Origin of the sequence: Vibrio sp. H11 (assembly GCF_004804295.1) — a bacterium.
Lineage (GTDB): Bacteria > Pseudomonadota > Gammaproteobacteria > Enterobacterales > Vibrionaceae > Vibrio > Vibrio ostreae.
Window position 1 is genome coordinate 1 of record NZ_SSHN01000010.1, and the last position, 115,343, is coordinate 115,343.

103 protein-coding genes and 1 pseudogene (1 of these 104 running past the window's edge) are annotated in these 115,343 nt (G+C 50.3%); 55 read left to right on the forward strand and 49 right to left on the reverse strand.

What is annotated here, in order from left to right:
- A partial coding sequence (locus tag E6C74_RS14995) for an IS3 family transposase (RefSeq protein WP_136486676.1) occupies window positions 1-607 on the forward strand: 607 nt, incomplete at its 5' end.
- Window positions 608-621: 14 nt separating this feature from the next.
- On the opposite strand, the pseudogene E6C74_RS15000 reads toward E6C74_RS14995, so the two are convergent.
- Window positions 622-960, reverse strand: a pseudogene (locus E6C74_RS15000) (ABC transporter transmembrane domain-containing protein); the annotation flags it as partial.
- Between the two features lie 173 nt (window positions 961-1,133).
- On the opposite strand from E6C74_RS15000, the gene E6C74_RS15005 reads away from it, so the two are divergent.
- The gene (locus tag E6C74_RS15005) at window positions 1,134-1,445 is read left to right on the forward strand and encodes a cupin (RefSeq protein ID WP_136486678.1); all 312 of its coding nucleotides are present in this window, start codon (window positions 1,134-1,136) and stop codon (window positions 1,443-1,445) included.
- A 158-nt stretch (window positions 1,446-1,603) separates the two neighbouring features.
- Here E6C74_RS15005 and E6C74_RS15010 read toward each other — a convergent pair whose 3' ends face one another.
- The 4 genes from E6C74_RS15010 to E6C74_RS15025 form a co-directional block, all read right to left on the reverse strand.
- Entirely contained in the window at window positions 1,604-2,650 is a 1,047-nt protein-coding gene (locus E6C74_RS15010) for a hybrid-cluster NAD(P)-dependent oxidoreductase (RefSeq protein WP_136486680.1), read from the reverse strand.
- Window positions 2,651-2,717: 67 nt separating this feature from the next.
- Window positions 2,718-4,379 (reverse strand): hydroxylamine reductase, encoded by a 1,662-nt coding sequence (gene hcp / locus E6C74_RS15015; protein ID WP_136486682.1) that lies wholly within the window; start codon window positions 4,377-4,379, stop codon window positions 2,718-2,720.
- 174 nt (window positions 4,380-4,553) lie between these two features.
- Window positions 4,554-6,083, reverse strand: a complete 1,530-nt coding sequence (norR, locus tag E6C74_RS15020) for a nitric oxide reductase transcriptional regulator NorR (protein WP_136486684.1) — start codon at window positions 6,081-6,083, stop codon at window positions 4,554-4,556.
- A gap of 133 nt (window positions 6,084-6,216) precedes the next feature.
- On the reverse strand, window positions 6,217-6,555 hold the full coding sequence (locus E6C74_RS15025; RefSeq protein ID WP_136486686.1) for a cytosolic protein: 339 nt from the start codon (window positions 6,553-6,555) through the stop codon (window positions 6,217-6,219).
- Between the two features lie 270 nt (window positions 6,556-6,825).
- Here E6C74_RS15025 and E6C74_RS15030 point away from each other — a divergent pair, with 270 nt between their 5' ends.
- From E6C74_RS15030 to E6C74_RS15045, 4 genes are all read left to right on the forward strand, one after another.
- The gene (locus E6C74_RS15030; protein ID WP_206208421.1) at window positions 6,826-7,098 is read left to right on the forward strand and encodes a hypothetical protein; all 273 of its coding nucleotides are present in this window, start codon (window positions 6,826-6,828) and stop codon (window positions 7,096-7,098) included.
- Between the two features lie 386 nt (window positions 7,099-7,484).
- Complete coding sequence (locus E6C74_RS15035; RefSeq protein ID WP_136486688.1) at window positions 7,485-8,465, forward strand: DUF1852 domain-containing protein; 981 nt, start codon at window positions 7,485-7,487, stop codon at window positions 8,463-8,465.
- Window positions 8,466-8,496: 31 nt separating this feature from the next.
- Entirely contained in the window at window positions 8,497-9,525 is a 1,029-nt protein-coding gene (locus E6C74_RS15040) for a methionine synthase (protein WP_136486690.1), read from the forward strand.
- A 238-nt stretch (window positions 9,526-9,763) separates the two neighbouring features.
- The gene (locus tag E6C74_RS15045) at window positions 9,764-12,076 is read left to right on the forward strand and encodes a S8 family serine peptidase (protein ID WP_136486692.1); all 2,313 of its coding nucleotides are present in this window, start codon (window positions 9,764-9,766) and stop codon (window positions 12,074-12,076) included.
- A 112-nt stretch (window positions 12,077-12,188) separates the two neighbouring features.
- Here E6C74_RS15045 and E6C74_RS15050 read toward each other — a convergent pair whose 3' ends face one another.
- From E6C74_RS15050 to E6C74_RS15060, 3 genes are all read right to left on the reverse strand, one after another.
- Entirely contained in the window at window positions 12,189-12,668 is a 480-nt protein-coding gene (locus E6C74_RS15050) for a hypothetical protein (RefSeq protein ID WP_136486694.1), read from the reverse strand.
- 416 nt (window positions 12,669-13,084) lie between these two features.
- Window positions 13,085-15,007, reverse strand: coding sequence for a GGDEF domain-containing phosphodiesterase (locus E6C74_RS15055; protein ID WP_136486696.1), 1,923 nt, complete (start codon window positions 15,005-15,007; stop codon window positions 13,085-13,087).
- 362 nt (window positions 15,008-15,369) lie between these two features.
- On the reverse strand, window positions 15,370-16,266 hold the full coding sequence (locus E6C74_RS15060) for a LysR family transcriptional regulator (protein WP_206208422.1): 897 nt from the start codon (window positions 16,264-16,266) through the stop codon (window positions 15,370-15,372).
- Between the two features lie 154 nt (window positions 16,267-16,420).
- Here E6C74_RS15060 and E6C74_RS15065 point away from each other — a divergent pair, with 154 nt between their 5' ends.
- Window positions 16,421-17,248, forward strand: a complete 828-nt coding sequence (locus E6C74_RS15065) for a class III extradiol ring-cleavage dioxygenase (protein ID WP_136486698.1) — start codon at window positions 16,421-16,423, stop codon at window positions 17,246-17,248.
- Window positions 17,249-17,481: 233 nt separating this feature from the next.
- Entirely contained in the window at window positions 17,482-17,871 is a 390-nt protein-coding gene (locus E6C74_RS15070) for a universal stress protein (protein ID WP_136486700.1), read from the forward strand.
- 131 nt (window positions 17,872-18,002) lie between these two features.
- Here E6C74_RS15070 and E6C74_RS15075 read toward each other — a convergent pair whose 3' ends face one another.
- Complete coding sequence (locus E6C74_RS15075) at window positions 18,003-19,544, reverse strand: PAS domain-containing methyl-accepting chemotaxis protein (RefSeq protein WP_136486702.1); 1,542 nt, start codon at window positions 19,542-19,544, stop codon at window positions 18,003-18,005.
- Between the two features lie 670 nt (window positions 19,545-20,214).
- Between E6C74_RS15075 and E6C74_RS15080 the strand changes: the two genes are divergently transcribed.
- Window positions 20,215-21,015, forward strand: coding sequence for a helix-turn-helix transcriptional regulator (locus E6C74_RS15080; RefSeq protein ID WP_136486705.1), 801 nt, complete (start codon window positions 20,215-20,217; stop codon window positions 21,013-21,015).
- Window positions 21,016-21,026: 11 nt separating this feature from the next.
- Here E6C74_RS15080 and leuA read toward each other — a convergent pair whose 3' ends face one another.
- The 8 genes from leuA to E6C74_RS15120 all read right to left on the reverse strand — a co-directional run bounded on the left by leuA (window position 21,027) and on the right by E6C74_RS15120 (window position 30,288).
- Window positions 21,027-22,688, reverse strand: coding sequence for a 2-isopropylmalate synthase (leuA, locus tag E6C74_RS15085; RefSeq protein ID WP_136486707.1), 1,662 nt, complete (start codon window positions 22,686-22,688; stop codon window positions 21,027-21,029).
- A gap of 187 nt (window positions 22,689-22,875) precedes the next feature.
- Window positions 22,876-23,556 (reverse strand): SDR family oxidoreductase, encoded by a 681-nt coding sequence (locus E6C74_RS15090; protein WP_136486709.1) that lies wholly within the window; start codon window positions 23,554-23,556, stop codon window positions 22,876-22,878.
- Entirely contained in the window at window positions 23,553-24,026 is a 474-nt protein-coding gene (locus E6C74_RS15095; RefSeq protein WP_136486711.1) for a YhcH/YjgK/YiaL family protein, read from the reverse strand. The genes E6C74_RS15090 and E6C74_RS15095 overlap by 4 nt, the downstream gene beginning before the upstream one ends.
- 61 nt (window positions 24,027-24,087) lie before the next feature.
- Entirely contained in the window at window positions 24,088-25,242 is a 1,155-nt protein-coding gene (locus tag E6C74_RS15100; protein ID WP_136486713.1) for an exo-alpha-sialidase, read from the reverse strand.
- A gap of 63 nt (window positions 25,243-25,305) precedes the next feature.
- Window positions 25,306-27,189: a TRAP transporter fused permease subunit gene (locus tag E6C74_RS15105; RefSeq protein ID WP_136486715.1), complete on the reverse strand. Its 1,884-nt coding sequence runs from the start codon at window positions 27,187-27,189 to the stop codon at window positions 25,306-25,308.
- Between the two features lie 36 nt (window positions 27,190-27,225).
- Entirely contained in the window at window positions 27,226-28,221 is a 996-nt protein-coding gene (locus E6C74_RS15110) for a TAXI family TRAP transporter solute-binding subunit (RefSeq protein ID WP_136486718.1), read from the reverse strand.
- A 30-nt stretch (window positions 28,222-28,251) separates the two neighbouring features.
- Entirely contained in the window at window positions 28,252-29,136 is an 885-nt protein-coding gene (locus tag E6C74_RS15115; RefSeq protein WP_136486720.1) for a dihydrodipicolinate synthase family protein, read from the reverse strand.
- 9 nt (window positions 29,137-29,145) lie between these two features.
- On the reverse strand, window positions 29,146-30,288 hold the full coding sequence (locus E6C74_RS15120; RefSeq protein WP_136486722.1) for an iron-containing alcohol dehydrogenase: 1,143 nt from the start codon (window positions 30,286-30,288) through the stop codon (window positions 29,146-29,148).
- Window positions 30,289-30,484: 196 nt separating this feature from the next.
- Here E6C74_RS15120 and E6C74_RS15125 point away from each other — a divergent pair, with 196 nt between their 5' ends.
- Genes E6C74_RS15125 through E6C74_RS15135 form a run of 3 tightly spaced genes read left to right on the forward strand, consistent with a single transcriptional unit; the run spans window position 30,485 to window position 33,530 of the window.
- On the forward strand, window positions 30,485-31,789 hold the full coding sequence (locus tag E6C74_RS15125) for a four-carbon acid sugar kinase family protein (RefSeq protein WP_136486724.1): 1,305 nt from the start codon (window positions 30,485-30,487) through the stop codon (window positions 31,787-31,789).
- Complete coding sequence (gene pdxA / locus E6C74_RS15130; RefSeq protein WP_136486726.1) at window positions 31,789-32,775, forward strand: 4-hydroxythreonine-4-phosphate dehydrogenase PdxA; 987 nt, start codon at window positions 31,789-31,791, stop codon at window positions 32,773-32,775. Before E6C74_RS15125 ends, pdxA begins: the two co-directional genes overlap by 1 nt.
- The gene (locus E6C74_RS15135; protein ID WP_136486728.1) at window positions 32,772-33,530 is read left to right on the forward strand and encodes a DeoR/GlpR family DNA-binding transcription regulator; all 759 of its coding nucleotides are present in this window, start codon (window positions 32,772-32,774) and stop codon (window positions 33,528-33,530) included. Before pdxA ends, E6C74_RS15135 begins: the two co-directional genes overlap by 4 nt.
- A gap of 180 nt (window positions 33,531-33,710) precedes the next feature.
- Here E6C74_RS15135 and E6C74_RS15140 read toward each other — a convergent pair whose 3' ends face one another.
- The 3 genes from E6C74_RS15140 to dgcN are packed head-to-tail and all read right to left on the reverse strand — an operon-like array spanning window position 33,711 to window position 36,562.
- Complete coding sequence (locus tag E6C74_RS15140; protein WP_240798197.1) at window positions 33,711-34,571, reverse strand: D-amino-acid transaminase; 861 nt, start codon at window positions 34,569-34,571, stop codon at window positions 33,711-33,713.
- Between the two features lie 12 nt (window positions 34,572-34,583).
- Window positions 34,584-35,558: an N-acetyl-D-Glu racemase DgcA gene (gene dgcA, locus E6C74_RS15145; protein ID WP_136486730.1), complete on the reverse strand. Its 975-nt coding sequence runs from the start codon at window positions 35,556-35,558 to the stop codon at window positions 34,584-34,586.
- On the reverse strand, window positions 35,555-36,562 hold the full coding sequence (gene dgcN / locus E6C74_RS15150; protein ID WP_136486733.1) for an N-acetyltransferase DgcN: 1,008 nt from the start codon (window positions 36,560-36,562) through the stop codon (window positions 35,555-35,557). The genes dgcA and dgcN overlap by 4 nt, the downstream gene beginning before the upstream one ends.
- A 786-nt stretch (window positions 36,563-37,348) precedes the next feature.
- Between dgcN and alr the strand changes: the two genes are divergently transcribed.
- A complete protein-coding gene (gene alr / locus E6C74_RS15155; protein ID WP_136486735.1) occupies window positions 37,349-38,425 on the forward strand; it encodes an alanine racemase in 1,077 nt (358 codons plus the stop codon).
- 101 nt (window positions 38,426-38,526) lie between these two features.
- Here alr and E6C74_RS15160 read toward each other — a convergent pair whose 3' ends face one another.
- Together E6C74_RS15160 and E6C74_RS15165 are read right to left on the reverse strand one after the other, a co-directional pair.
- Entirely contained in the window at window positions 38,527-39,549 is a 1,023-nt protein-coding gene (locus E6C74_RS15160) for a two-component system response regulator (protein ID WP_206208423.1), read from the reverse strand.
- Window positions 39,550-39,560: 11 nt separating this feature from the next.
- Entirely contained in the window at window positions 39,561-42,761 is a 3,201-nt protein-coding gene (locus tag E6C74_RS15165) for an MHYT domain-containing protein (protein WP_168797038.1), read from the reverse strand.
- A 378-nt stretch (window positions 42,762-43,139) separates the two neighbouring features.
- On the opposite strand from E6C74_RS15165, the gene E6C74_RS15170 reads away from it, so the two are divergent.
- The 5 genes from E6C74_RS15170 to E6C74_RS15190 all read left to right on the forward strand — a co-directional run bounded on the left by E6C74_RS15170 (window position 43,140) and on the right by E6C74_RS15190 (window position 47,765).
- On the forward strand, window positions 43,140-43,421 hold the full coding sequence (locus tag E6C74_RS15170; RefSeq protein ID WP_136486740.1) for a YhdT family protein: 282 nt from the start codon (window positions 43,140-43,142) through the stop codon (window positions 43,419-43,421).
- Window positions 43,414-44,871, forward strand: coding sequence for a sodium/pantothenate symporter (panF, locus tag E6C74_RS15175; protein ID WP_136486742.1), 1,458 nt, complete (start codon window positions 43,414-43,416; stop codon window positions 44,869-44,871). Before E6C74_RS15170 ends, panF begins: the two co-directional genes overlap by 8 nt.
- Before the next feature lie 179 nt (window positions 44,872-45,050).
- On the forward strand, window positions 45,051-45,953 hold the full coding sequence (locus tag E6C74_RS15180) for a LysR family transcriptional regulator (RefSeq protein WP_136486744.1): 903 nt from the start codon (window positions 45,051-45,053) through the stop codon (window positions 45,951-45,953).
- A 230-nt stretch (window positions 45,954-46,183) separates the two neighbouring features.
- On the forward strand, window positions 46,184-47,143 hold the full coding sequence (locus E6C74_RS15185) for a glutathione S-transferase family protein (RefSeq protein WP_136486747.1): 960 nt from the start codon (window positions 46,184-46,186) through the stop codon (window positions 47,141-47,143).
- Window positions 47,144-47,153: 10 nt separating this feature from the next.
- The gene (locus tag E6C74_RS15190; RefSeq protein WP_136486749.1) at window positions 47,154-47,765 is read left to right on the forward strand and encodes a dienelactone hydrolase family protein; all 612 of its coding nucleotides are present in this window, start codon (window positions 47,154-47,156) and stop codon (window positions 47,763-47,765) included.
- A gap of 189 nt (window positions 47,766-47,954) precedes the next feature.
- Here E6C74_RS15190 and leuE read toward each other — a convergent pair whose 3' ends face one another.
- Window positions 47,955-48,596: a leucine efflux protein LeuE gene (leuE, locus tag E6C74_RS15195; protein ID WP_136486752.1), complete on the reverse strand. Its 642-nt coding sequence runs from the start codon at window positions 48,594-48,596 to the stop codon at window positions 47,955-47,957.
- A 373-nt stretch (window positions 48,597-48,969) separates the two neighbouring features.
- Between leuE and E6C74_RS15200 the strand changes: the two genes are divergently transcribed.
- From E6C74_RS15200 to E6C74_RS15215, 4 genes are read left to right on the forward strand one after another with little or no spacing between them, the layout of a single operon-like run.
- Window positions 48,970-49,815, forward strand: coding sequence for a DUF3100 domain-containing protein (locus E6C74_RS15200; protein WP_136486754.1), 846 nt, complete (start codon window positions 48,970-48,972; stop codon window positions 49,813-49,815).
- Between the two features lie 5 nt (window positions 49,816-49,820).
- The gene (locus tag E6C74_RS15205; protein ID WP_136486756.1) at window positions 49,821-50,291 is read left to right on the forward strand and encodes a hypothetical protein; all 471 of its coding nucleotides are present in this window, start codon (window positions 49,821-49,823) and stop codon (window positions 50,289-50,291) included.
- Window positions 50,292-50,338: 47 nt separating this feature from the next.
- On the forward strand, window positions 50,339-51,511 hold the full coding sequence (locus tag E6C74_RS15210) for a M20 aminoacylase family protein (protein WP_240798198.1): 1,173 nt from the start codon (window positions 50,339-50,341) through the stop codon (window positions 51,509-51,511).
- Between the two features lie 17 nt (window positions 51,512-51,528).
- The gene (locus E6C74_RS15215; RefSeq protein WP_136486758.1) at window positions 51,529-52,437 is read left to right on the forward strand and encodes a LysR family transcriptional regulator; all 909 of its coding nucleotides are present in this window, start codon (window positions 51,529-51,531) and stop codon (window positions 52,435-52,437) included.
- Window positions 52,438-52,586: 149 nt separating this feature from the next.
- On the opposite strand, the gene E6C74_RS15220 is transcribed toward E6C74_RS15215, so the two are convergent.
- Genes E6C74_RS15220 through E6C74_RS15230 form a run of 3 tightly spaced genes read right to left on the reverse strand, consistent with a single transcriptional unit; the run spans window position 52,587 to window position 55,680 of the window.
- Window positions 52,587-53,813, reverse strand: a complete 1,227-nt coding sequence (locus E6C74_RS15220) for an MFS transporter (RefSeq protein WP_136486761.1) — start codon at window positions 53,811-53,813, stop codon at window positions 52,587-52,589.
- Window positions 53,813-54,625, reverse strand: a complete 813-nt coding sequence (locus tag E6C74_RS15225) for an ABC transporter ATP-binding protein (RefSeq protein WP_136486763.1) — start codon at window positions 54,623-54,625, stop codon at window positions 53,813-53,815. The genes E6C74_RS15220 and E6C74_RS15225 overlap by 1 nt, the downstream gene beginning before the upstream one ends.
- 2 nt (window positions 54,626-54,627) lie before the next feature.
- Window positions 54,628-55,680, reverse strand: a complete 1,053-nt coding sequence (locus E6C74_RS15230; protein WP_136486765.1) for an iron ABC transporter permease — start codon at window positions 55,678-55,680, stop codon at window positions 54,628-54,630.
- An 807-nt stretch (window positions 55,681-56,487) separates the two neighbouring features.
- Between E6C74_RS15230 and E6C74_RS15235 the strand changes: the two genes are divergently transcribed.
- The 6 genes from E6C74_RS15235 to E6C74_RS15260 all read left to right on the forward strand — a co-directional run bounded on the left by E6C74_RS15235 (window position 56,488) and on the right by E6C74_RS15260 (window position 61,986).
- Window positions 56,488-57,177, forward strand: a complete 690-nt coding sequence (locus tag E6C74_RS15235) for a DNA-3-methyladenine glycosylase I (RefSeq protein WP_136486767.1) — start codon at window positions 56,488-56,490, stop codon at window positions 57,175-57,177.
- Between the two features lie 262 nt (window positions 57,178-57,439).
- Entirely contained in the window at window positions 57,440-57,724 is a 285-nt protein-coding gene (locus E6C74_RS15240; protein ID WP_136486769.1) for a PepSY domain-containing protein, read from the forward strand.
- A complete protein-coding gene (locus E6C74_RS15245; protein WP_136486771.1) occupies window positions 57,717-58,235 on the forward strand; it encodes a cytochrome b/b6 domain-containing protein in 519 nt (172 codons plus the stop codon). The genes E6C74_RS15240 and E6C74_RS15245 overlap by 8 nt, the downstream gene beginning before the upstream one ends.
- Before the next feature lie 538 nt (window positions 58,236-58,773).
- Window positions 58,774-59,865: a pyruvate dehydrogenase (acetyl-transferring) E1 component subunit alpha gene (pdhA, locus tag E6C74_RS15250; RefSeq protein ID WP_136486773.1), complete on the forward strand. Its 1,092-nt coding sequence runs from the start codon at window positions 58,774-58,776 to the stop codon at window positions 59,863-59,865.
- Window positions 59,858-60,841: an alpha-ketoacid dehydrogenase subunit beta gene (locus E6C74_RS15255; RefSeq protein ID WP_136486775.1), complete on the forward strand. Its 984-nt coding sequence runs from the start codon at window positions 59,858-59,860 to the stop codon at window positions 60,839-60,841. Before pdhA ends, E6C74_RS15255 begins: the two co-directional genes overlap by 8 nt.
- Window positions 60,838-61,986, forward strand: coding sequence for a dihydrolipoamide acetyltransferase family protein (locus E6C74_RS15260; RefSeq protein ID WP_136486777.1), 1,149 nt, complete (start codon window positions 60,838-60,840; stop codon window positions 61,984-61,986). The genes E6C74_RS15255 and E6C74_RS15260 overlap by 4 nt, the downstream gene beginning before the upstream one ends.
- Window positions 61,987-62,141: 155 nt before the next feature.
- Here the strand turns inward: E6C74_RS15260 and E6C74_RS15265 are convergent, their stop codons facing one another.
- Window positions 62,142-63,077 (reverse strand): FAD-binding protein, encoded by a 936-nt coding sequence (locus tag E6C74_RS15265; protein ID WP_136486779.1) that lies wholly within the window; start codon window positions 63,075-63,077, stop codon window positions 62,142-62,144.
- 50 nt (window positions 63,078-63,127) lie between these two features.
- A complete protein-coding gene (locus tag E6C74_RS15270; protein ID WP_136486781.1) occupies window positions 63,128-63,880 on the reverse strand; it encodes an electron transfer flavoprotein subunit beta/FixA family protein in 753 nt (250 codons plus the stop codon).
- 214 nt (window positions 63,881-64,094) lie between these two features.
- Here E6C74_RS15270 and E6C74_RS15275 point away from each other — a divergent pair, with 214 nt between their 5' ends.
- Window positions 64,095-65,777, forward strand: coding sequence for an electron transfer flavoprotein-ubiquinone oxidoreductase (locus E6C74_RS15275; RefSeq protein ID WP_136486783.1), 1,683 nt, complete (start codon window positions 64,095-64,097; stop codon window positions 65,775-65,777).
- 107 nt (window positions 65,778-65,884) lie between these two features.
- On the opposite strand, the gene yghU is transcribed toward E6C74_RS15275, so the two are convergent.
- On the reverse strand, window positions 65,885-66,745 hold the full coding sequence (gene yghU / locus E6C74_RS15280; RefSeq protein ID WP_136486785.1) for a glutathione-dependent disulfide-bond oxidoreductase: 861 nt from the start codon (window positions 66,743-66,745) through the stop codon (window positions 65,885-65,887).
- A 314-nt stretch (window positions 66,746-67,059) separates the two neighbouring features.
- Between yghU and E6C74_RS15285 the strand changes: the two genes are divergently transcribed.
- The 6 genes from E6C74_RS15285 (at window position 67,060) to E6C74_RS15310 (ending at window position 76,132) form a co-directional block, all read left to right on the forward strand.
- Window positions 67,060-69,516: a glycoside hydrolase family 3 C-terminal domain-containing protein gene (locus tag E6C74_RS15285; RefSeq protein WP_136486787.1), complete on the forward strand. Its 2,457-nt coding sequence runs from the start codon at window positions 67,060-67,062 to the stop codon at window positions 69,514-69,516.
- 310 nt (window positions 69,517-69,826) lie between these two features.
- Window positions 69,827-70,834, forward strand: a complete 1,008-nt coding sequence (locus tag E6C74_RS15290) for a helix-turn-helix transcriptional regulator (RefSeq protein ID WP_240798199.1) — start codon at window positions 69,827-69,829, stop codon at window positions 70,832-70,834.
- Between the two features lie 154 nt (window positions 70,835-70,988).
- Entirely contained in the window at window positions 70,989-71,846 is an 858-nt protein-coding gene (locus E6C74_RS15295; RefSeq protein ID WP_206208424.1) for an ABC transporter ATP-binding protein, read from the forward strand.
- Entirely contained in the window at window positions 71,843-72,658 is an 816-nt protein-coding gene (locus E6C74_RS15300) for a dipeptide/oligopeptide/nickel ABC transporter ATP-binding protein (RefSeq protein ID WP_136486791.1), read from the forward strand. The genes E6C74_RS15295 and E6C74_RS15300 overlap by 4 nt, the downstream gene beginning before the upstream one ends.
- A gap of 115 nt (window positions 72,659-72,773) precedes the next feature.
- Complete coding sequence (locus tag E6C74_RS15305) at window positions 72,774-74,297, forward strand: ABC transporter substrate-binding protein (protein WP_136486793.1); 1,524 nt, start codon at window positions 72,774-72,776, stop codon at window positions 74,295-74,297.
- 14 nt (window positions 74,298-74,311) lie between these two features.
- The gene (locus tag E6C74_RS15310) at window positions 74,312-76,132 is read left to right on the forward strand and encodes an ABC transporter permease subunit (RefSeq protein ID WP_240798200.1); all 1,821 of its coding nucleotides are present in this window, start codon (window positions 74,312-74,314) and stop codon (window positions 76,130-76,132) included.
- A 94-nt stretch (window positions 76,133-76,226) separates the two neighbouring features.
- Here the strand turns inward: E6C74_RS15310 and E6C74_RS15315 are convergent, their stop codons facing one another.
- On the reverse strand, window positions 76,227-76,784 hold the full coding sequence (locus E6C74_RS15315) for an XRE family transcriptional regulator (RefSeq protein ID WP_136486795.1): 558 nt from the start codon (window positions 76,782-76,784) through the stop codon (window positions 76,227-76,229).
- Between the two features lie 199 nt (window positions 76,785-76,983).
- On the opposite strand from E6C74_RS15315, the gene E6C74_RS15320 reads away from it, so the two are divergent.
- On the forward strand, window positions 76,984-77,598 hold the full coding sequence (locus E6C74_RS15320; protein WP_136486798.1) for a LysE family translocator: 615 nt from the start codon (window positions 76,984-76,986) through the stop codon (window positions 77,596-77,598).
- Between the two features lie 13 nt (window positions 77,599-77,611).
- On the opposite strand, the gene E6C74_RS15325 is transcribed toward E6C74_RS15320, so the two are convergent.
- Complete coding sequence (locus E6C74_RS15325) at window positions 77,612-77,995, reverse strand: hypothetical protein (protein WP_136486801.1); 384 nt, start codon at window positions 77,993-77,995, stop codon at window positions 77,612-77,614.
- 466 nt (window positions 77,996-78,461) lie between these two features.
- On the opposite strand from E6C74_RS15325, the gene E6C74_RS15330 reads away from it, so the two are divergent.
- From E6C74_RS15330 to E6C74_RS15350, 5 genes are all read left to right on the forward strand, one after another.
- Entirely contained in the window at window positions 78,462-79,466 is a 1,005-nt protein-coding gene (locus E6C74_RS15330) for a TRAP transporter substrate-binding protein (RefSeq protein ID WP_136486803.1), read from the forward strand.
- A 90-nt stretch (window positions 79,467-79,556) separates the two neighbouring features.
- Entirely contained in the window at window positions 79,557-80,063 is a 507-nt protein-coding gene (locus E6C74_RS15335) for a TRAP transporter small permease (RefSeq protein WP_168797039.1), read from the forward strand.
- A 2-nt stretch (window positions 80,064-80,065) separates the two neighbouring features.
- On the forward strand, window positions 80,066-81,355 hold the full coding sequence (locus E6C74_RS15340; protein ID WP_136486807.1) for a TRAP transporter large permease subunit: 1,290 nt from the start codon (window positions 80,066-80,068) through the stop codon (window positions 81,353-81,355).
- Between the two features lie 27 nt (window positions 81,356-81,382).
- Window positions 81,383-82,066, forward strand: coding sequence for a GntR family transcriptional regulator (locus E6C74_RS15345; protein WP_136486809.1), 684 nt, complete (start codon window positions 81,383-81,385; stop codon window positions 82,064-82,066).
- An 84-nt stretch (window positions 82,067-82,150) separates the two neighbouring features.
- A complete protein-coding gene (locus E6C74_RS15350; RefSeq protein ID WP_136486811.1) occupies window positions 82,151-82,405 on the forward strand; it encodes a GlsB/YeaQ/YmgE family stress response membrane protein in 255 nt (84 codons plus the stop codon).
- A 213-nt stretch (window positions 82,406-82,618) separates the two neighbouring features.
- Here E6C74_RS15350 and E6C74_RS15355 read toward each other — a convergent pair whose 3' ends face one another.
- The 3 genes from E6C74_RS15355 to E6C74_RS15365 form a co-directional block, all read right to left on the reverse strand.
- On the reverse strand, window positions 82,619-82,870 hold the full coding sequence (locus E6C74_RS15355; RefSeq protein WP_136486813.1) for a DUF2999 family protein: 252 nt from the start codon (window positions 82,868-82,870) through the stop codon (window positions 82,619-82,621).
- 177 nt (window positions 82,871-83,047) lie between these two features.
- Entirely contained in the window at window positions 83,048-83,287 is a 240-nt protein-coding gene (locus E6C74_RS15360; RefSeq protein ID WP_136486815.1) for a YdcH family protein, read from the reverse strand.
- 199 nt (window positions 83,288-83,486) lie between these two features.
- Complete coding sequence (locus tag E6C74_RS15365; protein WP_136486817.1) at window positions 83,487-84,290, reverse strand: MetQ/NlpA family ABC transporter substrate-binding protein; 804 nt, start codon at window positions 84,288-84,290, stop codon at window positions 83,487-83,489.
- A gap of 241 nt (window positions 84,291-84,531) precedes the next feature.
- Between E6C74_RS15365 and E6C74_RS15370 the strand changes: the two genes are divergently transcribed.
- The gene (locus E6C74_RS15370; protein ID WP_136486819.1) at window positions 84,532-85,281 is read left to right on the forward strand and encodes a glutamine amidotransferase; all 750 of its coding nucleotides are present in this window, start codon (window positions 84,532-84,534) and stop codon (window positions 85,279-85,281) included.
- Window positions 85,282-85,385: 104 nt separating this feature from the next.
- On the opposite strand, the gene E6C74_RS15375 is transcribed toward E6C74_RS15370, so the two are convergent.
- The 7 genes from E6C74_RS15375 to E6C74_RS15405 form a co-directional block, all read right to left on the reverse strand.
- Complete coding sequence (locus tag E6C74_RS15375) at window positions 85,386-86,144, reverse strand: SDR family oxidoreductase (RefSeq protein WP_136486821.1); 759 nt, start codon at window positions 86,142-86,144, stop codon at window positions 85,386-85,388.
- A 27-nt stretch (window positions 86,145-86,171) separates the two neighbouring features.
- Complete coding sequence (mmsB, locus tag E6C74_RS15380) at window positions 86,172-87,074, reverse strand: 3-hydroxyisobutyrate dehydrogenase (protein ID WP_136486823.1); 903 nt, start codon at window positions 87,072-87,074, stop codon at window positions 86,172-86,174.
- Window positions 87,071-88,228, reverse strand: coding sequence for an enoyl-CoA hydratase/isomerase family protein (locus E6C74_RS15385; RefSeq protein ID WP_136486825.1), 1,158 nt, complete (start codon window positions 88,226-88,228; stop codon window positions 87,071-87,073). Before E6C74_RS15385 ends, mmsB begins: the two co-directional genes overlap by 4 nt.
- A 33-nt stretch (window positions 88,229-88,261) precedes the next feature.
- Complete coding sequence (locus E6C74_RS15390; RefSeq protein ID WP_136486827.1) at window positions 88,262-89,056, reverse strand: enoyl-CoA hydratase; 795 nt, start codon at window positions 89,054-89,056, stop codon at window positions 88,262-88,264.
- Window positions 89,057-89,083: 27 nt separating this feature from the next.
- Complete coding sequence (locus tag E6C74_RS15395) at window positions 89,084-90,238, reverse strand: acyl-CoA dehydrogenase family protein (RefSeq protein ID WP_136486829.1); 1,155 nt, start codon at window positions 90,236-90,238, stop codon at window positions 89,084-89,086.
- 131 nt (window positions 90,239-90,369) lie between these two features.
- Window positions 90,370-91,863, reverse strand: a complete 1,494-nt coding sequence (locus tag E6C74_RS15400) for a CoA-acylating methylmalonate-semialdehyde dehydrogenase (RefSeq protein WP_136486831.1) — start codon at window positions 91,861-91,863, stop codon at window positions 90,370-90,372.
- Between the two features lie 114 nt (window positions 91,864-91,977).
- Window positions 91,978-93,210 carry a thiolase family protein gene (locus E6C74_RS15405; protein ID WP_136486833.1) on the reverse strand — a complete coding sequence of 411 codons (1,233 nt, stop codon included), beginning with the start codon at window positions 93,208-93,210 and terminating at the stop codon, window positions 91,978-91,980.
- A 297-nt stretch (window positions 93,211-93,507) separates the two neighbouring features.
- Here E6C74_RS15405 and E6C74_RS15410 point away from each other — a divergent pair, with 297 nt between their 5' ends.
- The 7 genes from E6C74_RS15410 to ahpF all read left to right on the forward strand — a co-directional run bounded on the left by E6C74_RS15410 (window position 93,508) and on the right by ahpF (window position 101,129).
- Window positions 93,508-93,879: a MerR family DNA-binding transcriptional regulator gene (locus E6C74_RS15410; RefSeq protein WP_136486835.1), complete on the forward strand. Its 372-nt coding sequence runs from the start codon at window positions 93,508-93,510 to the stop codon at window positions 93,877-93,879.
- Window positions 93,880-94,048: 169 nt separating this feature from the next.
- On the forward strand, window positions 94,049-95,218 hold the full coding sequence (locus E6C74_RS15415; RefSeq protein ID WP_136486837.1) for an isovaleryl-CoA dehydrogenase: 1,170 nt from the start codon (window positions 94,049-94,051) through the stop codon (window positions 95,216-95,218).
- An 18-nt stretch (window positions 95,219-95,236) separates the two neighbouring features.
- The gene (locus E6C74_RS15420) at window positions 95,237-96,838 is read left to right on the forward strand and encodes a carboxyl transferase domain-containing protein (protein ID WP_136486840.1); all 1,602 of its coding nucleotides are present in this window, start codon (window positions 95,237-95,239) and stop codon (window positions 96,836-96,838) included.
- A gap of 15 nt (window positions 96,839-96,853) precedes the next feature.
- Entirely contained in the window at window positions 96,854-97,684 is an 831-nt protein-coding gene (locus E6C74_RS15425) for an enoyl-CoA hydratase-related protein (protein ID WP_136486842.1), read from the forward strand.
- Window positions 97,681-98,628 (forward strand): hydroxymethylglutaryl-CoA lyase, encoded by a 948-nt coding sequence (locus E6C74_RS15430; protein WP_136486844.1) that lies wholly within the window; start codon window positions 97,681-97,683, stop codon window positions 98,626-98,628. Before E6C74_RS15425 ends, E6C74_RS15430 begins: the two co-directional genes overlap by 4 nt.
- Window positions 98,629-98,846: 218 nt before the next feature.
- Window positions 98,847-99,404: an alkyl hydroperoxide reductase subunit C gene (ahpC, locus tag E6C74_RS15435; RefSeq protein WP_136486846.1), complete on the forward strand. Its 558-nt coding sequence runs from the start codon at window positions 98,847-98,849 to the stop codon at window positions 99,402-99,404.
- A gap of 156 nt (window positions 99,405-99,560) precedes the next feature.
- Entirely contained in the window at window positions 99,561-101,129 is a 1,569-nt protein-coding gene (ahpF, locus tag E6C74_RS15440) for an alkyl hydroperoxide reductase subunit F (RefSeq protein ID WP_136486848.1), read from the forward strand.
- Between the two features lie 65 nt (window positions 101,130-101,194).
- Here ahpF and E6C74_RS15445 read toward each other — a convergent pair whose 3' ends face one another.
- From E6C74_RS15445 to E6C74_RS15470, 6 genes are all read right to left on the reverse strand, one after another.
- Window positions 101,195-101,755: an outer membrane beta-barrel protein gene (locus tag E6C74_RS15445; protein ID WP_136486850.1), complete on the reverse strand. Its 561-nt coding sequence runs from the start codon at window positions 101,753-101,755 to the stop codon at window positions 101,195-101,197.
- 128 nt (window positions 101,756-101,883) lie between these two features.
- On the reverse strand, window positions 101,884-102,642 hold the full coding sequence (locus tag E6C74_RS15450) for an alpha/beta hydrolase (protein WP_240798201.1): 759 nt from the start codon (window positions 102,640-102,642) through the stop codon (window positions 101,884-101,886).
- Window positions 102,643-102,708: 66 nt separating this feature from the next.
- On the reverse strand, window positions 102,709-103,560 hold the full coding sequence (locus E6C74_RS15455; protein ID WP_136486852.1) for a helix-turn-helix domain-containing protein: 852 nt from the start codon (window positions 103,558-103,560) through the stop codon (window positions 102,709-102,711).
- A gap of 310 nt (window positions 103,561-103,870) precedes the next feature.
- The gene (yiaY, locus tag E6C74_RS15460) at window positions 103,871-105,019 is read right to left on the reverse strand and encodes an L-threonine dehydrogenase (RefSeq protein ID WP_136486855.1); all 1,149 of its coding nucleotides are present in this window, start codon (window positions 105,017-105,019) and stop codon (window positions 103,871-103,873) included.
- A gap of 246 nt (window positions 105,020-105,265) precedes the next feature.
- Window positions 105,266-105,874 (reverse strand): histidine phosphatase family protein, encoded by a 609-nt coding sequence (locus tag E6C74_RS15465; RefSeq protein WP_136486857.1) that lies wholly within the window; start codon window positions 105,872-105,874, stop codon window positions 105,266-105,268.
- Window positions 105,875-106,016: 142 nt separating this feature from the next.
- Window positions 106,017-106,259 (reverse strand): YrhK family protein, encoded by a 243-nt coding sequence (locus E6C74_RS15470; protein WP_136486966.1) that lies wholly within the window; start codon window positions 106,257-106,259, stop codon window positions 106,017-106,019.
- A 198-nt stretch (window positions 106,260-106,457) separates the two neighbouring features.
- Here E6C74_RS15470 and E6C74_RS15475 point away from each other — a divergent pair, with 198 nt between their 5' ends.
- From E6C74_RS15475 to E6C74_RS15495, 5 genes are all read left to right on the forward strand, one after another.
- Window positions 106,458-109,166, forward strand: coding sequence for a DUF2339 domain-containing protein (locus E6C74_RS15475; RefSeq protein WP_136486859.1), 2,709 nt, complete (start codon window positions 106,458-106,460; stop codon window positions 109,164-109,166).
- 356 nt (window positions 109,167-109,522) lie between these two features.
- Complete coding sequence (locus E6C74_RS15480) at window positions 109,523-110,002, forward strand: hypothetical protein (protein ID WP_206208426.1); 480 nt, start codon at window positions 109,523-109,525, stop codon at window positions 110,000-110,002.
- A gap of 255 nt (window positions 110,003-110,257) precedes the next feature.
- Window positions 110,258-110,527 carry a PTS sugar transporter subunit IIB gene (locus E6C74_RS15485; protein WP_136486967.1) on the forward strand — a complete coding sequence of 90 codons (270 nt, stop codon included), beginning with the start codon at window positions 110,258-110,260 and terminating at the stop codon, window positions 110,525-110,527.
- A gap of 12 nt (window positions 110,528-110,539) precedes the next feature.
- Window positions 110,540-111,796, forward strand: a complete 1,257-nt coding sequence (locus E6C74_RS15490) for a PTS ascorbate transporter subunit IIC (RefSeq protein WP_136486863.1) — start codon at window positions 110,540-110,542, stop codon at window positions 111,794-111,796.
- On the forward strand, window positions 111,793-112,242 hold the full coding sequence (locus tag E6C74_RS15495) for a PTS sugar transporter subunit IIA (RefSeq protein ID WP_168797040.1): 450 nt from the start codon (window positions 111,793-111,795) through the stop codon (window positions 112,240-112,242). The genes E6C74_RS15490 and E6C74_RS15495 overlap by 4 nt, the downstream gene beginning before the upstream one ends.
- A 63-nt stretch (window positions 112,243-112,305) precedes the next feature.
- Here the strand turns inward: E6C74_RS15495 and E6C74_RS15500 are convergent, their stop codons facing one another.
- Together E6C74_RS15500 and E6C74_RS15505 are read right to left on the reverse strand one after the other, a co-directional pair.
- Window positions 112,306-112,896: a LysE family transporter gene (locus tag E6C74_RS15500; RefSeq protein WP_136486867.1), complete on the reverse strand. Its 591-nt coding sequence runs from the start codon at window positions 112,894-112,896 to the stop codon at window positions 112,306-112,308.
- Window positions 112,897-112,929: 33 nt separating this feature from the next.
- Window positions 112,930-113,754, reverse strand: a complete 825-nt coding sequence (locus tag E6C74_RS15505; RefSeq protein ID WP_136486869.1) for an AraC family transcriptional regulator — start codon at window positions 113,752-113,754, stop codon at window positions 112,930-112,932.
- 399 nt (window positions 113,755-114,153) lie between these two features.
- Here E6C74_RS15505 and E6C74_RS15510 point away from each other — a divergent pair, with 399 nt between their 5' ends.
- Window positions 114,154-115,343 carry the 5' portion of a hypothetical protein gene (locus tag E6C74_RS15510; RefSeq protein WP_240798203.1) on the forward strand. It continues 118 nt past the right edge of the window, so only the first 1,190 of its 1,308 coding nucleotides appear in the window; it begins with the start codon at window positions 114,154-114,156; the stop codon falls past the right edge of the window.

The following is a 115,343-nucleotide window of genomic DNA, read 5'->3' on the forward strand; positions in this document are numbered from 1 at the left end:
CGTGCACCGGATTTACTGTGAACTAAGGCTGAATAAGCGTCGTCGTGGTAAGCGTCGGCTACCATCGAGAAATCCTGAGCCTTTGGCTGTTCCAGCTCAGGCAAACCATTGCTGGTCTATGGATTTTATGTGTGACAGCCTGCAATGCGGTAGGCGATTCCGTACGTTCAACTTGGTGGACGACTTTAATCGCGAGGCCCTCGCTATCGAAATTGACCTGAACCTGCCATCACAGCGCGTCGTCAGGGTACTGGAACGTGTGGTTGCCTGGCGGGGTTATCCCAATAAGCTACGTATGGACAACGGTCCGGAATTCATCTCAGTTACTCTGGCTAGTTGGGCAGAGGAGCATGGTATCGTTCTGGAATTCATTAAACCTGGAAAACCCACGCAGAATTCCTTTATTGAAAGATTCAACCGGACTTATCGAACGGAAATTCTCAACATGTATGTCTTCAAAACCTTGAACGAAGTCCGTGAGCTGACTGAGAACTGGATGACAGAATATAACGAAGAACGTCCCCATGATGCGCTCAAGGATCTGACACCATGGGAATACTTGATGAAACATGAACAGTCCGAAACCTCTAATTATGGATGTAACTAATTAAGGGAGGTTTACACAATCACACCAGAAATTAAAATCGCCCGCTGCTTAACCCACTGACGGCCGACCTCAATCGCTTTTTCGACTTCTGCAGCAAAGGCGGCTTTTTCGTAAGGTTCGGAGTTAAAACTCTGCACTGTTTTTATGTGCTCAATGGCTTCACCGGCATAGCTGCCGACATCTGCCATTGAACCCTGACTTTTACGCGACAACGCACGCACGCGTCGCCCGTAAACCAGGATCGACACGAAAACAAAAGGCACCGAGGCCAGCACAATCAGGGTGAGTTTAAAGTTGGTCGCAAACAGCATGATGATCGCCCCGACAAACATTAAGGGGCTGCGCATGGCCAACAACGCTAGTGTGATTATTGGCATAGTAAAGCACTTTATGCACTGCAACCAGTCACGAGTTGTCTGGCATAAGTTGACCTGCTGTAACGAATGGTTAACTATGTGCTCAATTGATTGTGATGTATAAGGCAGCGACACTCTGTCGTTCAGAAACTCAGTAATAAGGACATAACGTGGAAATAATCAGAAGCCAGGAATTTACCGCAGACAGGGCCTGGGGCGCTAAGGATATCGCTAACATGAGTGGTATCACCACGCGTTTACATTGGACCGATAAGCCGTACATCTGGCACGTCAATGATGGTGAAGAAGTCTTTGCTGTTATGCACGGAGTGGTCAAAATGCTGTACAAAGAAGATGGTAAGACAAAATCTGAGATTTTAAATGCCGGGGATATTTTCTTTGCCTCCGTCGGCACCGAACATGTCGCTCATCCTCAAGGTGAAGCCAGAATCTTAGTCATCGAGCGTGAAGGCAGTATTTAACGATCCGCAACTTTGGTGGCATCAGGATGATGCCTAAGCTCAATACTTAACAATAAATTTTATGCAAACAAAAATGGCCCGCTTGAATCACACTCAACAGAGCCATTTGAATATTTAAGTAAACGTGCGCAGCCAACACAGCTACACCGTTGCCCGTCCTAACCTAACTGCACTTGCAGATCCGATTCGACTAACGAAGAGCAGGCCAGAACATAGCCCTGCTCAATCTCTTGCGGTGTCAGCGTCTGCTGACTGGTCGAGGTGACACTGCCCGTTTCGACTTTGCATTTACACGATCCACAGATCCCGCTGCGGCACGCGGCGATGATCGGCAGCCCTGCATTTTCCAGTACCTCAACCAGCGGCTGTCCTTTTTGCGCTTCTATACTCATTTCAAAATCAGGTACAAACACATTAACCGGTTCATCAGCGAGGTCAGAGTTTTGACCAATTACCGGGGTAAAACTTTCCTGATAAAAGTTGGCCATATCAAAGTTAACGGCGGCTAAGTACCCCTGCACATCCTGCATAAACTGACCTGGGCCGCACAGGTAAACCGTGCGCTGCTCGACATCCGGCACCAGTTCGAGCAACCAGTCGAGATTGAGACGACCTTGTGGATGGCGGGTACCGGCACTGTTTTTCAGCAGCAGCTTTAAATCAAAGTTGGGATAGATGGCGTGCAGCGTTTCCAACTGGTGGTAATAAATGGTGTCAACTGCGCTGCGTGCGACGTGCAGAAACGTAATATGGACATCGCTTCTCGCGCTCTGCAGCCAGTATTTTGCCATGGCAAAGACCGGCGTTATACCGCATCCGGCACTGATCAGCAGCGTTTTAGCGCCCTGGTGTGATTGGACAGGCGGGCGATCAATGCAGTTAAAATCTCCCGCTGGCGGTAGTGCTTGTACCGTATCGCCGGGTAATAAGGAATCAAGGATAAAGTTAGAGACCTTGCCGCCATCGACGCGCTTAATCGTCAGTTGAAGATAATCTTCGTCGTTCATTGAGATGATGGAGTAGGCGCGAAATTCACTCCGGCCGTCAATCTCTACCCCGAGATTAATAAACTGGCCGGGCTTGAAGCGGAACAGTAACGCTGGGTTGAGCGCCGCCAGTTTGATGCTGACGCTGTCCCGGGTTTCAGTCATCTTATCAATACAGCGCAGGGTGACGGGCTGCTGACCTTGCCATTCAAAAAACATAATCTTCTCTTTGATGCATTGCGAGAAAGCCCCGCGCCACGGCGGGGCAAAGAAAAACATATAGCAGTTACGCCGCCAGAATCGCGTTCAGGTCGTCCTGCACGTTGCCGATGCTGCGCATGTCGAATTTGTCCTGAATAATGGCGATAAGGTTCGGAGTCAGGAACGCTGGCGCCGTCGGCCCGGTGTAGATGCCTTTCACACCCAGAGCGAACAAGGTCAGCAGGATGACGATCGCCTTCTGCTCAAACCATGACAGCACCAGCGTCAGTGGCAGTTCATTAATATCGCACTCAAATTCGTTTGCCAGCGCCAAAGCAAGCTGAATAGCAGAATAGGCATCGTTACACTGCCCCACGTCCAGCAGACGCGGAATACCGTTAATGTCACCAAAGGTGTTTTTGTTGAAGCGGAATTTACCGCAGGCCAGGGTCAGGATGAGCGTATCCTCCGGCGCAGCAGCGGTAAAATCGGTATAGTAGCTGCGCTCGGATTTATCGCCGTCACAACCGCCAACCAGGAAGAAGTGTTTGATGTTGCCCTGTTTGACCTGCTCGATCACCGCAGGCGCGGCATTCATCAATGCATTACGGCCAAATCCGACCGTAATGTGGTGTTCAATTTCATTATGCTGAAAACCCGGCTGCGCCAGTGCGCACTCAATCACGGCGCTGAAGTCGTCCCCCTCAAGGTGAGCCACACCCGGCCAGCCCACTATGCTGCGGGTAAACAGGCGATCGGCGTACTGGCCCACATTCGGGTTCAGCAGGCAGTTCGATGTCATCACAATCGCACCGGGAAAATTAGCGAACTCTTTCTGTTGGTTTTGCCAGGCGCTGCCGTAGTTACCGGCCAGATGCGGATATTTTTTCAGTTCAGGATAACCATGCGCAGGCAGCATTTCACCATTGGTGTAGACATTAATGCCCTTGCCTTGCGTCTGCTGCAGGATTTTTTCCAGGTCGTGCAGATCATGGCCGGAAACCAGAATGCATTTACCTTTAACCGGCTTAACGTTGACAGTGGTCGGCTCAGGGTGGCCAAAGGTTTCGGTCTCACCGCGATCCAGCATCTCCATCACTGTGTAGTTCATCAGGCCAATCTGCATCGAACAATCCAGCAACGCGGCTAAGTCTTGCGGATCCGTGCCCAGCCACGCCATGATGTCATGATAAGTGGCATAGATCTCGTTGTCAGTCTGCCCCAGTACGCGGGCGTGCTCCATGTAAGCGGCGGCCCCTTTCAGGCCGTAAAGACACAGCAAACGCAGGCCAATCACGTCCTCATGCAGCTGATCTTTTCCGCGGTTGACCGCCACCTGTGGTGCCAGCGCGAGAATATCTTGTGCGTTGTCGGGCAGTTCGAATTGTGCCACTGCCGGAACATCCTGCACCGCCTGATCAGCCAGAGTCGCCGCAGCCAAAACCTGCTCTTTGAGGCTCGCTTTGTAGACCGCCGCCTGCGAAGCAAGTGCCACAATACGCTCAGGATCGAAGTTAACGTTAGTCAGGGTTGCAAAGAAAGCTTTTGGCGCCCATTGGTTGATTTCATCGCTGATGATGCCAAATTCGCGTGCTTTGGCCGCCCAGAATGACACGCCCTGCAAGGTATAAACCAGCGCGTCCTGCAGATCAGAAACCTCAGAGGTTTTGCCGCACATGCCTTGTGCGTAAGAACAACCTTTAGCAGCAGGGGTTTGAATTGTCTGTTCGCATTGAATACAGAACATATTGGGTTCTCCAGTGATTGTTGTCATCGTTGTGATAGTCACCACTGAAGAGCAGAATGCGTGCCAAACCTTATCTTATTGAATTTTAATGAATTAAGTCGTATTCCATCAATTGATTGATGTCATTTCAACAACACTGGCGGTGTTGAAATGACATCACAACCGCGAACATGCTTATTTATTAATCCCGAACTTTTTGCCCATGCGGTACAGGTTGCCACGATCCATGTGCAGAAATTGCGCGGCTTTTGCCCACACCCCGTCATTCAGGCGCAGAGCGTGTTCAATCAGCTCATGCTGATAGCGCTCGACCAGGTCTCGCATCGGCTGACTTTGCTGAGGTAAAAACTGCGATGTGTTTTTTACATCATCCAGATTGAGAGAAGCATCGAAGTGAGTGGAGAGAATCGTCACCGCACCCTGCTGAATCGCATGCAGCGCGGCGCGGGTCAAGGTGTGCTCCAGTTCGCGCACATTACCGTACCAGGAGCGCTTTTCCATCTGCGTCAATACTTTAGGGTGAACGTGCAAGTTTGGCGCGTTAAACTGTTGGCGCACTTTTTCCAGCAAGTAACCGGCCAGTACAGGAATATCGCCCTCGCGGGAGCGCAGCGGCGGTACTTGGATAGGAAACACGTTAAGACGGTGGAATAAGTCCGCACGGAACGTGCCGGCCTCGACTTCCTTCTCCAATTGTCGGTTGGTCGCCGCAACGATGCGTACATTAACCAGCAGATGTTGATCGCTGCCAACACGTTGCAGCTCGCCCTGCTGAATAACCCGCAGCAATTTGGCCTGCAGTACCAAGGGCAGCTCTCCCACTTCATCAAGGAATAACGTGCCGCCGTCAGCCAGTTCAAATTTTCCGGCCCGTTGACTGCTGGCGCCGGTAAATGCGCCTTTGACATGACCAAACAGCTCACTTTCCGCCAGCCCTTCCGGCAGTGCAGCGCAGTTAACGTAAATCATCGGCTTGTCGCTGCGCAGGGATTGCGCGTGTACGGAGTGCGCCACCAGTTCTTTGCCGGTGCCGGTCTCACCGCTAATCAGAACCGCGTAATCCGATTTCGCCACCGTCTCGATATTGTTTCTCAGTTGGGCTATCTGCGGGCTTAACCCGACCATTTCCCCATGCTGGGATCGCGCCTGTTGGATCAGTGTCTGGGTAACGCTTTTCTGTTTTTGGTTCTGCGCTTTGAGCGCTTTAATCTGGCCAATGTTACGCAGTGTTGCCGCGGCTAAAGCCGCAAAGGTTTCGATCGTCACCGGGTCGATATCGTCAAACGCCCCCACCGCCATTGCGTCCATGGTCAGCGCGCCGACCAACTGCCCTTCCACATACAAGCTAAACCCCATGCAGTCATGAACATCAATACACAGATCGTCGCTCAGCAAAGCACCGTCAAACGGATCAGGCAGCAGGCAGTCGGCGTCAAAACGCACCGCTTCACGACTTTCGATGATCGCCTCCAGGCGCGGATGCGCCTTGGGAAAATAACGACGACCAAGCACCGAAGTCTGCAACCCGCGCACCGCAACCGGAGTAAGAAACCGCTCTTCATCCAGAATAAACAGGCAACTCGCATCGCACGGGAAGACCTGCGCAACACCATCGATCAAGCTTTGGTACTGCTGAGTATGAGAACGGTTGGAACTGAGATTAAGCGCGAGATTCAGCAGAACATGATCGACGGTCGGAGACATAACACACCAGAAATAGCCACAAAACGCTCATGCTAGGCAAGTTGATGTCATTTGAACATCAGCAATGTCAGGAGATTGATGTTCCATTGACCACGATCAACTGACAAGCCGTTTTCAGATAACTGAATAATATTCAGCCCATCCGGGTAATAAAGGTTTGATCGTCATTGACAAAAGCCACAACGCCGCCGTGGTAGATAAACACCCGGCTACGCCCCTCAACTAAGCAGGCAAGCTGTGGATTCAAATCTTCTTGGTTATCTTGGCTCTGAAAGGTGCCGGTATCGGTGATTACACCGCTGAGTGCAGGCAAATATCCATAAGCACGCCTGGCTTGATCAATCAGGTTCAATTCGCTGGTGGCAGAGAAGTAACTTGGGATCGCACCGGCGTCTTCGATAAATAGAGGTTTCAGCTCTTCAAAAGCGGTAATCACCAGCCAGTCGATGCCGTTAACATGATGGATAAACATAACAATTCTCGGTAATTCTGATACCGCGATTTTATCACTATCAGGGCAGAACGCAGTAGAGATTTAGCTGCCAGCGGCGCGAATACGCTACCGTGGCCGGGCATACACCAGGCCAAGCTGAAACACGGATTCGTCTAACAGCAGATTAGAATCTAAACCATAGCCCCTAACTCATTGCCCCAAATGATAAATCAGTGCTAGCATTCAGCCAGATATGCAACTCACGCATATCATTCCAATCGTATTATCACAATAAAATCGAGATTCAGAATGAAAAAATCCATTGGGTTAGTTGTCCTTTCCGCTTTGGCATTGTCTGGCTGCATGTCAGAAGATAAACAAACCGGTCAAGCGTGTTTAGGAGCGAATAATGATTCCTTAGTTGAGTCACTCGGTGACCAGTGTCAGGCTGGTGATGCGATCGCCACTAAACATCCGGCTTATTTCTGCGACTTTAATTACGCCGTCGCTTACAACGATTATAACTCGGCATTTTGTATTTACTCCGGTAGCCAAAAAGAAGAACGAGTTAAAGCTAAATAAGCCTATTTAGTTATAAAAAAGCGGGGCTCAATGCCCCGCTCTGCTCTTGCTCATCAGATAAAAATCAGAAATCGTCATTCACACTCAGGTTCATATCAGCGCTTAACATGAAACTTTTTCATGATCTTCATTAATAAAACTCTATTAGTAAAACAAAACATGAAGAAATCTCATGTAGCACATTAAATAATACCATTGTATTCCTATGCCCATTCAAGGGTACAACATACCCAAGCCATTCACTCAAAGCGAAAACAGTTGAGTTTTCATTACGTCACTTGGCACCAATTACTCAAGGCTGTGGAAGTAAAGACCGGAATAGTCAGAAATACCACACCAAGCAAGGAACGAGTTTTCGATTTATCGCAGCAACGGGATACCAGAACATGAATAACGATTTTACATTTACGATTAAAAGCCTGTGTTTTGATGAAAATTACCAACCATCAAACAATACTCGTCTCACAACGAACTTTGCCAATCTGGCCCGCGGCGAGAGTCGTCAGTCAAACCTGCGCAATACGTTACAGATGATTAATAATCGCTTTAATACGTTAGCGACCTGGGATAACCCGAACGGCGATCGTTATTCGGTAGAGCTGGAGATCATCTCGGTTGATCTGAATATTGGCAACGCGACCAGTGAAGAAACTTTTCCCACTATCGAAGTGCTGAAAACCAACATTGTTGACCATAAAACCAATCAGCGCATCGAAGGCATTGTCGGCAACAACTTCTCCTCTTACGTTCGCGACTACGACTTCAGCGTATTGCTGCTTGACCACAACAGGGATCAACCAAAGTTCAGCATTCCTCAAAACTTTGGTGACCTGCATGGCAACATCTTCAAATGTTTCGTGAATTCAGAGGTATACCAAAATAACTTTGCCAAAAAACCGGTGATCTGTCTGAGTGTGTCGGATGCTAAAGTCTATCATCGCACAGGTAACCAACACCCGGTTCTGGGCTACGAATACGAACCGAATGAGTCATCGCTGACCGAGCAATACTTCAAAAAAATGGGTCTGCAGGTGCGTTATTTCATGCCGAAAGGCAGTGCGGCTCCTTTCGCCTTCTACTTCTTTGGCGATCTGCTTAATGATTACACCAATCTGGAACTGATCAGCACCATCAGCACCATGGAAACATTCCAGAAAATTTACCGTCCTGAAATTTATAACGCGAACTCAGCCGCTGGAAAATGTTACCAGCCTAATCTGAAAAATCCGGACCATTCAATCACGCATATTGTTTATGACCGCGAAGAACGCAGCAAATTAGCGATTGAACAAGGCAAGTTCACTGAAGAAACCTTCATCAAACCATACCAGACGCTGCTTGAGCAATGGTCTGCTGCTTACGCTTGATAATTAACGACAACACAAGACAGAATTTATTATGAAAAAACTATTACCGACTTCATCTTCAGGCAGTTTACCTAAACCATCCTGGCTTGCTCAGCCAGAGACTCTGTGGTCACCGTGGAAACTGCAGGATGCAGAACTGATTACCGGCAAACAAGATGCACTGCGTTTAGCGCTGCAAGATCAGCAACAAGCAGGCATTGATATTGTCAGCGATGGTGAGCAGACACGTCAGCATTTCGTCACCACTTTTATTGAACACCTGAACGGCGTTGATTTCGAAAACCGTAAAACCGTTACCATTCGTAATCGTTATGAAGCAAGCGTGCCGGTAGTGGTCGGCGAAGTGAGTCGTCAAAAGCCGGTGTTTGTGGAAGATGCGAAGTTTCTGCGTCAGCAAACCAAGCAACCGATCAAATGGGCTCTGCCGGGTCCTATGACCATGATCGATACCCTTTACGATGATCATTACCACAGCCGCGAGAAACTGGCGTGGGAATTTGCCAAGATTCTTAACCAGGAAGCGAAAGAGCTCGAAGCCGCTGGTGTGGATATTATCCAGTTTGATGAACCTGCGTTTAACGTGTTTTTTGACGACGTGAACGACTGGGGTATCGCCGCTCTGGAGCGCGCGATTGAAGGCCTGAAGTGTGAAACCGCAGTCCATATTTGTTATGGCTACGGCATCAAAGCCAATACTGACTGGAAAAAGACACTGGGCTCTGAATGGCGTCAGTACGAAGAGATTTTCCCGAAATTGCAAAAGTCTAATATCGATATTATCTCACTTGAGTGCCACAACTCCCGTGTGCCTATCGAACTGCTTGAACTGATCCGCGGTAAAAAGGTTATGGTTGGCGCAATTGACGTGGCGACCAACGAGATTGAAACGCCGGAAGAAGTGGCAGAGACATTGCGTAAAGCGCTGCAGTTTGTTGATGCAGACAAACTGTACCCATGCACCAACTGTGGCATGGCACCTCTGCCGCGTGGCGTGGCACGAGCAAAACTGGATGCGCTGCATGCCGGTGCGGAAATTATCCGTAAAGAGCTGTCGGCCTGATGCTTAATCTGTTGAGATAGATTCTCTGAATTGCCTGTTCGCTGCAACGCATTAACCAATGCAAAGCGAACGGGCAACTTTTCGTCACGGCTTCTGTTTAGCCATCACCTCCCCACCTGATTACCACACGATTATTTTGGCCTCCAACTCACGCTATTTGGCTATCGCATCTCATGACGTTTTACTTATGACCATTTATTAACCATTATTTATTGATAATTACATCAGGAGTGATGGTATGCATAAAACAACGATCATGAGATCTTTATTTCCTCTGCTCACCTTTCCTTTATCTTTCAGCCTCTTTGCTGAACCCCCTCATTCAGCAGAGGTACGCCCTGGCACTGTACTCTACAAGATCAATAGTTCTATACCGGCAAATGAGTTAAAAGCGCTCAACGCTTTACTGCACAGCCAGGGGCTGGTCTCACAACGCACCTTACAAGGCAGTCAGGTTACCATCGCTACCTTTGAGCACGCCGGACGAGAGACGGCGGTCGCCAATATCCTCAAACGCAGCGGTTACGTGGAATTTGCCGAAGCGGACTATGCTGTCGCTCCTGCCATGACACCCAATGATGCTGATTTCGACCTGCAATGGCATCATGCTGCCGTTAACTCGCCGCAGGCCTGGGACGTCACGACCGGCAGCAACAGCGTCTTGGTTGCGGTGTGCGATACCGGTTTTGAAGTTTCTCACCCGGACTTAAGCGCCAACCTGCGCACCGATTTGGCTTTTAACGCCCAAGATGGTTCGGACTATATTGCCGATGCCAATGGACATGGTACCGGGACGGCGGGAACGTTAGGAGCCGTGGGCAACAATGCTCTTGGCGTGGCCGGTGTTAGCTGGCATGTCGATATCATTCCGGTCCGCATTGCGATCAGCGACAGCAACAGCAGCGCATATATCTCAACCATGGCAACCTGTATCGAATATGCCGCAGATAAAGGCGCCCGAATCGTCAACCTGAGCTATGGCGGCATTCAATACGCGACAATTGACAGCGCGGCCAGATATCTGCGCAGCAAAAATGGCCTGCTATTTATGTCTGCCGGTAACGACGGTCAGGAATTTGCTGCTTATCCCGATTACACCAGCTTTGTCGGTGTGGCCGCCACAAACACCAGTAACACCCGAGCGAGCTTCTCCAACTGGGGCACCTTTGTTGATATCACCGCGCCGGGGACCAGCATTCGTACCACCTATCCGGGCAATCGCTACGTCTATTACAGCGGCACGTCATTTTCATCACCGCTGACCGCCGGCGTTGCGGCCCTGATGGTCGCAGCTAATCCGGGGATCAGTGCCGATGAAATCGAAAATGGCCTGTTCTCAACCGCGGCGGATATCGGCACCGCGGGAGACGACAATGTGTACGGACACGGCTTGGTCGATGCTCAGGCTGCCGTCAATTACGCGCAAAACCTCGATAACCTCAGTGCACCCGTCGCGGTAATCAACGCCAGCAGTAGCTCGGTTGCCTTTGGCAGCGCTGTGACCTTGGATGGTTCAGGTTCCAGTGACTCAGACGGCTCTATCGCTTCTTATTACTGGAGTCTGGGGGACGGCACCACCTCCAGCCTGCCGAGTGTGAACCATACTTACTCGGCAGCGGGCTCTTATCAGGTCAATTTAACCGTCACCGATAATCATGGACTGTCCAACTCCGCGACCAGCATTATTCAGGTCACGAATGAAATGCCCACCGCGGCCATCGATAGTATGCCGACCCAATACAACATTGGTGATGCTGTTCATTTCAGTGCCTTAACTTCAACTGATAGTGACGGCACTATTGTTGACTATAAGTGGGATTTGGGGAACGGAGAGACAGCTCATGACGCAGAGTTTACCTATACCTACAGTACAGGGGGAAGTTACACTGTCACACTTACCGTAACAGACAACGCCAGCGCGCAGAGCAGCACGGATATCAGCATTCAAGTCAGCGATCCTTATATTCTTTCTGCGCCGACCAATTTGCAGGCATCCGTGTCTGGATTTAATGTTGCGTTAAGCTGGCAGGATAACAGCCTGAGTGAGGACAGCGTAACGATTGAACGCGGAATGAAAGCGAGAGGTAAAACAAGCTATTCGGACCTCATTACGCTCGGGCCCGATACCACCAGCTTTGTCGATACTGTCAATGAAGCAGGCGATTACTTCTATCAGATTAGAGTGGAAAACTTACAAAGTCAGGCCACGTCTTCGCCGCTGAGAGTCACCGTTGATTCAGGGGCAACGTCACAGCCAAACCCGGATGCCCTGCCCGCTCCGACCGGACTGACTGCGGTTAGCAGTGGCGATAGCGTAACCCTGAACTGGAATTACAGCACGGATGGTATTGCGGGTTTCTATGTTGAGCGAGGCGATAAAGCCAAAGGTAAAGTGACCTACTCAGGTGACCCTATCATCGTCGTTCCCGGCATCAATCAGTACACTGAAACGGGCCTAGCTGCAGGCACTTACAGCTATCGAATCAAAGCGTTTGCCTCAGACGGTAATACTTCTGACTACAGTAACAGTGCCGAAGCACGGGTAAGGTAAAGTAAGAAGCGCACACTCTTTACATTATCAGGGTGTGCGCTATAACGGCGGAGCGTTGAACAGCGCAAAAACCGACAACTATATTTTATTCTGTCAGTCTAAGCGCACTCATTTAATCACGCGCTTTCAGCTGAACAATTGGGTTTACACATAAGTCTTGTTCACGTATCAATTGTTGTGTTTCTTCAGCGGTTTTAGCGACAATTTTCGTTTCGCCAGGTATACCAAAACGTGCAATTGGCAAATATTCGAAGTAGCTCACTTCCCCAGCCTTAGCGGTAAAATTCATTTCATCTTCGAAGCCAAAAACATCGGGATGATCAGCTTCAAAAAAGTAATTACCCGGCTCCAGTTCAAAACGACGGTAGCAAGCTGGATAGGTATTCACATCTTCATCATCGATGTGGATTTCTAATTCAAATAATCCAAAATTTGCTTCTCTATCACGATATAAATAGATGACAGCTTTGTCATCAACCGCGCTAAATGATTGCGTTGTTTGAAGTTCTGGCGAATCCTGTGTAAGAACAGGCACAGTCGAACAACCTGAAGCCACCAACACGGTTAGCAAAGGCAATAATAATTTTTTCATTTTTTATTCCTAGAATAGACAATTTACGATAACGTATTGTTCGTTATAAGATTAGTATTTTTGAGAAAGTATTATGAATGCATCAATTAAATAAATGCAATAGCATATTAATATTTAATTGAATATTATTTTCATGTTCAGTGAACAACCCAGACGATAGATAGCGTACTGAGAATTAACTAAATGCCTGCCAGACTAATCGTCGTGCTAATACACTTAACACAATGTTAAACACACGGTTAAAATAAACGCAGCTCATCCGTTTAACGAATTTAAGACCCACCCAGGTTCCGTTCGCTCCGGCGATGCTCATCATGATCAGCAAAGGTAACCATGGCGGTGAAAAACGCAGTGACGCTCAATAACGCCGCTATCGCGGGTGAAACTCTATTAAAAACAGCGCTTAAGTCCATGCATTACCATCCGCTGTTCACAACAGCGCTGGCATCATCTGGTTTAATACCCAGTAAAGTAAAAGCATCGTCTTTTTGTACGGGCTTGCTGAACAGGTAACCCTGATAGAAATCAACGTCATAGCCACTGAGCAATGCTTTTTGCGACTGTTCTTCTACCCCTTCGGCAATCACTTTGACATCGATCGCATGGCTCATCTTCGTCAATGCCGAAACGATACTGCGATCTTTTTCGTCGTGACAAATATCATCGATATAGGTCTTATCAATTTTGATGTAATCAACGTTAAGACTTTTCAAGACTGCAATCGAAGAGAAGCCCGTGCCGAAATCGTCAATGGAAATTTTCACGCCCATCTTTTTGATTTCAGACATGACATAGGACAGTTTCTCAAGATCGCGGATCATGGCCGTTTCAGTCACTTCCAGATGGATGTTTTCAACCCGAACATCAAACTCGCTGAGCAGTTTGCGCAGATGATCGAGGAAATGCTCATTCTCGAACTGTATCACCGAGACGTTGATAGACATAGAAATATGGGGCAGATGCTGGTTAATCTCATGCAAGGTTTGCAGCGATGAGCGCAGCACCAACTTACCGATACTAAAAATCAAACCATGTTGTTCTGCAATAGGAATGAAATCGTCAGGCGACACAAACTTGCCATCCAGTTCCCATCGAATCAAGGCCTCAAAGCCAGAAACGTTGTTGGTGGTCACATCGACAATCGGTTGATAGACCATGTAGAAGTCGTCCGTATTGATGGCGGTGGTCATTTTTGCATGCAGCTCTTCCTGCCACTGGAGTTTGTCTTTCAGGCCCTGGTCGAAACTGTAAATTTTGATGTTTTTCTTCTTACCTTCCAACATGGAAAGGTAAGCATTATTGACAGCATTAGATAGAGTCATCTCACCCCCCAGTTCATAGAAACCGTAGTGAAAACTGGGGGTCGTTATCAATGACAGATACTGAACCTCACGGCTGAGAAGATGGTCAATATTCTCAATGAAACGCGTGATACTGACGTTATTACCGTGCGGAAAATAAAGAATAAAACCACTGCCGTTCCATTTGGACGCAATCGTGTTGTAGCGTTCATCGATATTAAGTAACCGCTTCCCGATCACGTTCAACACGTAGTCACCGTAGCCGTGGCCGTAGTTACTGCACAGCAACTGGAATTTGCTGATATGAATATAGATCATCGCTCGCCGACATTCAGGAGCTTCACATGGATGCGCTTCTTGCAATGACTTGACCATTGCAAGAAAGCTGGTGCGGTTTAATAATCCGGTTACGCTGTCTTTTTGCTCCAACAGAGTAATTTTTTCCGTGCGACTTTCGACCTCATGCTCAAGACTTTTCACCAGGCTGTCGACTTTAAGTCGGTCACTAATCGACGACATAATGAACTTGCAACTGCGTAAAGAACTCAGACACAGCGCCACGCCATAGCCAATCGACATAACCCCGATGACACGCTCGTCATAATTATCAGCACTAACGAGTACGAAGCTGTAAGGAAATACCGTGATAGATGTGAATGCTATCGCTGATCGGATGTCGGCTGCGAGCAAGGTCGCACTGCCGCCGGACATACCACAAAAGATGATAATGGTGACCGCCTTCTCTCGCAGACCAAATTCACCATGAAACAGATAAGGAAAACTGGCCCAGGCAACCGCAGCAAGCAATACCCCCATAAAATGAAAATCGAGTTTGTAGGGATTATTGTTGGGGACAAAAAAGTGAACCGACAGGCGAACCATGCATGCGAGGTAGATTCCCATCAACCAGACGAGCTTGTCCGTTCCGATATCACTGTAAATACCACTCAACACCAACAAAGTGGCTATCGCGACATTGACACTGACCAGAAAACACAGGTTGGATGAAAAAGCTTCGAGACGCTGCTGCCTATACATGTAATCGATTACTCATGGAACTCAACTATCAAATCTCATAATTTATTTTTTCTACTTATTTGTCAACCAGTTAAATGAGAGAGTTATAAATAAGCCTCTCTAAATAGGGATGAAAACTTGGTTTTCCCGAGCGCCTTTCGTTGTTTAATCACCAGGTAAACCAACAAAGGCGAATTGACTGCTACCCAACCAGGTTGAGGCTTCCACAATTCTGCAACACATCAGGCTTGATATGCACCAGATTGAGTTTTATCTCAGAGTTTATCTAACAATTGTCGATTGCGTCAATTCAGCCTCGGGAAGGGTCAATAACATTCAACAACTTTGCCGACCAGTGAGCACACCTTACTTTTTGTGCATGTTTACTTTGACTGAGCAAATGTGGCAATCAAATAGTCGATCATTGCCCGGACTTTAAGGGGTAAACGGCGGTCAGGCGGAAACAGTACGTGCATTCCGCCGATGTCTACGGTCGGGTGATCAAGTTCCAGAGCCACCAGCTGACCATTTTGCAATGCATCCGCCACAATAAAATCCGGCTGATAGATGATGCCCTGACCCGCGATAGCTGCAGCCAGCAAAGCATCACCATTATTGGCTTTGAGGTTACCTTTCACCTGAACCTGAACATCACCTTTCACACCAAAAAACCAGGCGCCGTTCCCCTGCAATGCAGACAAGGTATAACTCAGGCAGTTGTGGGAAGAGAGTTCTGACACCCGCTTAGGACGACCAAATTGCCTCAGATAGTCAGGCGACGCGCAAACACGCAGCGGACAGTTACCCAGCTTACGTGCCTTTAGTTGGCTGTCCTCCAGATGACCGATACGCAAAATCAGATCCCAGCCTTCATACAGCAAGTTTTGCTGACTGTCACTCAGGCCAAGCTCCACTTCGACTCCCGGATAATCGCGGGAAAACGCTGGCAGCAGCGGCGCAATAAACCGGGTACCGAAAGATAGAGGCACATTCATCCTCAATCGTCCTATTGCCTCGTTGCGCTGTGACGAGAGTTCCGATTCGGTTTCATCCAACTCTTGCAGGATGCGCTTACACGCTTCGAGATATTCGCGCCCGCCATCGGTTAAAGTGAGCTGACGGGTGGTACGGCGCAATAGCTTGATTCCCAACCGGCTTTCCAGTGCATCGACATGCTTGGTCGCCATTGCCGGCGACATGCCCAGTCTACGCCCGGCGGCTGACAAACTGCCTTGTTCCACGGATTCGATAAAAACCCGCATGCTGGTAAAGCGATCCACGTTGATTTCCTACTCTGAGTTAAAGCTGTTCATCAAATTTAGCATGTTCTATTACCAGATTGACAGGTGGATAATGGTTGTCACCAACGAATAATGCTTATCAGCGCACAATAGCCATAACGAATTATCCCATTTGCACTAAGGACCGTTGAGTATGACCAACTCCAAATTTACCGCGAATTCCGTTACCCAGCCGACCATATTCATCCCGCATGGCGGTGGTCCTTGTTTCTTTATGGACTGGCACCCGGCCGATACCTGGGACAATATGGCGGAATTTCTGCAAAACATCGACAACCTGTTACCGGAAAGACCAAAAGCGATTCTGATGGTTTCAGCACACTGGCAAACCGCGCAGTTTTCTGTCACTTCAGGCACCAATCCTGAGCTGATTTATGACTACTACGGTTTCCCGGCTCATACTTACCAGATCACTTACCCTGCGCCTGGTAGCCCTGAGTTAGCGGAACAAGTGGTGGGGTTACTAAAACAAGCCGGTCTGAGCGGCCAGCAAGAGAGCACGCGTGGTTACGACCACGGCATGTTTATTCCGCTGAAACTGATGTTCCCGGACGCCGATATTCCGGTGGTTCAGTTGTCACTGCGCAACGATTTAAACCCGCAAGCACACATTGAGCTTGGTGAAGCACTCGCGCCGCTGCGTGCGCAGGGGGTACTTATTGTTGGCAGCGGCATGAGTTTTCACAACATGCGCGGCTACGGTGACAGTCGTTTTACCGAACCTTCCGTGATGTTTGACAACTGGTTAACTGAAGCGGTCGAAGCGGAGCCACAACAACGTAACGCTGACTTAAGCCAGTGGACACAAGCACCACACGCATTTAACTGCCATCCACAAGGACATGAAGAGCACCTGCTGCCACTCATGGTAGTTGCCGGTGCTGCGGGCAGCGACCGCGGTCGTAAAGTGTATTCACAACAAGTAATGAAAACTCAGCTATCCGGTTTTGTGTTCGGTTAAGAGCGATTCCGCTCCTCGATAAGACGGGTTAAGACAGGCGGGATCGGCTTTTGGGTTCCGCCTCTCACATTGACCTACCTCCGCTTTGAATTGCCCGCCCTTACTCCAGGCAAGTGACGATTTATTTCAACCGCTCTTGAGCGTTTCGGTATTTTGTTCAATTTCTCGCCTTGCCCCAATATGCACCTGCTAGACTCACATTACGTACCTAACCGAAAATCGGGAGAAACGTAATGAGCTATAAACATATACTGGCAGCCGTTGATCTGTCGCCATCCAGTCAGGACGTTATAGACCGTGCGATTGCCATGGCGAAAAGCGACGGCAGCGTCCTTTCGCTGGTCTTTGTCGAAGTCGACAGCATGGCGTTATCACCGAAAGAGGAACTTGAATTTCAGGCGCAGTTGCAAGCACTGGCTGATAAGTGTGACTACCCTGTCAAAGACTGTTGCGTCGTGATTGGCGATCTGCACATCAAACTGTCAGGTCTGGTGAAACAGATGGATATCGACTTGGTGGTTTGCGGCCATCACCATAAGGTGCTGAGCAGGCTGTTCTCCCACATCCCTGCGGTGGCCAACGCGGTCGAATCTGATCTGTTGGTGGTGTATCTCGACCAGTAGTTTGAGTCAGCAAACATCACCATAGCCAAAGTGATCGCCAACAAGATAAATAGCAGTAGCGCAGAAACAGAAAACCCGGCCTACAGTGCCGGGTTCCTTATATGTGGAATCACAGATCAGATGAATCAAGCTCAGATGCGAAAACTTAACGGCATCGACGCCAGCACCGAGGCGCGTTTGTGAATATTTTCCGATTCAGTATTGACGGTATCAACCATCTTGACGTTCTCTTGCGATACCTGATTAATCGCTTCGACATTGCGGCTCATATCGCCGGACACCACACTTTGCTGCTCTGCGGCGGTTGAGATCTGAAGCGCCAGATCAGAAATTTCCGCTACCGCATTGTATACCTGCTGAATACGATCCACCGATGACTGGGTTTCATCCAGACACTCTTCCGCCGATGAGCGGCCTTGCATCATGGTTTTCGATAAGGTAATCAGCGACGACTGTATTTCGCCCATTGAGTTGTGGATTTGTTCTGTGGCTTTATGGGTCCGGGTCGAGAGCGCGCGCACCTCTTCGGCAACGACGGCAAACCCTCGTCCGTGCTCACCCGCGCGGGCAGCTTCAATGGCCGCATTCAGTGCCAGCAAATTGGTTTGATCCGCAATCCCCTGGATTTCCTGGGTCACGAGGCCAATCTGCTCAGCTTCTTTCGCCAGCGCCTCTGCCGCCAGAGACGATTTGCTCACCTCTTCAGCCAGATGGGAAACCGACTTCATAGTATTGGATATCGCTTTCGTTGCCCCTTCGCAATCATTGTGCACCAGGCTGACTTTAGAGGAGGTTTGCGCGGTATTATCAGCCACATTCTGGATAGTCATCGTCATTTCTTCCATCGCAGTCGCAAGCTGCTGCAGTTCGTAAGACTGACGTTCAACACCTTCATGGGCTTTTTTCGATGCCCCTTCCAGTAAAGTTACACTGTCCATCAATACCTTAGCGCCATCACCCACCCGACCAAGAATAGTGCGAGCACGACCGCGGTGCAAAGCATCACTAAACTGAATCACACTACAGGGTGAGGTTCCGAAAAAGACATAACGCGACACACTGTCATAGTGTGCTTTCATATCGGCGATGGAGCGACTGGCCGCGAAAATCTCAGGATAGAAACACGCCAGCGCCACAAAAGGCACAATAAAACTTAACCACGGCAAAGCAAGAGCGCCAACACACAGCCCCAGCGAAATCGCCGCAAACAGCGCAAGTCTGAACGTATGGCTGAACCACCACTTTTCTCCCACGTTCACACCGCGATTAATCTGAGCGTACATTTTTTCAGCACGCTGACGTACCCTGGGCTCCAGCACAGTGCGTACCGACTGGTAACCCGTCAGCTCGCCGTTTTCAAACACCGGGGTGACAAATGCGTCAACCCAGTAGTAACGACCATCCTTACACCGGTTCTTTACCGCGCCGCGCCACTCAAGGCCGGCCTGAAGTTTGGCCCACATATCCGCGAAAGCCGCTTTGGGCATATCCGGATGTCGCACCATATTGTGGTTTTTGCCCACCAACTCGGATTCTTCAAACCCAGCGACGCGGCAAAATTCTTTATTCGCGTAACGAATAACCCCTCGTTTGTCAGTCACAGAGACCAACTGCTCATCTTTTGAAAAGGTGACTTCACTATCAACAACATGCACATTGCGTTTATTGCTCATGCTTTTTCTCCATGCCACGGCGTTGTTTTTATTTTTATTTTGAATAGACCATTAACCGCTATAACCACTCACTACCCTCATCAACCCGATGTGTAAAACACTTCGCTAAATTAGTATAGTTAGATGTGTTGATAGCATTTTAATTATGGATTAGCTATTGATAAATTCTTCATTAAAGAATGCTGTACGGTCTAAATTTGTCGGGTTGTGCGCACTTTTTCGCCATTAAATTCAATTTTACTAATATTCAAGACGGCTATCTGACACTAATGAATAAATAACCCGCAAAATAATTAGCTATACTTAGATCTATCTTACATAAAAATGCAACAATATGTATATTTTACTAACACTTATGTCGCTTTAAACAAAGCGTGACTCTGGTTCTAAATTATGAAATTCATTAAGAGTTGATACCGAAGATCAGAGAGGCGGATTTTGATGACTGACTGATTGCACGACGTTTTCTCAGCGGACGGAAGTACACCGATCGAGGCGTTGACGAAATATCAGTTTTAACTATTGGTCCAGATGTGTATTTAGCAAGTAGACAACTGTCAATCTAAACGCATAATTCAGTTTTCTTTTCACTCCATACCCGCTAAGTTAACCCGTATTGCGAATTAATAGATACCAGTTCTATGAACACAGGGCTATCAGCCAGGGAACAATGAGTCGTTGTGCGGCTCACTCAATTCAGGATAACAGCGTGCATTTTCAGGACCAAACATTAGAGCGCTCTATCGTCGCCCTGAGCCATCACTACCAACACGGTATTGAAGAGCCTCTGCATCAGCACAACGTCAACCAGCTTCTGCATATCACCAGCGGTGTATTACGGGTTTATATCGAACAGCAATGTTGGGTTATCCCTCCCCATCGCGGCTTGTTGATCCCGGCCGGTATGCCTCACCGCCTGATGGCAGTCGGCTCTGTGGAGGTCAAAACCTTGTTCTTTGACCCATTAGCTCGTGCGGATTTGCCGGGTATATGTGGTATTTTTCAGGTTTCATCGCTGCTGCGGGAATTGATTGTCAGCGCGACCAAAATTGAAGGTCCCATAGTGCCCGGGACCCGGGATGAAAGATTGTTAGAGCTGGTGCTTGATGAACTTCGTACCATCCATCTGGTCAATTTCAATGTGCCTTGCCCTTGTTCAAATGATTTAATCCAGTTCTGTCAGCGGGTGCAAAGTCGCATCGACCATCCTTGGTCTGTATCTGATGCGGCCTCTTTACTGCAGGTTTCTGAACGCACCGTGTCACGCAGATTTCATCACGAAACTGGCCTCAGTTTTGGCGAGTGGTTACGCCTCAGTCGACTGTCAACCAGCATGGAGTTACTGGCGCAGGGCTACAGTGTCATCCAGGCAGCATTAGCGGTCGGCTACGACAGTCCCGCAGCGTTTACCGCCATGTTCAAACGCCGTATCGGCCTTGCCCCTACTGAGTACATTCCTCCCTCGAATTGATGCGGCTTTGATTATAATTCAAGAGCATTGGCAACAGCGTTTAACGTCGCTTGCAACGAAGCTCGGCTGGTATCGGCATCTACCGCCACACCAAAGAAACGCTGCCCGCGGGCACTCTCAATTTCAACATACGCAACCGCTTTGCTGTCTGACGCCTGCCCCAGTGTATGCTCAGAGTAACCCCTGATATTCATACGCAGTGCAAGTGTTGATTTTAAAGCATCCATTAATGCACTCAATAAACCACTGCTTTGCCCGCGGGCGCTATACTCTTCCGCGCCAATATTAAAACAGACATCCAGTTGCTGACCTTTCTCGTGAGCTGAACTTCCATAGCTGCGTAAAACAATTTTAGGCTGTTCGGTCACACCATATTCACAGCGAAACAGGGTCCATAATTCAGCCAGAGCGACTTCCTGTCCCGAGAGATCAGTATGGGCTTTCACTTTCTTACTAAAATCCACCTGCAATGCACGTGGTAAACTAAGACCGTGGTTTTGCTCCAGTAACCAGGCTGATCCGCTTTTTCCTGACTGATTATTGACCCGTATCACTTCCTCGTAACTGCAACCGACATCTTTCGGGTCAAGCGGCAAATAAGGGATATTCCATAACCCTTGAGGATTATGCTGAGCAAAGCCCTTCTTTATCGCGTCTTGGTGTGAACCGGAGAACGCCGTAAAAACCAGTTCACCCGCATAAGGATGACGTGCGTGGACTGGTAGCTGATTGCAGTATTCTGCGACCTTGACTGTGTGACGGATATCGGAGAAATCCAGGTTAGGCGTTACCCCTTGGGTATACAGATTGAGTGCCAGTGTCACCAAATCTACGTTACCGGTGCGTTCACCATTACCAAACAAGCAGCCTTCCACCCTCTCTGCACCAGCCAGTAAAGCCATTTCCGCGGTGGCAACACCGGTACCACGGTCATTATGAGGATGAACGCTAATGGTCGTGTAAGATAAATCATCCATCTGGCGACGAAATTGCTCTATCTGGTCAGCAAACACATTCGGCGTATTCACTTCAACCGTCGTCGGCAGATTCAAAATCAGAGGGCGCTGCTCACTGGGTTGCCAAGCCGACTTTACATCACGACACAGCTCCAGCGCGAAATCGAGTTCAGTGAAGCAGAAGGTTTCCGGCGAATATTGCAGACACCATTGCGTAGTGCTGTGCTGTTCGGTCAATTGTTTTACCTGACTTACAGCCGCCACCGCCAGGTCAATAATTTCCTGTTTCGACTTGTTAAACACCACCTCACGAAACAAGGGCGCTGTCGCGTTATAAATATGCACAATGGCTTTATTCGCGCCTTGCAACGCAGCCACTGTCCTGTCGATAAGCTCAGTCCGGGACTGGGTTATGACCTGCAGCCAGACATCATCAGGTACGTGCTGCTCCTCAATCAAGCTACGAACGAACTGATACTCAGTCTCAGATGCAGACGGAAAAGCGACTTCAATCTCTTTAAAACCGCAGTGCACCAAATGCTCAAAGTAGGCCAGCTTACGTTCGTGATCCATAGGCGTTGCTAACGCCTGGTTTCCATCACGCAGATCAGTGGAACACCAGCGTGGCGCCTGAGTTAAGCGGTTATCAGGCCAGTTACGTTGTGGATTGGCAACAATATGCGCCGGTTGATATTTGCTTTCGGGATTCGAAATCATGTTACACCTTATCGTTTGAATTTGATTCAGTGTAACCAGCAGAAGAAACGGGTCTTATTCGTTCCGGTCAGGGCCTGTCGCGTAACGGACATGGAAGACAAATATGAAATAAAAAACCGCTGAAAATGTCAGCGGTTTTTTCATAACAGGAAATACAGCCGTCATCAGGTTTACCGTGATTACCGAATTACAGCGAGGCACCACCGCAAATCACCAGCTCCTGACCGGTGATCGCCGCACCGGACGGAGACACGATAAACTGCACGTAGTCCGCCACTTCCTGCGGTTTAATATAGCGTCCCATCGGCGGGAGTTTAGGCGGCGATGTGGTCCGGCTTGGATCCAGCAACATCGGGGTCTCCGTTGCGCCCGGCGCGATGATATTGGCGGTAATCCCCTGAGTGGCCAGTTCAGCCGCCCAGCTGCGTACCATACCGATCATGGCAGACTTGGTTGCGACATACTGTGAACGGCCGGCAACACCGCGCGAGGTGCGGCTGCCAATCAGCACGATACGCCCGCCTGCAGTCATTTTCGGCACCAAAGCATTAGCCATGATTTCCGCCACATGAATATGCAAATGCCATAACACCTCGCTCTCACTCAGATTCAGTTCACCTAACGGAGCCGAGGCCATTTTGCCCGCCGCGTGAATAAAAGCATCCACTTGGGCAAACTGTTCGGCGCATTGCCGAACCTGAGCACTATCCATCAGGTCGACACTCAACGCAGTAAAGTCAGGGTGTTGAATATCCGGTCTGCTGCGACTCAACCCGGTAACTTGCCAGCCGTTATCCAGCAAGGTTTGCGCGATGGCAAAGCCAATCCCTGAACTGGCTCCGGTTACAATAGCATGTGGTTGGATCATAACCCCTCCAGCATACTCAGTGGCACTTTAAATACCGCTTTTCGTACCACGCCACGACCTGAAGCGGAACAAAGTGCCTGGTGCGGCTCTCCCGGCATAAACACCGCAAAGTCACCGGCAGCGAGATGGATTTGCTGGCGCAGTTGCGGCGCTTTGACGATAAACAGATCGGGTTTCTTTTCATCCGCTTCGACGGCTTGAGTATAGGCCGAATCAAAGTAAATCGTTTCCTCACCGCTCAGCACCAGCTGGATATCAGCGAACTGCTGATGAAATTCGGTATGACGCAGTTCTCGACTTTGCAGCTGCGCGTCACCGATATGACAAAACCAGTCTGTAGCTTCAACAGGCAGTCGCCCGTCAGCCGCTTGTTGCAACCTTTCCAGACTACATTCAGGGCGGCTGAGAACAGACATAAACGCCGCAGGCAGACCGACACGGTTCAGTTGGTTAAGATGGCCACTAATCATAGTTATCACCCTTTTAAAACAAGGCTGCCACTTAAAAGTGGCAGCAAAAAAACAGTCAGGATTACAGCTGGCACCGCACGTATTTAATCGCCTGACGGAAATAGGTATAAGCGACATGGATATCGCCATCGCGGCTTTGAGTCACCGTCGGGTAAGAGAACTCACGGTTGCGTTTTTCCTGCGAGTTATTGGTCATACAATACCCGTCACCTTCATCCAGATTAATGATGGTCGGCCAGGTTTCACCATTATCTTCAGAAATCGCCAGACACATTGGTGCGCGTGGTGCGCCCCAGAATGCAGAGCGGCCTTCTACGATTTCCGGCTCTTTCGCACCGCTGTCATCTTCGATTTCATCGTACAAAGAACTGCGACGCTCGGTTGCACCGGCCGCGCTCATGTTGTTGAACACCAGCGCCAAGTTACCGTTTTGCAGCGTCGTCACCTGAATCGAAGAGTTGTTGTTAGGCAGCGAGGTCGCGACCGGGCTAGACCAGGTTTCGCCGTCATCTTGAGAAATACTCTTATAGATATTGTCTGCCCAGCGGCTGCGGTATAGCGCCAGCAGGCGACCATCCTGCAGCGGTGTGATACACATATGGACACAACCCAGGCTATCCGGCACTGCAACATTACGCCACGTCTGACCTTTATCATCAGAAATACGCACCCCGCTGGTGTCGTAGTTACCGACCCACTTCTCACCCGGCCTGACCGTGCAGTAGAACACCGGCAATAACCAGCGTCCGCTTGGCAGAACCACCACCGGCTGACGAATAAAGGTGCCCGGTTCATCGATCAGGGTTTGGATATCATTCCAAGTTTCGCCCAAATCTGGCGACTGACGGAAACGGACGATAGCCGTATCCTGATTACCGGCCAATTGCGCGGTCCAGATCAGCCACAACGTGTTATCCGGGTCCAGAAACAGGACCGGGTTTTGTTCAGAGCGGCTTGGGTCATCGGACAGTTTCAGCGCAGGTTCCCACTGCTGACTGCCACTGCGCAAACGCGAGCAGAGGATAGAGATGTCAGAAACCCCTTCTTGCGTGCCGGCAAACCAAGTACAAAGCGTATCGCCATTAGGCAGACACAGCAGATTAGAAGCGTGATTTTGCGGATAATCCGATGGCAGCATCGCCGTGGTAAATTCAGGCACAGTTTGATCAGCAGAAAGAATTCCTGTTTTTTCCACCGTAACAGTTTGTTGACTCATTAAAGACTCCATTTCGTTCTTATTCCGGCCTCCCGGTCACCAGGAGGCCGGCTTATTCATGCGTTATGCTGTTTTTGCGTTGCTGATTATGCATCGGCCCGAACTTTTCCAGCACCAGATGACCAAAGCTAACGCCAGCCCCAGGAAGGCAAACCACATCGGCGAAGACGATTTGTCCAATACGATGCCAATACTGGCGACCAGGAACAGCAGGCGTTCGACGATATTCAGATCTTTCTTAAACCAGCCCTGCAGAAAGACTGCCCAGCAGAAAGTCGCCACCAACATGCCAAAGAACGCAATCAGGATCAGATACCAGGCGCCTTGCCATAACACCACAGGGTCAGTGATGAAGCTGAATGGCACCAGGAAGATAACCAGCGCATAAGAGAACGCGATAAAGCCGGTCTTGGATGAATCACTCTGGCCAATGGCAGACGCCGCGTATGCACACAATGCAACCGGTGGTGTCACCATGGACAGCACGCAGTAGTACATAATGAACATGTTAGCTGCCAGGCGATCTACGCCCATATCTATCATGGCCGGAGCAAAGATGATTGAACCTATGATATAAGCCGCAACCGTCGGCAAGCCCATACCCATGATGATACAACCCAGGATCACCATCACCAGCGACAGATAGAGGTTGTCACTGCCTACCGCACTGAGAATCTCAACAAACTTAAACGCCAGGTTTGACTGAGTCGCCAGCACCATGATGATACCAACCGAGGCCAGCGGGACAGAGACCCACGCCATCTGTTTGGCAGTATCCATCACCATAGGGAACAGGATCTTATAGCTGTAACGTGTGTTCTTTCGCAGCAGTGGCGCAACCAGAGCAACCACCGAACCGACAAACGCGGCATATGGCGCTGAGTAACCGGCAATCAGTGCAATCACCAGGAAGATAGGTGAAATCAGTAGGTGCAGACGCGGACGAATTGGCTCAAATTTCAGGTCTTGCTTAGAGATATTACCCACACCGGTTTTACGGGCACGCAGGTCGATAATCACAAACAGTGCGAAGTAGAACGCAGCCGCCGGAATAATCCCCGCTGCGGCAATATCGGTATAAGGAATACCCAGCATGTCCGCCATAACGAATGCAGCAATGCCCATGATTGGTGGCATCAGCTGTCCGCCGGTTGAAGCAATCGCTTCCGTTGCCGCAGCCTGCTCTTTGCTGTAACCGGAGCGTTTCATGATTGGAATAGTCAGTACACCGGTTGACGTGGTGTTCGCTACTGCAGAACCGCTCACCATCCCAAACAGGGCCGAGCCCAGTAGCGACATTTTCGCAGCACCACCTTTCAGCGGAGCTGTGGCCATCATCGCCAGATCAATAAACACGCTGCCGCCGCCAGTCATGGTAAACACACAACCAAACATGACGAAGAAGAATACAAAGTTAATCGCAGTGCTGGCTGTGATACCAAACAGACCGTCCGCCTGCATGCTGATAAGTTCAGCCATCGTATCGAGCGTGAAGCCTTCAAACGCTGTCCATCCCGGGAAGTAAGGGCCAAGGAAACCGTATAGAGTAAAGATGATCACCACAGACAGCAGTGAGAAGCCGACTGAACGACGCACCGCTTCGAACAGCATCAGACCACCGGCGATGAAGGCGTACTTGTCAGAAAACAGTACGTCATCAATCATTTCCAGGCGCGATTCCAGACGTGGAATTGAAGTGTAGTAGTGGTAAACCACTGACAATGTCACCGCGATGCACACCAAATCGATGAAGCGTCCCAGATAAACTAACTGCTTATTTTTAAACTCAATTGGCTGAAAACTAATAACCAGTGCCGTCGCCATAAACACATGGATGGTCGCCGCGGTTAACGGCGATACCGGAACAAAGAACTGATTCAAAAGGAACAGAATATAGGCTATTGCAAGAATAGCCTTCACTGTGTTCATTAAATGATTATATTTCATAATGACACCTTAAATACTGTGCACTAAACGCCGAACTTATTTAAGCCAGCCTTGCTCGCGGTAGTATTTCGCCGCACCTGGATGCAGTGTTACGAGCGCTTCGTGGTTACCAATTTCTTCCGGATGCCAGAACTTCAGCGGAGAGTGAGTCTCTTTGATCTCTTTCTGGCTGCTGATCAGCGCTTTCGTCACGTTGTAAACAGTATCTTCGTCAACGTTGGCATTGGTCACAAACACAGTCGCACTGACAGGTGTGATGTAGTCTTCGGTTTGGCCGTCGTAAGTCCCTGCTGGCATAGTGCCCGTCGGCAGGCCAACTTTAGCCAAATCTTTCAGTACGTTATCGCCGTAAGGAATGTAAACCACATCGTTAGTCAGCGTCATTTCAGTCAGGTTCGGGTGCATCGCAGGTACGTTATCGATGTAAACGTCAATCGCGTTATCACGCAGCATCTGCGCAGCCTGACCGCTACCCATCTGTACCACTTTGCCCTGCTCTTTCAGCGTTTCAATATCAGAGCCCAGCGCTTTGAAAATGTAATCGGCAATAATCGGCACCTGAGAGCCGGTCGGTTTCATCGCAATACGCACGTTGTCTGCTTTGATCACCTTGTCCATGGTGTCATTGCCGGTCTGCTCTACCCACGCTTTACGCGCGATAGTGATGGTGTACGCTTGCTGCACATTATCCAGCACCATACGCAGATTCTCGTTCTTTTTGCCTTTATAAATATCGGTCAGGCCATCACGCGCCCAAACAGTCGCGTTTGAAGTGGTGAAACCGAAGTCCGCTTTCCCCTGGTTAACCACCACCGGGTTAGTCATACCGCCGCCGCGGGGGATCAGTTTAATCTTGTACTCGTCGCTGGTTGCTTTCGGAATCAGCTGTGAAAAGGTTGTGCCATAGGTGTACCAGCCGTTACCCGGAGGCTGAGAAATAATGGACGAGGTTTCCGCCTGAACAAAGCCGCTAGCCAGCAATGTCGACAGAGTCAGAACTTTTACGGCAGTTTTGAATGTTTGCTTCATCATTGTAGGGTATCCTTTTGTTTTACTTGATTATTATTGTAATTTTTGTTTAATAATATCTTGTATTTGTTCAATATCCGTTTGACTAAACCTTACGGGATAGCGGCTTGGCCCGACATTTTCACCCAGCAGATTCAGGGTCTGTTTAACCACTGCCGGAGCAAATGCGATTGGGTACAAATGACTTCTCAGATAATTAATCACCTCCTGCGCAGCCTGAGCTTGTTCAACGTCATTCCCCTTAAAGGCCAGGTAAATCTGATTCACCAAGTCAGGTACAATATTGGCAATGCCTGATACACAGCCAATCGCGCCTTCCTGATAACCGGTCAGAATCAGTGAATCCGGACCAGTAAGTACATCAAATTGTTCATGTCTAGCAGCAACTTGCAGAAACCCTTGCAAGCTCTCGTAACTGCCGGCGCTGTCTTTAATGCCGTAAATATTCGGGTGAGACGCCAAAGTTGCTGCGACCTGAGGCGTGATGGTATTGCCGGTACGCGCCGGAATGTTGTAGAGATACACCGGAATATCCAGGCTATCGGCCACCGCGGTGAAGTACTCAACCAATTCCTGCTCACGCAGCGCACTAAACCAAGGGGTAATAACGGATACCGCTTTCACACCCGAGTCCTGTACTGCCAGCCCATGTTCGATGGTGCTTTGCAGCGTCAGTTCACCAATGTGGGTGACCACATCAACACGGCCGGCCGCTTGTTCAACACAGATTTCAGTCACGCGGCGCTTTTCTTGATCGCTCAGAACAAAGAATTCACCATTGGTACCGTTACAAAAAATGTTGTTGCCGAATGAAATCTGACGCTCAACCTGGTTACGCAGTTCGGCTTCATTCAACGTACCGTCTTGGTTAAACGGTGTCACAACCGCAACATACGGCCCCTTCATCACCTCAGTCATACTATTTCCTTATTCGCAGATACTTTGATACATGTTCAGAACATCCTGTTCGGTTACCGGAACAGGAGAATGGTTAATCAGACGCTTCACTTCCATTGCGTTGGCGGCCAGCTCAGGCAACTGAGAGGCATCAATCCCGATGGCATTCAGTTTGGTAGGCAGCCCAAGTTCCACTACCAGGCTTTCGAGGTAGTCAACTAAGGCATGAGCTTTGTCTAAAGAAGGAAGAGATTTATCGGATTGAGGCAGCAGATCATAGACTTGTGCCAGCTTCTCTTGACAAGGTTCACAGATAAATTTCATCACCGGAAGCAGCAGCAGAGAGTTGGCCAGACCATGCGGAATGCGGTACTTACCACCCAGAGGATAAGACAGGGCATGCACCAGGTGAGTACCAGAATGAGAAATCGATGCACCGCCATAATAAGACGCCCACAGCAGATTCAGACGAACCTGCATATCCTGCGGCGCTGTCATCACTTTGTCGATATTGGCGAAGAATTTTTGCATACCGATCATGGCGTAGTTATCACCGACCGGATTAGAAATACAGGCAGTGAAACACTCGATCAGGTGACACAGAGCATCAATAGAAGTCGAAGCGGTAATATGGGCGGGCATTGACGTGGTCAGCTCAGGTGCCAGCAGCACGTAATCCGGCAGCATAACCGGAGAAATAATGCCAACTTTGGTCGCGCGGCTTGGAATCGCCACAATTGCATTTGGTGTTGCTTCAGCGCCGGTACCGGCTGTGGTTGGGATCAACAGCAGCTCAGTACGCTGCACCGGCGTTTCGCCAGCCAGCAGTTGCTGGAACTTCTCAGTGCGCTGCGCGTTATCCGCCTCTACGCCAAGCACAGCGATCAGCTTACTCACATCCAGTACACTACCGCCACCCACGCCCACAACCAGGCTGATAGATTGTGGCAGTTGTGCAATCAAATTTTGTACGTCCTCATCGCGAGGCTCCGCTGGCAGGTTGTCAATCACAGTTAACTGAGCACAATCCTGTTGCAACTGGTTGATCAGCGCCTGAACCTGATCAAGCGAGCTGACGTTCTGATCCGTCGCCAGCAAGATATGCTCGTGTTTGGCAGTAATGGCAGCGAGTTGATCTATGTTTCCGCTCAACACAGTGGTGAAAATGTTCATTAGCTGTCTTCCTTTAAATGATGATTCTTTTTAATCATTTGCTTAATCTCGCTCATCATCATAACGACAATTAAATCAAAAATGCTTGATCACGCTCTCAAATAATCAAAATGAATAAATTTAATCAAAAATGACTTTGTGATTGCGTATTTTTTGATTAATATGATTTCAAACGAGTTACAGGATTAACACAGCAATGCTCAAGCAGGATCAATTAACGCTACCAAAATTCATCATCGCCGATGATTTCACCGGCGCGAATGATGTCGGTGTCGGTTTAGCCGCACACGGTATCGATGTATCGGTACTATTAAATAGTGCATACAGCAGTGATGTCACTTCAAACCAGGCAACCATCATTTGTACGGACAGCCGCGATGACAGTGCCGCTCAAGCTGACGATAAAATGCGTCAGCTGATGCAGCGCTACCCTGAACTGACTCAGCAAAAAATCCTGCTTAAGAAAATTGATTCCACATTGCGTGGTAACGTCGGCGCTGAAATCACGCCTTGGGTCGAGTCCTGCTATTCCGTTGCCATCATGGTGATGTGCGCCCCGCACGCCGGGCGTAAAACGCTGGGCGGTGAGTGTTTCGTTCATGACCAGCTCTTGACTGACACCGAGTTTGCCTCGGATCCCAAGTCACCCGTGACTTCAGCCCGTATCAAAACCCTGATCGAAAGTCAGAGCCATCTGGCGGTCAGTGAGCTTTTTCTCGACCAGATCCGTACACCCGCTCTGGCGGACACCTTGCAGGCACATGCCAATCTCGGCACTAAAGTCATCGTGTGCGATGCACAAACCGCGCAAGATATGATTGAAATTTATCAGGCGGCCAATCAATTGAGCGCGTCATGCGTGATTGTAACCACCGGTGAAATGACCCAAGCCTTACTACCGACTGATGCACAACGTTGTCCGCCGCAGCCTAAGCTGTATAACCACCAGCCATTACTGGGTGTCATCGGTTCAATGAGCAGCATGACTCTGTCGCAGGTGCAATACCTGCAGAATCATCACAAAGCACAAGTGATTGACGTCGATGTCAAAACCGCCCTGTTCGCTGAAAATCAGGATTATCTGCACAGCCTGGTTGCGGCCATAGCGCAAGCTCATCAGACCGGGCGCCACTGCTTTATCCGCACCTGCCAGAGCGATGATCAACGCCACGACATCGAGGCGATTTGCACGCAGTTGACGATATCCCGACTCGAACTAGGTAACCGGGTGAAGCTGTTTCTCGCTCAAACCACTCAGGAAGTGCTCAAGCAATGCACTCCCGGCGCTCTATTACTATGTGGTGGCGATATCGCACTGGCGGTGTGCCACCAACTCAAAATCGGCCAATTCAACCTTAAAGGGTTGAGTGCGCAATGTATCCCGTGGGGAATACTGCCTTACAAGCAGGCCAGTATTCCCCTATTTACCAAAGCTGGGGGCTTTGGTGTGGACAGCAGCTTTGATCAAATCATAACTATTTTGGAACAAGAGGAAGCATAATGAACGGTATCATTGGTATTACTATGGGTGATCCGGCAGGGATTGGCCCGGAAATCATTCTAAATTCACTGGCTGAGCCGTCACTGAGCGGCCGTCATTGTGTCGTGATTGGCAGCGCGGAAATCCTGCGTATGGTGCAGGAAAAAGGTCTGGCACCTTCGGCAGATATTCACGTTATCGAACGTATCGAAGACGCCGTTTTCAACCCGGATATTGTGAATGTGATTGATATTCCGCTTGAAGATCTGTCCAGCTTTGAATTTGGTAAAGTGCAGGCACAAGCCGGTGATTTGGCGTACCGCTGTATCAAGAAGGCAACTGAGCTGGCGATGAACGAAGAGATCGCGGCCATTGCGACTGCACCATTGAACAAAGAAGCGCTGCACTTAGCCGGTCACCACTATCCGGGACATACTGAGCTGCTGGCTCATCTGACCGACACCAAAGACTACGCCATGGTGCTGTACACAGATACACTGAAAGTGATCCACGTGACGACCCACATCGCGCTGCTGGATTTCCTGCAAAAACTGGGGCAAGAACGTGTAGCAACCGTGATTGACATTGCCGATGCTTTCATGAAGAAAGCCGGTTTTGAACAACCACGTATCGCCGTGGCCGGGGTTAACCCGCACGCTGGTGAAAATGGTTTGTTCGGTAAAGAAGAGATCAATATCCTCAATCCGGTTATCGCGCAGATGAAAGAAAAAGGTGTCGATGTTTACGGCCCTTGCCCGCCAGATACCGTTTTCCTGCAAGCAAAACAAGGTCAGTATGATATCGTGGTTGCCATGTATCATGACCAGGGGCACATTCCATTGAAACTAATGGGATTTTATGATGGCGTTAACATTACGGCTGGATTACCATTCTTCAGAACATCTGCCGACCACGGAACTGCATTTGATATTGCATGGACTGGCAAAGCGAATCCAGAGAGTATGATTACGTCAGTTGAACTGGCCGTTAAACTAAGCAATATATGAAAAATCAGCATCGAGTAGAAAAAATTGTCGAATACTTAACCGCGCATAATCTGGCGACGGTTGAGGATCTGGTTAAGGTTGTCAATGTATCACCGGCAACCATCCGCCGGGATCTCATTAAATTGGACGATCAGGGCGTCATCACCCGCACTCACGGTGGTGTCTCCCTCAACCGCTTTATCGCCGCTCAGCCGACCACCAATGAAAAGATGGTGCAGCATACGCGTGAGAAAAATCTTATCGCAGAAGCCGCCGCTTCGCTGGTGAAACCGGGTGATTCAGTGGTACTCGATGCCGGTACGACATCGATGGCGCTGGCACGCCACTTTATTGATATGCCGCTGCGAGTGATCACGGTCGATCTGCATATTGCGCTGTTTTTGTCGCAATATACCCAGATAGAAGTGATCGTTGCCGGTGGTAAAGTGGACAACAGCAGCCAATCGACCGTCGGTGAGCATTGCCGCTCATTATTACGCTCCATTAACCCAGATATTGCGTTTGTGACCTGCAACTCCTGGAGCCTTGAGCGCGGTATTACCACACCGACAGAAGAAAAAACCATTCTAAAGCATGACCTGATAGCCAATGCAAATAAGAAAGTCATGATTGCCGACAGCAGTAAGTACGGCAAATACTCACTGTTTAAAGTGTGTGAGCTCAATGACCTGGATATGCTGGTGTCCGATCAGCAGTTGGACGCCAAAGTGCAGTCTGAGCTGTCGATGCATGGCATCCACCATCTGCTGGTCTGACGGCGCCGGCCTGATTCAATAACGTTCAAGCCTGTAGTTAGCCAATCGCACCCCGCTATAGTCAGGGTGCAGAGAAGACAACAAAGCCGCTCAGTGGAGCGGCTTTTTGCGTTTCATCGTCGCCACAAATCCGCAGTGTCGCCACAAATCCTCAGTTCAGATGACGTTATATCGCAACTTCTAAATGGCTCGCGAACGTGCAATCTCGATATAGATTTCACGTAACTTACGCGCAACTGGCCCAGGCTGGCCACCACCAATTCTGTGTTCGTCAATGGCGATAACCGGCCACACAAACGCGGTGGCCGAACTGATAAAGGCTTCTTGTGCCGCATAGGCTTCCTGCAAAGTAAACGGCCGCTCGATAATTGTAATATCCAGATCCTGCGCCATTTTCAGCAGTGATGCGCGGGTAATACCATGCAAAATATCCTGACTGAGCGGCCGGGTAATGACTCGTCCCTGCTGGTCAACAATATAAGCATTGCTGGAGCCACCTTCGGTCACAACACCATTTTCAAGCATCCAGACATCATCGGCGCCCGCCTGATGGGCAATATGTTTCGCCAGACAAGCGGGCAGCAAGCAGGTGGTTTTAATATCGCGGCGGCGCCAGCGGATATCCTCCATCGAAATCACTTTAATGCCCTGTTGGGCCGTGTCATTCTCAATCAAATTGCGCGCCTGGGTAAACAAGACCAAGGTCGGCTTAATGCCGTCACTGAAGCTGAAATCACGGTCACCCTCATTGCCCCGGGTCAGTTGCAGATAAATGCCGCCTTCCACCAGCTGATTTTTTTCAATCAACTGATGATGAATCTGAATCAGCTCCTGCTCAGAACAGGGTAACACCATGCCCAGCTCAGTGGCGGAGCGTTTAAGGCGCGCCAGATGCCCTGCCTGGTCAATCAATTTACCATCGAGCACTGCTGTCACTTCATACACTGCGTCTGCAAACAAAAAACCACGGTCGAAAACTGACACACTCGCCTGCGATTCCGGCAGATACTCACCATTCACATAAACCGTTCGTTCCATCATTATTCCTCCCAGTTATCCCCACAGCTGCGGTGAAAATGGCAACATCTGCTGCTGGCTGAATTCAAATCCGTGCTCAATATCCTCACTGAGTAACAGTGGACCATCTAAGTCGACCACCTGTGCGCCTTGTGCGACGACAAAGGCAGGCGCCATGCTGAGCGAAGATGACAACATGCAACCGACCATAACGGCCAAACCTGCCTGCTCAGCCTGCTGTTTAAGCAGCAGCGCCTCGGTCAGACCACCGGTTTTATCGGTCTTTATATTGATCATGTCATACCGCCCGACTAATCGTTCCAGACTGTGCCGGTCATGGCAGGACTCATCAGCGCAAATCGGGATCGGCCGCTCTAGTTTGGCCAGCACGTCATCCTCACCGGCAGCAAACGGCTGCTCTATCATCGCGACATCCAGGTTCACCAGTTCAGGGATCAGTCGCTGATAATCACTCACACTCCAGGCTTCGTTGGCGTCCAGTATGATTTGGGCTGCCGGTGCGCCGCGTCTTACCGCCTGCACCCGGGCTAAATCTGCTGCGCCACCCAGTTTAAGCTTCAGCAGCGGCCGCGCGGCATTGCTTATCGCCGCTTGCTGCATCTTTTCCGGCGTATCGAGAGACAAGGTGTACGCCGTCAGCAACGGATGCGGGACGATGCCTGTCTGCGTCCAAATCGACTCCTGGTTTCGTTTGCAGTTCAAATCCCACAAGGCACAGTCCAGGGCGTTGCGGGCGGCGCCAGCCGGTAATAATGTCTGCAGTTCTTCTCGGCTTAGTCCTGCATTAAAGGCAGGGATCAGCGCTTCAATCTGAGCCTCGACACTCTGCAGTGACTCGCCATAACGGAGATAAGGGACACATTCACCACGCCCAATCGCACCTTCATGCTCAAGGCTGACTAATACCGTATCGGCTTGCGTTTTACTGCCCCGTGAAATGGTAAAGTGACCACGAACCGGCCAGCTTTTGCGTTCTATCGTGACCTTCATACACGCTCCAGCAGGCGATCAACCAGACGAGCCACCCCCTGACGGAACGGATCCACCACCGGCAGCCCTAAATCACTTTCTACCTTATCCATGTAAGCCATCGCCTCCGCTTCACTCAATGCCGATGTATTCACAGACACGCCGATCATCTGCACCGCGGGGTTGGTGAGACGCGCCGTACTCAGATTCGCTTCGATACAGGTCGCCAGGTCCGGCAAAGCGTAATCGGGCAGTCCACGCATGTGCTGACGGGTCGGTTCGTGACACAGGACTAAAGCATCCGGTTGCGCGCCGTGGATCAATCCCGTCGTCACGCCGGCAAATGAGGCGTGAAACAGCGAGCCCTGCCCTTCAACAATGTCCCAGTGCTCCGCACTGTTATCAGGGCAAATCGTTTCTATCGCGCCGGCAATAAAATCAGACACCACGCAATCTGCGCTGACACCTGCTCCGGTGATCAGAATACCGGTCTGGCCAGTGGCGCGAAAATCAACATTCATTCCCCGCCCTGCCATCTCTTTCTCGATGGCTAATGAGGTATACATTTTGCCGACCGAACAATCTGTACCGACCGTCAACAGACGTTGACCGCTGCGCTTTTTACCATTGGCCACCGGGTAACTTTGGGTCGGATAACGCACATCAAACAGATTTCGCCCGTGCTTTTGTGCCATCGCAACCAATTCGGGAATGTCCGTCAGTTTATTGTGCAGGCCCGCCGCTATGTCCATGCCCTGCTCAAGTGCTTCAAGCAGTACTTCAATCCAGGCCGGAGAAATCACCCCACCCCGGTTGGCGACACCAATCACCAGTGTTTTCGCTCCGGCACGGGCGGCGGCCGATACGCTCAATTCTTGCAAACCGACGTCGGCCTGACACTCAGGCAGGCGCAATTGCCCGAGACAGTGTTCCGGACGCCAGGTCTTAATTCCCTGAGCCACTTTTGCGGCCAGCGCATCAGCTGCATCACCTAAAAACAGCAAGTAAGGTTGTTTTAATTCCATTTAAAATGCTCCATTTCGACATAATCATTAGCGTTACAATTCACACGTTATAGAAAGAGCAGTGCAAAATTCGTGACCAATAAATCAAACCAGTGATTTATTAGTTTAGCCTGTTGATTTTGATCAATTTCATTATGCAGGTGGAAGCGATAGCCAGAACCTGGACTCAATTGAGAAAACTCTGCCAAACTTTACTCAGATAGTATTTATGTTTGTTGCAGAACACTTTTCAGTATAACCGGCAACCAAATCGGCCTTTATCGACGTTATATAAATTCACCAATAGAATAAAAACCAGTCGTTTATCCTGAGCAATAAACAAGCAGAATTTTAATAGTCAGGTGTGGGACAAGCACAGATATCATTTTGACCCCGATTTAACATCGAGTTTTGACTACATTTAGTGGTGATAATGGTGCATAAGCACCAAGATGGTGAAGCATAAGTAAAAGAGTTCCATCACGTTAGCCGGACGATTCCAGCCACCAGCTAAACAGTCTGTTTTACAAATCACTTTTTTAAACGTAATAGCCAGTTTTTTATATAAACCAAGACAAATCGGGCAGACCTATATTCTAATATACTTAATATTTTCAGTTACTATAATTACATATTGACCATTATCACAGATCGTTTCACTACAAAAGACTAACAACGGCAATATTTTTGCTACATAATAGCGACCATCTGGGAGCATCCCTCACTTAAGTTCGTCAGTTGTTAAGTGAGTCAGTTCCTGAGTCAGACAGCTCCACCTTGTATGGTTTTATCAAAGCAGGAAGCAAAATGATTACCGCCCAAGCTAAAATAGATTTGAACGCTCTTCAACATAACTACCGCCACCTCAAAGCACTGAGCGGGGATCAGAAAGTGATCGCTGTGATTAAAGGTGACGCATACGGACATGGCGCCGTGAAGCTGGCACAAGCACTGCCCTTTGCTGACCTGTTTGCCGTCTCTCGCCTGGAAGAGGCAGAAGAGTTGCGTAATGGCGGGATTGAACAGCCTATTTTACTGTTAGAAGGTTGCTTTTGCGCCGAGGATTTACAACGTGCTGCGCAAATGCAGCTCGACACCACCATCCATTGTGCAGAGCAAGTTCATGACCTGGAAAACAGTGAACTGGCTAATCCGGTGAATGTATGGCTCAAAGTAGACAGTGGCATGCACCGCCTTGGCGTGCAGCCTTATGAAGTCTCTGATTTTGTAAAGCGTATTGAGCGCACCGGTAAGCTGAAATCACAACTGGGATTCATCAGCCACTTCTGCCGCGCCGATGAAGTTGAGCAACCGACAACATCACGTCAGCTACAATGTTTTATTGACGCGACCAAACCATATCCAGGCCCGAAAACGATAGCCAATTCAGCCGGTATTCTGTTCTGGCCACAATCAAAATTGGATGTCGCTCGTGCAGGTATCGCCCTGTATGGCATTTCTCCGAGCGCTGACCATACCGGCGCTGACCACGACCTGAAACCGGTGATGACACTCAATACCCGCATCATTGCCGTACGTGACCACAAAGCGCAGCAGCCGGTTGGTTATGGCGAAACCTGGCAGTCAGAGCGTGATACTAAAATCGCGGTGATCGCCATGGGCTATGGTGACGGCTATCCTCGCAACGCACCAAACGGTACGCCGGTGTTTGTTAACGGCCGCCAGGTGCCTATCGCCGGCAGGGTGTCGATGGATATGATTACCGTTGATCTCGGGCCGGAGGCTAAGGATAAGGTGGGCGATGTGGTCGAGATGTGGGGCGCGAACCTGCCGATAGAAATCGTCGCACGTCATGTCGGCACGATTCCTTATGAGCTGACGATTAAGCTGACGCCCCGTGTTAACAGACACTATGCCGAGTAAGCGCTGTATCAGCGTTATCAGTATGCAAAGTAAACGGCATTAAAAAACAAAGCGGTTGGGAATCAACCGCTTTGGTTCATCATGTGACTAAAGAGTAAGGGTTACATCGACTGGTAATATGCCTGGGCGTCACTCTCTTTGAAACGCTCTTTGATAGTCAGTACCTGGGGTAGTAAGTCGACAAACATCGGCACCAAAACCGGGTCGAAGTGCTTACCCGCCTGAGACTGTAAAAAGTCGACCGCTTCTTCCACACTCCAGGCCTTTTTGTATGGCCGCTCACTGGTCAAGGCGTCAAACACATCAGCGACGGCAGCCAGACGCCCTTCAATCGGAATCTCTTCTCCGGCTAAACCGTTCGGGTAACCGCTGCCATCCCACTTCTCGTGATGGGTAATCGCGATAGTGCGCGCCAGTGCCACCAGCGAAGAACGCGGCTGATCCAGAATACTGGCCCCAATTTCAGCATGCCGCTTCATATGGGTAAACTCTTCCGGATCCAGCTTGCCCGGCTTAAGCAGGATATTATCCGGAATGGCAATTTTGCCGATGTCATGCATGGTCGCCGCCATTCTCAGCTCATCCGCTTGCTCTTCATCCATTCCGGCCGCCATCGCCAGCAACTTGGTGTAATGACTCATGCGCTGCACATGCATGCCGGTTTCATTATCTTTGTATTCTGCCGCGCGGCCGAGACGCTGAATCAAATCGATCTGCGTTTCACGCAACCTATCAATTTTCACCAGCGACAGATGCGTTTTGACCCTGGCACGCACAATCGCCGGAACGACAGGTTTGACAATGTAATCAACCCCGCCCAGTGCAAAGCCATTTTCCTCATCAATGCTGTCACGCAGCGCAGTAACGAAGATCACCGGAATATGCGCAGTTTCCGGCTGTGATTTTAACCGTTCACACACCTCAAACCCGGTCATTTCCGGCATCATAATGTCAAGCAGAATCAAGTCTGCCGGCTCCTGCTCTAACAGTGCCAGAGCATCTTTACCGCTGCGGGCAAAGGAGAGGCGATATTCTTCTTGCAGAATCTGACGCATCACTTTCAGGTTGGCGGGTTCATCATCGACAATCAGAATTCTCGGCTGCTGTTTAGCAAGCAAAGACATACTATTTCCTTCTACTGAAGTGTATCAATAGCCGACTCCAACGAGCTGGCCGCTGATTTAAAATCAAATTCATCAATCGCACTCATCGCATCAACGATCTGCTTCTTGATGGTGTGAGGTGAAGAGCGTTGCAGCTGCGCTGCTAAATCGTCTCTGAGTTCACCGAGTTGTGTGGCCTGCAGCCATTCATGCAAAATCGTGATGATGGCGTGATGATCTTCGATCGCCGCCACGCCTTCACTTTGCAGATTATCTGCCACCGGAATAGCAAGCTGATCAACATCCTGTTGTAATGTCAGCCAGCCCTTGGCAATCTCTTCAATCGCTTGTTTGCACTGCACCGGCTGATGCTGGTCGGCTGCCTTTTCCAGCTGGGTAAAAGCATGAAACAAAGGCAGCAGCGCCAAATTGCCACTTAATCCCTTCAGGGCATGGGCCTTTTCACCCAAGTCACGCCATTTGCCTGCCGAGAGCAGAGCAGTGAGGTCCTGCACCATATCAGCATACTTACGTACTAATGCATGCAACTCGTGACAGTATAGCGCCTCATCGCCCCAAATCTTCAGTGCCTTACTCATATTGAGCATCTGAAACTCTGACGGGCTCGAAACCGAGGGTTCTCTTTTCTGCGCAGCTTGCAGCTCTCCTGCGCCCAGATTGAGCACCCGCGCAATTTCCTGAGTCAGCAGGGCGAAATCAACCGGCTTGTTGGCAAAGCCGTCCATGCCCGCTTCTTTGGCTTCGATACGATCTTCCAGCAACACACTCGCGGTTAACGCAATAATCGGTACATTGTCGCTGCCCGTTGCCCGCTCATTTGCCCGAATCGTGCGGCTGGCTTCCAGACCGTCCAGGTTTGGCATCTGAATATCCATCAGCACCACATCAGGGCGCGTTTCCTGACACTGAATTACGGCTTCGCAGCCATCTTGCGCGGTGAATACCGTGTGTCCCTGACGTTCGAGCAGTATACGCAATAGATTGATGTTTTGTTCAATATCATCGCAAACCAGTATTCGCTTCGGCGGCAGAGCCACAACTTTTGACTGGCGGGTATTCTCGGCTATTTTGCCAGGAGGCAGAGGTAATTCAACACTGAAACAGCTGCCCTGACCCGGCGTACTGGTGACAGAAATCGTTCCGCCCATCAGTTCGACCAACTGCTTGGAAATGGAAGTTCCAAGACCGGTACCGCCAAAACGACGGCTCATCGACGCATCCGCCTGAGTGAAAGGATCAAAGATGGCCTGTAAACGATCCGGCGCAATCCCGATACCCGTATCAATCACGTTAAATCGCACCCAGTCCGGGCGTTTACTGACGGGCTCAACCACCAGACTGACCCGTCCCTGCTCGGTGAACTTTATCCCGTTACCAACCAGATTCATCAGCACCTGACGAATGCGATCTTCCGCTCCCTGAACCTCTTCTGGCAACTCAGCAGACATATCCAGTTCCAGTTCAATGCCTTTGCTTTTGGCATTGAGCCACAGTGTCGAAATAACGGTATCAACACATGGAGATAACCGGAACGGAACCGTCTCGATTTCCAGTTTATGTTTTTCCAGCTTGGCACTGTCGAGAATGTCGTTTAACAGATGCAACAAAGAGCGCGAAGCTTGGGAAATCGTCTGCAAATGGCGGCGATTTTCACCTGTCATCTCTGACTCTAACAAAATATCCGTGAAACCAATGATGGCATTCATCGGGGTGCGGATTTCATGACTCATGTTGGCCAGAAACGCCGCTTTCATCTCTGCGGCATCTTCCGCATGACGTTTCGCTTCAACTAACTCACACTCCATCTGCTTGCGACTGGTAATATCAACCACGACGCCATCGATCCACAACACACGCTTTTTCGCATCCCGGACTATCATGCCATTTTCCAGCACCCACACGGTCTCACGGTCGATATTAGTCAGGCGGTATTCAATCTCGTAGATGTCACGTCCATCCGGGGTGTTGTGCATCATCCGGCAGAGCTTTTGGTAATCTTCCTGTAGCAGCAGATCCGAAAATTTAATCTCGCCGGACAAAATCACTTCCGCGCTGTAGCCACACAGATCCGTGATGCCATCACTAAGAAAGATTGGCGTCAGTTGAGTATCCGGCAGGCGACGGAAAGAGGCCCCAGGAATATTCTGCATCAGAGAACTGAGTCGCTCCTCACTCTCGCGCAGTTTTTCCTGCATCGCTTTACGTTCGGTAATGTCTTCCATAAAACCCACGAACAAGGTTTCATTTTCCAGTTCGACCTTCCCCACCCCGAGACGAACCGGAATATGTTCGCCAAACCGATGACGGGCATAGACTTCACGCTGCACCCCAATCATGCTGGCCAGGCCGGTCTCACCATGCTGTTCGAAATAAACCTGATTGCGCTGTTGCATCTCAGGGATCATGAACATCGCCACATTCTGGCCGAGAGCTTCTGATTCATTCCAGCCGAGGATGTGACTGGCGGCTCTGTTAAGTCCGAGAATTTCACCGTCGGCTTTAATGGTGATCACGCCGTCGGTCGCTGTTTCCAGAATGGCTTGTAACCGCGCCTCACCGGCCGTTTTTTCCGATAACAGATGGCGGTAACGCAACTGGGCACTGACATTCACTGCCAACGTAGAAATCAATAAGGTAAATACTGCCACCAACAGCGCCAGCCTGTTGTGGTGGTGTGGTGCCATCAACAAATCATCTGTGTGGGTTACTTCTATAAACCTGGCGGCATACATCCCGGTGTAATGCATGCCGGAGATAGCACTGCCCATAATAGCAGCACAAATCAGCTTGAGCCGAAGCTCGGTTAAGCTCGGAAAGTACTGACGCAACACGCGTCTTGCCGTCAGAGCGATAAATGCCAGACCGACTGCGACCACGACAGATAATATGAACCACCACGGGTCATAGCGCAGTGTCAGATCCATTTCCATCGCTTCCATACCGATGTAGTGCATCGCACCGATACCTGAGCCGACGATACAAGCGTTACGTATGGTTAATTTCAGAGTATCGCGTCTTTGAATTAAGGATCGCAATACAATGTAACTGGCAACAATTGCCGGAAGCACGGAAACACCGGTCAATACCCAGTCGTACTCCATCATGTATCGCATCTCAAACGCTAGCATGCCAACAAAATGCATACTCCAGATCCCGCCGGCCATGATGAAGGCACCGGAACATAAAGCGATTTGACGATACTTACTTGCCACGATATACCGTGCAGTTGCCGCCATTCTTAACGCAAAAAATGACGCCATAGAGGCAAGAAAAACCGACAACACCACCAGCCGTAAATCATAACTGCCTGAAATTAATGTTAAGGAGTCAGAATCAGTAACGAAAAACCGCTGAAAAAAACCAATAAAGTCTATGTTCATTTTTACCGGATAAGTAGCAAGCATACAGGCCCCGAACATTACTATCGTTACCCGTAAATGTGTAGTGATTCATAGAACAAAGATAAAATGCAACGAATGAGGATCGCAGAGACCTGAACCTGCACCAAAGACGCGCAAAGTTTTGTGCTCAGGCGGACATTTGTATACCATAGCCAGCTTTCACATGGCTGTCTGAGTGAGAAACAAAATATGGACAACAGTAACAATCACGATCGCCAGGCGCACAAAGAAGCATTATTAGCCATTGCGCTCGCTGTCGGCTACTTTATCTGGTGGTACATTTCTGCTTATGGTTTTTCCGCCCCGCCAGAAGAGACCGCACTGCCCGAACTTTACTGGGGTATGCCGCTTTGGTTCCTGTTATCGTGTGTGATAGGCCCAATCGTCTTCACCTGTTTATGTGCTGTCATGGTAAAAGTGTTTTACCGTGATATTCCTCTTGATGTAAAACCAGACCAATCGAATGAATAGTCAACTTATCATCCCACTGATCATTTATCTGATCGGTGTTTTTGCGGTCGCTTTCTTTACGCGCCGCCATTATCGTCAAGGCAGTTTCCTGAGCGAATACTTCGTCGGCAGCCGCAGCATGGGCGGTTTCGTACTGGCGATGACACTAGCCGCGACCTATGCCAGTGCCAGCAGCTTTATTGGCGGCCCTGGCGCTGCGTACAAAATGGGGCTCGGCTGGGTACTGCTGGCCATGATTCAGTTGCCGGCAACCTGGTTGACGCTGGGCGTACTGGGTAAAAAATTTGCCATTGAAGCCCGTAAACATAACGCCCTGACGCTTAATGATATTCTGTATGCCCGTTTTAAAAGTCGTTCTGTGGTGATTCTTGCTTCGCTTTCCCTGCTGCTGGCTTTTTTCGGCACTATGGTGGTGCAGTTTGTCGGCGGTGCCCGCCTGTTGCAAACCGTGACCGGTTTACCTTATGAGCAGGGTCTGATGCTGTTTGCCTGTACCGTCGGTCTGTATACCACCATCGGCGGATTTCGTGCCGTCGTCCTGACCGACACCATTCAGGGCATCATGATGTTAATTGGTACTGTGCTGCTGTTAGTTGGCGTGGTTCATGCTGGTGGCAGTATTGGTGAGCTGGTCTCAGACCTGCATAAGATCGATCCGGCCTTGGTGACGCCTTACGGCCCTGATCATTTCCTCGGCCAGCCGTTTATGCTCAGTTTCTGGGTACTGGTCTGTTTCGGGGTTATCGGCCTGCCCCACGCGGCGGTACGTTGTATGTCTTATAAAGACAGCCCGTCCCTGCACAAAGCCATGGTGATCAGCACCATTATGATGGCGCTGCTGATGTTTGGTACCCATATGGCCGGCGCGCTGGGGCGTGCCATTGTCCCTGATATCGCCAGCCCGGATCAGATTATGCCGACCCTGATGATTACCGTGCTGCCACCGGTGGTTGCAGGTATCTTCTTGGCGGGACCGATGGCGGCCATTATGTCTACTATCGACTCCCAGCTGATCCAGGCTTCCGCAACCCTGCTTAAGGATCTCTACATCAACTACATCAATCCGAAAGTTGTGGAGGAAGAGCAGGCAGATCGCAAACTGAACCGCTTATCCCTGTGGGTGACCTCAATCTTTGCGCTGCTGGTCTTCTGCGCCGCCACCAACCCGCCAGATATGATTGTATGGTTGAATCTGATTGCCCTCGGCGGCCTGCAGGCAGTATTCCTGTGGCCATTGATTCTCGGCTTGTACTGGAAACGCGCCTGCGCTGCGGGAGCGCTGAGTTCCATGGTGATTGGTCTGGCTGCCTATATCGGACTGATGTGGTTCAAACCCGACCTGGGCGGCGTTCATCCGATTGTTCCGACCCTGGCACTCGGACTTATCACTTTTATCGCCGTAAGTGTATTTAAGCCATGCCGCGATAAATCGCCGGCACTGCAATCCTGAACAGGCTAAGCCAGCTATACCTATACCGCTTCGCTATGACGGCGGTTTCACCATCACATTCACAAACAGCGGCCTGGTGCCGCTCTTTGTTATTGCGTCGCTATTATCAAGGCATTGCCTTTGCGGCGCTCTCTCCTTAAGCTTGCCATCAGGTTTAATAAAATCATCAGGATAGCAAGATGGACAGGCTACAGTGCGATCGTATGTTTGTGGCTGTGATGGAGCTGGGCAGCTTCGCCCGCGCCGCGCAAAGGCTCAATATCAGTAGCGGACAGGCTTCAAAGCTGATTTCCCGTCTTGAGCAGGATTTAGGGGTCCAGTTGTTTAAACGCTCAACCCGCTCTCTCGCGCCAACTGAAGTGGGTCAGGCTTATTATGAACGCATCAAACGCATCGTGGACGACCTCGATGAACTGGACGACTCGATTCGTAACGCTTCACGTCAGCCTTCAGGCCGGTTGCGTATCGCCGCTCCCGTCACATTTGGTCAAAGCCAGTTAGCCCCCTGCCTGATTGATTTTTCTACCCGGTATCCCGAGATTGACCTCGATGTGCGCTTCTCCGATCGCAGCGTCAACATTGTTGAAGAAGGTTTCGATCTCGCTTTGCGCATTGGTCAACTGACCGACTCCAGCCTGATCGCGCGCAAATTGTGTGATGTCCGGGTGTTAACCCTGGCCTCTGCGCAATACCTCAGTCAATACGGCACACCGCAGCACTGGCGAGAGCTCGCCAGCCATAACTGTATTATCGATACCAACTTCCGCGACCCGTTTCGCTGGCCCTATATTAACGCCCAGCAAATCGTCGAGGAGATGCCGGTGAACGGCCGGCTCAAATTCTCCAACGCCGATGTGTGTCTGGAAGCAGCTTGTGCAGGACTGGGCATCGCCCGCCTGCCGACCTTCGTGGCCGCCGCTGCGATCCGGCGTAATAAATTAGTGCCGATTCTGAGCGACTATGAAGTGCCACCAATCGGGCTTTTCGCGCTCTATCCACCCGCTAAGCATCTCGCGCAGTCATCGCGTGCTTTCATTGATTTTCTCGTCGCGCGCTTTGCCGCTGGTCCTACCTGGGAGTAGCGATTTTTCCCTTTGGGTAAAGAAAGAGTTACCCAAAAGAGGGGATACGGATTTTACTTCCATTTTGGAAGGAAATATCTTCAATCCGGCTATCTAATCATTGTTTTGGAAGTAAGGTACAGTCTCTCCATCGAATACATCGCCACAGCGATGAATATCTATTAAACGCGGCTCCAACCTTGCAGATAAAGGTCCGGGGAAGCGAGAGCCGATTTATACCGAGGTGAGATATGTTAGTAAATGGTCAATGGACAGCAGAGTGGCATCCCGTACAAGCAACCGATGAAAACGGCGGATTTGTTCGTCAAATTTCAAGTTTTCGTGATTGGGTCGTTCCGGCAGAAAGCCTCGCGCCGGGCGAAACCGCTCAGTTCGTTGCCGAGCCGGGCCGTTACCATTTATACGTCGCCCTGATTTGTCCCTGGGCTTCCCGTACCCTGATTGCCCGTAAATTAAAGGGACTGGAAGAGGTTATCAGCGTCTCGGTCGTCGAGCCCAAACTGCTTGACCAGGGCTGGCATTTTGGGGATTACCCCGGTTCCGATAAAGATGATCTCAATGGCGCTGAGTGGATGCATCAGCTCTATACCAGAGCCGATCCTAGCTTTACCGGCCGGGCTACCGTGCCAATTTTGTGGGATAAGCATCTTAACACTATCGTCAGCAATGAATCCGCCGACATTGTGCGTATGCTAAACAGTGGCTTTGGTCAGTTGGCCAATAACGACTTTGATCTGTATCCAGAACCGCTGCGCGGAGAAATTGATCAACTGAACGCCGACATTTACCCGAAACTGAATAACGGTGTGTACCGCACTGGTTTTGCGACGACGCAGCAGGCGTATGAAGAGGCGTTTCAGGATGTGTTTAGCATGCTTTCCTCTCTGGAGCAGCGCATGAGTGACGGTCGTCCGTATTTGCTGGGCGACACCCTGACCGAAGCAGACATCCGCTTGTTTGTTACTCTGATTCGCTTCGATCCGGCTTACAACGGTATTTTCAAATGTAACCTGCACCAACTGCGCGAGTATCGCTTTCTGGATAGCTACATGAAACGTATCCTCGATCTGCCAGGGGTACGCGCTACTGTTAACCTTGATCACATCAAGCAGGGTTACTACTCTATTAAAGCATTGAATCCGAATGGGATTGTGCCGGTAGGTCCGGACATGTCGGCCTACGGTTTATAAGGAATCAACCATGACTAAGAAAATTGTGATATTTCTGCACGGCGTTGGCAGCTCAGGCGCAGATCTGGAGCGTTTAGGTGATTACTGGGCAAGCTCTATGCCGGACGTGGCATTTTTGGCTCCGAACGGCCCGTTTCCCTTCGATCAGGGCAATGGTTATCAGTGGTTTAGCATCAGCGGTGTTAATGAAGTGAACCGGGCTATCCGGGTTCATGATGCCCGTGCAGCACTGGATAAAACGCTCAGCGAGCTGCTGCTGGAACATGGCGCGACTTGGGAAAAAGACCAGATTGTACTGGTTGGTTTTTCTCAGGGCACAATTATGTCTCTGGATGTTGTGGCCAGTAACCGCTTACCCGTGCACGCCGTGGTCGGATTTTCCGGCCGCCTGGCTTCTCCGCAACCGCATGAGGTGAATACCCGGGCACCACTGCTGCTCATTCATGGTAAAGCGGATCCGGTCATCCCGTTCAGTGAAACAGAAAAAGCAGCTCAGCAACTCAAAGCGCAAGGTGCCAAAGTGACGACCCTCTTTGAAGATGGCATCCCGCACACAATCTCCCAGCAAGGCGCCGAGCGGGCTGCGCAATTTATTCGTCAGTGCTTTGATATTAGCGAATAACATTTTGATATCAGGAAATAACATCCTGCTCCGGCGGCGACGTCGCCGGTCTTAATCCCCTGTGTTTTATCATTAAGTCCCTTTACGTGACGGCATTCAAGCCATCTCTCACGCCTGCCGGACAGCATGACTCTTCGCGCTATCCGGCACTTTTTCACATTTCGACGCCCACTTTATCTGTCGCTGCCGTTAACTCAGGCTGGCGAGACGCGCGGCAAAGCCCATAAAGAACATCCCCAAAATGCCATTGCCGACTTGCGACAAACGCTTATGGTTACGAAACATTTGGGTCAGAGATGTGCCAAGGAAAATCAGCGCACTCAGATAAACGATGCTGAAAACTTCCAGAATGGTGGCCAGAATCAGGTAAGAGATCCAGGTGTGATCGTAGGTGTAATCAATAAACTGAATGAAAAACGACACGTAAAACAGAATCGCTTTCGGATTGGTCAGGCTCAGTGACAGCGACTTCACAAAAATATTTTCACTCTTCTTTGGCCGCTCTACCCCATCCTCATCCACTGCATCTTTACGCAGCAACTGATGGATGATTTTCAGCCCCAGATACAGCAGATAAGCGGCTCCCAGATAACGAATAATGGTAAACAGCACTGGTGACGCCTGAATCAGCGACGCCACCCCCAGATAAGACAGCAGAATCAGAATTGCATCACCAATTAAGACACCACTGGCTGCTTTGTAACCGGCTTTAACACCAAACGACGAGCTAGATTTCAGCACATACAAAGAGTTAGGACCCGGCGCGAGAATGATCATGGTTAAACCGGCCAGATAAGTCCAAATATTGATCACCCCAAACATCTCTAACATACTGTCCCTCGCCGTCGGCTAATTGATGAGAATTGCGGTTTTTTCACCCCAAAATTTTTGACTGTATAACGCAAATTAGTCTGCTCGTCGAGTATTAACAGCAGGATCCGGACACAACTGGTACAAATCTCCGCTGAGCCGATAACGACAATTAATGGCTGACCAGTTTAAAGCACATAAGCAGCGAATTATTCTGTCACTGGCACAAAGCCCAACCGAGCTTTTTGCATCTCTGTTTAGCAACAGAATCATATCTTGTGTTGACTTTTTTAGAACAATTCGTTGGTTTTATATCATTAGTTTCATCAATATCTTTGTGGTTAAATCCAAAATGATCCCCAGCAAGAAGCTTACAATCACAAGGAAGCAAACTATGGATAGTTTGAAAGGCCAGCTTGGTCACTGGCGTCTACACCTCACGGTGGTTATTATTGCGGTCATCTCAGAACTGATAGGAATTATTAAGGTGCCACTGGGTGGCAGCAGTGTTGTTTTATTACCGCTGTTCTATGCCTTTATATTCGGTTTGTTAGTCAATCCGAACGTGGTCAAAAAAGCCAAAGTCATTCTGACGTCCAAACATGCTGAAAAAGCCACACCCATTATTATTATTTCTGTACTGCCTTTCCTGGCTAAATTCGGCACCCTTATTGGCCCGTCATTGAATAAAATTCTCGAAATCGGTCCGGCGATGTTACTGCAGGAACTCGGTAACCTGGGTACGATTTTAATTGCGATGCCACTGGCCATCCTGGTGTTGAAAATGGGCCGTGAAGCCGTGGGAGCCTGCTTTTCTATCGCTCGTGAACCGAATATCGCGCTGATTTCTGATAAGTATGGTTTAAAGAGCCCGGAAGGCGTCGGGGTGATGGGTGTCTACGTCATGGGTACCATGTTCGGTACACTCTATTTCGGAATTCTCGCCTCGCTCCTGGCTTCGACCGGATGGTTTGACCCTCGTGCACTGGCAATGGCCTGTGGTGTGGGTAGTGGTAGCATGACCGCCGCTTGTTCTGCAGCGCTGGGCGCATCACTGCCAGCAATGAAAGAAGAGATCCTGGCTCTGGCCGGCGCAAGTAACCTGCTGACCAACGCCTCTGGCCTGTTTGTCGGTCTGTTTATTGCCCTGCCCCTGACCGAAAAACTGTATCGCCTGCTTACGGGTAATAAAGCCGCCATACCATCAGAGCCACAAGCAATCAGCAACACAAGGAAGTGATCTCAATGTCTGATACTACTGCAAAAAAGAACGTTAACGCGTCGATCAACTTATTAGATTATGCATCAGTGTTAGTGATTGTGTGCATTATCGCACTGATCAGTAACTGGACGGGTACCGGTATTACACCATTGTCAGCACTGCCTGGTATGGTGATTATCTTTGGTATGGTTATCATTGGATTGGCATTAGCCAAATATATGCCTTTCTATTTACCGTCGGTGGCATGGCTGTCACTGGTGAGTGTGGTATTAACAATCCCGGCGTCACCGGTATCGGAATTTATTCTGACTCAGGTAAAAGAAATTAACTTCCTCAGCCTGGTCAGCCCGGTATTAGCGTATGCGGGTATCGCCATCAGTAAACAAGAAGTCTCAACTTTTAAAACTGCCGGTGGTAAAGTCGTCATTATCGCGCTGCTTGTGTTTACCGGCACGTACCTGGGCTCAGCGATCATCGCTAACCTGTCACTTTAAACTCTCAAAGCACAAGCTCAATGTGTACCATTATAAAAGTGAAGATTATGCCAAATTATATTAGTCAGCATTCAGAACAACATCAGCAGTTGGTGAAGTGGAGACGCGATCTCCACGCTCATCCGGAAACCGCCTACGAGGAATTCCGTACCGCTGATAAAGTGGCCGAGATCCTGTCCTCGCTGGGCCTGGAAGTCGACCGAGGCCTGGGCGGAACCGGTGTGGTCGCCACCCTGCGCGGTAATCAGGGCGATGGTCCGACCATCGGTCTGCGTGCCGATATGGATGCACTCGATCTCGACGAACTCAACACCTTCGATCACTGCTCCAGACATCAGGGTAAAATGCATGCCTGTGGCCACGACGGTCACACCACCATGCTGCTCGGCGCTGCGGTCACGCTGGCCCAGGATCCTGAATTTAAAGGCACGGTGAACTTTATTTTCCAGCCAGCAGAAGAGAACGAGGCCGGCGCCAAAGCGATGATCGCTGACGGTCTGTTTGAACGTTTTCCTATGTCGCAGGTCTATGGTCTGCATAACTGGCCGGCTTTGCCTGCCGGTGAAGCTGCCGTGCATTACGGCGCAGTGATGGCCGCATTCGATACCTTTGATATTACAGTGACCGGTATCGGTGGTCATGGTGCCATGCCGCACCAGACGGTTGACCCTGTGTATGCATCAAGCCTGATCGTCAGTGCCCTGCAAGGCATTATTAGCCGTAACCTGGATCCGCAAAAATCCGGCGTGATCAGTGTGACTCAGATTCACGGCGGCCACGCCTATAACGTCATTCCGGAACAGGTGACGCTGAAAGGCACCACCCGTTCATTCTGTCCTGAGGTTCGTGACCTGATCGAAACGCGGATGCACGAAGTGGTCAGAACGATTGCCCAGGCACAAGGCTGCCGGGCGGACATCACCTACACGCGCCGCTACCCGGCCACCATTAACACGGTGGATGAGGCGAAGCATTGCCAGGCCGTGCTGGAAGCGATGCCAGAAGTTCAGCAGGTACATATCAACCCACCCGCCAGCATGGGCGGTGAAGATTTTGCCTTTATGCTGGAAAAATTGCCGGGTGCTTATATCTGGCTGGGTAACGGCAGTGCTGACCATTCACATAATCTGCACAGTCCGAATTATGACTTTAATGATGAAGTTCTGCCAATTGGTGCCAATTTCTGGGTTAGACTGGTACAACACCTACTGGCAGATTAAACGGCATTACAATAGTCATGGACGAACGAGCCCTCAAATATTTTGAAGTGGTCGCGAAAACGAAAAGCATACGTGCAGCCTCTGAAGTGCTGCACGTTTCGCCTTCAGCGATCAGCCGAAAAGTGGCACAACTGGAAGCCCAGCTCAATGTCCGTCTCATGGACCGGATTGGGCGCGGCGTTGACATCACCGAATCCGGAGTCCGCTTAGCTCGTTATATTCAAGATATCAACCAGAAGAAAAACGACCTGATTTCTGATTTGTCGGAAATCGAAAATCTGCAAAGCGGCACGCTGCGCATTTCTGTAGGCGGTGGCTTTATACCGGATCTTATCGATCACGCCATTGCGCAGTTTTCCAGGCGCCATCCAGGTGTAAAACTGGTATTGCAAGTCGGTGGCGGAGACGATGTGATCGACTGTATCAAACATGAAGAAACCGATATTGGTGTGCTGCTCAATTCACCGCCAGATACCAAACTCGATGTCCTCTACTCCTGCCCTTTTCAGGCGTTGAGCCTGTTGGTTCCTACAGAGAGCCGCTGGGCACAGCTTGATACCATTACTCCCGCCGAACTGGCTGAAGTGCCGCTGGCGCTGCTCAATGAATCATTCAGTATCCGGCGTGCAGTTGATCTGTATGAAGTGCGTCAGGAAATCCGCTTGAAAGAGCTGATGGTGTGCAATTCGTTTGACGCACTCAAGAACTATGTGTCAGCCGGTTTGGGCGGGACCTTACTGCCTAAAGTCTGCGTCAGTAAAGAGCTTAAAAATCAATCCTTTGTCGCGGTAAATATCGAAGGCATGCATACACTCGATACCACGGTCGATTTGGTGATCCGCAAAGGCCGGCCGCTCAGTGCATCAATTCAGGCGATGCAGGAGTGCATAGTGACCGGTATGAAAGCATTTAACGCCACCACATGACGGTGCTATGTTGCCTACTGATGTTGCCTACTGATGTTGCCTACTGATGTTACCTACTGACGATACCAGGCTCACCGCTAAAACAGACGATCCGAAAACAGCAAAGCCGGCACTGACGCCGGCTTTGTCATAAACAGCGAAGACTTCCCTTACGCCGGCTCCGTTTCCGGCTCCTGCTGCGCACTGACCTGCAGATACAGCCACAACCCTGACATACAACCCAGCGTGGCAAACAACAACCACAACCAGCCGGACGGGAAAGTCGGCAGATCCAGCAGCCATCCGGCCCCCCAGTTACCGACAAAAGCAAAAAAACCGCCGATACAGGAGTAAAGGCCGTAATAACTGGCCAGGCGGGTCGAAGAAGCAAAGCGCGGAATATAAGCGCCAATCAGTGGCAGAACCATCATCGAGCCGCTGCTGAGCAGCACAGCACAAACAATAAAAGGCAGCGCCGGCCAGGCAGGAAAATGAAGATTCAGCGCCAAAAATGCACTGCCCATCAGCGCCATACCAAAGCCCATACCTTTGGCGGTACCGAGTTTTTTCTCCACCCAGTGACTGACCGGCAGTTGCATCAGCACGCCCATCAAAGATGACACCATAAATACCCAGGTAATCACCGACGGATCGCCGGTCTGGGTTCGTACCTGATGCGGGATAGACAGGTAGAGTTGATGAAACAGGATCTGATACACACACGCCGCCATGACAAAACGCATGAAAGGCCGGTTTTGCAGCATCTGCCACCAGTCCGCCAACACGCCCTGACGCTGTTGTTCAACACTATGATGCGTATCTTTTGGCAGGTAATACCATTGCAGTAGCAGCAGAATAAAGAACACCGCCGCCGCAGAAAGTCCGACCCACATGAAGCTAACAGCAAACAGGCTGAGACCAATTAAAGGCCCGAGTAACATACCAGCTTCGCTGGCCAGATTCTGCAGCGCAAACACCCGGTTGCGCTCTTTCTGTTGCGGATACTCCGAGGACAAATAGGCCTGGCTGCTTGGCGTAAACAGCGCACCGGCAAAGCCGGTACAAAATGCACCGAGCACTATCGCCACAAACGTGTCGCTGACCCCGAGTAAAAAGAAGCCGACAATCCGCACCGCACAGCCGATCAGAATCATCGGCTTGTAACCAAAACGGTCGCCCAGAGTCCCGCCAATCAGGAACAATCCCTGCTGACTCAATACCCGCAGGCCGATGATTAAACCGATATACCAGCCACTAAAACCAAGATTTTGCAGATGCTCAGCCAGATACGGCAGTAACATATAAAAGCCGAGATTAAAGCTGAAGCTGTTAAAGACCAGCACTCGCCCTGCTGCAGAGAGCAGACGCCAGTCATTCATCACGTGGTTAAGCTTCATTACGCTACCTTTTTCGACCGCAGAGTCCGTACAAACGGAATCCCGTTTTCATCACTGATCACCGTGGCTTCAACGTTATAAATATCCTGTACCAGTTCGGACGTCAGGATGGACTTAGGATGCCCGCAGGCCACCAGCTCACCCTCTTTAAGAACCAATAAATTATCGGCATACTGAGCGGCAAGATTAAGATCATGCAACACCATCAAAGTGATGTACTGCTGCTCACGCGTCTGATTCACCAGGTGTTCGAGCAGAACATGCTGATGGTGTAAATCCAGCGCACTGACCGGTTCATCCAGCATCAGAATCTGTGGCTCGCGCATCAATGCCTGTGCAAACAGAATCATCTGACACTGACCACCACTTAACGTGCGTACATCCCGGTTGGCGAGGTGGGCAAGCCCCATACTTTGTAAGATCTCTAACGCCGCGCGCAACATATGATCTTCAACACGTAAACTCAAGGCATCCAAACGACCGAGTAACACGACTTCGATTACCGTCAGATTCACATCGAGATGAATATCCTGCGGCATATAACCGAAACGTTGCCGCCAATGTAGCAGTCGTTTTATATCGAGCGAATCCTGACCATGATGAATCGAGCCGCTATCCAGTTTGAGTTCACCAAACAGAGTTTTGAGCAAAGTGCTTTTTCCCGTTCCGTTCGGACCGAGAATCGCAGTCACCTGACCGGGCTTGAGCTGGAAACTGATATCCCGCGCCAGAGTGAGCGCACCGATCTGAATATTTAGTTTCTGTGCGGTCAGACATTTAACCGGCTCAGTCACGCAGTGTTGCTTCAACATGATTAACCTCGCTTAGCCACAATCAACCAGAAAAAGAACGGCACGCCGATGATGGCCGTAACAATACCTATCGGAAACAGAGCACCGGGAACAATTGACTTGGACAAGACCGAAGCAGTCGATAACAGGCAGGCGCCGATAATAAATGACAGGGGCAGAAAGAATCGCTGATCTTCGCCTACCAGCATCTTGGCAATGTTCGGCGCAACGATGCCAATAAATCCGATGATACCGACAAAACTGGTCACGGTGGCCGTCATTACCGCCACGATAAACAATATCTTCAAACGTAAACGGGTGACATCAACACCAACACTTTTCGCCCGCTCTTCACCCAGACGTAACGCAGTGAGTTTCCAGGAATCCTGCATCAGCAGTAAGAAGCCGCCCAGAACCACGACAGCGGTGATCCCCAGATTGCCCCAGGTAGCTTTAGACAAACTACCAAACAACCAAAACAAAATCTGCTGACTCAGTTCAGGAGAAGAAACAAACTGCACCAGCGAAAGCAATGACTGAAACAAAAACAACAGGGCAATACCAGCCAAAATTAATTGCCCGGAACTGATATGACGCATCGACGCCAACATAAATAAGAAGCATGCCGACAGCATACAACATAAAAATGCACCGATGGGCACAGCAAGGTTGCTGTCTAAGCCTAACGAACCAATGTACAACATGATCGCAGCACCAAACCCCGCAGCAGCAGCCATACCCAGTGTATAAGGGCTGGCCATCGGGTTATTCAGCAAAGTCTGCATTTCAGCGCCGCCAACGCCCAAAGACCCGCCGACGATGATCGCCATCAGAGCAATCGGTAAACGCAGATTAGTCACGATTACCTGAGTAGAAGCATCAACTTGGAACGGGAGCCCAATAAATTCCAGTAAAGCATTCATAACATGCGAGGCGTTCAACATAGATGGCCCCGTCATAATATCGAGCACAAATGAAGCCAGTAAAACACTACCAAACAACATCAAAACCAACCAGCGCCGCCGCTCACTGCTACGTTGGTGGTCAATCGCTTGTAATAAAATTTCAGATTGCATCGTGGCTTACCTGTACATCAAAACTTATGGTTATCGGTCTGCGATACCTCGGGCATGAGCCCCTGCAACATAGTCCCGGACAAAATCACATCGTCCTTCTGTAAAAAGCGCAACACTCCTTACTCTGAGCGCCGACTCTCACCTCACGATTTGCTTAGCGGTCACGCAGCCGTTTTTAAATTCACACAGGGCGCTATACTATAACAACACACATCAATATCAATATAAATCGTTATGGTAATCACTATCATTTGTTAGCTCTGCGTCCCATCCTGCCCCACTCTAATCAACTGTTTTTTTAAGTTAAAAGCCATAGGCCACCATTCAAACCGCTGTAACACAGCTCAGCACGGCGACAACCACCCCGTACAGGTTCAAATTTAGTAATTTTATTACATAAAAACCGCTAATAAGGGCGATGAAACTGATATTTATTGAATTAAAATTACAGTTTTGATTTGATCTAACGCACACAAAAGAGTAAAGTGTGACCCATACCTCATTTACTTATGTCGATAAAAGGTGACGCTATGTTAGATAAAAAACAATCACTGTCTGTTCGTGAGCTGTTCGGCATGCTGGCAATGTTTTCTGCAACTTCTCTGGTTGTGATGATGCTAAGCCTGACCTGGGTTAACATCTAATCCGGTCAACCCCTCGCGAAAGCAAGAAAAAAGGCACTGTTTACAGTGCCTTTTGTGTTTTTGACGCTTTTTTGTTATGTAAGCATTCTCTCTTCCCATTTATTTACTCTGATTGTGAGCCTGAGTAACATACTGTTTTCTGATTCAAAACCGGGTGACAACCATGACTATGGAAAAGTTTGACGCCATATATCAGCGCGCTGCTGAACGTAAAGGTGGCAGTGATAAACTCGAAGCGTTAGTGAGTAAACCTCTTAGTAAGGACGAGCTGGCGGCGATAGCGGAAGATCGCTGGTTATCGGCATTCAGCATGAAAGTATTTCAGAGTGGTATTTCCTGGGCCGTGGTACGCAAAAAGTGGCCGGCGTTTGAAGAGTTGTTCTTTCAGTTTCGCATCGAACCTTTGCTGATGCTTTCGGACGAGATTTTGGAGCAAAAAGCGCAAGACCCAAGCATTATCAGGCATCTGGTGAAAGTAATGTCGATTCGCAACAATGCACAAATGATTTACGAAGCGCGCCTCACTCATGGTTCATTCAGCCAGATGGTGGCTGACTGGCCTGCCGAACGCATCACTGAACTGTGGGATTATCTGAAAAAGCACGGCGATCGCCTGGGCGGGAATACCGGCCCTTACACCCTTCGTCAAATGGGTGTGGACACCTTTATCCTGACGGGTGATGTTGAGGCTTACCTGCGTAATACCGGTGTCATCGAAGGTGGTAAAAATACCAAACGATCCCTGCAGGCAGCCACTGAAGCCTTTTGTCAATGGCGAGAGCAATCCGGCCGCAGCATGACCGAGATCAGTCAGATCATTGCCTACAGTACCGGTGACAACCACTTACAATGAGCCGAGAGCAATTCACCACACTTGAGCCCCTCTGAACATCAGTAACGAGCTGGATTTGATCCGGCTTGTTACTTCCTGTGCAGCTATCTCAGCTATCCTCTATCGGCTCCTCTACCGGTTATAACGACTTCGTTACAACAGGTTTACGCTTTATTCAGAAGATAATCCTTGCCCTTCACTGGATCATGATTTCTTAAGTTTCTCTTAAGTGTCCGTAGGCATAGTCATCTGCAGACATCATCGATAATCTCAAGGAGAAGCTATGTCTGTCATTACCCCACTGCGTACCGGACTTCTGATTGCTACCCTGGCTGCCTCATCTGCTGCATTGGCCGATCCAACCTGCACCACCGAACCTGAATCCAGTTGGATGCCTTTTGCACAGGCGAAACAGCAGGTATTGGACATGGGTTACAGCATTAAGAAATTTAAAACGACGAAGACCAGTTGTTATGAGTTGTATGGCTATGATGCAGAAAAACATCGCGTTGAGATCTATTTTAACCCGGTTGACATGAGCAAAGTAAAAGAGGAGAAAGATGACTAAGCCTTATGTATGGGACAGTATTGTGCGTCTGACCCACTGGGTCGTGGCTGCGCTATTCCTGTCCAACTACTTTGTGACCGAACCTGGCAGCGAAATACACGAATGGGCAGGCTATTTTGTCTTGGCCGCCCTCTCGGTACGCCTGACCTGGGGGATCATCACCGATTCTCCGGCTCGTCTTTCCGCGTTTCGACCATCCGTGCGTCAGGCAATTTCACACCTTAAAGAAGTACTGGCCACAAAGCAGGACAGCCATATTGGCCACAACCCGGCCGGTGCCGTCATGATTTGGGTAATGTGGTTAGCTTTAATCAGCACCGGAATCACTGGCTGGGCAACTCAGTTAGATATCTTCTGGGGTGAAGATGGCATGAAAGAGATTCACGAATTTTTTGCCAACCTGACCATGCTGGCGGTCGCAACGCATATCTGTGCGGTGATATTTATGACTCATTGGGCAAAACGTTCTTACGTGAAAAGCATGCTCCCGCAACGTAGCAGTGACAAGTAATCTGCTGTTTGAGTCAACGATAAGAGAAAGCTTCCCCCGGCGTTCTCTTTTTATTTTCAGTTTCCCGTCTGATAAATTTCTCAAAATGCGATCTTCACCATATTTGTGCAATTATTGATTGCAACTTGGCAGATATCTTCAATCTACTGATCTAAGCCCCGATAAATCCAGAATATTTCACTAACCTGTATCGGGTGTAAGCATTATTTTACTCTCTCATCTGCCCCGACTTTGTGCGATTTTTAACATTTTAGTTACACTTACCCTATCTGGTAATCGCAACATTGCTTGCTGGAACAAGGCGAAATAGGCCGTTGTGGCGTCGATCCAGACAGATTTGCAGCACATTATGTTTTACGATTTGAGAACTGCTTGCTTGAGCGACAATCAGTTTTATACATGAAGCCCCACAAGTATCGAGTATTGTTCCTAAATCGACCAATAATCGCGAGCGCTTCCCGTCCGATTGTTGGTGAGTTTTATATGACATGTGATTGCCGGCAGCGCTTGACACTGCAGTGGCGAAAAGGAGCTTGAGATGAACGTTCAGGCACTCCCTATGGAGCGATTTATCGACCATCATGGCAACCTGCTCAGAGCACTACCGGCTTGGGCAGACATCGCAACACTGACCAGTTTCTATCGTGATATGTTGCTGACCCGAACCTACGATCACAAAGCTGTGGCCCTGCAACGCACCGGTAAGCTTGGTACTTATCCCTCCCATCTGGGAGCAGAAGCCGTTGGCATCGCTGTGGGTCGCGCTTTGCAGCGCGATGACGTCTTTATCCCCTACTATCGTGATATGCCCGCCATGTGGGCACGAGGTATCGCGATGGAAAAAAATCTCCAGTACTGGGGCGGTGACGAACGAGGCAGTGATTTTTCCCCTGATCCTGAGCAGCACTGTCGTGACCTGCCATTCTGCGTTCCGATTGCCACGCAATGTACGCACGCAGTCGGTGTCGCCGCTGCCCTGAAAATTCAGGGACAACATCAGGCTGCCCTGGTGATGTGTGGCGATGGCGGCACCTCAAAAGGTGATTTTCTTGAAGCTATCAACTGCGCCGGGGCCTGGCACATTCCTTTGGTGTTTGTGGTGAACAACAACCAATGGGCAATTTCTGTTCCCCGCCATTTGCAATGCGCTGCCGAATTCTTATCGGAAAAAGCCAAGGGCGCCGGTATTCCGGGCATTACGGTTGATGGTAATGATATTGTCGCGGTTTACGACGCCGTGCGAACCAGCCTGGATCGAGCGCGCAAAGGCAAAGGTGCAACCTTAGTTGAAGCCGTCAGCTATCGCCTCAGCGATCACACCACCGCCGATGATGCCAGTCGTTACCGCAGCGAAGACGAGCTGCAACAAGCCTGGCAATTTGAACCGGTTTCCCGGCTAAAAACCTATTTGATGAACCAGAACTCCTGGAGTGAACAGGAAGAAGAAAACTGGCTGGAGCACTGTAAAGAGGTGGTTGAGCACGCCGTGCAACGTTATCTGGATTTACCTCCTCAGGCGCCGGAATCCGCTTTTGATTTTCTTTATGAGTCGTTATCTCCTGATCTGCACGCTCAGCGTGACGAACTGATCAATAAGGCGATGCGCATGCAAGGAGGTCATCATGAGTGAAATGACACTAGTGGAAGCGGTCAATCTGGCTCTGCATCATGAAATGGAACACGACCCCAGCGTCATCGTGATGGGCGAGGATGTGGGTGATAACGGCGGGGTATTTCGCGCTACGGTCGGACTCAAAGAGAAGTATGGTTTCAAGCGCGTCATTGATACACCGCTGGCTGAAGCGCTGATCGGCGGTGTCGCTGTCGGTATGGCGACTCAGGGACTGCGCCCGGTAGCCGAATTTCAGTTCCAGGGCTTTGTTTTTCCGGCCATGGAACATCTGATGTGCCATGCTGCGCGGATGCGTAACCGAACCCGTGGCCGTCTCACCTGCCCAGCGGTATTCCGGGCGCCATTCGGCGGCGGTATCCATGCACCTGAACATCACTCGGAAAGCGTAGAAGCTCTGTTTGCCCATATTCCCGGTTTTAAAGTGGTCATTCCTTCTTCACCACAGCGGGCCTATGGCCTGTTACTGGCGGCGATACGTAGCAATGATCCGGTGATGTTTTTTGAGCCCAAACGAATCTACCGCACAGTGAAATCGAATGTCACAGATAACGGTGAAGCGCTGCCCTTAGATACCTGCTTTACCCTGCGCAAAGGCCGGGATCTGACTCTGGTCACCTGGGGCGCATGCGTCGTGGAATCGCTGCAGGCTGCGAAGACACTCTCGTCACAAGGAGTTGAAGTGGAAGTTATCGACCTGGCCAGTATCAAACCGATTGATATGGCGACCATACAACGCTCATTGCAAAAGACCGGTCGTCTGCTGGTCGTCCACGAAGCAAGCCGCAGTTGCGCGGTCGGGGCGGAAATCCTCGCCCGTGTCGCCGAAAACGCCATGTGCTTGCTCAAAGCACCACCTAAACGGGTGACAGGTATGGATACCATAATGCCTTATTACAAGAATGAAGCTTATTTCATGATTCAGGAACAGGACATTGTCCTGGCAGCACGGGAATTAGTGGAGGGTTGGAAATGAAGTCATTTATGTTACCAGACCTTGGTGAAGGATTGGCCGAATCAGAAATTGTTGAATGGCACGTAAACGTCGGTGACTGGGTTGAAGTCGATCAGGTCGTGCTGACGGTCGAAACGGCCAAAGCTGTGGTGGAAGTCCCGGCACCTTATGCAGGTAAAATTGTCAGTCGCCACGGTGAAGAAGGTGATGTCATCAATATTGGTAGCCTGCTGCTTGAAATTGAAGATCAGGCCACCAGCCAGCAAAACGGTGACGTGAGTAAAAAACGCCAGGATGCAGCAACCGTCGTTGGTAACGTCTCTAATCAATCCCACAGCGTTGATGTCGACGACTTCTGGATCGGCAGCAGTGAACATGTTCAGCCGGTACAAAAACCATTAAGTGCGATGCCAGCAGCCCGTCTCCTCGCCAAACGCCTCGGAGTTGATTTGCTGCGTGTCTCGGGGAGCGGTCCGGACGGACTGATTTTGGAAACGGATGTGTATCAGGCCGCAGATAAGCAAATTCCGGGAACCGAAGTCCTCAAAGGTGCACGCCGTACTATGGTTAATACCATGACGGAATCACATTTACAGGTCGCTGCCGTTACCATTACGGAAGAGGCCCTGCTGATGGACTGGAAGCCCGGTGAGGACATTTCTATTCGCCTGATTCAGGCCATCTGCTTTGCCTGTCAGCAGGAGCCCGCGCTCAATGCCTGGTTTGATGCCGATACCATGACTCGTTGTGTGCATAACGTGGTCAATATCGGTATTGCCGTTGACAGCTCGCACGGCTTGTATGTGCCGGTGCTGCGTAAAGCCAACGAGTTCGAACCCTCTGAGCTGCGCCAGTGGCTGGATAATACCGTTCAGGGGATTCGTGAACGTAAAATTGGTCGCGAGCAACTGCAACACGCCACCATCACACTCTCTAACTTTGGCGCCATTGCCGGCATTTTTGCCACACCAGTTGTTACTCCGCCTCAGGTCACCATCGTCGGGGCCGGACGCATAGTGGAAAGAGTAATGATAAAAAATGAGCAGTTGATGAACGTGAAAACCATGCCACTCTCTATCACGTTTGACCACAGAGCCTGTACCGGCGGGGAAGCCGCACGCTTTGCGCGCGCTTTAGTCGACGATCTGCAGCGACCAAGCATGTAATATCGTGTCATGCCGGAACGACTCATCAATACCAACAGCGGCCAGTCTATGGCCGCTGTTTTTCATCCACTAAAGTGCTGGCAATGAGACAGTGTTTTTCGATACAGGAGCAAACTGTGTGAATCAGACCGGATTTGCCACATTGCCTTCGACGATTACAGCGCGTCAATCAACTTGGGCATAATCTCGAACAAATCCCCCACCAGCCCATAGTCCGCCAGTTGAAAAATAGGCGCGTCCGGATCGCTGTTGATAGCAACAATCACTTTAGAATCTTTCATGCCCGCCACATGCTGAATGGCGCCAGAAATACCGACGGCGATATAGAGCTCAGGAGCAACAATTTTCCCTGTCTGCCCTACCTGCAAGTCGTTCGAAACAAAGCCGGCATCTACCGCCGCACGCGAGGCGCCGATAGCCCCGCCCAGTTTATCTGCCAACTGTTCCACCAGCTGAAACTGCTGCTTACTGCCCAGACCACGACCACCAGATACGACAACACGGGCAGCGCCCAGTTGCGGACGTTCACTTTGCGCCTGCTGCCGCTCAATAAATTGCGACTGGGTGGACTTGATGACCTGCTCCAGCGCAGACACTTGAGCGTTGCCGCCTTGAGTCGACACAGAAGCAAACGCAGAGCTGCGAATCGTCATCACTTTAATCGCATCGAGCGATTTGACCCGGCACAGTGCATTGCCGGCATAAATCGGACGCACCACGGTATCGGCGGACTCTATCTCAACCACATCCGAGAGTTGCCCGACATCCAGCAGCGCCGCAACCCGTGGCAGCAGGTTTTTCCCAAATGTGGTCGCCGGAGCAAGAATATGACGGTAATCTTTACCCACATCGGCAATCAATTCAGCCATATTTTCCGCCAGATGGTGCTCATACACCGCGTCGTCTGCCAGCCAGACCGTGTCGATACCCTGACAAGTGCGCAGCGCCTCGGCAACCGCTTCACAGCCATAACCAATCACCATAACATCAATGTCACTATGCAGACTTTGTGCGGCTTGCAGGGTTCGTAAGGTATCAACCGCCGGATATTGACTGTTATGTTCAGCAATCACTAACACTTTATCCGTCATCGTTCGCTCCCGTTTCTGTCACGCTCGTGCACTCGCAAGAGATATCACGATTAATCAATCACTTTGGCTTCATTTCTTAGCTTGTCGACTAATTCATCGACCCCGGAAACAATTATTCCTGCTCTGCGCTGTGGCGGCGACATCACGTCCAGTACTTGCTGATGTTGAATCAGAGTGACACCCAGAGATTTGGCGCTGAGAACCTCCATAGGTTTACGCTTGGCTTTCATGATATTCGGTAAGGAGGCATAACGCGGTTCATTAAGGCGCAAATCGGTACTGATGATGGCTGGCAGGTTCAGCTTTAACGTTTCCAGTCCGCCATCAATTTCACGGGTGACCATCACGTCCTGGCCCTGTACCTGTACGGCTGAAGCAAAAGTGCCCTGCGGTCTGCCACTCAGCGCCGCGAGCATCTGCGCCACCTGATTATTGTCGGTATCGATTGATTGTTTACCCAACAGAACCAGGCCCGGCTGCTCTTTTTCCATTACGGCATGCAGCAATTTGGCCACCGACAAGGGCTCCGGGACCTGTTCGGTTTCGATATGAATCGCGCGGTCGGCACCCAAAGCCAACGCGGTTCGTAATTGCTCCTGGCACGCTAAAGCGCCGATTGAAACCACCACCACTTCATCGGCGCTGCCAGCTTCACGCAACCGAATCGCCTCTTCGACGGCGATCTCGCAAAATGGATTGATTGCCATTTTTACGTTGTTCGTTTCAACGCCTGAGCCGTCGCTTTTCACTCTTACCTTTACGTAAGCGTCAACGACACGTTTAATCGCAACTAAGACTTTCACATCGCCTCCTTATGCACTCGATTTTGCATCGGGGTTTTATTTTCACTGAGGAAAGCTGGCTAATACACTGTTTAATCGTACGTTAAGTTGATTATGCCCGCTTTTTTGATGATGCTAATTTGAGCTTAGTTTAGTTTACGTTTACGTCAACTGAACTATAGTTACTCCATACATGAGCAGAGGCGCCACGCAGCCATGAAACGAGGACGGGGACATGGAACGAGAATCGATGGAGTTTGATGTGGTCATTGTCGGTGCAGGTCCCGCCGGGCTGAGCTGTGCCTGCCGCCTGGCGCAACTGAGCCAGGAGCAGCAAGTTGAAAACCGCCCCGGACTCAGCATCTGTGTGGTGGAAAAAGGCTCGGAAGTCGGCGCCCATATACTGTCTGGCGCTCTGTTTGAAACTACAGCGTTGGATGAACTGTTTCCTGACTGGGCCAGCCGCCAGGCACCACTCACCACTCCGGTCAGTCATGATGAATTTACTTACCTGGTCACAGAACATAATCATATCCGCCTGCCACGCTTTGTCGTTCCTAAAACCATGCACAACAGTCAGAAAAATTACGTGATTAGTTTGGGGGAATTGTGTCGCTGGCTTGCGGTTCAGGCGGAAGAGCTCGGCGTAGAGATCTTTCCCGGCTTTGCCGCTGCAACAATAAACTATGCTGATAACGGTGCAGTCACAGGCGTCACCACATCCGATATGGGCCTGGATAAAAATGGCGATCAAAAACGCAGTTTTGAGCCCGGCATTGAACTCAAAGCCAAATACACCGTTTTCGCTGAAGGTGCACGCGGCCACCTTGGCAAAGCCCTGATAGAACATTTTGACCTCGACCGCGGCCGTCAGCCGCAGCATTATGCGCTGGGCTTGAAAGAGATCTGGCAATTGCCAGACGATCATCCCCACAACACGCCCGGTTTCGTGCTGCATGGCCTGGGCTGGCCGCTCAATGAAACCCATACCACCGGCGGCAGCTTTTTATATCACCTTGGCGACAATCAGGTCGCAGTTGGCCTGATCACCGACCTCAACTATCACAACCCGTATCTGAATCCGTTCGAAGAGTTTCAACGCCTCAAACATCACCCCGCAATCAGTCAGTATCTGACCGGTGGGCAGCGCATCGGCTACGGTGCGCGGGCCATCGCAAAAGGCGGGCTCAATTCTCTGCCCAAACAGCAGTTTCCCGGCGGGCTGCTGATAGGTTGTGATGCGGGCACACTCAATTTCGCCAAAATAAAGGGCTGCCATACCGCGATGAAATCCGGCATGCTGGCCGCTGAAGCCGTTTTTGCGGCCTGCCTGCAATCCGGCCAATCGCCGACTGAACCGGATTATCAAACCCGGTTCGAATCTTCCTGGCTTTACACCGAACTGGAACAATCGCAAAATTTTTGCGCCACTATCCACCGCTACGGCAACCTTGCAGGGGGCGTGATCAACAGCCTGGAGCAGAATGTCTGGGTGCCGCTGTTCAAACGCGCAGCCCCATGGCAGATGGAGGACCCGTTTGCTGATCACGAACGGCTTATTTGCATCAGTCACAGCCATCCGATCGATTACCCAAAACCCGATGGTGTACTCAGCTTTGATAAAGCATCCTCTGTCTATTTAACCGCAACACGCCATGAAGAAGATCAGCCTTGCCACCTTAAACTGCGCGACCCGACCATTCCGATTCAGGTGCACCTGGCAAAATATGCCGAACCGGCGCAACGCTACTGCCCGGCCGGAGTGTATGAGGTCATTCAGGTCAATGGAGAGCCTCAGTTTCAGATTAATGCCGCGAACTGTATCCACTGCAAAACCTGCGACATCAAAGATCCGTCACAGAACATCGACTGGTGCCCGCCGGAAGGCGGAGGCGGCCCTAATTACCGCAGCATGTAAGACAATTATCGCAGCATGTAACATCATTACCGTGGCATGTAACTCAGGTCAAAACACGCTAAGATCAAAAAAGAGAGCCGCAGCTCTCTTGTTACTTTGTTCGGCGTTTACTGAGGCTTTTTGGCCAGTGCCGCATCAATGTCAGCAGCGCTGTGGCGCTCTTCAATGCCTTCCCACTCTTCACCAAATGGTCGGTTAACAATACGGCCGCGCTGAACAGCAGGACGTTGCGCCATCATTTTCGCCCAACGCTGCACGTGCTGATAGCTTTGTACATCAAGGAATTCAGCCGCATCGTAAGCGTTGTTCAGTACCAGGTTACCGTACCAAGGCCAGATAGCAATGTCGGCAATGCTGTACTCTTCACCAGCAATAAAGGTGTGGTTTGCCAGTTGCTTGTCCAGCACATCCAGTTGACGCTTGGCTTCCATCGCGAAACGGTTAATCGGATACTCGAATTTTTCCGGCGCATAGGCGTAGAAGTGGCCAAAACCACCGCCCAGGTATGGCGCAGATCCTTGCAGCCAGAACAACCAGTTCATCACCTGCGTGCGCGCAGCCACATCGGTTGGCAACAGATGGCCAAACTTTTCTGCAAGATAGAACAGAATGTTACCCGATTCGAAAACGTTAATCGCAGCATCGCCGGAACGATCCACCAGCGCCGGAATCTTTGAATTCGGGTTAACCGCCACAAATCCGGAGCCAAACTGGTCACCTTCGCCGATGCGAATCAGAAATGCATCATATTCGGCTTCTTTGACACCCAGTGCCAGCAGCTCTTCGAGCATGATGGTCACTTTCTGTCCGTTCGGAGTTCCCATTGAGTACAGCTGGATCGGGTGCTCCCCTAGCGGTAATTCTTTTTCATGACGTGCGCCGGAGTCAGGTCGGTTAATACTCGCCCACTGACCGCCGTTTTCGCTGTCCATTGTCCAAACTTTTGGTGGTACATATACGTTAGACATTATGTTTCCTTATTGATGTTGGAGTTCGGCATACACAGATATAGGGGTGGCAGGCTCAGATAAAAACCCCTGCGACTCATTTAGTTAGATCGAATGGTTATGACTTGGTGACACAAAGCATAACCAGAGTCTGTGGCAAACTCGCCACCGATATCACATTTCACAACTCTTCCCCGAAATGTCAAATATTTCTCCCAGATGCAAAGCACGCCGGCGATGCGATCCCTTAAGGTATGAAGTGAGTACAGAAGAGCACGGAGACCACTCCGCTGACTCGTTCATTCATATGGAATAATAATTAATAAGGAAACACCATGTCTCAATTCAAAACGTTGCCTACATTAGTCACCATCGCGGTTGCCATGACCGTGTCTGGCACAGCAGTGGCCGCTCCGGCGAAAGACCACACCCAGATTCAGCACAACGGTGTCAAATATCGCAAGAAAGCGGAATCTATGGTGAAAAAACTCAGCCTGAGTGAGAAGCTAGACATCTTGTCTGGACCTGGCATGGATTTGACCACTTACCAAGGTCAGGACGCGATTAACCTGGATGAAACTAAAGATGTCAGCGGCGTCGCCGGTTACATCAACGGCGTGAAAAACCGTAAACTGGACATCCCGGCAATTAAACTGGCTGATGGTCCTGCCGGCCTGCGCATTAATCCGACCCGCGATAATGATAACAGCACCTATTACGCGACGGCATGGCCAATTGGCTCACTGCTCGCATCGACCTGGGATACCCGCCTGGTTGAGCAGGTTGGTCAGGCTGAAGGCAATGAAGTCAAAGAGTACGGCGTCGACTTTCTGCTCGCACCTGGGATGAATATCCAGCGTAACCCGCTGCTGGGGCGTAACTTTGAGTACTATTCTGAAGATCCGATTGTTTCCGGCCATATTGCCGCCGCCATGGTCAACGGGCTGCAATCGAATCACATCGGTGCCACAATCAAGCATTACGTCGCTAATAACGCAGAAACCAACCGTTTCTTCAACGATACCATCGCAGACCCGCGTACCCTGCGTGAAATCTACCTGCGCGGCTTCCAGATCGCGGTAGAAGATGCGCAGCCTTGGGCGATCATGAGCTCATATAACCTACTTAATGGTACCTACGTTAACCAGCGTAAAGATGTCATGACCGATATCCTGCGTGACGAATGGGGCTTTAAAGGCCTGGCGATGTCTGACTGGTTTGCCGGTAACGTATCCGGTTTGACCAGCGACTTTAGCGGCGATGTCGGCCGGGATGTCGAATCGGCGGCAAAACAGGTCAGTGCCGGCAACGATTTGATCGAACCGGGCGGCGTAAAAGCCGATCTGGCAGCCTCTTACGCGGCCGGCACACTGAGCATGGAAGCGATCGACAACAGTGTGGTCGCAATCCTGACCCAAGTACAGAAAACCCCGTCCTACCTGAACTACTCCTACTCGAATCAACCTGATTTGGATGCGCACGCCGAGCTCGCTCGTCAGGCTGCAGCGGAAGGTATGATACTGCTGAAAAACAGTAACGCTTCCCTGCCGCTCTCTTCTGGTGCCAAAGTCGCGTCATTCGGCACCACACAGATCAACACTCTCAAAGGCGGGACCGGTAGTGGTGATGTCAACGCCGCCTACATAGCGCACATTGCCCCGGCTCTGGAAGAGAAGTTTGAGGTCAATAGTGAACTGACGGATTACTACACGACCTATTTTGCCGAAAATAAGCAGACCAACGATACCCTGCTCGGCGGTTATGAATATTGTGAAGAACCACCGGTCAGCGAACAGTTACAAAGCCTGGTCGACGCCGCCGCGCAAAACGATGATGCAGCGGTTATCACCATCGGACGCCAGGCGGGTGAAGGCGGCGATCGCACCAATACGCGCGGTGATTACCTGCTGACCGACGAAGAGCTGCAGATCATCAACGCTGTCTCAGCGGCTTTCCACGCAGAAGGCAAACCGGTGACCGTGGTACTCAATGTCAACGGGGTGGTCGATAGCACTGAATGGTCAGATAAAGTCGACTCCATTTTGCTGGCCTACATGGGCGGTCAGGAAACCGGCAACGCGATCGCGGATATTCTGGCCGGTGATGTCAATCCAAGCGGTAAGCTCGCGCAAACCATGCCAAAATCCTACAGTGATGTCCCATCGGCACAGACCTTCCCGGGGACAGATATCGATAATGACGGATTGGTTGATGAGTCACATTACAACGAAGGGATTTATGTCGGCTACCGCTACTACACGTCGTTCGATGTCGATACCGCCTATCCGTTCGGCTATGGTATGTCTTACACTAACTTTGAATACCGTAACCCGACAGTGGTTGCCAACACCCTTGGCCGTAAAGGTAAAAAAGGCGGCTTGATTCAGCTCTCTGCTACCATTCATAATTCCGGCGATGTCGCGGGTAAAGAAGCGGCTCAGGTCTACGTGAGTGCTCCGCAGGGCAAACTAGATAAGCCGGCTATTGAACTGAAAGCATTCGCGAAGACTTCGCTATTGCAACCTGGTCAGAATGAGAAACTGGCGTTTACTATCTCTGCCCGCGATTTGGCCAGCTTTGACGCCAGTCGCAACAAGTGGATTATTGAACCAGGCGCTTATCAGGTCTACATCGCTCCGTCTTCAGATATCAATGGCAAGCTGAACGGCGCAGCAACCGCACCGGTTACGTTTACCGTCAGCAAGGAAATTGTCGTGAGCGAGACCACGCCAGGAGCGCTGGCTCTGCCACAAGGTGTGACCACAGCAGGACTCATCACGGTCGCTAAGTAATCGCCTCTGTAAAAAGCGACCACCTGTGCAAAAAATCACTTGTACAAAGAGTCAAGTTAAAAATAAGCACGGCGTCATTAACCGTTGCTCATTTTCTAAAAAGCCCGCATGCGGGCTTTTTAGTCTTATTAATGTGAGGAAAATTAAAAGTTTTCGTATCAAATAGAAAACGCTCAGTAACAAGAATATTGCCTGACCTTATTTTTTGAATAGACATCACCAATTCATATTCCTTTACAAATAAAACCATGAAGACTGATATAATCATGCCTAATGATGTTGACTCATTTATATGGACATAAAAGGGTGGATGATGAATAGCAGTGTATCGAGCTCATTAACTTTTGGTATATTAAACCAACTATCCCAGCTTGGCATTGATAATGATGTTATTATTGAAAAGTGTGATATTAATCGTTATGAACTCAACAAAAAGCATGGCCGGATCAGCAGCCAGGCTCATTACGCACTGTTAGATGAATGTCGTCCTTATCAGAAAACCTTCTTTGCGCAGTCCGGCCTCGAGAACGCCTACTCCCTGTTTCCTGAACTGTTCAGTTTATGCTGCAATGAAGCGTCATTAGCCGATGCCATAAGGTCTTACGTAAGATACCGTGCTTTGATCGGCAATTGCGATCTGTGTGAGGTTGAGGTCACACCCAACGGCCTGAAAGTAGGTTATACCGATCAAGGGCCAAATCAAATGGTCTCCAGTGCTGTGGCTAATTTTGCTTTTCTGCATGACATCAGCAGCCAGTACCTGGTCGATTTTCAGGCAGAAATAGGTTTTATTCATAATAACAACATCCCGGAAAAAATGATTAATCGCCGTTTTGCTACAAAATGCTTATTCGGCACCAGTCACAACTATTTTATTATCCGCTCCCCTCTGGTTAATCAAGCCAATGCATTATTTAATCAGCGTTTATATCAGTTACAGCGGCGCACTTTGGATAATATTCATCAAACGATTCAATCATCTTCATTCTCGGCCAGCATTGAAAATATTATCGCTACTTTGATGACCCAACATAACCTGACATGTGGTCACAGCACGTTAAACAAAGTCTGTGAATACCTGCGTATCAGTCGTTGGACATTAAATAATAAACTGAGTAATGAGAATCAATGTTTCACCGATCTTTATAACAAGGTTCGTCTCAATAAAGCGGTTGTTTTGCTGACTGAAACCAACAAAAGTATGAGTGAGATCAGCGAATTGACCCGTTTTTCCTCTCAGTCGGTGTTTTCTCGTTTTTTCCGGACTCAAACTAACATGTCGCCGATTCAGTTCAGAAAACACACTCAACTGCCCTAGAGCGAGGCTGCACTCTGATTTTTAGGGGGGAAAGCACCTTTTCACCACGATTCATAAGCTGAAAAAACAACAGAAAGCTTTCTCATTTCGCTGTCTTTTGTTATGTTATTACATAACCAAGAGGTAATGAGACGGCCCAACTATGCTGAGAAGCTTGAATAAAAGAAAATGTATACTGGATATCAAAGACTTATCAATTACGATTGATGGGTCCGAGCTGGTCAGTGACATCAATCTACAACTTTTTGAAGGCGAACGTGTTTGCCTGCTTGGCGCATCAGGTTCGGGGAAGTCACTGACGGCTAAGGCTATCAGCGGAACTCTAGCCCCGTACTGCAAGGTTGAAGGGAATATCCATTTTAATGGTGAATCAGTGACGACCCTGCCTGTTCTTGGCCGTCCGTCCACTGCACGTGTGGCAACCGTATTCCAGGATACGTTCAGCGCACTGAACCCGCTGATGAGCGTCGGTAAACAACTGGCGCTCAGTACCAATATTCATTCACAGCAAGCTTTACTGCCCTTACTCAAGCAGATGCAGCTCATCCCTGCCGATGACAGTGAGCAATCGACTGTTGAGGGGAAAGCCCTGCTCAATCGCTTACCCTCAGAGCTTTCCGGTGGCCAGCGTCAGCGTCTGTGCATTGCCTTCGCTCTGTTGAGTGGTTCCAACCTGCTGGTTGCTGATGAACCGACTACCGCGCTGGATGTCATCAATCAAAAACAAGTCATCGAGCTGCTGCAGCAGTGTTGTGGTCAAGATGCCTGCCAGCATCCGGAGCAACTGCACAGCCGCCGTTTATCGCTGTTGTTCATTACCCACGATATCAACGTAGCGGCCCAGTTATGTGAACGGGGGATCGTGATGCACAACGGACGTATTGTCGAAGCCGGAACCATGCATCAGTTGTTAACCCAACCTGAGCACGAATACACCCGAAGCCTTGTACGTGCGGCCAATCAAGTCATTGACTGGAATGATCAATCTGCATCAGAGGTCAAAAGCGCATGAGCGTCTCCGTTATTGCCTCCGCCCCTTTTCTGCGTCTGAACGAGCTGAGCTATACCGTCCGCCAGCCGGGAGTGGTGCGTCACATCATTCGCGACCTCAATTTAACACTTGGCCAATACGAACGCATTGCACTGGTCGGTGAATCCGGCAGCGGTAAATCAACCCTGCTGAAACTCATTCTGGGACTGGCTTTACCGCAATGTGGTGATGTCCAGTGCGAAAGTGAATCATTGCGCCACAGGTCTTGGAAAGCGATGAAAGCCTACCGTCGACTGGTGCAATACATTCCGCAGGATCCACACACTTCCCTGCCACCGCAGCAAAGCGTTGCCCGCTTGCTGGCTGAACCGGTCAAGAGACTGGGTCTGGGCAACGCCGATCAGGCAATGCTGGAGCAGGCAGTGCGCCAAGTAGAGTTACCCCCGGAAATCCTGCAGCGCAAAGCGGCTGAATTATCCGGTGGTCAGGCCCAGCGCATCGCGTTAGCCAGAGCCCTGATCGTTAAACCTAAATTCCTGCTGGCTGATGAACCAACCAGTGGCCTGGACTTGCCTTTACGTAAACAGATGAAAGCCCTGCTGCGCAGCGTGTGCGAGCAAAATGGCATGGGTTTGCTGGTTGTGACTCACGATATTTCGATGGCATCCGGTCTGTGTGAACGCATGATAGTGATGCACCAGGGGCAAATTGTCGAAGACCGGATGACAGCAGACCTGCTGGCGAGTCCGGAGACACAGCACACGCAAAGGCTGCTTGATGCCGTGCCGCAAATTAATTTAACTCATCTGGCTTCGCAGGTGCACGCATTCTGACTGTATTGAGTTCCGATACGATTTTATAAACACACTTTTTTGTAAAAACACGTTTTGCACACAACCGGCGTCAACACGATTGTCTGCCAATTAATAAGTAAGGATATTTTGCTTCATGAAACCGCTCAAATCCTGGCTCGGGCTGGCTATGTCCGTTTCTCTGCTCTCGGGCTGCTTTGATTCTGAACAACAGCAACCAATCAACAGCGAAAACTCGGCCCAATCCTCTCGCATTAAGTTAGCCATGCTGCTGCCGCCGCGTTCCGGCCTGACTCCACTCAGCGACGATGCATTTAAATTGTCTCGCTGGAGCACAGCGGAAACGCTGGTCATTCTTGATCAAGAGGGTAATCTTGCGCCTGCCCTCGCCACCCATTGGGAACAACTGAGTCCGACAACCTGGCGTTTCCAGCTGCGCTCTGACGTGACGTTTCATGATCACACACCACTAACGGCCAAAGCCGTGGTCAACGCGTTAAGCACCGCAACCAGTGCAATGCCGAAACCACGTATTCTGGATGGCGTAACACTGCAAATCCGTGCTGATGGCGAGCACGCTGTGATCATCACCAGCGAAATACCGGATCCTCTGCTGGCGCAACGTCTGACCAGCCCGCAACTTTCAATTCTCGCACTCAGTGCGTATGGCGAAAATGGCGTCATCAATCCGGTGCTGGCTGGAACCGGGCCATTTATATTGACCGGCGTCAACGGCACCAGTTCAGCAACATTAGACCGTAACCCTGATTACTGGGGCGAACCCGCACAGGCCGAAGGTATTGATGTCAGCTTTGTTCCCGATGGTCTTGCCCGATCTTCAGCGTTACGTACTCATTCCGCTGATATCGTCGAAGCCATTCCTGTTTCTCAGGCGCCGTTACTGGATCAGTCTTTGATTCACGAAGTGCCAATGCCCCGTACCAACACTTTATATCTCAATACTCGTCACGGGGTAATGCAGGATCCGGCGATGCGTGCCGCGGCGCGCGATGCCATCAACCGGGCTCAAATCGTGGATAATGTTTATGAAAAGCGGGCCGATATTGCCCAAGGTTTGCTGGGGCCAGCGTTGCCCTGGGCCGCGAAACTGCGTCAGCCAGTCGCCAACCCGACGCCAGCAGCCCTGCCGGAAGGCGCGCATATCACCCTGGCTACGTTTACTGATCGCACCGAACTGCCTGAGGTCGCCGTGTACCTGGCTCAGCAACTTACAGATGCAGGCTTTACGGTAGAACAGGTCGTGCGTGAATATTCACAGATTGAGTCTGACGCACTGGCCGGTAAATTTGATGCCTTCATTCTTTCCCGCGCTACCGTGCTCGACTCTGGCGACCCGGTTGCTTATATGTACAGTGATTTCAGCTGCGCCGGCTCATTTAATATCGCTCAGCTTTGCCAGACGGACATCGATAATGCACTGCAGCACGCGGCTTCATTACCGGCCGGACCAGAACGTCAGCAGGCTATCATGGAGGCTGAGCGTCTGATCCTCGCCAGTGATGCCGCCATCCCTATGCTGCACGAGCGCGTTATCCAGGGTGAATCAGAGCGAGTAAGAGCGGCAGTGCGTGACCCGCGTGAACGCACGCTGGTCAGCAATCAGACCTACCTGGTGTCTGACCAACAGACCATGCAATAAGGTAGCGCTCATTTATGACTGAAAGTGTTGTTCAGCGCCGCCCGGATAACGGGCTTCGCTTTCGACGGCCAGGCTTGAGCAATCTGATTGAGTGGTGCTCTCGCCTGTCCCCTGCCGGTTCAAGGATGGTCACTATCGGTTCACGCATCGCCACTCTGTGTGGTGTGGTGGTACTGGTCGCCCTGTTGCCCTGGTTATCCGGTCAGGATCCGGCGCTGGCTTTGCTGCGCGCGCGCTCTGCAGAGCAGAATCCGAGTGAGGAAGCTTTGCAGGCTATCCGTCAATCACTCGGGCTGGATCAAGGGCCGCTTGCCTTAATGTGGCACTGGCTGCAAGGCATATTCCGTGGCGATCCCGGCGTGTCCTGGGTATCGGGGCGTCCGATTCTGGATGGAATGCTCAGTGCGGCCAGCGTCTCGCTGACACTGATGGCGCTGGCACTGCTCGCGGCGTTTGTCATCGCTATCTGTCTCACGCTCCCGACTATTTACCACGGGCTGCGTGGCAACGCCTATCGCAGCAGCGGCACTCTGGCCGTCGCCATGACCGCGTTACCGGAGTTTTTACTCGCATCAATCTTATTACTGATTGGCGCAGTATGGCTGCGTTGGTTGCCGCCCTTCGGCTGGCAAGGCTTTAGCTATACGATTCTTCCGGCTTTATCACTGGCCATTCCGGCTGGCGGATACCTTGGACGCTTGTTGTCAGATGCGCTCACTCAGGTATTTACCGAGCCTTGGGTAGCAACCTGGAGTGTGGCGGGCATCAGCCGCTTTCATATCACCCTGGCAGTGATGAAACGCGCTCTGACAACAGTACTACCGATGATCGGCCTGGTGATGGTTTCACTGACCGGCGGTGCCATCGCGGTTGAAAAAGTTTTTGCCATTCCGGGCTTGGGCCGGGCGACGCTGGGTGCTGCGATTGCCAAAGATGTCCCGACTTTACAACTCGGTATCTTATTGATTCTGCTGTTTGCTTTTGTTGTAGGCATCAGTGTCAACCTGCTTAAAGCATTACTGCTTGGCCGAGCCCTGCATCAGGGAGCGATGCCAATGCCTAAAGAGTCGGATGTCACCGTCAGTCAGAGTACGCGCTGGTTACCTCTGCTCTGCCTGGCATTTCTGGCCGCGGTAATGTTGTTCGGTTTGGGACGGGACCCTTACAATATCGCTTTTATGCGACTTGAACCTCCGTCTTTGGCTCTGCCGTTTGGAGCCGATGCCATGGGGCGTGATCTGCTTGCTCGAGTCGCCCATGGCAGCCTTTATACCTGCCTGCTTGCCGTGACAGTGTCACTATTTTGTCTGGTAATCGGCTTTATCATTGGCCAGTGGCCGCGTTTAATGGCCGGGCCGATTGAGGTGGCGAATGCCCTTCCGCCGGTCATCAGCGGCCTTTTGATCGCCGCCGTTTACGGCCCGGGACTATTTGGCGCCACCTTGGCGGTGGTGCTGGTGAGCTGGGCGCCACTAGCGGCACACGCAGCTGCGCTGACCACCGAAGTAAAAGCCAGACCGTATATTCAGATGCTGCCGCTGATTGGAGTGGGCGTGGTAAGACGCAATCTGTGTTACGTGCTTCCTGCCGTGGTTAAACCACTGCTGCGACACGCCATGTTGCGTGTTCCCGGCCTGGCACTGGCGCTGGCTTCGCTCGGTTTCCTAGGGCTCGGTGCTATGCCGCCCAGCCCTGAATGGGGCCGAATTCTGGCGGAGGGTATGCCGTACATTGAACGCAGTTACTGGGTGGTGCTTGCCCCGTCGCTGGCACTCATCGTGTTGTCGGTGTTTGCTGTCAGCGCAACCAACGTCTTTAGTCACAAGCGGCGTTAATCGGCGGCGCTGTACCACCAATCTCTCAATCCGGCTTGTCAGCAGCCAAGCCGGACTTTTTTCACTGCAACGCGAACAACGATCCTTGAACAATTTAATGGTATTCGGAGACCAGCATCGCACTGGTTTCCTCTTCCAAAGCTTCGAATATATGCGGCTGATCAGCGGCATACACCATATAGTCGCCTTGCTTTAACTCATACTCTTCGCCGATTGGCCCAAGTCTGGCTCTACCTCGGGTGATCAACACATGCTCAACGACACCAATATTGTGCGCCGCTGAAATATGTGGTTGGCCCGGTCTCGCTTCCACCTGATAAATATCACGGCTGACGTTTGGCGGGCAGGCAGCCAACAATGTCGCCTGATAATTTTCACCTTGCGACACCACTGTCATCCCTTCCCCATAACGAACCACTTTCGTTACCTGCTTAGGCTCTTGCAGTAAGCGTGAAAACGGAATATCCAACACCACACAAATGGCCCACAGCGTTTCAATACTAGGATTGCCTGATCCGTTTTCCAATAGAGATAAGGTTGATTTGGCTATGTTTGCACGCCGGGCAACTTCGGCAATGCTCAAGCCAGTCTTCTGTCTTTCAGACTTTAACTTGACAGCAATCTCGGCAATTGGCGGATGATTCGCACTCATAACTCATAATTATCCTGTTGTGTGTAAACTCTCACTTTGGAACCGTTCATTAAATTGGTCAAACGTTTTATTTGACAATCTATTCAACGCTGTCCAATATCACTTTATCGTTCTTTTTATCGAACATTTAATACGATAAATAATCCATTGCAGTATAGCGCTACTGTTATCGTCTGCCAGCAAGGAAATACATTCATCTATGGAATACATTTTATCTGTGGTGCTGTTCGCCATCTCGTCATCCGTCACTCCTGGGCCTAACAATATAATGGTAATGACATCCGGACTTAATTTCGGCATACGCAAAAGCATTCCACTACTGAGTGGGATCTGTATCGGCTTCGCCCTGATGTTGCTGCTAGTTGGTCTGGGGTTTGCGCAGTTGTTCAACCTATTTCCCGGATTGAATTTGCTGATTAAAGTCGCCGGAACTTTGTATTTACTTTATCTGGCCTGCCTTATCGCCCGCAGCGGGACTGTTGGGCAGAGCGGTCGACATGCACAGCCGTTCGGTTTTATCAAGGGAGTACTGTTTCAGTGGATCAATGCGAAAGCGTGGGTGGTGGCAATAGGCGCAATATCTGCGTTTACCACAGTCGGAGACCAGTTCACGCAGCAAAATCTCACTATTGCCACCACGTTCCTGATTGTTTCTTTTCCCTGTGTCGGGGTATGGCTGATGTTCGGGTCAATACTGCGTCGTTATCTCGACAATGTGACCTACATGCGCTGGTTTAACCTTTGTATGGCCGCCCTGCTGATCATCTCCGTCTTACCGGTCATCAGCGAAATCATCGTAAGCTACGCAGGATAAAGCTCCCCTGCTGTTAATGTTGTTTGTTTTCTGCGGCCTGTTGCTGAAAATAAGCCAACAATTCTTCACATACGTAGCGCAGCAGTAAATCGCTGCCCTGCGGGGTGGTCAGATCAAAATGCAGCCGCGTCGTGTGTTCCTGGCCCGCAATATCTACCAGCAGATTCACTTGCTGCGCTGAATCAGAACTGAGCGGGAAGCAGAACAAGCTCAGCAGCCGTTCTCCCTGCTCGGCGGCCTGTTCAAAACTCAGGTCATGCTGATATTCAAATTCCACCCGATTCTGGTGGGTGGTGCAGGTACAGACCCCGGCAGTCAGATACGGCGTTATCATGCCAGTGAACTCTGCCAGACTTTCAGCCACCGTAGTCAGTCGATGATTGAGATGATGCAACATGGATACCTCCTCTGTTTTGGGAAAGTCTTATTACTTAGATAATCATATGGCTTGGTAATCAATTGGTCTAAAAGTCATGTTTCTTGAAAAGCCATATTTACTGAAAAACCCTATTTTTTGAAAAACGATATGTGTTGAAAAACGCTATTTGTTGAAACGCCTCTCTATATTAAAGCGTATAAATCCCGCCAGCGGATTTAAAGCCGGCAAAGAGTGACCGTTATTGTCTCACTCAGTAGCTGTCAGCTTCCGATCTCAGTCTCAGGCGTACCTGTCTATCCCGTAAGAGCCGAGTGCCGTCATGCCTGCCCTACAATAAGTATACAATGCAGAATATTTGCACATTATTAGTGCAACGATACAACAGAAAATAATGTAAGTTATTGTTATTTATAAATTTAACCATCTGGCATCCATATTGCTCTTGTATACAAGACACCCACCAAGGACAGGTACGAGGATTCCGATGAAAAACAGTTTAAAATTTATGTTCAGCACCCTTGCTCTTTCATTCTCGGCTGTGAGTATGAATGCTTACTCCGCAACGTTAATTAAAGTACACAGCGATATGACGGAAGACAGCGCGCAGCAGGAAGGTATTGAACGCTTTAAGCAATTGGTCGAAGCCCGCTCTGACGGTCAGTATGAAGTCAAAATCTACGCCAATAACGCGCTCGGTAACGATGTGGAAGTCGCTCAGCAAATGCAGTTTGGTGCCGTTCAGGCGGCTCCGATTCCAACGGCAAAATTGAGTGGCTTTGATAAAGATCTGCAGCTGATTGACATGCCATTCCTGTTCCCGAGCCGCAAAGTTGCCTACCAGTTTCTTGATGGTGAAATCGGTGATGAAGTGCTGTCTGGCCTGCGCTCGTCAGGTTTTGAACCGGCGATGTTCTGGGAAAGTGGTTTTAAACAGATGACCTGTAATGACCCAATTACCAAGCCTGCGGATATGCAGGATCGCAAAGTTCGTGTAATGGAAAGTCCACTGCTGATTTCCCAGTACAAGGCCCTGGGTTCAAACCCGGTGCCGATCGCATTCAGTGAAACTTACACCGCCCTACAACAGGGTGTGGTGGAGTGTCAGGAGAACCCGCTGGTTTCGATTTCACAAATGAAATTCTATGAAGTGCAAAAGGATCTGATGTTAACTAATCACGGTTACCTCGGTACCGCATTCGTATTCAGCAAGATCTGGTTCGACAGCCAGTCGGCCAAAAATCAACAACTGCTTATTGCGGCCGCACGCGAAGCCGGTCACTACCAGCGTGAACGTTCAATTGCACGCGAGGAAGTCTACCTGAACGGCATTAAACAGGCAGGCAACACCGAAGTTATCTCACTGACTCCTGAACAGCTGGGCGAATTCCGCAATGCGATGTCTCCTGTTTATCAGGAGTTTGGCGCTAAGCTGAGTCAAGGTTTGCTCGATCGTGCTCAGGCAAAACTAAGCCAACTGTCTGAAATGTAACGGACTGGCAACTACAGCCTCCGTCAACCATTTCACCTCCGATTATCACTATTCAACGAGGATCCCGGGGCTGCCCCCGGGAGAATGCTTATGTGGAATAAACTCAGCCGCCTGCTGGCCCTTTTTGAGAACACCATCGTCGGTGTTTTGATCATCTACGCATCGGGAATGCTGTTTAGCCAGATTATCGCCCGCTCCGTTTTCAATACCTCATTTAGTTGGGCTGAAGAGAGCGTACGTTACGCCATTATCTGGATGGTGTTTATGGCCAGTAGCATCGCCTTTCGCAATAACGCACACATCAGTATTGATGTCATCAAGCAAGTGCTCCCCAAAGCTCTGCAAAAGCCATTTCAGATCCTGATCTGCGTGCTCTGCCTGATCACTACCTTTTTGCTCGCCTGGTTTGGTTGGCAACTGGCGTCGCGCATGATGATGTTCGGCCAGTTATCGTCGGCGATGGAGCTGCCGATGTACTGGTTCTATCTGGCTATTCCGGTCAGTTCTGTCTGTATGTTTATCCGCATCAGTGAATCTTTGCTGGCGCTGTTTAAACAGCCGAAACAACAAAGCGAAAACGTCTACGTGGGAGCGTGATCATGGGCTACAGTTTCTTTGCATTAACTTCAGGGCTGCTGGTTTTAGGCCTGCCTATCTTCGTGGCCCTGCTCCTGGCCGTCTTTATCGGGCTGCACCTGGGCGGCAGTACTCCGCTGATGCTCATCATCCAACGGATGTTTTCCGGCCTGGACAGTTTTCCGCTCATGGCGATCCCGCTCTTTATTCTGGCCGGCAACCTGATGAGCACCAGCGGCCTGTCGGCGCGTATTCTCAAAGTCGCGCTGTTGCTGGTTGGCCCGTTTCGCGGTGGCCTGGCGATGACAACCGTCACCGGCTCGATGTTCTTTGGTGCCATTTCCGGCTCCAGCCCGGCGACCGTGGTTTCAGTCGGACGCCTTATCCTGCCGTCAATGTTAAAAGAAGGCTATGACCGCCAGTTCAGTGTCGGTTTGCTGATGGCGACCGGTGCATTGGGCATCATTATACCGCCGAGCATTTTTATGATTGTGTACGGCGCCATGGCCGGGGTTTCGATTGGTGCACTCTTTATGGCCGGTATCGGTGCCGGCGCCGTGTACGGCTCGGTTTTTCTTGCCTACTGTTACTATCGCGCCCGCCGCGCCGGTATGCAATCACAGCCGTTTCCGAACATGTCTGAGCTGCTGGCGGCAATCAGAGAAGCAATCTGGGGGCTGGCGATCCCAGTCATTATTCTGGGCGGTATTTACAGCGGCTTGTTTACCCCGACTGAGGCCGCTGCGGTCGCGGTTATCTACTCCGCCGCGGTCGGTCTGTTCGTTTATCGGGATCTGACACTGAAAGACATCTGGAAAGTGTGTGTCGACAGCTCAGTCGTCACCACCCAAGTGATGATCATCGTCTCTGCCGCTGCGGCATTCTCCTGGTATCTGACCACTTCCAGCCTGACCGATTCTCTGTCGGCAGCTCTGGGCCAACTCAGCGATAATCCACTGATGTTACTGCTTATCATCAACTGCATCGTGTTGATTGCCGGGATGTTCCTGGACCCGAACTCGATTGTGATCATTCTGGTACCACTGGTTGTCTCGGTGGCTCAGGCGGCAGGAATCGACTTGATTCACCTTGGTGTGATTCTGTGTGTGAACTGTGCGATTGGTATGTTCACACCACCGTTTGGTATGAATCTGTTCGTCGCCAGCAGTCTGGATAACGTCAGCTATGGCGAAGCTGTGCGCGGATCACTGCCCTTGGTGTGGCTGGCTCTGATTGTGCTGGTGCTGATTAACGTCTTCCCCGCGATCAGCCTATGGCTGCCAAGTATGGTTATGCTGGGTATTGCTGGCTAACCCTCTGACTATCAAGGAGATCAGCCTATGTCTGAACACCCTAATTCACTGTCGGCATCACTGGTCTCTGACCCGTCGGTGCCTCTGGCGGACAGTATCCGGATTGCGCTCTCCGACGATATTCTGGCGGGAGTGATTGCCGCAGGTACTCGCCTTGATGAGGCTCAGCTTGCGCAGCGTTTCCAGGTCTCGCGGACTCCGGTCCGTGAGGCGCTGAAACAGCTTACCGCCAGTGGCCTGGTTGAACATCGTCATCGGCGCGGAGTGTTTGTCAGTGCCGTACCTGTATCCCGCCTGGCAGAAATGTTTGAATACGTTGCCGAAATGGAAGCACTGTGTGTACGACTTGCTGCGGTCAAGATGACTCAGCAAGAACGCGAAGAGCTGCTCGCCATCCACCTTGACAGCCATAAGCATGTCACCTCGGGTAATATTGATGCGTATGACAAAGCCAATATCAAACTGCATGAGGCCCTGTTCCATGGCTGTCATAACCGTTATGTGGAAGAAGCCGTGCTCAGCGCCAGAGCTAAGGTTGCCCCTTATCGAAGGGCGCAGTTCAAACTGGCCGATCGCGCGCGCTCGTCTTTTGTTGAGCACGGTGAAATCGTCAAATCGGTCATCAAAGGTATGACCCATGAAGCCTCGGACATGATGCTAGCCCATATCCACCAGTCTTTCCTCGCGTCTTCGCGTTATGTCAGTCAGTAAGGACGCTGACCAAAAATTGTCATGCGCCCATTTTACTATGACACTCATAGACTATGCTTACACAAAACAACATAAGGAGTGCATATGGGTATCATCGCGTGGATCATTCTGGGTTTAATTGCAGGTGCTTTGGCAAAATGGCTGATGCCGGGACGAGATGGCGGCGGTTGGATAGCCACAATGTTGTTAGGTATCGGTGGTGCCTTTGTCGGCGGACTTATCGGCGGCGTGCTGGGTTTTGGTGGCGCCAATGGTTTTAATCTGGGCAGTATATTGACGGCAACCCTCGGTGCGATTGTCTTGTTGCTGGTTTACAACCGGTTCTTCAAAGGACGGTAGCCTCTAACAGGCGACAGCTTAACGATACGCCGAGATTATGGGTGAATCGAAGCATCATACTGATTAAAAAGGCTGCCTCATGCAGCCTTTCCATCACTTAGTTGTGGTTAAAACACTTAGTTTTTATTAAAACACTCAGCTGTTATTAAAACCAGGCGTTGAGTAGAGTCTTAGCTACGCAATGCCTGGTTCACTGTGAACTGACGACAACCTTTATTGTTGTAGTTTCGCTTTTGCTTCTTCAACTTTAGCGAAGTCCAGTCCAAGTTCTTCTACCGCTTCTTTAATCAAAGCCGGGTTTTGCATCACCTGGCCCATCAGCAGTTGCAGTTTTTCCTGCGGTAGACCAAGTTGGCTGATGGTGGCCATCGCCATCAGAGGATTTTGGGTCAGAGCCTGAAACACTTCGCGAATTTGCTGATCACTGATGTTGTTCTCTTTCAACAGCGCAATAATTGGGTTCATGAGATTACCTTTAGCTACTCAATAAAACAGAGCCGCAGTTTACCATCAGCGCGCTGAGGCGTGTACCGGCAATGATGCATAAAACCAGTATAAACCGCAGATAACAAACAACCACCCATAGGGTGGCTGTTTGGCGGGCTGGTATTGTGGTTACCAACCGATGATTGTCGCCGGGTTTCAGACGTTCATGATTCGGGAATGGAGCCAATCTTTCAGCTCTGCCCGGTTGAGCTTCATCGAATTCATGTTGTGATCATCAATCGGTGCACCTCGCAGTTCTAACTTTCTAATTTCTCTGTCTAGTGCATCGTAATTTGACGCATTTTCTGCAAACGTATCATCGCTCGCGCTTAACTGGGAAATGGTGTCCATATGTTCTGGATACTCATGCGCTAAAGAGTGATTTTCGCCTAGCATAGAAACCTCGTTAAGTTGGTTGGTCACACAAATAAGGTGCGCACTTTTTGAGCCGCACAATAGTAAATGTAGCAGCCTGTAACCATGACTCAAGTCAGCATTTTTCAGGTTTCGTCATTCTGAGATCCATTTCCCAGACCGGGAAAAATAAAAAACCGCCATGGATAACCACAGCGGTTGAGTTGTCAGCCCTAACTCCTTAAAAAGCGGGCTCAATTGTGCCTTTAAAGGCTTGCTGCATATATTCACGGATGCCTTCAGACTGATAAATCTGGACGAACTTTTTATAATCTTCGTTGTCTTTGTCCTGCTCGCGCGCCGCAATTACCATCACCGCCAGAGGTGCCTGCTTGGATTCCAGATAAATCCCCTGCTTTTTCGGATCCAGCCCGGCTGACATGACATAGTTCATCGTAATTGCCGCAGCATCGACATCATCCAGAGTGCGTGGCAACTGAGCGGCATCCACTTCAACAAACTGAAAGTCCTTCGGATTCTCAACCACATCGTTCAGAGTCGCCTTAAATCCAGCCCCTTCACGTAAGGTAATCAGGTTGCTATCAGCAAACAGCAACAAACCACGTCCGCCATTGGTCGGATCATTTGGAATCGCAATGCGGGCGCCTTGTGGTAACTCATCCAGCGAGTGGTACTTATTAGAATATACTCCCATTCGCATCAGGATTGACTGACCAATTGAGACCAGGTGGGAATCGTGGCTGCTGTTGTAGTTATCGAGAAAAGGCTGATGCTGGTAACTGTTGAGATCAATGCTGCCATCTTCCAGCGCCGCATTGGGCGTAATGTAGTCAGAAAATTCGACCACTTTAACGTTTAAGCCCTGCTTCGCCGCTTCTTTGGCGACCGCTTCAGCGACCTGAGCATGAGGACCAACGGTTGCACCCACTTTTATTTCAGTATGTTCTTTCTGACCACAGGCCGCCAAACCTGCTACCAATGCCGCAGCCAGTACCCATTGACCGACTCGCTTAAGTCCTTTCATTACTCTCTCCGTATGCTGTAGGTTACAGACGTTTAGCCATCTAAACCTCTATACTACGCGGGCCATTTTTTTATGCAAGCGCAATCTTTCTTTCTCAACGCTTCAATCATTGCTCCCTCTTTTGCCCAATTTTGGTGCTGGTTCACATCTTATGACGCAACAAATTCTCGTTGCAGTGAGGAGAATATTTCTCTAGATTGAAAATTATGTTCAAGGATGAATATGAATCACAAGGAGCGCCATGAAAAAGTTATTAATCGTTAATGTGGGATTGCCACCTAAACCACAATTAGATGCGTTCGGTAAATTTGAGCAATGGGCTAAAAACGTCATTGAGGCATATCGCCATCCGATACCGGCCAATCAGACGGCCATAATTGAGTTTCACGACGGTATTAATCAACCACTGCCACACTCCGACCATCTGGCAGGTGTGATCATCATGGGCTCTTTGGCGATGGCATCTGACAAAGAAGACTGGATGCTGCGCCTGTCACGGGAAATCGAGGATCTGGTTGAACGTAGTATTCCGCTGCTCGGGATCTGTTTTGGTCACCAACTGATTGCTCAGGCGTTAGGCGGCAAAGTCGGTTACCATCCAAACGGACTGGAAATCGGTACGATAGCCATCAACAAACAGCCGGATGCAGCGCAGGATCCTATCTTTAGCGATCTGCCAGCACAGTTCGACGCGCAGGCGGTCCATTATCAATCGGTACTGTCCTTACCTGAAAATGCCGTCCATCTGGCAAGCAGCGACTTTGAACCTCATCATGCCTATCGGGTCGGTGAATGTTGCTGGGGCGTACAATTCCACCCGGAGTTTACCCCACAAGTGATGAAGCTGTCGTTAGCCGGCTTGCAGCATGAATTACCTGATGATTACGAACGCAAGCAAGCGGCAGTGAAAGAGACCCATCATGCCAGACAGGTGCTGGTGAACTTTGCTGGCCTGGTCGAACAGCAAAATCAGTCACTGGGCGCGGCCTAATACTGCAAAAGATAAGCTGCGACAAAAAGGCAAGCCGTGATAAAAAAAGCGTCAGTGGATTCACTGACGCTTTTTGATACCTCAACGATATTGCACAATAAAAATCACATGCGCAGGCCACCGTCCACTTCCAGCACCCGGCCAGTAAAGTAGTCATTCTGCAGTATATATTTCACCGCCTGGGCAATTTCGACCGGCTCTCCCATCCGCCCTAAAGGCACCATTTCTTTAAGACGTTCTACCGCTTCTGGTTTCATCTGGTCTGCCATCGCAGTATGAACGATACCTGGGGCGATCGCGGCAGCCCGAATACCATAGCGAGCCAGCTCTTTGGCCCAGCAGGTCGCCATTGTTGCGACAGCAGCTTTAGAAGCTGAATAATTCGTCTGGCCCATGTTGCCGGCCCGCGAGACACTGGAGATATTGATGATCACCCCTTTACTGCCGGTTTCGATCATTTTCACTGCCGCTTCGCGTCCACACAGAAAGGTTCCGGTAACGTTCACGTTCATCACACTATCAAACTGCTCGAGTGACATTTTACTGACCACGCCATCTTTCACTTTGACCAGCAGACCATCCCGCAATATGCCGGCGTTATTAATCAAACCGTCTAGCTGGCCAAAATCAACCACAATGTCGTGAAATGCGTCGACTACCTGCGCTTCATTGGTGACATCCGCTACATAATAAATCGCTTTAGCACTGAGCATATGACACTGCCTCTGAGTGTCTATCAAAGCCGCTTCATTAGTATCGATTAAGGCGAGATCAGCCCCCGCCTGAGCAAGCGTGACCGCCATCATCTGCCCCAGCCCCTGGCCTGCACCCGTAATTGCTATCACACTCTCTTTGAGATTCATTTGCAGCCTCCTGTTGATCTCTGCCTGTCAGCCCCGGGAACGATAGAACTCAAACAGACTGGAAAAATCCCGTTCCTGGTTGCCATTCGCATTGTGATAGGCATAAAGATTACGTGCCAGCGAACCCATCGGAATCGATGACTGGCTTTTCAGAGCGGCATCAATACCCAGACCAAGATCCTTTTGCATCAACTGACTCATAAAGCCCGGTTTGTAATCATGGCTGGCTGGCACATTTTCCATTACACCGGGACACGGATTATATAACTCCAGGGCCCAGTTTCTGCCTGAACTTTGCAGCATAATGTTAGACAACACTTCAGGATCAAGTCCGTTGTCGATGCCTAAATTGAGAGCTTCACACGTTCCGGACATCAGAATACCCAACATCAGGTTATTGCATATTTTCGCCATCTGGCCGTCACCGGCTTTACCAGCATGGAAAATGTTTTTCCCCATGTGTTGCAGAACCTGCCGGGCCTGTTCAAATGCCGTATCTGTCCCGCCGACAATAAAGGTCAGCGTTCCGGCCTGAGCCCCTGCCACTCCACCCGATACCGGCGCATCCACAAAATCCAGCTGTTTATTGGTTGCCTGCTCGGCGACAATCCGTGCCGACTCAGGGTCTATGGTGGAAGAATCAATCAGAAACGTGCCGGGCTTAACCAGATTCAACAGACCCACCGCCCCGGAATGATCGCCCAGATACACCGCCCGGACATGCACGCCGGCAGGCAGCATCGTAATCACCGTATCAGCGCCCTGAACCACTTCCTCAACAGAATCAGCCACCTTAGCACCCAGCGGTTGCAGCCGTTTCACAGCTTCGCGATTGAGGTCAAACACCTGCAGGGCGAGGCCTGATTTGATCAAATTTTCTGCCATGGGAGAACCCATGTTACCCAGTCCGATAAACGCTATCGTCTTCATGCCACGCCTCCTTGAGGTGGAATTGACTGATGCACCTGTTCTAAACTTGCCAGTGGATGAATTTCGTCCGGCCATAACGAGGTGAAGAGCTGGTCTATCACCGCATCGTCCACGCTGGCGACACTTTTGAATGTCCAGTGGGGTTCTCCATCTTTATCGATAAGACGTGCCCGGACGCCTTCCTGAAACTCGCCCAACAAACCACTGCGCACCGATAAACTCAGCTCAAGCCTAAAGCAATCGGCCAGACTCAGTTGCTGGCATTGGGTAATCTGACGGTAACAGATATGGGCCGAGATCGGACTACCAGCCGCAAGGTTACGCCGGGCGGTATCAATCCATTTGTCCTGCCCTTCGATTGCGAGTATCTGTTCGCACACCTGAGTCAGAGTATCGGCTTTAGTTGCCGATTGGATTTTAGCCAGATAAGGCAGTAGCTGGCTACTGACCCCGTCATCACCATCCTTTGCCACCAGTTCATCGAGTACCCGGCTGACCTGTGCCAGGTGATTTCCCTGCCAGTCCAGAGCCTGCAGCACCGACAGCAAAGGCGAACGGTCCTGGTAATGCAGTAAGTAATCGGCCATGCGAATATCAATAGCATCAAAGGCATTGACCGACGCGCCGGTCAGGCCCAGAAACAGGCCAATGCCCGGTGCTAAACGGTTCAGGAACCAGGTGCCACCCACATCAGGATACAGGCCGATACTGATTTCCGGCATGGCCAGACGGCTGCGCGGGGTGACGACCTTGTGACTGCATCCCATGAACAGTCCCATTCCGCCACCCATAACAATCCCATCTCCCCACGCGATGATCGGTTTGGTATAGGTGTGGATCAAATAGTCACACTGGTACTCAAGTGAAAAGTATTCGGTGCAGAACGCCTGAATCTCTTCATCACTTTTATCACGCATGACATTGTGCATAGTGCGGACATCGCCACCAGCACAAAACGCTTTTTCTCCACCACCTTCAAGTAAAATACACACCAGATTATCATCGTGTTGCCACCGTAAAAGCTGGTCAAACAGCAAGGCCAGCATGTTATAACTCAGAGCATTGAGCGAAGCCGGATTGTCTAATGTCGCGACGCCAATTTTATGGACATTATCCCGGCACCTCAGCTCCTGAAAGCTGACACGGTCAGTCATATCTCCTCCTCACATTGATGTTTATCTTCTGACCTAACGGTTTTTCCAGTGCGGTTTGCGTTTTTGCAGAAACGCCTGCACGCCTTCGGTCTGATCTTCAGTATCGAACAGGTTGAGGAAGTATTCGCGTTCTTTGATCAAACCTTGCTGGTGAGTCGCATAACGAGTCTGCTGAATGAGTCGCTTGCAGGCAGCCACGGAAGACGGTGACTGATTTTCCACGTTCTGCGCCATCTCAAGCGCGCAAGTCAGCGCCTGTCCTTTTTCTACCACCTCTTCCACCAAACCTATCTGCCGCCCCTGATCTGCTGCGATCTGCTCACCACATAAAATCATCCGCTTCGCCCAGCCTTCACCGACCAGAGCGGTAAGATTCTGCGTTCCGCCGGCACAGGGCAGTAAACCGACTTTGGCTTCAGGTAACGCTAAAACAGCTTGCCGCTCTGCAACCCGAATATCGCATGCCAGCGCGACCTCCAGACCACCGCCCATCGCATAGCCGTTAATGGCAGCGATCGACACCCCACGAAACGTACTCAGGGTTTCAAACGCTTCGCCAAACACGCGCGCCATGGTGTGAGCTGTGGCCTTATTGCCATCGGCAAACAGCTTGAGATCAGCTCCGGCCGAGAAAAACTTGTCGCCCTCCCCGGTCAGTACCAGGGCATAAATATCTTTGTCATTATTGAGTGACTCCACCAGCCCTTTCAGTTGCACCAGACTCTGTTCTGTCCAGGTATTGGCAGGCGGGTTGTTCATGGTAACCACCGCTACATGCTGACGTACTTCAACCTCAATGGGCGTTACCGAATTAATGTTTTCAGCCATAATCGCTCCGTAAATTGCTCTTTCCCGCTACCAAATCGCACACCCTTCACTGAGTAACCGCCGCGCGATGATAAGACGCATAATCTCATTGGTCCCTTCCAGGATCTGATGTACACGCACGTCACGAAAATGGCGTTCGAGCGGATATTCACGGATGTAACCATAGCCGCCATATAGTTGCAGCGCCGCATCACACACCTGAAAACCAACGTCGGTAGCAAATCGTTTCGCCATTGCGCAGTAAGTGGTCGCTTCCCTGTCCCCGAGATCCAGTTTACTGGCGGCATAGCGCACCAGTTGGCGCGCCGCTACTAACTCGGTTGCCATATCCGCCAGCTTAAACTGGAGCCCCTGAAACTGAGCCAGTGACTGACCAAACTGTTTGCGCTCCTGCATATACTGTGTGGCCTGATTGAGTGCCTGTTGTGCGGTGCCGACGGAGCAGGTCGCGATGTTAATCCGCCCGCCATCCAGCCCTTTCATGGCGAAGGTAAATCCTTCCCCTTCCTGTCCGAGTAAACCGCTTTCCGGCACCCGGACGTTTTCCAGGGTCACCGCGCGGGTCGGCTGGCTGTTCCAGCCCATTTTGGGTTCTTTGCGTCCGTAACTGATTCCCGGCGTGTCAGCCTGTAGCACAAACGCAGAAATGCCTTTTGCTCCTGCTTCTCCGGTACGCGCCATCACTACCAGTACATCGGTTTCACCAGCACCGGAGATAAAGGTTTTGCTGCCGTTGAGGATATAATGGTCACCTTGCTTGCGCGCTGTGGTGGTGAGTGACGCTGCATCTGAGCCGGCATTTGGCTCAGTCAGACAGTACGAGCCCAGCCATTTGCCATACACCAGTTGCGGACAGAAATAGGCTTTCGCTTCCTGAGTCCCGAAGCTGGCGACCATCCAGGTCACCATGTTATGAATAGTCATAAACGCGGTGGTCGAGGTGCAGCCCATCGCAAGTTGTTCAAACACAATCGACGAGTCAAGGCGACTCAGTCCAAGGCCACAATCTTCTTCAGGCGTATAAAGCGCGAGAAAACCCAACTCTCCGGCATCACGTAACACCTGTTTGGGGAAAAACTGTTCTGCATCCCACTGCGCAGCAAATGGTGCCAGACGTTCACTGGCAAACTGGCGCGCGGTATCGGCAAACGCCCGTTGATCTTCATTCAGTTCAAAGTCCATACTGAGCTCCGTATCTGTCTGTCCGTTTTTGTAGCCTTGCTTTTTCTCTGTTGAGCTCTTGCTCTGTCTTTTGCCTGTTTATGCCTCTGCCTGACAGTCAAGGTTGCCTGCGCTGCAGAGGATTGAGTCACTTATCTGAGATGAATGGTCAGGTTAGGCCCGCCGGGAATATCATCCTCAAACCAGCGCGCGGTGACCGTTTTGGTTTCGGTAAAAAAGCGCACGGCCTGCTTGCCGTAGGCGTGCAAATCCCCGTAGAAACTCCCGCGCCAGCCGGTAAAGGAGAAGAACGGCAGCGGCACCGGGATCGGCACGTTAATCCCGACCTGCCCGACCTGAACTTGATGCTGGAATTTACGCGCAGCACCACCGCTGGCGGTAAAAATCGACGTGCCGTTGCCATAAGGATTGCGATTAATGACAGTAATGGCTTCTTCCAGGCTGTCCGCCTGCATACACACCAGCACCGGACCAAAGATCTCCTCACGATACAGGCTCATCTTGGTCGTCACACCACTAAACAGGGTCGGCCCGACCCAGTTACCCTGCGGCAGCCCATCAACCGTACATTGGCTGCCATCCAGTTCGCACACCGCCCCCTGCTGTTTCCCCTGTTCAATCAGGCTCAGCACTCTCTGCTTCGCCTGCGGGCTGATAAGCGGCCCGTAAGCGGCGTGCTCATCATCCCAGCGTCCGGGCCGCATAGCGGCCATCGCCTGTTTAAGATCCGGCAGCCAGTCGCGCGCTTCCCCGACCAGAATGGCAACCGATATCGCCATGCAGCGCTGACCCGCCGCCCCCACCGAGGCACCCACCAGGTTATTGATGACTTGTTCTTTATTGGCATCCGGCATCACGACCAGATGATTTTTAGCCCCGGCAAACGCCTGCACCCGTTTGAAATGGGCAGTGCCTTGCTGATAGATATACTGCGCCACCTTGACCGAACCGACAAAAGAGATGGTTCGGATATCCGGATGAGCGAGCAGAAAGTCGACCTGCGCTTTGCGGCCATGCACTATCTGCAGTACGCCTTGCGGCGCTCCGGCCTGCTCAAACAGTTGTGCCAGGCGCACGGAGGTCAGCGGCACCTGCTCTGAAGGTTTGAGGACAAAGGTATTACCCGCTGCAATCGCCAGCGGAAACATCCACAACGGGATCATCGCCGGGAAGTTGAATGGGGTAATACCACAACAGACGCCGAGCGGCTGAATAAGCGAATAAGTGTCGATATCAGACGCGACATTCTCAACCGTTTCCCCCATCATGTTGCTGGCGATATTGGCGGCCTGTTCCACCACTTCAATCCCGCGCCATACGTCGCCCTTGGCATCCGCTGTGGTTTTTCCGGTTTCCTGTGACAGCAGTTGCGCCAGTTCATCATGATGCTCTTTGAGTAAATGCTGATAGCGCAGCATCAGCCTGGCCCGCTCCGGTACCGGGACTTTTTTCCACGACTCAAACGCGGCCAGCGCACTACGCACTGCAGCGTTCACCTCTTCTTCCGTGGCACAAGGCAGGTGTGCTAAAACCTCATTTGTGGCCGGATTCGTGACGTCCACCCACTCCTGGCTCACCGACTGGCGAAACTCACCATCAATAAATAACGGGACAGAATGACTCATAATCGGATCCTTTCAAGTCAGCTCGCACCGGGATCAGCCCGGTCAAACTGACAGCAGAAACGGGACGCTGCATGCTATGCAGACTCAGTAGCAGGAGATTAGTCAAGCAGAACATCATGACAGCGGCCCCTCATCAGGCACCGGCACTTCAATCGCTACTGCGGTCGCTTCACCACCCCCAATGCACAACGTGGCGATACCGCGCATGACTTTTTTGTGTTCACGGTTACCATCCACGCCTAAAGCCTGTAACTGACGCAGACTGTGAATCAAAGTAACCAGAATTCTTGCGCCACTGGCACCAATCGGATGGCCGAGAGCACAGCTGCCGCCTTTGACGTTGACCCGGTCCACATCCAGATCCAGCTTTTGGATCGCAATTTGAGTCACCACAGCGAACGCTTCATTAATTTCCCACAGGTCTACCTCATCGGCTGACCAGTCGAGCTGTGAAAGCAACTGCTCAATAGCATACACCGGCGCTAAGGTATATTCAGACGGATGCCTGGCGTGGGTGCTATGACCGCGCATTATCGCCAGAGGCTCAATACCCTGCACAAGAGCACTCTCGTCATCCATCAGCATCAAGGCTGAGGCGCCGTCGGCTATCGCGCTTGAATTGGCAGCGGTCACCGTGCCATCAGCACTGAATGCAGGTTTCAGCCGGGCAATTTTTTCCAGCCGGATCGAACGTGGGTGCTCATCGTAATCGAGTATGTCCGCCCCTTGCCCCAGGCTAACCGGCGCCATTTCGGCAACAAACAGTTGCTGATCCTGCGCTTCCCAGGCACGCTGAGCCGACAGTGCCGCCCATTCGTCCATCTGCTCGCGGCTGAACTGCAATTTGTCAGCAACTTGCTGGGCATAAACCCCCATCAAATGGCCCTCATAGGCATCCTGCAATCCGTCGAGAAACATATGATCGTAGGTTGTTTGATGGCCCATCCGCATACCGCTGCGCGAATTGGTCAAAAGATATGGCGCATTGGTCATGCTCTCCATGCCGCCGGCAATAACGCAGCGCGCGGCACCGGCGTTGATCAAATCATAGGCCAGCATCACGGTTTTCATACCCGAACCACACACCTTGTTAACGGTGCTGCAGCCGATAGAGTACGGCAGCCCGGCCGCCAGTGCGGCCTGACGGGCCGGCGCCTGGCCACACCCAGCCGTCAGCACACAGCCCATCAGCACTTCGTCGATCTGCTCAACCGGCGCTGACGCGGCATTCAATGCGGCCTTAATGGCCAGCCCGCCTAGTGCGGGGGCAGAATAATCTCGCAAAGCACCCTGAAAGCGCCCGTGCGGTGTACGTTTGGCAGATACAATCCAAATGGCTTTTCCCATGCCCTCGTCCTCGGTGTCGTTGACGAAAGTATTCACCACAAGGCGCTTGTTATAGGCGGGTACAACTGAACACAATCGCCTCGTTGATTTTCTGAGGCGCTTCAACCCGGCGATTTTCGCCCAGCGGCTTCTTGACGTTTACGTAAGCATAGCACTAACATTTACGTAAACGTAAAGAAACAAACTAACAACAATAACAATTTATCACCTGGCTCTGTCACAGGTGACTGACAGCACAAACGTCCCTCATCGCTGGTTTCAGACCAGCCCTAATGAGCAGTTGGAGGACTTCGGTCAGTGGAAACTTTTAAAATCAGCGAGCTCGCCAAGGAGTTCGATATTACAACCCGCAGTATTCGTTTTTACGAAGACATGGGCTTAATACAGCCAGAGCGCAAAGGCACAGTGCGCATCTATCAGCGACGGGATAAGATCCGTTTGAAGTTGATTTTGCGTGGCAAACGTCTGGGTTTTTCTCTGGCCGAAATTCGCGAGTTGTTTGAGCTTTACGATGCTCATCAGGGCGAGACACAGTTAGTGAAAATGCTCAATATTATTGAGGATAAAAAGGCGGTTTTACAGCGTCAGCTGGATGACATCGGAGCCGTAATGGGAGAGTTGGAGGCTGCGCGCAAACGTTGCGAGCAGGCTCTGAAGGTTAGTAATTAGCGATTCCAAGTACTGATTTCTTCCTGTTACTGATGTCTTCCAGGTACTTATTTATTCAAGGTAATAGGCGCTTCCTACAACAGCATTTTCATCTTTCGTTAGCTACTTTCTGTGACCACAGCGTTTGTTCTGCCCGCTGTGTCTGCGCAAGGAAAGACGCGGAGGTGTTATGAACAGCCAGTATCAGCCACTTAGTTTCGGATTGGGCGAAACCATTGACATGTTGCGAGAGCAGGTCAATGCGTTTTCTGCTCAGCATATCGCCCCTATCGCCGACCATATTGACCGGCAAAACCAGTTTCCCGAGCACCTGTGGGCGTTATTCGGCGAAATGGGATTGCTGGGCGTCACGGTCAGTGAGGAATACGGCGGCGCGCACATGGGATACCTCGCCCACGTCATCACCATGGAGGAGATCAGCCGCGCCTCCGCTTCCGTCGGCCTTAGTTACGGGGCTCACTCCAATTTGTGCGTTAATCAGATTTTTCGCAACGGCAATGCCGATCAACGGGTCAAATATCTGCCCAAATTACTCGATGGTGCCTGGGTGGGCGCACTGGCGATGAGCGAACCGAATGCCGGCTCCGATGTCGTCGGCATGCAGCTCAAAGCCGAACGACGCAATGACCACTTTGTGCTCAGCGGCACTAAGATGTGGATCACCAACGGACCGGATGCCGATGTGGTGGTTGTGTACGCCAAAACGGCCGCCGAAGCCGGTTCACGAGGCATTACCGCCTTCATTGTTGAGCGGGAATTTCCCGGCTTCTCTTCAGCCCAGAAGCTCGACAAACTGGGTATGCGTGGTTCCAATACCTGCGAACTTGTCTTTGACCAGTGCCGGGTGCCTTATGACAACGTGCTCGGCAAAATCAATCACGGCATTGAAGTGCTGATGAGCGGGCTGGATTACGAACGGGTTGTTCTGGCCGGCGGCCCGCTGGGCATCATGCAAGCCTGTCTTGATCTGGTCCTGCCCTATATTCACGATCGCAAACAGTTTGGTCAGTCGATCGGCGAATTCCAGCTGGTTCAGGCCAAGGTCGCCGACATGTATACCCGTCTGAATGCTGCGCGTGCTTATGTGTATGCCGTCGCTGGCGCGTGTGATCGCGGCGAAGTGACCCGTAAAGATTCGGCCGGAGCCATTCTGTACAGTGCTGAACTGGCCACACAAATGGCGTTAGATACGATTCAGCTGTTAGGCGGCAATGGCTATATCAACGACTTTCCGGCCGGCCGCCTGCTGCGCGATGCCAAGCTGTATGAAATCGGCGCCGGAACGTCAGAGATCCGCCGTATATTGATTGGGCGGGAACTGTTCAACGAGTCACGTTAAACCTGTAACGGAGTGCGTATGGCCGTGATTAACAGCAAAATCAAAACCAGCTCTGAACTTTACCAACGCAACCTGGAACACATGACTACACTGGTAGAGCAGCTTGCTGAGCACAGAGCAACCCTGCTGCAGGGGGCGGGCGAACAAGCGATTGAACGCCAGCGTCAGAAAGGCAAACTGCCGGTACGCGAGCGGGTGATGCAGTTGCTCGACCCTGCCAGCCCCTTTATCGAAATCGGTCAGTTTACCGCGTGGCAGGTTTATGAAGACGATGTGCCCTGCGCAGGTGTGGTCGCCGGCATTGGCACCATTCACGGCATTGAGTGTATGGTGGTCGCCAATGATCCGGCCGTCAAAGGCGGCACCTATTATCCACTCACGGTAAAAAAACATCTGCGCGCCCAGGAAATTGCCGAACGCTGCCACCTGCCCTGCGTCTATCTGGTTGACTCCGGCGGCGCTAATCTGCCTTATCAGGCCGACGTTTTTCCGGACCGCGACCATTTCGGGCGTATCTTCTACAATCAGGCCCGCATGTCCGCCAAAGGGATCCCGCAAATCGCGGTGGTGATGGGACTATGCACCGCGGGAGGAGCCTATATTCCGGCCATGGCAGACGTATCGATTATTGTCCGCCAGCAAGGCACTATTTTTCTCGCCGGGCCGCCGCTGGTCAAGGCCGCGACCGGTGAAGTGGTCAGTGAAGAAGAACTGGGCGGTGCGGATGTGCATTGTAAAAAATCCGGTGTCGCTGATTATTACGCGGACAATGACCAGCACGCACTCTCCCTAGCCCGCCAGGCGATCGCCAGCACTAACTTTCCACCCACACTTGTGCCTGATTCGGTGCTGCCGCCACGCTATGACGCCGCAGAAATGTACGGGATCGTTAACGCTGATCTGCGTTTGTCGTTTGATGTACGCGAAATCATTGCCCGTCTGGTGGACGACTCTCAGTTTGATGAATTTAAGGCTTTGTATGGCAGTTCACTGGTCTGTGGCTTTGCCACGTTACACGGTCACGCGATAGGTGTTGTGGCCAATAACGGCATCCTGTTTTCCGAATCAGCGCAAAAAGGGGCCCACTTTATTGAACTGTGTGCCAAACGCAGAATCCCGCTGCTGTTTTTGCAGAATATCACCGGATTCATGGTCGGAAAAAAGGTCGAAGCGGAAGGCATTGCCAAGCATGGCGCGAAACTGGTGATGGCCGTCGCCTGTGCCGACGTGCCTAAGTTTACCGTCATCATTGGCGGCTCTTACGGGGCCGGCAACTACGGCATGTGCGGCCGAGCCTATAATCCGACCATGATGTGGATGTGGCCCAACGCACGCATTTCCGTCATGGGCGGTGAGCAGGCCGCAGGGGTGCTCACCCAAGTAAGGCATGACATTCAAGCCCGGCGTCAGCAAGAGTGGTCAGAATCAGAAGCCGCCGCCTTCAGGCAGTCGATTGTCGAGTTATACGATACCCAGGGCAGCCCCTATTACGCCAGTGCCCGCTTATGGGATGACGGCATCCTCGACCCGCTCGAAACCCGCGACACTCTCGGACGTGCATTGGCGGCTGTGCTGCGTGCGCCAATCGCCGACAGCCAGTTCGGTATTTTCCGTATGTAAACCAGGAGTCGCGCCATGAACCCAGCTCAGCCAAGTGTACTGTGTGAACTATCCGCCAGCGGTATCGCCAGCTTAACTCTCAACCGTATCGACAAATCGAATGCATTTGATGATCAGATGATTGCTTTGCTCTTGCATCACCTCAACGATTTGGCCAAAGATACCAAGGTACGCCTGCTGGTCCTCAAGGCCAATGGCCGCCATTTTTCTGCCGGTGCCGATCTCAACTGGATGCGCGCGATGGCAACCAAATCACATTCGGATAATCACAGCGATGCCGCCCAGCTGGCGCTGCTGATGCAGACCCTGGATACTTTTCCCCATCCGACTATTGCTGCAGTGCAAGGCTGTGCATTCGGCGGCGCACTGGGCATTATCTGTTGCTGCGATATCGCGCTAGCCAGTGCCGGTGCCCGCTTTTGCTTAAGTGAAGTGAAACTGGGTTTGATCCCGGCCACCATTGCCCCCTATGTGTGCCGAACCCTTGGCCAGCGACAGGCACGGCGCTATATGCTGACCGCCGAACCGTTTGATGCCGCCAGCGCGCTGCAGATGGGGTTAATTCATCAACAGGTCAGTGACCAGCCCCAAGATTTATCGCTGGCGGTGCAACAGCTTTGCGAGCAAATCCTGCTCAACAGCCCCGCCGCCCTGACGCAGGCCAAAGCCCTGTGCCAGCGCTGCGCCGACAGCCCGCTCGATCAAAAACTGATCGCTTATACCAGCCAATTAATCGCCGACATCCGCGTGTCCCCCCAGGGCCAGGAAGGGCTGAGCGCCTTTTTTGCCAAACGTGCGCCAAACTGGATTCCCCCTTCAGGCGGCAACACGGGAGAACCTCAATGAAAGCGCTTCTTTCCCGGGCAGGCCTCTTGTGCGAATTTCCACCAGCCGTCACTCTGGTTGAAGTCGGTGCCCGTGACGGGCTGCAAAATGAAAGTGCGGTCACTAGCGCGGCTAAAATCGCGCTGATTGACCAGCTATCGGCCAGCGGTCTGACTTATATTGAAGCCGGTGCGTTTGTCTCCCCCAAATGGGTGCCGCAAATGGCAGACTCCCATGAAGTGTTCAGCGGCATTCAACGCGCGCCGACCGTGACTTACTCGGCGCTGGTTCCCAACCTGCGCGGCCTCGAACAGGCCATCGCCTGTCAGGCGGATGAGATCGCCATCTTTACTTCAGCTTCGCAGGGCTTTTGCCAGCACAACATCAATTGCTCAATCGAGCAAAGCCTGCAGCGCTTCGAGCCCGTTGTCAGCCAGGCACAACAACTAGGACTCAAAGTCCGCGGCTATCTCTCCTGCGTGGCTGACTGCCCTTATGACGGACCGACACCACCCGAACAAGTCGCCAGTGTCGCCGAAGCATTGCGCGACCTCGGCTGCTACCAGATCTCGCTTGGCGATACGATCGGCACAGGCACGCCACTGCGTATCGCCCGGATGCTTGAGGCAGTCCGGAAACAAGTGCAGGCAAAGCAGTTAGCCGTGCATTTTCACGATACCTGGGGGATGGCTCTGGCCAATTTGTATCAGTCGCTGTCAATGGGCATTACCACCATAGACTGCAGTGTGGCAGGCTTAGGTGGCTGCCCCTACGCGCCAGGCGCGGCGGGCAATGTGGCGACAGAAGATGTGCTCTATCTGTGCCAAGGACTGGGAATACACACCGGGGTCGATCTGCAGCAGGTCGCCAAGGCGGGCTGGGCTATCAGCCATATTCTGGGCCGCAGGCCAATATCTAAAGTCTCTCTGGCCCTGTACAGCAAGCTAACGCAAAAGAAAACCTAACCAGCTGTAAAATAGAAGAAAAATAAAATCCGACCTCCTGCTCTCACCTTTCTGGATCTTCCTCTCTCGTTTGCACCAAAGCTTACTAAGCGCATTTTTGGATAGAAATCACCTATCAATTTAATAGCAATAAGCGATTTTTCTTAATCTCGACTTGGTGGGAATATAGTTCCCGAAGACAAGACATTCCAACCAATAACTTAAAGGAAACTCGGAATATGATTAATACTAAAATCAAACCATTTAGCGCGACTGCATTCAAAAACGGCGAATTCGTAGACATCACAGAACAGGACGTTCTGGGTAAATGGGCAGTATTTTTCTTCTATCCTGCGGACTTCACTTTCGTATGTCCGACAGAGCTAGGCGACCTTGCAGACCATTACGCTGAGCTTCAGTCTCGCGGTGTTGAAGTGTACTCAGTATCGACTGACACCCACTTTACTCACAAAGCATGGCACGATAGCTCAGACACTATCGGCAAGATCAACTACTACATGGTTGGCGACCAAACCGGCAACATCACCAACAACTTCGGTGTAATGCGTGAAGGCCAGGGTCTTGCAGACCGTGCAACATTCCTGATTGATCCAGAAGGGACTATCCAGGCTATGGAAATCACTGCTGAAGGTATCGGCCGTGACGCAGAAGACCTGATGCGTAAAGTGAAAGCAGCGCAATACGTCGCTTCTCACCCAGGCGAAGTATGTCCGGCAAAATGGAAAGAAGGTGAAGAGACTCTGGCTCCGTCACTGGACCTGGTTGGCAAAATCTAATCAGACTTTCTAGCAAAATTAATCCGTAATCCCATGATTACAAGATGATTTAAGAGCTGGCCGGGCGCTCTACCTGACGACCTGAATGCCCGGCTGGCTCTTCCTTTTATCCAGAGTGACCACTCCATTTAAAATAAATAATAAAGGTATCCCGGTATGTTAGACCAAGCGATCAAACAGCAGTTATCTCAGTATCTGGCGAACTTAAAACAGCCAGTCCGTCTAGTGGTCAGCCTAGATGAAAGTAAAGGCGCGCAAAATATTCTTGAACTGGCGAATGACATTGCTTCGCTGAGCGAACTTGTCAGCGTGGAACGCGACGACAATGCCAGTGATCGCAAGCCTGTCATGACAGTAACCAACCCGGACAAAGGCACCTCTTTGAGTTTTGCCGGCGTCCCTATGGGTCATGAGTTTACTTCTCTGGTTCTGGCACTGCTGCACTCAGGCGGCCATCCGATCAAACTCGATCAGGCCACGATTGATCAGATTGCACGACTGGACAAAAAGCTGGACGTGGAAGTGTTTATCTCCCTGTCATGCCAGAACTGTCCGGATGTAGTGCAAGCCTTCAATATGATGGCCGCGATTAATCCAGATATACGCACCACCATGATCGATGGCGCCCTGTTCCAGGATGAAGTAAAACAGCGCGATATCATGGCAGTACCGAGTGTATTCGTAAATGGCGAACTGTTTGGTCAGGGTCGTATGACACTGGCTGAAATACTCAACAAGCTAGACGACGGCGCAGCAGAGAAAGCGGCCGCCAGCCTGAACGAAAAAGACCCATACGATGTACTGGTTGTGGGCGGTGGCCCGGCTGGTGCGGCAGCAGCAATTTACGCAGCCCGCAAAGGTATCCGTACCGGTATTGTTGCTCAGCGTTTGGGTGGCCAGGTGATGGACACCATGGCAATCGAGAACTTTATCTCGGTGAAACACACTGAAGGACCAAAACTGGTGGCGAACCTTGGTGAGCACCTTAAAGAATACGGCGTTGATATTATTACCGAACAGCAAGCCGAAAAGCTGATGGGCTCGGAATTTACCGCCGACGGCAAAATCCATGTCAATCTGCAAAGTGGCGCGACTCTGAAAAGTAACAGTATTATCCTGAGCCCTGGTGCACGCTGGCGTGAAATGAACGTACCGGGCGAGCAAGAATACCGTAATAAAGGGGTTGCCTACTGCCCACACTGTGACGGTCCGCTGTTCAAAGGTAAGAAAACCGCCGTCATCGGTGGTGGTAACTCAGGTATCGAAGCGGCCATTGATCTGGCAGGCATCGTAGAACACGTAACGGTACTGGAATTTGCCGACACATTGCGTGCCGATCAGGTGCTGATTAACAAAGCGAATTCACTACCTAACGTGGATATCATCACCATGGCACAGACCACCGAAGTCATCGGTGATGGTAAGCGCGTGACCGGTCTGGCTTATAAAGATCGTAATACTGACGAAATCAAGCAGCTTGAACTGTCCGGTATCTTCGTTCAAATCGGTCTGGTTCCAAACACTGAGTGGTTGAAGGATTCTGCGGTTGAACTTTCAAACCGCGGTGAAATCGAAATTGGCAGCCGCGGTGAAACCAGCATGGCAGGCGTTTTTGCGGCCGGTGACGCAACCACCGTACCTTACAAGCAAATCATCATTGCGATGGGTGAAGGTGCAAAAGCAAGCCTGGGTGCCTTTGATTACCTGATTCGTAAACAAGGCTAACAAGCAGAATGAAAGACAAGGGCGAACCACTGGTTCGCCCTTTTTTATATCAGGTAAATCAGCAACTAAAGGTGGTAAACCAAATTGACGTTGATGTTATCACCCTCAAAATTGACACCCTCAACGCCGAAACTGTCGTCAAACATCCTGAACCACTCCACTTGAAGCTCAAGCGGCTGACCTTTATTGATCGCCATTCCTACACCATACTGAATTTCTGTTTCAGTCTCAGAATAGCTATCGATTTTGCCTTTAACTTTCCCAGCACCAACCAGACCATAAACTGTAAAGTTTTCTGAAATAGGGATAATTCCTCGCCCCAGTAAGCTAAACGCTGTATCGACTTCAATTGATGATCCGAATGCATCATAGTCTGATATATTGCCATAACCGCGAAACTCAACCGCAAAATTCTGGTGTAACTGATAACCGACAATAAGACCAAGCAAGCTGTTATCAATATTATCTGAGCCTACTCCATCAACTTCTATATCCGCATCCACATAGGCATAAGCCAGGCCGATATAAGGATGAGGTGCAACAGATTGGGGATTATAATCCGCTGAGAACACTGTGGTTGAAAACAAACAACATGGAATGAGCAAAAGCTTTTTATATCCGTTCATAGTAACCCTCTGACGTTGTGATTAAACTATCAATTAAAAAGTTGGCGATATTGAAAGAAAAGCAAAGTCGTCAAATTGTTTATGTGAATAGGTGCACACTAAATTAACAAATATATCAGTTATTCGTGCTACAACCACTCAGTCAGCTGATGACACAGCCAGTCCGGGTTATCGAGCGGTATATCATGTCCGTCCTGTTGATTGATGACCAGACTGCAACCCCAGGCAAGCGCTAACGCCTGCGTCGCTTGGTAACTGACCAGGTGATCGCACCGTGACGAGATAAAGCGAACCGGGCATGATGGTTTTATCGCCCGAAAACGCATGGCCGCCACCAGCTGGCGGAAGAAATTACCGCTTTGCATCGGATAACGCCGCTCCAGTTCCGCCCAATCGTTAATCACTTGCTGATCAGGCGGGCGATTAGCAACCATAGCGTAAATCAGTTCAGCTCTGCGCTCGGGATCAGCACGCAAAGCGCTGAGAATGGGGAGATAATTTTGCGGGCGCAGCCGCTGATAAAACGGGCTGAATCCACGCGCCGTGGTGTTGATGCACAACAGGCTCTGAACCTGGTGCGGATAATTGTGCGCCCACTGCAACCCCACCATACCGCCCATAGAAATCGTTATCAGATCAACCCGTTGATCCTTGGGCAATTGATTACGCAAACTTTCAACCATGCCATCAATGTGACAGGGAGAGATTTCTCTGCAGCGGGTGCCGGCACCAGGAATATCGAGGCAGATAAAACGACGCTGCGGAAACAGACATTGCAGACGTTGCGGTAAATCACCCCAGTGGTATTTGCCGCGGAACAAACCACGAATCAGTACCGTGTTCTGGCTCAAAGACGGTGATAAAGACAATAAAGGTGGTACCGACATACACGACTCTCCGTGATACGCCAGCACGAAAAAAGAGTGAGGGCTGACGATACCTGAAGTTTAAGACTAGCTGTGACGTGAGAGTTTGAACTGCTTCGGAGTTACACCAAACTCTTTTTTGAACAGGCGGATAAAGTGGGAAATATTTTCATAGCCAAGTTCAAGCGCCGTGTCAGTCACCGACAAATGACTAAGGTAGCGCCTTGCCTGCTGCAACTTGAGCCGGGTCAGGTACTCTTTCGGAGTCTGGTTAGTCACTAGTTTGAACTTCTGGCTGAAATTGGGCAGTGACATCTGCACTTCTTCTGCCAGTTGCGAGATCGACAAGACTTCGCTGACCGATGACTTCATAAGGCGAATTGCGCGATGAATCGGATGATTTTTGTGCTGAGACAAAATATCGTAAGATCCCTGGCGTTTCATCAGTTCATACACCATCTCCTGCGTCACCAGATCGATCAGAAAGGGAATGTTACTGTCATTGCTGCGCAGAATCTCCAGTGTGCGTAGATGTAAGGCTGACATCCGATCCTGTAAACCGGACAGCTGAAAGTGGCCGTTTTCAGCCTGTAAAGACGTGTCAACTTCCAACTGCTCATTGACTCTGGCACTGACATCTTCCAGTACATCTTCGCTGAACTCATACACCAGCGCCTCGGTAAACTCCGGCATCGACATCATGACATTGGCATGAGGTGGTAACAGCACACATTGCTCTTTATGGTAATTCAACGACTCAGACTGATTGATTCGGATATGCTTTTCGCCCTGCAAAATCGTACACAGGCGTGGCGTTTCAAAGCAGCGGTATTCGCCCTGAAAATGCTTAGGCAGATGATAATGCAGCAGATTGACTTTACCGGTCGATAACGCGTATTGCGTTTCATCGACGCGGTGGAAACTATTGAGTGTTTTCATGCCATCCAAGTCGTCATTATTGTTATTTTTCGAGATTGTCAGTGTAGTGAATAAATGCGGTGTTAAACATCACTTGCGCTGAAAAAGGGAGTATTTGGCGTGTAACAAAGGCAAGAATGAGGCCTAGTTTACAATCTTGAGCAGACTACACGATAAAACTGCAAATACAATGTGACAAGAATGCGAACTTAGCGACTGCACTCATTCTCGAAAACAAAACGCCCGCAGCGAAGTGCGGGCAGAATGTGTTTACTGTAATCAGTATGATGATGACAAAAGCGCAGCGAAATGGCATCCGCGCCTTATCTGATTACATTGCCGCTTTCAGAATCGCAACGATCTCTTCATGCGTAGCTTGTTTAGGGTTCGTGAAACCACAAGCATCTTTCAGTGCATTTTCGGCCAGGATGTCGAAGTCTTCTTCTTTAACGCCCAGCTCTGTCAGGCCTGCTGGGATGCGTACATCAGAAGACAACTGACAAATCGCCGCAATGGCTGCCGCCGCGCCGTCGCTGCCTGTCATACCTGTTGTATCCACACCCAGTGCTCGAGCAACGTCAGTCAGGCGCTCAGCGGCGACTTCGCTGTTGTAGCGCTGTACATGTGGCAGGAGGACAGCATTACATACACCGTGTGGCAGGTCGTAGAAACCACCCAACTGGTGAGCAATCGCGTGAACGTAACCCAATGATGCGTTGTTAAACGCCATACCGGCCATAAACTGAGCGTAAGCCATGTTGTCACGAGCCTGAATGTCATCACCATGATCGACTGCCTGGCGCAGATTAGCCTGAATCATCTCAATCGCTTTAATCGCCACCGCATCAGTGATCGGCGTTGCAGCAATAGAAACGTAAGCTTCGATGGCGTGAGTCAGTGCATCCATGCCGGTTGCCGCTGTCAGCGATGCAGGTTTAGCCAGCATCAGCTCCGGATCATTCACCGACATCAGTGGCGTGACGTGCTTGTCAACGATCGCCATTTTGATATGACGCGCATCATCGGTAATGATACAAAAACGGGTCATTTCTGATGCAGTACCGGCTGTGGTATTGACTGCAAACAGAGGAAGTTGCGGTTTCGCTGAACGATCCACTCCTTCATAATCTTTAACTTCACCGCCATTGGCCGCCAGCAGCGCAATCCCTTTCGCACAGTCGTGAGGTGAACCGCCGCCCAGTGACATCACACAGTCACAGTTGTTGGCTTTTAACTTAGCCAGGCCCGCTTCGACGTTTTCCACCGTTGGGTTAGGTTTGGTTTCATCAAACACAACAGACGCAACACCAGCTTGCTCAAGCAGTTTACTGACTTTTTCCACGACCCCGATTTTGTTCAGAAATTTGTCTGTCACGATCAGAATGCGATTAAAACCGTGCGAGGCAATGGCAGTTGCCGCTTCACTCAGACAGCCAGGACCCATCAGGTTAGAGGAAGGAATGTAAAACATATTAGACATTTTGTGCTCCTTTTGCGCAGCCAACAATGGCGCTTTGCGTGTCCGTAACTCCATACGTTACGAATCATTGCCGGTAGGCTATCAGGGACAAAAAGGGATAACTCACGCGTTTTTCAACAAAGTAGCTCGTATTTTCAAAACCACGAAAGGAAACTTGATCAAAATCATAAAAGTGAAATACCCAGTTAAAAATTGCTCAGCCAGGCTATTCTGACCTGCATCTTGAAACGTGTTGAATGCGTTCTCTCAGCGCCCCAAAAAGTGACCGTCATGAAAACAACTGACCCGCTCAACTTCACCGTCTTTGATAATATAGAAAGCATCCTGAGGAAGATCGAGTTGCCAGATGTCATCGTAGCTTAAACCCAGCAAAAGGCCGCGCAACACAATCCCGGTCAGGCCATGACAAACCACCACCAGATCCAGATGATGCGGCGCTTCATCTAACCACGCATTAACCCGATATTTTACCTCCGCAAACGACTCTCCGTCTGGTGCTTGCAGATACCAGTCGGGCGCATCCAGGAGATCAGGCTTTTCATCCAGCAGATCGAACAAAGGTTTTTCTTCCCATTGCCCAAGCGAGAACTCTTTCAGGCGGGGCTCATGGGTGAGGTCAGTTTTAGCATAACCGACTTCATCACAAATAATGTGCGCAGTTTCTACAGCACGTTCGAGTGAACTGGCATACATGCGATAGCTTCGGCCTTGTAAATGAGATTTGAGGTGTGTGCCCATCGCCAGGGCTTGCGCTTTGCCTGTCGCAGTAAGCGGTGAATTGCAGTGCCCCTGCAACTTACGTTCGGCGTTAAACTGGGTTTGTCCGTGCCTCAGCACAAAGATTTTTCTGGTCATGCCTGTCTTGACTTCATGGTCCGCAAACCGCCACATTACCCAATCCCGTTATCTAGGGCAAAGGCATCAGACCATAATGGCGATCGGGCTAACACTCCATCCTGCTGACCGCTCTCTCCGCTCCAGCGCTGAGTATTCCTCGTCATCCCTGCTGACCGCGAATTCGGTTGAGATGGATCAAGCTGGTCAGTTTGATCGCAGGTTTAATAATCAGTTGTGCGCTGCCAACAATAAACAGCCAGGTGCCGCTTTCAATCAGTGCATTATTGAGAAAGAAAAAACTGCCCAGCAAAAACCACACCGCAATCAATAAATCATTAAACGCGCCAAGTGCTTCGTAGCGTGCTTGAATGACAATATGCTGATTACCGATATCGAAATCCATTTCCCGAGTCTGTGTACTTTTCACCACTTCCACCTTAAGCTCAATCCACCTGACACTACCCTAGCGAAGCCACCTTCGATATGCAAACCTGACTCATAACTCAAACATTCGGTGAGTCAGTGTTTAAAAATCAACAACCTATTGTCTATCTGGGCTATAGTATTTCTATATGTGGCTGACGAGTTCATAACAATAGAGATGATTTATCTGATAATGCTGGTTGCGATGTTCGCTCTGATAGGTTTTATCGCATACGGCGCCATGCTGGGTATACGTTCGCAACGTCAGTTCGCCGAATTGCAGCGGCGCATTGATCAATTGGAACGTCAGTTGCAAAGTCAGTCAGACAGCGAGAGTTATGCCGCATCGTTTGCCGAGCAGCCTTCAAATCCGCAGCCAGTTTCTGTGCAGCGATCTGTTTCTGCGCAGCGATATATTTCTGCGCAAGAATTGGCTTCTCAAGCTCAACAACCCAAGGACTCAGGCCAGCAAACAGAAGCGCACGCCGCAGCCTGGCCACAAGGTTATCAGGTCAAACTGGCCGCTAAAATTTCACCTAACACAAATGCAGCTGCCAATGCATGGTGGAGCCGTATTCGTCAGGTGATCGCCAACTTTCCGACTGGCGATCAATCCACCAACGCGCTGTTCTGGCTCGGCGGAATTGTATTGACCTTTGGTGGTCTTTTCCTGGCCAAGTACACTCTCGAAGCAGGCCTGCTGTCACCGCTAACCCGGGTACTACTGGGCTTTATGGTCGGGATCGGCTTTATTGCGGCAGCGGAATATCTGACCCGTAAAAAACAAGCTCTAGAGATCCACAGCGACTATCTGTGCGCCGCGCTGGTGTCAGCCGGTGTCATCACCTGCTACGCCATGACGCTGGTCGCATCTCACTATTATCTGCTCATCTCGTCTGGCACTGCGTTCGTTATGCTTGCCATCATCGCACTGACAGCCACCGCCATGACACTGCGTTATGGACCGATCGTGGCGGTGATTGGCATTTTAGGCGCCTACTCGGTGCCGTTCCCTTTCTGGTCATTCAATGACAGCCTGCTGACCATCGCCGGCTATATTGTTTTGGTCAGCGCGTCCGCTATCGTAGTTGCCAACCGGGTCAGGCGCCCTTGGCTGTGGTGGCTAAGCTTCTGCGCTCACTTCAGTTGGCTGCTCGGATTGATTGTCCTCAGTGCGGTGTCTGATGCCTGGATTATTGTGCTGTTTGCCCTGATTTCAATTTACCTCTATGTACTGAGCGATGTCCTGGGGTGGCGCCTGCAACAAGGCCGGCAGCGGCCATTGTCGCTTAGGGTGCTGTTCATGCCGAGAAAGGAGCAAGCCGGCTTGCTCGCTTCATTATTGCCAGTGTGGCTCTTCTATGTGGTGCATGGTTATCAGCCAAGCTTAATTGTCGTCACGGTACTGTTACTGGCTCTGCTGTGCAGCGGGCCGCTGCGTCACTCTGCATTTGATACCTGGCCTCTGCTTGGCTGGCTGCTCTCCATCGCGACCTGGTGGTTGCTATTGCCACAAACGAATTATACCGATCTCGATTTCATGTTCAGCGGCGCTCATCTTTACAGTCAGGCGATCGCCCTGGCGCTGTTTAGCTACGCGCTATGGATGCAGCATTGGCTGCCCAAACGGCTGGCCTTTTCTCTGCTGCTGGTGATCGGGCCAACTTCCCTGCTCGCCCTGAGCTATATTTTCTCGCCGCCGCAGGCCAACCTGGGCATGTATTCACTATGGGCTGTTGAACTATTGGTATTGGCTTTGATTGCCGAGCGGATCACCGCCCAGCAGCCACGGGGCTGGGTCAAGTTGTCAGGTATTCTGCTCGCTAACCTTAATATCAGCCTGATCTTAACCATGCTGCTGGAATCAAGCACACTGACACTCGCCTTAAGCTTGCAGCTCATCGGGCTTGGCTACTGGTGTCAGCGTTTGACACTCACTCCGCCCCAATGGCTGGTCAAAGTGTTACTGGCCGTATTATTAATCCGCCTCACCCTTTTCCCGTGGCTGGATGAATACCAAAATGATCAGGTTCTGGGCGTACACTGGACCCTCATCGTTTACCCGCTGATCCTGATCATTCTCGCTTACGCCCGCCGCTACTATCAGGACAGCCAACTGCGTCAAGTTATTGCCGGAGCTATGTTGCACGTGGTGGCGCTGCTGGTCACCACCGAAAGCAGTTATCAACTGGTCGGTCACTATCCTGATTTCAGCGCGCCAAGTTTCAAAGAAGCGATACTTCTGGCAATGAACTGGCTGATCATGGCAACTGTCTATGCCTACCGTAGTCAGTATTCCCGCACACTGCGCCCGGTTTATCTAGGCTTCGCAGCTTTATTAACTGCTGGCTCCGCGCTGTACCACATCGCCCTGCTGACCACCTTTAATCCGTGGTTTTCAGCTTTGACCATCGGCAACGCTCCGCTGTGGAACTGGATGCTGCCGCTGTGGTTAATACCGGCGTTATTATTACTGGCCGCGGCGCGTTTAAATCTGCTCACCAGCCAGATAAAACCGGCACTGTATGGCATCAGCGCCTTGTGGTTACTGCTGTTTATCAACGGCACCATCAGGCATGCATTCCATCAGGATATGATTTGGCTTGGCCTACCGACCGAACAACTGGAGATGTACACTTACTCACTGGTCTGGCTGCTGATTTCCGTGCTGACGCTGATTGCCGCGCGCCGCATGACGCAACCTGCCCTCACCCAAACCGGTTTTATCGTGCTGGCCGCCGTGGTCTGTAAAGCATTTTTGATCGACATGTCGCAGCTGACCGGCCTGTACCGCGCGCTGTCTTTCCTGGGATTGGGTCTGAGTTTACTCGGTGTGGGGTGGCTGTTTCAGAGAATGAAAACAGAGAATAACGACGTTGGTCGTTGATGCTGTTAAAACGTCGAAACTCTTGGGTTTGAAAAGTTACTAAAATGACTTTGCTCTTAATTGTGAACCGGGCCGGTATTGGGCGTTGGGGATGCCTGATACCTAAAATTCGTTGTGAGTTTTTACCCTATGTCCCTGCGACTTATTTTCACTATAAAGAGTTTATTCGAGCCACTTTATAAATAAGGAAAATAATAAATCTTGGGTGTTTTGTTCCTGACTTCACCTCGCCTTGATAGAAATCAACTTAACCTAGTGATTTCTATCAAGGCAGTGAGCGTATATACTTTAAGACATCGGTTTCTTTACTTATCGGCTTAGATGGCGATAGGTAGTGTCAGGAATTCAGGATGTTAATGAAAAAAATGGACGCGCCGCATGATATGCAAATAGGTGCAAGGTTTGAAACTAAAAAGCATGGCTTTGTCACAGTCGTCGAATATTACAATACTCATACGGTGATAGTTGCGTTTGAGAATACCGGAAATATACGTTCTATCACCGCAGCAAAGTTACGCAGCGGACAAGTTTCAGATCGTTCGGTACCTCCCCAGTCCGTAATGGTGGGTGAAAAAATTGAATCAGTAAAACATGGTATTCTAACCATTGTACAAGTTGAGTCAGAAAATATTGTTGTGCTTGAGAATAGTGAAGGGCAAGAAGTTCGCTTAATCATGGCAGCGGTACAAAAACTTCGTGATAATAGTGAAACTGAAGAAGAAACCCAAGATTCCGTTAAGGTACCAAAATCATTGAGTGCGCTGACTAAACGAAGTAAGAAAACCAAAGACGTTAATAGCCTGCTCAAAAAGATGCTTTCTGACTACGGCAAATAGTCAGTTCATATCCGCGCTAAATACTCCTTCCCAATGGTCAAACTTATAAGATCTGGATCACATATTTTATTCTGAGGTTTAAACTGGGCTTTAAGCTGCCTAAAAATCTTACCCATTAACGAGATCTGCGTCACAAGGTCAATCTACCTTTGTGACATAACTCATATTTAATTTTCCATCAATTCGTTATTCTTTTTCACATCCTATAAAGGAAAAAATAATTAATACTAATTAAACCCTACAGAGAATTAAATGATGAAAAAGATTATGGTTGTATGTGGTAACGGCCTTGGTACGTCGCTGATGATGGAAATGGCCGTTAAAGAAGTTGCTGTTAAAATTGGTTTATCTGCTGAAGTAGATCATGAGGATCTTTCTTCTGCATCATCCAGTAAAGCGGATATATGGGTAGCGGCAACTGATGTCGCAAACCAATTATCAGAGCAAGGTAAAGAAAACATAGTGAGCCTAAAAAACATCTTTGATAAAGCTTCAATCGAAGAACAGTTGAAAAGCTTTATCTAAAGGAATAACACCATGGCAAACTTTTTCGAATTTATGCTCGGCTTATTAAAAGAGCCAGCGATAATGGTTGGTCTTATTGCATTTATAGGACTGGTCGCTCAAAAATCGGATGTATCCACTATCCTTAAAGGTACGATAAAAACCGTAATGGGTTTCCTGATTTTAGGTTTTGGTGCCAGCGCACTGGTTGGCGCACTAAACAACTTCTCAACAGTTTTTGTTGAAGCTTTTGGGGTAAGTGGTGTAATTCCTAACAACGAAGCCATTGTCGCACTCGCGCAAAAGGCCTTCGGTTATGAAATGGCACTGATTATGTTCTTTGCCTTCATTGTGAACATTCTTCTGGCACGCTTTACACCATTGAAATTTATTTTCCTCACTGGACATCATACGATGTTTATGTCGATGCTAGTTGCTGTCATTCTGTCGACTGCAAAAGTAGAGGGCACTCTTCTTGTAGCTATGGGCTCAATCATCGTTGGCTCATTGATGGTTATCATGCCAGCACTCGTGCAAAAATACACCGAGAAAGTTATGAATACTGACCAACTCGCGATGGGACACTTCTCGACATTCTCTTACATTATTGCTGGATTTGTTGGTTCAAAATTTGGTGACACATCTAAATCAACAGAAGATCTAAATGTGCCTAAAAGTTTAATGTTCTTACGTGATACACCAGTCGCAGTTGCCGTAACCATGGCATTGTTCTTCCTGATATCTTCTATTTTTGCAGGTGGTGATTTTGTAGAAACCGTCTCAGGCGGCCAAAACTGGGTAGTATTTACTTTCATTCAGTCACTGATATTTGCCGGCGGTGTTTATATCGTACTGCAAGGTGTAAAAATGCTCATCGCTGAAATCGTGCCAGCATTTAAAGGTATCTCTGACAAGTTAGTACCCGGAGCTCGCCCTGCCCTGGATTGCCCGATGGTATTCCCTGTAGCACCGAATGCGGTATTGATTGGCTTCTTGTCTTCATTCGCCGCTGGACTAGTGGCTATGGCGGTACAAGGTGCTTTTAACTGGACAATTATCGTCGCTGGTGTGGTTCCTCATTTCTTCGTCGGCGGCGCTGCGGGTGTCTATGGCAACGCAATGGGTGGCCTGCGTGGTGCCGTTCTCGGTTCATTTGCTCAAGGTCTTTGTATTTCATTCCTGCCGATGATGCTACTACCGGTACTTGGTGGCCTTGGTCTGGAAGCAACGACGTTTGCTGACTTTGATTTTGGTGTAATTGGTCTAGCTTTGGGTTGGCTTGTTTCATGAGTATATTTAATTTAATTGGCGATAACAGTATTGTTATCAACACAGAAAAAAACCTCACCGTTGATGCTGCACTAGATATAACCTGTTCAACCTTAATTGAGCAAGGAAAAGTCGATAAGAGTTACTTAGACGCTATTAAAGCAAAGCATGGGGAAATTGGAGCCTATTATGTGTTGGCCCCTAAGATTGCAATGCCACATGCCCGACCAGAGGACGGTGTCAACGAAGCTTGTTTACAAATTACCGTATTTAAAAACGGCGTAGACTTAGAGTCAGAAGATAATGGTGATGTTTATTTTTCGGTAACTCTGGCCGCCATCGATTCAGACAGCCATATCCAAACCATTGTCGCTTTATCTGAATTATTTCAAAATGACGATGATATTAACGCCATTATTTCATCTGACAATAAAAATGATATAGCAGCAATCCTTAAAAAGTATTAAACGACAATTCGTTTTCTTACACAGTGAGCCCTCAAATCCCTGAGGGCTTTTCTTATCGAATAGTCAGTAGAGTGAAAACACACTCCCGCCCATACTCACCGCAACAATAACTAAAAACAGTGCCATCAGTTTATTAATCATTATCAGATAACGGGTTTGATTAATATTTTTTCCCATGAAGCGTCCAAACATACAGTACGTCCATGGCGCACCAAAGGCGAATACTGCAAGACCGATACACCAGGCAAACAGTAGCAGGCCAGTAATCCCTGCGTTCGAAAACTGCACGGTTGCGACCGGCAATGCCACCGTTATGCCTTTTGGGTTAAGCAATTGCATCAGCAGCCCATCGCGAAAAGTCAGCGTACGTGGTTGGGCATGAACATCATCTCCGACCGGAGCGCTGAATATCTTGTACGCCAGCCAGAGGATATACAGGCTGCCCAGCACTGAGGCGCCTTGTAGCAGTGATTCGTTCATCACCTGTTCACCGATCAGAGCGAGTGAAAAAAACAGGATAAACATGGCAACGGCCACACCAGAAAAAAAGCCCAAAATACGCGGCTGCTTTTGAATCCCATTATTTAAACCAATAGCGTTCACCGGCCCAGGCGTGTACATCACGCCAAAGGCATAAAGAATTATGTCTGTCATGGGTTACTCTTAGAATTAATCAGATAGTGAAAATCAAACGTTTAATTGACGCTGATATTGATGCGGTGTGATGCCGAAGCTCTTTTTGAACTTACGATTTAAATGGCTCACATCCGAAAAGCCAAAGTTAACCGCGACATCGGATACTTTATCCCCGGTATGCAGTGCCTGTTTCGCCCTGTTAATACGGCAATTAAGCACATATTGATGCGGCGTCATACCAAACTGCTGGTTAAATTCGCGAATAAAATGGTATTTGGACATGTTCGCTGCCTGGCAAATCTCATCGACTGTCATCTTTTGACTCAGATTACAGAGAATGTACTCTTTGGCACGCAGTAACAGAGTATCTTTACGCTGGTGATAATGGCCGGAATGAAACGTACCGCCTCCGAGGCGGATGACTGACTGGGCAATCGCCAGCAACGCGGCTTCTTCTTCCAGAGCGGACAGAGCAGCTTGCCCCATCATTTGGCTCAGATTCAATACCTGACTGCGTAGCGCGTGATCGTTGAAGATCGACGATTTAAGACGAATCTGATCGTCCGATATGTGTCCGAGCGACCGCATCAGATTAGTCAGGGTTGCCTGCGGAATATAGAGCATCTCATATTGCAGCTCCGAGCGTTCTCCTGCACTGCCATCGTGGACCTGCTCCGGATTAAACAACATCACGTTACCGGCATTACTCTTATGAAAAACGCCGTCACTGAAAAAATCCTGACGACCTTTGCGAGTCACACCAATGCTGTACTCTTCATGCGCATGCTTGTCATAGCTGAACTCTTTCATCTGGGCAGAAAAAGCGCTCAAACCATGAATATGCTGACTCGGAAGATACTGAAACTGCTCTTGCATGATGCTGCTAATCACTCGCGTTACTGTAGGGATTCAGTATAAAAACTCCGCCAGCGGAAGAATAGAATAAAATTGCGAAGTTTATCGCCAGCCTGATAATCGCCACACACTGACTGTTCAATACAAGGTGTAAAGTATGAACACTTGTGTAACCCAGCCTGCTTTACGCTAATTTTTCAGACACTTAACCGACTCTCCTCATTCTGAGCCTGTTGAATGGCACACAACAAGTGTTCACATTAGTAAAATCTTAACTATAAAAACCATAAAATTCAGAATGATACCTATTGGCCCACTCTATGCTTTCTGACCCGGTGCAACACCAACTCGATTTTTGTAAGAACAAACATGACGGTTGTACGGGAAATAAAACAGATTCCTGTACCCGGCGGAGGTTTTATGAAAGCGACACCAAAAACATGGTGGCACAGTATAGGTTCGCACTGCGCCGCTTTATCCGAGCTCAACCCACTCCAAGATTGGGAGGCCCGCAAAGTTATTAAATGGCTGGCGTGGCTGCTGATTGCGTGCGCGGCTGTGGGTTTTCAAACAGCTCAGAGCGCGGCCGGTGATGCATCCGGCCAGGGAGTACAACCTATGGAGGTGGACGGTAACCCTACCTGTTCTGATCTGTTAGGCATTCCCGACGTGCAAGAGCTCAAAGTTGAACCGGTCGCTGACGGGACTTACAGCGATGGCGACCTGACAGTCATGATCGAAGTTCAAGAGGGGGCCAAAACCTTCTCTTGGGATCAGGGTGACAGCAGCATCATCATGCACAGCGTATTTGTTAAAGGTGGCCCTGGCGGTAACCTCTATGAATACTATGCCGATGGTTTGCTGGTTAGCTCAGACACAGGCTTACACGCTCCGGTTGGCAAAAATGGTCGATACGCTGGTCTAAGCCATATCTCTTTTTGTTACACTCCTGGCGCACCAGAAATCAAAATCACCAAAACTTGTACCTATGGTGGTTTAGAAGGCGGTGACACCCTGCGTTACAACTACACATTGCTGGTAGAGAACACCGGCCAGTTACCTTTGTATGATATTACAGCCACCGATACAACGGCAGAAAATGTCGACCTGTCCGGTAACTCTCATGTCTACCCTTGGGGTATGCTGGACGTCGGGGATTCAAAAGAATTCAATGGCTCCTTTACGGTCGGCCAAAACGGTATTCTTAATGAAGCCATGGTCACAGCCGCACTGGTCAGTGGTGGCACCCCATCCGTTACCGATGATGATTCATTCGACTGCCCTTCGCAAAACATCCCAGGCACACTGTCACTGCAAAAAGACTGTGATGTCTACGTGGTCAATCGTTTTGCAGAAACTGGCATGAATGAGTACGGCCTGAAAGTGCACTATAGCGGTAGCGTATGTAATACCTCTGACGTCACCATTAATGGCGTCATCGTTCAGGACAATAAAGACCCTGAACCACACGACATTGGCACCCTGTACCCACAAGGCACCGATGGCGATTGTGCCGACTATAGTGGTAGTTATGAACCTGTTCCTGAGGAAGGTGAAGGTCTGCCATTAGCGGGTGAAGCTGTGCGTGCCTTTACCGATGAAGTAAATGC

Bases quoted from the DNA above. Each gene is read 5' to 3' on its own strand.
- E6C74_RS15010 (WP_136486680.1), bottom strand. From the start codon at position 2,650: ATGTTTTTTGAATGGCAAGGTCAGCAGCCCGTCACCCTGCGCTGTATT.
- hcp (WP_136486682.1), bottom strand. From the start codon at position 4,379: ATGTTCTGTATTCAATGCGAACAGACAATTCAAACCCCTGCTGCTAAA.
- norR (WP_136486684.1), bottom strand. From the start codon at position 6,083: ATGTCTCCGACCGTCGATCATGTTCTGCTGAATCTCGCGCTTAATCTC.
- E6C74_RS15025 (WP_136486686.1), bottom strand. From the start codon at position 6,555: ATGTTTATCCATCATGTTAACGGCATCGACTGGCTGGTGATTACCGCT.
- E6C74_RS15030 (WP_206208421.1), top strand. From the start codon at position 6,826: ATGAAAAAATCCATTGGGTTAGTTGTCCTTTCCGCTTTGGCATTGTCT.
- E6C74_RS15035 (WP_136486688.1), top strand. From the start codon at position 7,485: ATGAATAACGATTTTACATTTACGATTAAAAGCCTGTGTTTTGATGAA.
- E6C74_RS15040 (WP_136486690.1), top strand. From the start codon at position 8,497: ATGAAAAAACTATTACCGACTTCATCTTCAGGCAGTTTACCTAAACCA.
- E6C74_RS15045 (WP_136486692.1), top strand. From the start codon at position 9,764: ATGCATAAAACAACGATCATGAGATCTTTATTTCCTCTGCTCACCTTT.
- E6C74_RS15050 (WP_136486694.1), bottom strand. From the start codon at position 12,668: ATGAAAAAATTATTATTGCCTTTGCTAACCGTGTTGGTGGCTTCAGGT.
- E6C74_RS15055 (WP_136486696.1), bottom strand. From the start codon at position 15,007: ATGTATAGGCAGCAGCGTCTCGAAGCTTTTTCATCCAACCTGTGTTTT.
- E6C74_RS15065 (WP_136486698.1), top strand. From the start codon at position 16,421: ATGACCAACTCCAAATTTACCGCGAATTCCGTTACCCAGCCGACCATA.
- E6C74_RS15070 (WP_136486700.1), top strand. From the start codon at position 17,482: ATGAGCTATAAACATATACTGGCAGCCGTTGATCTGTCGCCATCCAGT.
- E6C74_RS15075 (WP_136486702.1), bottom strand. From the start codon at position 19,544: ATGAGCAATAAACGCAATGTGCATGTTGTTGATAGTGAAGTCACCTTT.
- E6C74_RS15080 (WP_136486705.1), top strand. From the start codon at position 20,215: ATGAGTCGTTGTGCGGCTCACTCAATTCAGGATAACAGCGTGCATTTT.
- leuA (WP_136486707.1), bottom strand. From the start codon at position 22,688: ATGATTTCGAATCCCGAAAGCAAATATCAACCGGCGCATATTGTTGCC.
- E6C74_RS15090 (WP_136486709.1), bottom strand. From the start codon at position 23,556: ATGATCCAACCACATGCTATTGTAACCGGAGCCAGTTCAGGGATTGGC.
- E6C74_RS15095 (WP_136486711.1), bottom strand. From the start codon at position 24,026: ATGATTAGTGGCCATCTTAACCAACTGAACCGTGTCGGTCTGCCTGCG.
- E6C74_RS15100 (WP_136486713.1), bottom strand. From the start codon at position 25,242: ATGAGTCAACAAACTGTTACGGTGGAAAAAACAGGAATTCTTTCTGCT.
- E6C74_RS15105 (WP_136486715.1), bottom strand. From the start codon at position 27,189: ATGAAATATAATCATTTAATGAACACAGTGAAGGCTATTCTTGCAATA.
- E6C74_RS15110 (WP_136486718.1), bottom strand. From the start codon at position 28,221: ATGATGAAGCAAACATTCAAAACTGCCGTAAAAGTTCTGACTCTGTCG.
- E6C74_RS15115 (WP_136486720.1), bottom strand. From the start codon at position 29,136: ATGACTGAGGTGATGAAGGGGCCGTATGTTGCGGTTGTGACACCGTTT.
- E6C74_RS15120 (WP_136486722.1), bottom strand. From the start codon at position 30,288: ATGAACATTTTCACCACTGTGTTGAGCGGAAACATAGATCAACTCGCT.
- E6C74_RS15125 (WP_136486724.1), top strand. From the start codon at position 30,485: ATGCTCAAGCAGGATCAATTAACGCTACCAAAATTCATCATCGCCGAT.
- pdxA (WP_136486726.1), top strand. From the start codon at position 31,789: ATGAACGGTATCATTGGTATTACTATGGGTGATCCGGCAGGGATTGGC.
- E6C74_RS15135 (WP_136486728.1), top strand. From the start codon at position 32,772: ATGAAAAATCAGCATCGAGTAGAAAAAATTGTCGAATACTTAACCGCG.
- E6C74_RS15140 (WP_240798197.1), bottom strand. From the start codon at position 34,571: ATGATGGAACGAACGGTTTATGTGAATGGTGAGTATCTGCCGGAATCG.
- dgcA (WP_136486730.1), bottom strand. From the start codon at position 35,558: ATGAAGGTCACGATAGAACGCAAAAGCTGGCCGGTTCGTGGTCACTTT.
- dgcN (WP_136486733.1), bottom strand. From the start codon at position 36,562: ATGGAATTAAAACAACCTTACTTGCTGTTTTTAGGTGATGCAGCTGAT.
- alr (WP_136486735.1), top strand. From the start codon at position 37,349: ATGATTACCGCCCAAGCTAAAATAGATTTGAACGCTCTTCAACATAAC.
- E6C74_RS15160 (WP_206208423.1), bottom strand. From the start codon at position 39,549: ATGTCTTTGCTTGCTAAACAGCAGCCGAGAATTCTGATTGTCGATGAT.
- E6C74_RS15170 (WP_136486740.1), top strand. From the start codon at position 43,140: ATGGACAACAGTAACAATCACGATCGCCAGGCGCACAAAGAAGCATTA.
- panF (WP_136486742.1), top strand. From the start codon at position 43,414: ATGAATAGTCAACTTATCATCCCACTGATCATTTATCTGATCGGTGTT.
- E6C74_RS15180 (WP_136486744.1), top strand. From the start codon at position 45,051: ATGGACAGGCTACAGTGCGATCGTATGTTTGTGGCTGTGATGGAGCTG.
- E6C74_RS15185 (WP_136486747.1), top strand. From the start codon at position 46,184: ATGTTAGTAAATGGTCAATGGACAGCAGAGTGGCATCCCGTACAAGCA.
- E6C74_RS15190 (WP_136486749.1), top strand. From the start codon at position 47,154: ATGACTAAGAAAATTGTGATATTTCTGCACGGCGTTGGCAGCTCAGGC.
- leuE (WP_136486752.1), bottom strand. From the start codon at position 48,596: ATGTTAGAGATGTTTGGGGTGATCAATATTTGGACTTATCTGGCCGGT.
- E6C74_RS15200 (WP_136486754.1), top strand. From the start codon at position 48,970: ATGGATAGTTTGAAAGGCCAGCTTGGTCACTGGCGTCTACACCTCACG.
- E6C74_RS15205 (WP_136486756.1), top strand. From the start codon at position 49,821: ATGTCTGATACTACTGCAAAAAAGAACGTTAACGCGTCGATCAACTTA.
- E6C74_RS15210 (WP_240798198.1), top strand. From the start codon at position 50,339: ATGCCAAATTATATTAGTCAGCATTCAGAACAACATCAGCAGTTGGTG.
- E6C74_RS15215 (WP_136486758.1), top strand. From the start codon at position 51,529: ATGGACGAACGAGCCCTCAAATATTTTGAAGTGGTCGCGAAAACGAAA.
- E6C74_RS15220 (WP_136486761.1), bottom strand. From the start codon at position 53,813: ATGAAGCTTAACCACGTGATGAATGACTGGCGTCTGCTCTCTGCAGCA.
- E6C74_RS15225 (WP_136486763.1), bottom strand. From the start codon at position 54,625: ATGTTGAAGCAACACTGCGTGACTGAGCCGGTTAAATGTCTGACCGCA.
- E6C74_RS15230 (WP_136486765.1), bottom strand. From the start codon at position 55,680: ATGCAATCTGAAATTTTATTACAAGCGATTGACCACCAACGTAGCAGT.
- E6C74_RS15235 (WP_136486767.1), top strand. From the start codon at position 56,488: ATGACTATGGAAAAGTTTGACGCCATATATCAGCGCGCTGCTGAACGT.
- E6C74_RS15240 (WP_136486769.1), top strand. From the start codon at position 57,440: ATGTCTGTCATTACCCCACTGCGTACCGGACTTCTGATTGCTACCCTG.
- E6C74_RS15245 (WP_136486771.1), top strand. From the start codon at position 57,717: ATGACTAAGCCTTATGTATGGGACAGTATTGTGCGTCTGACCCACTGG.
- pdhA (WP_136486773.1), top strand. From the start codon at position 58,774: ATGAACGTTCAGGCACTCCCTATGGAGCGATTTATCGACCATCATGGC.
- E6C74_RS15255 (WP_136486775.1), top strand. From the start codon at position 59,858: ATGAGTGAAATGACACTAGTGGAAGCGGTCAATCTGGCTCTGCATCAT.
- E6C74_RS15260 (WP_136486777.1), top strand. From the start codon at position 60,838: ATGAAGTCATTTATGTTACCAGACCTTGGTGAAGGATTGGCCGAATCA.
- E6C74_RS15265 (WP_136486779.1), bottom strand. From the start codon at position 63,077: ATGACGGATAAAGTGTTAGTGATTGCTGAACATAACAGTCAATATCCG.
- E6C74_RS15275 (WP_136486783.1), top strand. From the start codon at position 64,095: ATGGAACGAGAATCGATGGAGTTTGATGTGGTCATTGTCGGTGCAGGT.
- yghU (WP_136486785.1), bottom strand. From the start codon at position 66,745: ATGTCTAACGTATATGTACCACCAAAAGTTTGGACAATGGACAGCGAA.
- E6C74_RS15285 (WP_136486787.1), top strand. From the start codon at position 67,060: ATGTCTCAATTCAAAACGTTGCCTACATTAGTCACCATCGCGGTTGCC.
- E6C74_RS15290 (WP_240798199.1), top strand. From the start codon at position 69,827: ATGATGAATAGCAGTGTATCGAGCTCATTAACTTTTGGTATATTAAAC.
- E6C74_RS15300 (WP_136486791.1), top strand. From the start codon at position 71,843: ATGAGCGTCTCCGTTATTGCCTCCGCCCCTTTTCTGCGTCTGAACGAG.
- E6C74_RS15305 (WP_136486793.1), top strand. From the start codon at position 72,774: ATGAAACCGCTCAAATCCTGGCTCGGGCTGGCTATGTCCGTTTCTCTG.
- E6C74_RS15310 (WP_240798200.1), top strand. From the start codon at position 74,312: ATGACTGAAAGTGTTGTTCAGCGCCGCCCGGATAACGGGCTTCGCTTT.
- E6C74_RS15315 (WP_136486795.1), bottom strand. From the start codon at position 76,784: ATGAGTGCGAATCATCCGCCAATTGCCGAGATTGCTGTCAAGTTAAAG.
- E6C74_RS15320 (WP_136486798.1), top strand. From the start codon at position 76,984: ATGGAATACATTTTATCTGTGGTGCTGTTCGCCATCTCGTCATCCGTC.
- E6C74_RS15325 (WP_136486801.1), bottom strand. From the start codon at position 77,995: ATGTTGCATCATCTCAATCATCGACTGACTACGGTGGCTGAAAGTCTG.
- E6C74_RS15330 (WP_136486803.1), top strand. From the start codon at position 78,462: ATGAAAAACAGTTTAAAATTTATGTTCAGCACCCTTGCTCTTTCATTC.
- E6C74_RS15335 (WP_168797039.1), top strand. From the start codon at position 79,557: ATGTGGAATAAACTCAGCCGCCTGCTGGCCCTTTTTGAGAACACCATC.
- E6C74_RS15340 (WP_136486807.1), top strand. From the start codon at position 80,066: ATGGGCTACAGTTTCTTTGCATTAACTTCAGGGCTGCTGGTTTTAGGC.
- E6C74_RS15345 (WP_136486809.1), top strand. From the start codon at position 81,383: ATGTCTGAACACCCTAATTCACTGTCGGCATCACTGGTCTCTGACCCG.
- E6C74_RS15350 (WP_136486811.1), top strand. From the start codon at position 82,151: ATGGGTATCATCGCGTGGATCATTCTGGGTTTAATTGCAGGTGCTTTG.
- E6C74_RS15355 (WP_136486813.1), bottom strand. From the start codon at position 82,870: ATGAACCCAATTATTGCGCTGTTGAAAGAGAACAACATCAGTGATCAG.
- E6C74_RS15360 (WP_136486815.1), bottom strand. From the start codon at position 83,287: ATGCTAGGCGAAAATCACTCTTTAGCGCATGAGTATCCAGAACATATG.
- E6C74_RS15365 (WP_136486817.1), bottom strand. From the start codon at position 84,290: ATGAAAGGACTTAAGCGAGTCGGTCAATGGGTACTGGCTGCGGCATTG.
- E6C74_RS15370 (WP_136486819.1), top strand. From the start codon at position 84,532: ATGAAAAAGTTATTAATCGTTAATGTGGGATTGCCACCTAAACCACAA.
- E6C74_RS15375 (WP_136486821.1), bottom strand. From the start codon at position 86,144: ATGAATCTCAAAGAGAGTGTGATAGCAATTACGGGTGCAGGCCAGGGG.
- mmsB (WP_136486823.1), bottom strand. From the start codon at position 87,074: ATGAAGACGATAGCGTTTATCGGACTGGGTAACATGGGTTCTCCCATG.
- E6C74_RS15385 (WP_136486825.1), bottom strand. From the start codon at position 88,228: ATGACTGACCGTGTCAGCTTTCAGGAGCTGAGGTGCCGGGATAATGTC.
- E6C74_RS15390 (WP_136486827.1), bottom strand. From the start codon at position 89,056: ATGGCTGAAAACATTAATTCGGTAACGCCCATTGAGGTTGAAGTACGT.
- E6C74_RS15395 (WP_136486829.1), bottom strand. From the start codon at position 90,238: ATGGACTTTGAACTGAATGAAGATCAACGGGCGTTTGCCGATACCGCG.
- E6C74_RS15400 (WP_136486831.1), bottom strand. From the start codon at position 91,863: ATGAGTCATTCTGTCCCGTTATTTATTGATGGTGAGTTTCGCCAGTCG.
- E6C74_RS15405 (WP_136486833.1), bottom strand. From the start codon at position 93,210: ATGGGAAAAGCCATTTGGATTGTATCTGCCAAACGTACACCGCACGGG.
- E6C74_RS15415 (WP_136486837.1), top strand. From the start codon at position 94,049: ATGAACAGCCAGTATCAGCCACTTAGTTTCGGATTGGGCGAAACCATT.
- E6C74_RS15420 (WP_136486840.1), top strand. From the start codon at position 95,237: ATGGCCGTGATTAACAGCAAAATCAAAACCAGCTCTGAACTTTACCAA.
- E6C74_RS15425 (WP_136486842.1), top strand. From the start codon at position 96,854: ATGAACCCAGCTCAGCCAAGTGTACTGTGTGAACTATCCGCCAGCGGT.
- E6C74_RS15430 (WP_136486844.1), top strand. From the start codon at position 97,681: ATGAAAGCGCTTCTTTCCCGGGCAGGCCTCTTGTGCGAATTTCCACCA.
- ahpC (WP_136486846.1), top strand. From the start codon at position 98,847: ATGATTAATACTAAAATCAAACCATTTAGCGCGACTGCATTCAAAAAC.
- ahpF (WP_136486848.1), top strand. From the start codon at position 99,561: ATGTTAGACCAAGCGATCAAACAGCAGTTATCTCAGTATCTGGCGAAC.
- E6C74_RS15445 (WP_136486850.1), bottom strand. From the start codon at position 101,755: ATGAACGGATATAAAAAGCTTTTGCTCATTCCATGTTGTTTGTTTTCA.
- E6C74_RS15450 (WP_240798201.1), bottom strand. From the start codon at position 102,642: ATGTCGGTACCACCTTTATTGTCTTTATCACCGTCTTTGAGCCAGAAC.
- E6C74_RS15455 (WP_136486852.1), bottom strand. From the start codon at position 103,560: ATGAAAACACTCAATAGTTTCCACCGCGTCGATGAAACGCAATACGCG.
- yiaY (WP_136486855.1), bottom strand. From the start codon at position 105,019: ATGTCTAATATGTTTTACATTCCTTCCTCTAACCTGATGGGTCCTGGC.
- E6C74_RS15465 (WP_136486857.1), bottom strand. From the start codon at position 105,874: ATGACCAGAAAAATCTTTGTGCTGAGGCACGGACAAACCCAGTTTAAC.
- E6C74_RS15470 (WP_136486966.1), bottom strand. From the start codon at position 106,259: ATGGATTTCGATATCGGTAATCAGCATATTGTCATTCAAGCACGCTAC.
- E6C74_RS15475 (WP_136486859.1), top strand. From the start codon at position 106,458: ATGATTTATCTGATAATGCTGGTTGCGATGTTCGCTCTGATAGGTTTT.
- E6C74_RS15480 (WP_206208426.1), top strand. From the start codon at position 109,523: ATGAAAAAAATGGACGCGCCGCATGATATGCAAATAGGTGCAAGGTTT.
- E6C74_RS15485 (WP_136486967.1), top strand. From the start codon at position 110,258: ATGAAAAAGATTATGGTTGTATGTGGTAACGGCCTTGGTACGTCGCTG.
- E6C74_RS15490 (WP_136486863.1), top strand. From the start codon at position 110,540: ATGGCAAACTTTTTCGAATTTATGCTCGGCTTATTAAAAGAGCCAGCG.
- E6C74_RS15495 (WP_168797040.1), top strand. From the start codon at position 111,793: ATGAGTATATTTAATTTAATTGGCGATAACAGTATTGTTATCAACACA.
- E6C74_RS15500 (WP_136486867.1), bottom strand. From the start codon at position 112,896: ATGACAGACATAATTCTTTATGCCTTTGGCGTGATGTACACGCCTGGG.
- E6C74_RS15505 (WP_136486869.1), bottom strand. From the start codon at position 113,754: ATGCAAGAGCAGTTTCAGTATCTTCCGAGTCAGCATATTCATGGTTTG.